This window comes from Paenibacillus sp. FSL K6-1318 (assembly GCF_037976905.1).
GTDB classification, from domain to species: Bacteria; Bacillota; Bacilli; order Paenibacillales; family Paenibacillaceae; genus Paenibacillus; species Paenibacillus amylolyticus_A.
Map to the genome: position 1 here is coordinate 3,833,401 of NZ_CP150270.1, position 115,343 is coordinate 3,948,743.

The 115,343-nt window shown below is 44.4% G+C and carries 108 protein-coding genes, 3 pseudogenes and 3 riboswitches (2 of these 114 only partly in view); of the genes and pseudogenes, 26 read left to right on the top strand and 85 right to left on the bottom strand.

Translation table 11 applies throughout. The annotated features are described in order from the left end of the window. The 6 genes and pseudogenes from NYE45_RS16760 to NYE45_RS16785 form a co-directional block, all read right to left on the bottom strand. On the bottom strand, positions 1-1,575 hold the 5' portion of the coding sequence (locus NYE45_RS16760) for a serine hydrolase domain-containing protein (protein WP_340013281.1). 219 nt of this gene lie to the left of the window's left edge; 1,575 of the gene's 1,794 nt are visible here — the first part of the coding sequence; its start codon is at positions 1,573-1,575; its stop codon lies off the left edge, out of view. A gap of 68 nt (positions 1,576-1,643) precedes the next feature. Further along, positions 1,644-2,678: a hypothetical protein gene (locus NYE45_RS16765; protein WP_340013283.1), complete on the bottom strand. Its 1,035-nt coding sequence runs from the start codon at positions 2,676-2,678 to the stop codon at positions 1,644-1,646. Positions 2,679-2,976: 298 nt separating this feature from the next. After that, complete coding sequence (locus NYE45_RS16770) at positions 2,977-3,135, bottom strand: hypothetical protein (protein ID WP_340013284.1); 159 nt, start codon at positions 3,133-3,135, stop codon at positions 2,977-2,979. Between the two features lie 377 nt (positions 3,136-3,512). After that, a pseudogene (locus NYE45_RS16775) lies at positions 3,513-3,674 on the bottom strand (spermidine synthase); the annotation flags it as partial. 127 nt (positions 3,675-3,801) lie between these two features. Continuing rightward, complete coding sequence (locus NYE45_RS16780; protein ID WP_340013286.1) at positions 3,802-4,116, bottom strand: multidrug efflux SMR transporter; 315 nt, start codon at positions 4,114-4,116, stop codon at positions 3,802-3,804. Continuing rightward, positions 4,116-4,460, bottom strand: coding sequence for a multidrug efflux SMR transporter (locus NYE45_RS16785; RefSeq protein ID WP_340013287.1), 345 nt, complete (start codon positions 4,458-4,460; stop codon positions 4,116-4,118). Before NYE45_RS16785 ends, NYE45_RS16780 begins: the two co-directional genes overlap by 1 nt. A 121-nt stretch (positions 4,461-4,581) precedes the next feature. Between NYE45_RS16785 and NYE45_RS16790 the strand changes: the two genes are divergently transcribed. Both NYE45_RS16790 and speB read left to right on the top strand, forming a co-directional pair. Further along, positions 4,582-5,409: a MerR family transcriptional regulator gene (locus NYE45_RS16790; protein WP_340013288.1), complete on the top strand. Its 828-nt coding sequence runs from the start codon at positions 4,582-4,584 to the stop codon at positions 5,407-5,409. Positions 5,410-5,482: 73 nt separating this feature from the next. Then, complete coding sequence (gene speB / locus NYE45_RS16795) at positions 5,483-6,385, top strand: agmatinase (protein WP_340013289.1); 903 nt, start codon at positions 5,483-5,485, stop codon at positions 6,383-6,385. Positions 6,386-6,732: 347 nt separating this feature from the next. On the opposite strand, the gene NYE45_RS16800 is transcribed toward speB, so the two are convergent. Then, positions 6,733-6,942 (bottom strand): hypothetical protein, encoded by a 210-nt coding sequence (locus tag NYE45_RS16800; protein WP_100527420.1) that lies wholly within the window; start codon positions 6,940-6,942, stop codon positions 6,733-6,735. A gap of 141 nt (positions 6,943-7,083) precedes the next feature. Continuing rightward, positions 7,084-8,361: a YCF48-related protein gene (locus NYE45_RS16805; protein ID WP_340013290.1), complete on the bottom strand. Its 1,278-nt coding sequence runs from the start codon at positions 8,359-8,361 to the stop codon at positions 7,084-7,086. Positions 8,362-8,696: 335 nt separating this feature from the next. Here NYE45_RS16805 and NYE45_RS16810 point away from each other — a divergent pair, with 335 nt between their 5' ends. Beyond that, positions 8,697-9,626 carry an L-lactate dehydrogenase gene (locus NYE45_RS16810; protein WP_036613729.1) on the top strand — a complete coding sequence of 310 codons (930 nt, stop codon included), beginning with the start codon at positions 8,697-8,699 and terminating at the stop codon, positions 9,624-9,626. Between the two features lie 280 nt (positions 9,627-9,906). Here the strand turns inward: NYE45_RS16810 and NYE45_RS16815 are convergent, their stop codons facing one another. The 5 genes from NYE45_RS16815 to NYE45_RS16835 form a co-directional block, all read right to left on the bottom strand. Then, entirely contained in the window at positions 9,907-10,827 is a 921-nt protein-coding gene (locus NYE45_RS16815) for a tyrosine-type recombinase/integrase (protein WP_340013291.1), read from the bottom strand. An 87-nt stretch (positions 10,828-10,914) separates the two neighbouring features. Then, positions 10,915-11,994 carry a hypothetical protein gene (locus tag NYE45_RS16820; RefSeq protein ID WP_340013293.1) on the bottom strand — a complete coding sequence of 360 codons (1,080 nt, stop codon included), beginning with the start codon at positions 11,992-11,994 and terminating at the stop codon, positions 10,915-10,917. 258 nt (positions 11,995-12,252) lie between these two features. Next, entirely contained in the window at positions 12,253-13,689 is a 1,437-nt protein-coding gene (locus NYE45_RS16825; protein ID WP_260986551.1) for an amino acid permease, read from the bottom strand. Between the two features lie 519 nt (positions 13,690-14,208). Then, a complete protein-coding gene (locus tag NYE45_RS16830; protein WP_340013294.1) occupies positions 14,209-15,585 on the bottom strand; it encodes an amidohydrolase family protein in 1,377 nt (458 codons plus the stop codon). A 111-nt stretch (positions 15,586-15,696) separates the two neighbouring features. Further along, positions 15,697-16,248 (bottom strand): CGNR zinc finger domain-containing protein, encoded by a 552-nt coding sequence (locus NYE45_RS16835; protein ID WP_340013295.1) that lies wholly within the window; start codon positions 16,246-16,248, stop codon positions 15,697-15,699. Between the two features lie 137 nt (positions 16,249-16,385). Between NYE45_RS16835 and NYE45_RS16840 the strand changes: the two genes are divergently transcribed. The 6 genes from NYE45_RS16840 (at position 16,386) to NYE45_RS16865 (ending at position 22,407) form a co-directional block, all read left to right on the top strand. Beyond that, on the top strand, positions 16,386-16,886 hold the full coding sequence (locus NYE45_RS16840) for a DinB family protein (protein ID WP_340013296.1): 501 nt from the start codon (positions 16,386-16,388) through the stop codon (positions 16,884-16,886). An 83-nt stretch (positions 16,887-16,969) separates the two neighbouring features. After that, positions 16,970-17,123: riboswitch (FMN riboswitch) on the top strand. A gap of 144 nt (positions 17,124-17,267) precedes the next feature. Then, complete coding sequence (locus tag NYE45_RS16845) at positions 17,268-18,248, top strand: DMT family transporter (protein WP_340013297.1); 981 nt, start codon at positions 17,268-17,270, stop codon at positions 18,246-18,248. Between the two features lie 316 nt (positions 18,249-18,564). Continuing rightward, positions 18,565-20,061, top strand: a complete 1,497-nt coding sequence (locus tag NYE45_RS16850) for an amidase (RefSeq protein ID WP_340013298.1) — start codon at positions 18,565-18,567, stop codon at positions 20,059-20,061. Between the two features lie 129 nt (positions 20,062-20,190). Continuing rightward, on the top strand, positions 20,191-20,808 hold the full coding sequence (locus tag NYE45_RS16855; RefSeq protein ID WP_340013299.1) for an urea carboxylase-associated family protein: 618 nt from the start codon (positions 20,191-20,193) through the stop codon (positions 20,806-20,808). 128 nt (positions 20,809-20,936) lie between these two features. After that, entirely contained in the window at positions 20,937-21,563 is a 627-nt protein-coding gene (locus tag NYE45_RS16860) for a LysE family translocator (protein WP_340013300.1), read from the top strand. Positions 21,564-21,645: 82 nt separating this feature from the next. Continuing rightward, positions 21,646-22,407: a YqcI/YcgG family protein gene (locus NYE45_RS16865; RefSeq protein ID WP_340013301.1), complete on the top strand. Its 762-nt coding sequence runs from the start codon at positions 21,646-21,648 to the stop codon at positions 22,405-22,407. A 55-nt stretch (positions 22,408-22,462) separates the two neighbouring features. Here the strand turns inward: NYE45_RS16865 and NYE45_RS16870 are convergent, their stop codons facing one another. From NYE45_RS16870 to NYE45_RS16885, 4 genes are all read right to left on the bottom strand, one after another. Then, positions 22,463-23,809: an amino acid permease gene (locus NYE45_RS16870; protein WP_340013302.1), complete on the bottom strand. Its 1,347-nt coding sequence runs from the start codon at positions 23,807-23,809 to the stop codon at positions 22,463-22,465. 625 nt (positions 23,810-24,434) lie between these two features. Next, positions 24,435-25,328: an aldo/keto reductase gene (locus NYE45_RS16875; protein WP_340013303.1), complete on the bottom strand. Its 894-nt coding sequence runs from the start codon at positions 25,326-25,328 to the stop codon at positions 24,435-24,437. A 130-nt stretch (positions 25,329-25,458) separates the two neighbouring features. Next, positions 25,459-26,232 (bottom strand): glucose 1-dehydrogenase, encoded by a 774-nt coding sequence (locus NYE45_RS16880; protein WP_340013304.1) that lies wholly within the window; start codon positions 26,230-26,232, stop codon positions 25,459-25,461. Positions 26,233-26,304: 72 nt separating this feature from the next. Continuing rightward, positions 26,305-26,793, bottom strand: a complete 489-nt coding sequence (locus NYE45_RS16885; RefSeq protein ID WP_145148348.1) for a GNAT family N-acetyltransferase — start codon at positions 26,791-26,793, stop codon at positions 26,305-26,307. Positions 26,794-26,971: 178 nt separating this feature from the next. Here NYE45_RS16885 and xerS point away from each other — a divergent pair, with 178 nt between their 5' ends. Further along, positions 26,972-28,078, top strand: a complete 1,107-nt coding sequence (gene xerS, locus NYE45_RS16890) for a tyrosine recombinase XerS (protein WP_062834852.1) — start codon at positions 26,972-26,974, stop codon at positions 28,076-28,078. A gap of 151 nt (positions 28,079-28,229) precedes the next feature. Here the strand turns inward: xerS and mobB are convergent, their stop codons facing one another. Together mobB and glp are read right to left on the bottom strand one after the other, a co-directional pair. Continuing rightward, positions 28,230-28,763 (bottom strand): molybdopterin-guanine dinucleotide biosynthesis protein B, encoded by a 534-nt coding sequence (gene mobB / locus NYE45_RS16895; RefSeq protein ID WP_339166029.1) that lies wholly within the window; start codon positions 28,761-28,763, stop codon positions 28,230-28,232. Between the two features lie 7 nt (positions 28,764-28,770). Further along, positions 28,771-30,039 carry a gephyrin-like molybdotransferase Glp gene (gene glp, locus NYE45_RS16900; RefSeq protein WP_340017390.1) on the bottom strand — a complete coding sequence of 423 codons (1,269 nt, stop codon included), beginning with the start codon at positions 30,037-30,039 and terminating at the stop codon, positions 28,771-28,773. A 169-nt stretch (positions 30,040-30,208) separates the two neighbouring features. On the opposite strand from glp, the gene NYE45_RS16905 reads away from it, so the two are divergent. Next, positions 30,209-30,499, top strand: a complete 291-nt coding sequence (locus tag NYE45_RS16905; RefSeq protein WP_076331581.1) for an HNH endonuclease — start codon at positions 30,209-30,211, stop codon at positions 30,497-30,499. A gap of 113 nt (positions 30,500-30,612) precedes the next feature. On the opposite strand, the gene NYE45_RS16910 is transcribed toward NYE45_RS16905, so the two are convergent. From NYE45_RS16910 to NYE45_RS16930, 5 genes are all read right to left on the bottom strand, one after another. Next, entirely contained in the window at positions 30,613-31,359 is a 747-nt protein-coding gene (locus tag NYE45_RS16910) for a DUF4247 domain-containing protein (protein ID WP_340013305.1), read from the bottom strand. 11 nt (positions 31,360-31,370) lie between these two features. Further along, on the bottom strand, positions 31,371-31,877 hold the full coding sequence (locus NYE45_RS16915) for a DUF4178 domain-containing protein (RefSeq protein ID WP_340013306.1): 507 nt from the start codon (positions 31,875-31,877) through the stop codon (positions 31,371-31,373). Between the two features lie 23 nt (positions 31,878-31,900). Continuing rightward, positions 31,901-32,302 carry a DUF350 domain-containing protein gene (locus tag NYE45_RS16920; protein WP_062834857.1) on the bottom strand — a complete coding sequence of 134 codons (402 nt, stop codon included), beginning with the start codon at positions 32,300-32,302 and terminating at the stop codon, positions 31,901-31,903. Between the two features lie 95 nt (positions 32,303-32,397). Then, the gene (locus NYE45_RS16925) at positions 32,398-33,069 is read right to left on the bottom strand and encodes a PspA/IM30 family protein (RefSeq protein WP_062834858.1); all 672 of its coding nucleotides are present in this window, start codon (positions 33,067-33,069) and stop codon (positions 32,398-32,400) included. A 112-nt stretch (positions 33,070-33,181) separates the two neighbouring features. After that, positions 33,182-33,523, bottom strand: a complete 342-nt coding sequence (locus NYE45_RS16930; protein WP_051447323.1) for a hypothetical protein — start codon at positions 33,521-33,523, stop codon at positions 33,182-33,184. A gap of 153 nt (positions 33,524-33,676) precedes the next feature. Between NYE45_RS16930 and NYE45_RS16935 the strand changes: the two genes are divergently transcribed. After that, positions 33,677-34,468 (top strand): polysaccharide deacetylase family protein, encoded by a 792-nt coding sequence (locus tag NYE45_RS16935; protein ID WP_340013308.1) that lies wholly within the window; start codon positions 33,677-33,679, stop codon positions 34,466-34,468. 104 nt (positions 34,469-34,572) lie between these two features. On the opposite strand, the gene NYE45_RS16940 is transcribed toward NYE45_RS16935, so the two are convergent. The 3 genes from NYE45_RS16940 to NYE45_RS16950 all read right to left on the bottom strand — a co-directional run bounded on the left by NYE45_RS16940 (position 34,573) and on the right by NYE45_RS16950 (position 37,836). Continuing rightward, on the bottom strand, positions 34,573-35,247 hold the full coding sequence (locus NYE45_RS16940) for a 3D domain-containing protein (RefSeq protein ID WP_062834860.1): 675 nt from the start codon (positions 35,245-35,247) through the stop codon (positions 34,573-34,575). A gap of 2 nt (positions 35,248-35,249) precedes the next feature. Next, positions 35,250-35,445: riboswitch (cyclic di-AMP (ydaO/yuaA leader) on the bottom strand. 218 nt (positions 35,446-35,663) lie between these two features. Next, positions 35,664-36,386, bottom strand: a complete 723-nt coding sequence (locus NYE45_RS16945) for an amino acid ABC transporter ATP-binding protein (RefSeq protein ID WP_017688094.1) — start codon at positions 36,384-36,386, stop codon at positions 35,664-35,666. After that, positions 36,373-37,836 carry an ABC transporter permease subunit gene (locus tag NYE45_RS16950; RefSeq protein WP_340013310.1) on the bottom strand — a complete coding sequence of 488 codons (1,464 nt, stop codon included), beginning with the start codon at positions 37,834-37,836 and terminating at the stop codon, positions 36,373-36,375. Before NYE45_RS16950 ends, NYE45_RS16945 begins: the two co-directional genes overlap by 14 nt. Before the next feature lie 183 nt (positions 37,837-38,019). Between NYE45_RS16950 and NYE45_RS16955 the strand changes: the two genes are divergently transcribed. Beyond that, positions 38,020-39,195, top strand: coding sequence for a M20 family metallopeptidase (locus tag NYE45_RS16955; RefSeq protein ID WP_340013312.1), 1,176 nt, complete (start codon positions 38,020-38,022; stop codon positions 39,193-39,195). 236 nt (positions 39,196-39,431) lie between these two features. After that, a complete protein-coding gene (locus NYE45_RS16960) occupies positions 39,432-41,213 on the top strand; it encodes an alpha-glycosidase (RefSeq protein WP_340013313.1) in 1,782 nt (593 codons plus the stop codon). A 122-nt stretch (positions 41,214-41,335) separates the two neighbouring features. Here NYE45_RS16960 and glgA read toward each other — a convergent pair whose 3' ends face one another. Continuing rightward, positions 41,336-42,778, bottom strand: a complete 1,443-nt coding sequence (glgA, locus tag NYE45_RS16965) for a glycogen synthase GlgA (RefSeq protein WP_340013314.1) — start codon at positions 42,776-42,778, stop codon at positions 41,336-41,338. Further along, complete coding sequence (glgB, locus tag NYE45_RS16970) at positions 42,775-44,781, bottom strand: 1,4-alpha-glucan branching protein GlgB (RefSeq protein ID WP_340013316.1); 2,007 nt, start codon at positions 44,779-44,781, stop codon at positions 42,775-42,777. Before glgB ends, glgA begins: the two co-directional genes overlap by 4 nt. A 193-nt stretch (positions 44,782-44,974) precedes the next feature. On the opposite strand from glgB, the gene NYE45_RS16975 reads away from it, so the two are divergent. After that, complete coding sequence (locus NYE45_RS16975) at positions 44,975-46,201, top strand: glucose-1-phosphate adenylyltransferase (protein WP_340013317.1); 1,227 nt, start codon at positions 44,975-44,977, stop codon at positions 46,199-46,201. A 100-nt stretch (positions 46,202-46,301) separates the two neighbouring features. Here the strand turns inward: NYE45_RS16975 and NYE45_RS16980 are convergent, their stop codons facing one another. The 5 genes from NYE45_RS16980 to NYE45_RS17000 all read right to left on the bottom strand — a co-directional run bounded on the left by NYE45_RS16980 (position 46,302) and on the right by NYE45_RS17000 (position 51,833). Continuing rightward, positions 46,302-47,804 (bottom strand): HAMP domain-containing sensor histidine kinase, encoded by a 1,503-nt coding sequence (locus tag NYE45_RS16980; RefSeq protein ID WP_340013319.1) that lies wholly within the window; start codon positions 47,802-47,804, stop codon positions 46,302-46,304. Continuing rightward, positions 47,801-48,499 carry a response regulator transcription factor gene (locus tag NYE45_RS16985; RefSeq protein ID WP_017688086.1) on the bottom strand — a complete coding sequence of 233 codons (699 nt, stop codon included), beginning with the start codon at positions 48,497-48,499 and terminating at the stop codon, positions 47,801-47,803. The genes NYE45_RS16980 and NYE45_RS16985 overlap by 4 nt, the downstream gene beginning before the upstream one ends. After that, positions 48,492-49,817 (bottom strand): hypothetical protein, encoded by a 1,326-nt coding sequence (locus NYE45_RS16990; RefSeq protein WP_153028202.1) that lies wholly within the window; start codon positions 49,815-49,817, stop codon positions 48,492-48,494. The genes NYE45_RS16985 and NYE45_RS16990 overlap by 8 nt, the downstream gene beginning before the upstream one ends. Positions 49,818-49,833: 16 nt before the next feature. Then, positions 49,834-50,559, bottom strand: coding sequence for an ATP-binding cassette domain-containing protein (locus NYE45_RS16995; protein ID WP_062834868.1), 726 nt, complete (start codon positions 50,557-50,559; stop codon positions 49,834-49,836). Positions 50,560-50,642: 83 nt separating this feature from the next. Beyond that, a complete protein-coding gene (locus NYE45_RS17000; protein ID WP_340013321.1) occupies positions 50,643-51,833 on the bottom strand; it encodes an MFS transporter in 1,191 nt (396 codons plus the stop codon). A 208-nt stretch (positions 51,834-52,041) separates the two neighbouring features. On the opposite strand from NYE45_RS17000, the gene NYE45_RS17005 reads away from it, so the two are divergent. Then, on the top strand, positions 52,042-52,962 hold the full coding sequence (locus NYE45_RS17005; protein ID WP_340013322.1) for a helix-turn-helix domain-containing protein: 921 nt from the start codon (positions 52,042-52,044) through the stop codon (positions 52,960-52,962). Between the two features lie 49 nt (positions 52,963-53,011). Then, positions 53,012-53,776, top strand: coding sequence for an HAD family hydrolase (locus NYE45_RS17010; protein ID WP_076331569.1), 765 nt, complete (start codon positions 53,012-53,014; stop codon positions 53,774-53,776). 28 nt (positions 53,777-53,804) lie between these two features. On the opposite strand, the gene NYE45_RS17015 is transcribed toward NYE45_RS17010, so the two are convergent. The 9 genes from NYE45_RS17015 to pdhA form a co-directional block, all read right to left on the bottom strand. Next, a complete protein-coding gene (locus tag NYE45_RS17015) occupies positions 53,805-56,144 on the bottom strand; it encodes a DNA topoisomerase 3 (RefSeq protein ID WP_340013324.1) in 2,340 nt (779 codons plus the stop codon). 125 nt (positions 56,145-56,269) lie between these two features. Beyond that, entirely contained in the window at positions 56,270-56,761 is a 492-nt protein-coding gene (locus NYE45_RS17020; RefSeq protein ID WP_036613667.1) for a Fur family transcriptional regulator, read from the bottom strand. A 281-nt stretch (positions 56,762-57,042) separates the two neighbouring features. Then, entirely contained in the window at positions 57,043-58,530 is a 1,488-nt protein-coding gene (locus NYE45_RS17025; protein WP_062834873.1) for a glutamate synthase subunit beta, read from the bottom strand. Between the two features lie 615 nt (positions 58,531-59,145). Then, positions 59,146-59,634: a dihydrofolate reductase gene (locus NYE45_RS17030; protein ID WP_062834874.1), complete on the bottom strand. Its 489-nt coding sequence runs from the start codon at positions 59,632-59,634 to the stop codon at positions 59,146-59,148. A 50-nt stretch (positions 59,635-59,684) separates the two neighbouring features. Next, the gene (gene thyA / locus NYE45_RS17035) at positions 59,685-60,479 is read right to left on the bottom strand and encodes a thymidylate synthase (protein ID WP_036613661.1); all 795 of its coding nucleotides are present in this window, start codon (positions 60,477-60,479) and stop codon (positions 59,685-59,687) included. 530 nt (positions 60,480-61,009) lie between these two features. Beyond that, positions 61,010-62,425, bottom strand: coding sequence for a dihydrolipoyl dehydrogenase (gene lpdA, locus NYE45_RS17040; protein ID WP_036613658.1), 1,416 nt, complete (start codon positions 62,423-62,425; stop codon positions 61,010-61,012). Between the two features lie 3 nt (positions 62,426-62,428). Further along, positions 62,429-63,751 (bottom strand): dihydrolipoamide acetyltransferase family protein, encoded by a 1,323-nt coding sequence (locus NYE45_RS17045; RefSeq protein WP_340013326.1) that lies wholly within the window; start codon positions 63,749-63,751, stop codon positions 62,429-62,431. A gap of 176 nt (positions 63,752-63,927) precedes the next feature. Then, positions 63,928-64,905 (bottom strand): alpha-ketoacid dehydrogenase subunit beta, encoded by a 978-nt coding sequence (locus tag NYE45_RS17050; RefSeq protein ID WP_017688073.1) that lies wholly within the window; start codon positions 64,903-64,905, stop codon positions 63,928-63,930. A 101-nt stretch (positions 64,906-65,006) separates the two neighbouring features. Beyond that, positions 65,007-66,074, bottom strand: a complete 1,068-nt coding sequence (gene pdhA / locus NYE45_RS17055) for a pyruvate dehydrogenase (acetyl-transferring) E1 component subunit alpha (RefSeq protein WP_340017391.1) — start codon at positions 66,072-66,074, stop codon at positions 65,007-65,009. A gap of 256 nt (positions 66,075-66,330) precedes the next feature. Between pdhA and NYE45_RS17060 the strand changes: the two genes are divergently transcribed. Next, entirely contained in the window at positions 66,331-67,065 is a 735-nt protein-coding gene (locus NYE45_RS17060; protein ID WP_340013327.1) for an alpha/beta hydrolase-fold protein, read from the top strand. A 164-nt stretch (positions 67,066-67,229) separates the two neighbouring features. Here NYE45_RS17060 and NYE45_RS17065 read toward each other — a convergent pair whose 3' ends face one another. Both NYE45_RS17065 and NYE45_RS17070 read right to left on the bottom strand, forming a co-directional pair. Next, positions 67,230-67,700 carry a low molecular weight protein-tyrosine-phosphatase gene (locus tag NYE45_RS17065; protein ID WP_340013328.1) on the bottom strand — a complete coding sequence of 157 codons (471 nt, stop codon included), beginning with the start codon at positions 67,698-67,700 and terminating at the stop codon, positions 67,230-67,232. A gap of 1 nt (position 67,701) precedes the next feature. Further along, the gene (locus NYE45_RS17070) at positions 67,702-68,403 is read right to left on the bottom strand and encodes a trimeric intracellular cation channel family protein (protein WP_340013330.1); all 702 of its coding nucleotides are present in this window, start codon (positions 68,401-68,403) and stop codon (positions 67,702-67,704) included. 131 nt (positions 68,404-68,534) lie between these two features. Here NYE45_RS17070 and NYE45_RS17075 point away from each other — a divergent pair, with 131 nt between their 5' ends. Together NYE45_RS17075 and NYE45_RS17080 are read left to right on the top strand one after the other, a co-directional pair. After that, positions 68,535-69,176: a thiamine diphosphokinase gene (locus NYE45_RS17075; RefSeq protein WP_340013332.1), complete on the top strand. Its 642-nt coding sequence runs from the start codon at positions 68,535-68,537 to the stop codon at positions 69,174-69,176. 295 nt (positions 69,177-69,471) lie between these two features. Beyond that, a complete protein-coding gene (locus NYE45_RS17080) occupies positions 69,472-69,972 on the top strand; it encodes a C40 family peptidase (RefSeq protein WP_062834880.1) in 501 nt (166 codons plus the stop codon). Between the two features lie 109 nt (positions 69,973-70,081). On the opposite strand, the gene NYE45_RS17085 is transcribed toward NYE45_RS17080, so the two are convergent. The 26 genes from NYE45_RS17085 to metH all read right to left on the bottom strand — a co-directional run bounded on the left by NYE45_RS17085 (position 70,082) and on the right by metH (position 97,420). Then, a complete protein-coding gene (locus tag NYE45_RS17085; protein WP_340013334.1) occupies positions 70,082-70,786 on the bottom strand; it encodes a response regulator transcription factor in 705 nt (234 codons plus the stop codon). 118 nt (positions 70,787-70,904) lie between these two features. Beyond that, a complete protein-coding gene (locus NYE45_RS17090) occupies positions 70,905-71,957 on the bottom strand; it encodes a ThiF family adenylyltransferase (protein WP_340013335.1) in 1,053 nt (350 codons plus the stop codon). Further along, complete coding sequence (locus NYE45_RS17095; protein WP_340017392.1) at positions 71,954-72,721, bottom strand: thiazole synthase; 768 nt, start codon at positions 72,719-72,721, stop codon at positions 71,954-71,956. Before NYE45_RS17095 ends, NYE45_RS17090 begins: the two co-directional genes overlap by 4 nt. A gap of 2 nt (positions 72,722-72,723) precedes the next feature. Further along, positions 72,724-72,927 (bottom strand): sulfur carrier protein ThiS, encoded by a 204-nt coding sequence (gene thiS / locus NYE45_RS17100; protein ID WP_062834883.1) that lies wholly within the window; start codon positions 72,925-72,927, stop codon positions 72,724-72,726. Beyond that, positions 72,924-74,090 (bottom strand): glycine oxidase ThiO, encoded by a 1,167-nt coding sequence (thiO, locus tag NYE45_RS17105; protein ID WP_340013336.1) that lies wholly within the window; start codon positions 74,088-74,090, stop codon positions 72,924-72,926. Before thiO ends, thiS begins: the two co-directional genes overlap by 4 nt. A 17-nt stretch (positions 74,091-74,107) precedes the next feature. Then, on the bottom strand, positions 74,108-74,770 hold the full coding sequence (locus NYE45_RS17110) for a thiamine phosphate synthase (RefSeq protein WP_340013338.1): 663 nt from the start codon (positions 74,768-74,770) through the stop codon (positions 74,108-74,110). Between the two features lie 224 nt (positions 74,771-74,994). Next, positions 74,995-75,104: riboswitch (TPP riboswitch) on the bottom strand. 75 nt (positions 75,105-75,179) lie between these two features. After that, positions 75,180-76,730 (bottom strand): ABC-F family ATP-binding cassette domain-containing protein, encoded by a 1,551-nt coding sequence (locus tag NYE45_RS17115; protein WP_062834886.1) that lies wholly within the window; start codon positions 76,728-76,730, stop codon positions 75,180-75,182. A 137-nt stretch (positions 76,731-76,867) separates the two neighbouring features. Beyond that, positions 76,868-77,851: a hypothetical protein gene (locus tag NYE45_RS17120; protein WP_340013341.1), complete on the bottom strand. Its 984-nt coding sequence runs from the start codon at positions 77,849-77,851 to the stop codon at positions 76,868-76,870. After that, the gene (locus NYE45_RS17125) at positions 77,838-78,389 is read right to left on the bottom strand and encodes a hypothetical protein (RefSeq protein WP_340013343.1); all 552 of its coding nucleotides are present in this window, start codon (positions 78,387-78,389) and stop codon (positions 77,838-77,840) included. Before NYE45_RS17125 ends, NYE45_RS17120 begins: the two co-directional genes overlap by 14 nt. Further along, entirely contained in the window at positions 78,386-78,784 is a 399-nt protein-coding gene (locus NYE45_RS17130) for a hypothetical protein (protein ID WP_340013344.1), read from the bottom strand. The genes NYE45_RS17125 and NYE45_RS17130 overlap by 4 nt, the downstream gene beginning before the upstream one ends. Positions 78,785-78,800: 16 nt before the next feature. Beyond that, complete coding sequence (locus NYE45_RS17135; RefSeq protein ID WP_062834890.1) at positions 78,801-79,286, bottom strand: hypothetical protein; 486 nt, start codon at positions 79,284-79,286, stop codon at positions 78,801-78,803. 62 nt (positions 79,287-79,348) lie between these two features. Continuing rightward, complete coding sequence (locus NYE45_RS17140) at positions 79,349-81,415, bottom strand: hypothetical protein (protein ID WP_340013346.1); 2,067 nt, start codon at positions 81,413-81,415, stop codon at positions 79,349-79,351. Further along, positions 81,405-83,231 carry an ATPase, T2SS/T4P/T4SS family gene (locus NYE45_RS17145; protein ID WP_340013348.1) on the bottom strand — a complete coding sequence of 609 codons (1,827 nt, stop codon included), beginning with the start codon at positions 83,229-83,231 and terminating at the stop codon, positions 81,405-81,407. The genes NYE45_RS17140 and NYE45_RS17145 overlap by 11 nt, the downstream gene beginning before the upstream one ends. 7 nt (positions 83,232-83,238) lie before the next feature. After that, positions 83,239-84,069, bottom strand: coding sequence for a hypothetical protein (locus NYE45_RS17150; protein ID WP_340013349.1), 831 nt, complete (start codon positions 84,067-84,069; stop codon positions 83,239-83,241). Further along, a complete protein-coding gene (locus NYE45_RS17155) occupies positions 84,066-84,779 on the bottom strand; it encodes a hypothetical protein (protein ID WP_340013350.1) in 714 nt (237 codons plus the stop codon). Before NYE45_RS17155 ends, NYE45_RS17150 begins: the two co-directional genes overlap by 4 nt. An 82-nt stretch (positions 84,780-84,861) precedes the next feature. Next, positions 84,862-85,881, bottom strand: a complete 1,020-nt coding sequence (locus NYE45_RS17160; RefSeq protein WP_340013351.1) for an SAF domain-containing protein — start codon at positions 85,879-85,881, stop codon at positions 84,862-84,864. Between the two features lie 26 nt (positions 85,882-85,907). Beyond that, positions 85,908-87,386: a serine/threonine protein kinase gene (locus NYE45_RS17165; protein ID WP_340013352.1), complete on the bottom strand. Its 1,479-nt coding sequence runs from the start codon at positions 87,384-87,386 to the stop codon at positions 85,908-85,910. A gap of 227 nt (positions 87,387-87,613) precedes the next feature. After that, a complete protein-coding gene (locus NYE45_RS17170; RefSeq protein WP_340013353.1) occupies positions 87,614-88,663 on the bottom strand; it encodes an SAM-dependent methyltransferase in 1,050 nt (349 codons plus the stop codon). A gap of 6 nt (positions 88,664-88,669) precedes the next feature. Continuing rightward, positions 88,670-89,443, bottom strand: coding sequence for an ATP-binding cassette domain-containing protein (locus NYE45_RS17175; RefSeq protein WP_340017393.1), 774 nt, complete (start codon positions 89,441-89,443; stop codon positions 88,670-88,672). Between the two features lie 2 nt (positions 89,444-89,445). Then, a complete protein-coding gene (locus NYE45_RS17180; protein WP_062834898.1) occupies positions 89,446-89,763 on the bottom strand; it encodes a thioredoxin family protein in 318 nt (105 codons plus the stop codon). Beyond that, on the bottom strand, positions 89,763-90,101 hold the full coding sequence (locus NYE45_RS17185; RefSeq protein ID WP_340013354.1) for a cyclic-phosphate processing receiver domain-containing protein: 339 nt from the start codon (positions 90,099-90,101) through the stop codon (positions 89,763-89,765). The genes NYE45_RS17180 and NYE45_RS17185 overlap by 1 nt, the downstream gene beginning before the upstream one ends. Before the next feature lie 19 nt (positions 90,102-90,120). Continuing rightward, the gene (locus NYE45_RS17190) at positions 90,121-90,969 is read right to left on the bottom strand and encodes a deoxyribonuclease IV (RefSeq protein WP_340013355.1); all 849 of its coding nucleotides are present in this window, start codon (positions 90,967-90,969) and stop codon (positions 90,121-90,123) included. Continuing rightward, the gene (locus NYE45_RS17195; protein ID WP_340013356.1) at positions 90,959-91,780 is read right to left on the bottom strand and encodes a DNA-formamidopyrimidine glycosylase family protein; all 822 of its coding nucleotides are present in this window, start codon (positions 91,778-91,780) and stop codon (positions 90,959-90,961) included. The genes NYE45_RS17190 and NYE45_RS17195 overlap by 11 nt, the downstream gene beginning before the upstream one ends. A gap of 24 nt (positions 91,781-91,804) precedes the next feature. Next, positions 91,805-92,596, bottom strand: coding sequence for a TIGR01457 family HAD-type hydrolase (locus NYE45_RS17200; protein WP_340013357.1), 792 nt, complete (start codon positions 92,594-92,596; stop codon positions 91,805-91,807). A 368-nt stretch (positions 92,597-92,964) separates the two neighbouring features. Beyond that, entirely contained in the window at positions 92,965-93,903 is a 939-nt protein-coding gene (rnz, locus tag NYE45_RS17205; RefSeq protein ID WP_340013358.1) for a ribonuclease Z, read from the bottom strand. Positions 93,904-93,979: 76 nt separating this feature from the next. Next, positions 93,980-97,420, bottom strand: coding sequence for a methionine synthase (gene metH / locus NYE45_RS17210; RefSeq protein ID WP_340013360.1), 3,441 nt, complete (start codon positions 97,418-97,420; stop codon positions 93,980-93,982). A gap of 179 nt (positions 97,421-97,599) precedes the next feature. Here metH and NYE45_RS17215 point away from each other — a divergent pair, with 179 nt between their 5' ends. Next, positions 97,600-98,145, top strand: coding sequence for an acireductone dioxygenase (locus NYE45_RS17215; protein ID WP_340013362.1), 546 nt, complete (start codon positions 97,600-97,602; stop codon positions 98,143-98,145). Positions 98,146-98,241: 96 nt separating this feature from the next. On the opposite strand, the gene NYE45_RS17220 is transcribed toward NYE45_RS17215, so the two are convergent. The 8 genes from NYE45_RS17220 to NYE45_RS17255 form a co-directional block, all read right to left on the bottom strand. Continuing rightward, entirely contained in the window at positions 98,242-98,916 is a 675-nt protein-coding gene (locus tag NYE45_RS17220; protein WP_076331542.1) for a GntR family transcriptional regulator, read from the bottom strand. Positions 98,917-99,018: 102 nt separating this feature from the next. After that, on the bottom strand, positions 99,019-100,653 hold the full coding sequence (locus NYE45_RS17225; protein WP_340013363.1) for an extracellular solute-binding protein: 1,635 nt from the start codon (positions 100,651-100,653) through the stop codon (positions 99,019-99,021). 99 nt (positions 100,654-100,752) lie between these two features. Continuing rightward, a complete protein-coding gene (locus NYE45_RS17230) occupies positions 100,753-101,625 on the bottom strand; it encodes a carbohydrate ABC transporter permease (RefSeq protein WP_036613592.1) in 873 nt (290 codons plus the stop codon). A gap of 12 nt (positions 101,626-101,637) precedes the next feature. Next, positions 101,638-102,600: an ABC transporter permease subunit gene (locus NYE45_RS17235; protein WP_264927058.1), complete on the bottom strand. Its 963-nt coding sequence runs from the start codon at positions 102,598-102,600 to the stop codon at positions 101,638-101,640. A 558-nt stretch (positions 102,601-103,158) separates the two neighbouring features. Further along, positions 103,159-103,950, bottom strand: a complete 792-nt coding sequence (locus NYE45_RS17240) for an HAD family hydrolase (RefSeq protein WP_340013365.1) — start codon at positions 103,948-103,950, stop codon at positions 103,159-103,161. A gap of 28 nt (positions 103,951-103,978) precedes the next feature. After that, on the bottom strand, positions 103,979-104,488 hold the full coding sequence (locus NYE45_RS17245) for a hypothetical protein (RefSeq protein ID WP_062834910.1): 510 nt from the start codon (positions 104,486-104,488) through the stop codon (positions 103,979-103,981). A 126-nt stretch (positions 104,489-104,614) separates the two neighbouring features. Beyond that, positions 104,615-104,824 carry a DUF896 domain-containing protein gene (locus NYE45_RS17250; RefSeq protein WP_017688036.1) on the bottom strand — a complete coding sequence of 70 codons (210 nt, stop codon included), beginning with the start codon at positions 104,822-104,824 and terminating at the stop codon, positions 104,615-104,617. Between the two features lie 95 nt (positions 104,825-104,919). Continuing rightward, positions 104,920-105,297 carry a LysM peptidoglycan-binding domain-containing protein gene (locus NYE45_RS17255; protein ID WP_340013366.1) on the bottom strand — a complete coding sequence of 126 codons (378 nt, stop codon included), beginning with the start codon at positions 105,295-105,297 and terminating at the stop codon, positions 104,920-104,922. A 296-nt stretch (positions 105,298-105,593) separates the two neighbouring features. Between NYE45_RS17255 and lexA the strand changes: the two genes are divergently transcribed. Next, positions 105,594-106,220, top strand: coding sequence for a transcriptional repressor LexA (lexA, locus tag NYE45_RS17260; RefSeq protein WP_017688034.1), 627 nt, complete (start codon positions 105,594-105,596; stop codon positions 106,218-106,220). Positions 106,221-106,329: 109 nt separating this feature from the next. Here the strand turns inward: lexA and NYE45_RS17265 are convergent, their stop codons facing one another. The 4 genes from NYE45_RS17265 to NYE45_RS17280 form a co-directional block, all read right to left on the bottom strand. After that, entirely contained in the window at positions 106,330-107,631 is a 1,302-nt protein-coding gene (locus tag NYE45_RS17265; RefSeq protein ID WP_340013367.1) for an aldehyde dehydrogenase, read from the bottom strand. A gap of 549 nt (positions 107,632-108,180) precedes the next feature. Further along, a complete protein-coding gene (locus tag NYE45_RS17270) occupies positions 108,181-108,372 on the bottom strand; it encodes a hypothetical protein (RefSeq protein WP_340013368.1) in 192 nt (63 codons plus the stop codon). A gap of 102 nt (positions 108,373-108,474) precedes the next feature. Then, on the bottom strand, positions 108,475-109,032 hold the full coding sequence (locus NYE45_RS17275; protein WP_340013369.1) for an SMI1/KNR4 family protein: 558 nt from the start codon (positions 109,030-109,032) through the stop codon (positions 108,475-108,477). A gap of 17 nt (positions 109,033-109,049) precedes the next feature. Continuing rightward, complete coding sequence (locus tag NYE45_RS17280; RefSeq protein ID WP_340013370.1) at positions 109,050-110,060, bottom strand: HNH endonuclease signature motif containing protein; 1,011 nt, start codon at positions 110,058-110,060, stop codon at positions 109,050-109,052. Between the two features lie 529 nt (positions 110,061-110,589). On the opposite strand from NYE45_RS17280, the pseudogene NYE45_RS17285 reads away from it, so the two are divergent. Then, positions 110,590-111,445 (top strand): annotated as a pseudogene (locus tag NYE45_RS17285) (ATP-dependent DNA ligase). A gap of 53 nt (positions 111,446-111,498) precedes the next feature. Here NYE45_RS17285 and NYE45_RS17290 read toward each other — a convergent pair. Next, positions 111,499-112,533: a fibronectin type III domain-containing protein gene (locus NYE45_RS17290; RefSeq protein WP_340013371.1), complete on the bottom strand. Its 1,035-nt coding sequence runs from the start codon at positions 112,531-112,533 to the stop codon at positions 111,499-111,501. Positions 112,534-112,739: 206 nt separating this feature from the next. On the opposite strand from NYE45_RS17290, the gene NYE45_RS17295 reads away from it, so the two are divergent. Then, complete coding sequence (locus tag NYE45_RS17295; protein WP_340013372.1) at positions 112,740-113,411, top strand: SOS response-associated peptidase; 672 nt, start codon at positions 112,740-112,742, stop codon at positions 113,409-113,411. Between the two features lie 60 nt (positions 113,412-113,471). On the opposite strand, the pseudogene NYE45_RS17300 reads toward NYE45_RS17295, so the two are convergent. Further along, positions 113,472-114,634: pseudogene (locus tag NYE45_RS17300) on the bottom strand (IS3 family transposase). A 172-nt stretch (positions 114,635-114,806) separates the two neighbouring features. Here NYE45_RS17300 and NYE45_RS17305 point away from each other — a divergent pair. Together NYE45_RS17305 and NYE45_RS17310 are read left to right on the top strand one after the other, a co-directional pair. Next, a complete protein-coding gene (locus NYE45_RS17305; RefSeq protein WP_340013374.1) occupies positions 114,807-115,118 on the top strand; it encodes a hypothetical protein in 312 nt (103 codons plus the stop codon). A 2-nt stretch (positions 115,119-115,120) separates the two neighbouring features. After that, a protein-coding gene (locus NYE45_RS17310; RefSeq protein ID WP_340013375.1) for a hypothetical protein crosses the window boundary here: on the top strand, positions 115,121-115,343 show its 5' portion. Its footprint extends 122 nt past the window's final position; only the first 223 of its 345 coding nucleotides appear in the window; the start codon lies at positions 115,121-115,123; its stop codon lies beyond the right edge, outside the window.

Here is a 115,343-nt window from a genome sequence, read left to right on the forward strand (position 1 = left end):
CAATAGGATCGTATTCAAAATTAATGCCAGACTGGCAATATTAATGGCAATATGATACTTATCAAATCCTGTACCTGGTCTTTCCCAGTTTTTTAATTTGTATTTGGATAACCGAATAAAACAACCAATTGTAGCTCTCAAACTGAGTAGGATGGCTACTGCAAGAGCAATAAAAGATGCTTTGATCCCGTTTATCGTTAAGTTGGATACGGGCAAAAAGTCATTATAAGACATAGAGACCTTCTCAACAGTGCCATTTCGCTCAACAACATTTGCAAAATTACTAAGGTCAAATGTGGTATACTTCTGCAGACTTAACATTGAATATGCTTTCGTAAAGCCGGAAACGACCCGTCGCGCAGGCAGATAATATCCTCCACTCTCAGATTCAATAGAATTCGTGCTGAAACTACTTCCAAACACCTTCTGGACAAGACCAACGCTATAAGCCATTTCATTTGACTGGTTTGTCATGACCACTAACCCAAAATTAGACTCCCGATCAAAAACAAATCTACTTGAAAATCCCGCCGTACTTCCAACGTGTTCCAGTGCAGGCACCCAATACTCTACTTCAAAGAAGCCATGCGCAATTCGAGGAGTAGAAGTTCCATCGTAATATAGACTAGTTGACAGCATCTCTTCTAACGTAGCATTGTTCTCGAACAATAAATTGCTACCATCCACAGGCATCAAGGCTGCGAGAAATTTAGCTGCATCCTCTGCTGTGCCAATGGCGCCCCCTGCAGGGTATAAGCTTATGTATGCTCTGTTCTTAGGGATGAGTTTCAGATTCGTAGTGTAGCCTTGAATCTCATTTCTCCTTTTCAAGACGTTTAGATTATCATACTGTGACGGGTGAATCGAAGTGTCTTTCATATTCAACGGTTTAAATATATGTTCATTGACATATTTGTAAAAGGGTTGTCCGCTTTGCACCTCAACGATATAAGCAGCCATAGCCGTACCATAATTTGAATAAGCAACGACACTCCCAGGTTTATCGATCTGCCTTCGTTCAAATTTTTGTAAAGCTTCTTCTAAATCCACGATGTCTTTCTCGGATGAATACCATAAATCGATCAATATATCCTCCCACCCTGCGTTATGATGCATAAGGTTCAATAGGGTAATGGGAGCATCGTATTCAAGCTTCTTTAGAAAACCTTCCGGCAAATATTCCTGAATATCGGTATGCAAATCAAGCTTTCCCTGCTCGACAAGTTGCATAACACTCGTCCAGACCAATAGTTTAGAGGTTGAACCCCATTCAAACACAGTAGAGGTGTCTGCCTTTCTCTGTTGCTCAAGATCTGCGTATCCATAGGCCTTATTCACAATCGTCTCACCGTTCTTGATAGCTACAACCGAAACGGCAGCGGTGTTCTTCTGATTCGTAGCCACATATGAATCTATCGTTTCCTCTAGCGAAGACAACGCAATTCTGGAGGGCGTAGTCTCCACATTCTCTACCTCAGCGTACACAGGTACTGCACATGTCACAATGATTAATGCGAGTACCAGAACACAAGCGGTTACTTTATTAACATAGTAATATTTTCGATTAATCTTCATTAGCCACTCTCCTTCAGATTTTTTATTCATTGTAGATTGTTAGTTCTATGGATTAAATAGCGCTTAATTCATTTGTTGAAATGAGGAAGTCTCAACCAGTTAATTACCAAGTAAGAAGTGGTGAAGTACCAAAGCTTGAATAACTTAGTAAACTGCTGATCGGTCGGAAATATGCCGTTTTTTCTCCAATCTGTAACAATATCTTTACAACTAACATTTTCTTGTGTGTTTATTCCGTTAATACTTTTGATTTGGTGACTGCTGTGACGTGAATAAGGGCCAAATAAATCAGAAGCATTGAACATACCAAAGAAGCACCCCTTATAATGAGAATTACTATGAATTTGTTTATCTAGCGAATATACCAAACGGTTTACTTCAGGTCTGGTAGACTTTTTATCATATAAGCTTTTGTTTCGAGTTATATCCATATTTATGGTCTCTAGAATATTGCTTAGCCTTTTAATAAAATCAGATTGTGTGTAACTATATAAGTTAGCCCATTCATACAGTACTACGCTAATTTCTTTTTTTACTATCGCACCCTTAAACAGATAAGAACTATTGAATATATCTTTATTATTGATCGTAACTTTTTCAAATGCGGACAAATTATATGTTCGAAGAAGCTCGGTCATCTGAATTGCCCATAAATACTCTTGAAATGAATTTGCTTCTACGTAATGTTCTTTTCCTTTGTTCATGATATGATTTGCATACTTCAAAGCTCTTGAATCAGCGATTTGAACATCTTTCGTTTCTAGCACATTCTCTATGTCGCTTATATTAATATGCTCCCCCTTTTGTACAATTTCTTTAGTAACCTGATGACTCCAAAGGTGTCCTAATTTAGAGTGCGCTTCATAGTAGCTTAGGAACACGCGATGTAATGAAAAAAAATTACTTTCACCTACACTTGAAATCATGTTATCCACATCTTTATGATGAACCCGAAATAAGCGCTTTTGCTTGGTAGCGTACCCATCTTCTACATTAATTGTTTCGCCATCCTCAAAATCAATATAAAAAGAATTTAACGCAGGTAATGTATCAAAATGAGCAGAAACAATAAGCCCGGAATTTTCTGAAGATAATCTATGCAAGTTAATTTCTCCTTTTAATTCGTGAATTCAATTCCAAGTAGATTCAATTCATTTATACTAACTTCATGTCCATATAGTTTGCGTGCTTTTATCACAGAGGTTACAGGGAGCATCTTTGCTTAATTGCCTTAGTCATCATTTTGCATTGCATCAAGTCATCATCAGAGTCCTCAATGAATTGCTCAATGGCAAATCCCGCTTTTGCTAACGCATTTACATAAGTTGATAGTTTACGATCCGATAATGCTAGCTTACTTTCGCCAAGAGTTACCGAGTACAAGATTCATCAAAGTTAACATTAAAGCGGAAGTGCTGTCGCTCCTAAAACATCATTTCCTGCGGTATTCCAAAACGAGCCATTGGTTTCATGAATACTTCCTTTATCCATTTCGACCGAGATGGCACCAACCTGTCTACCGCCGATCATGTTGGTTCTAACTGTAGAACTCTTCTCCATGTCATCGTCCTCCAAACTAAGAGTCAATTGAATTAATTCCACATTTTGAGTAAATTACCTTAATTATTTCTATAATAACCCATACTGCAATAATTGCGTAGTACATTTAAAAGCGCATACATTGCTCTCCAAATCAAAAAGAACCCTCCCGCAGGAGCGTTCTCCGTGAATGATTAGCCTAAGCGTACATCAAGTCCATCTTACTATACTTTTCGCTCACATACGTTTGTAGTTTTGTAAGCTCAATTAACCCCTCGCCTCTGAATTTTTGTTAAAGAAGGTACCATGTTTATCTTTTCCAAATCCAACCAAACTAAATAAGAAGTGTTCAAATGCTTTGGGTTTAATAGTGAAAATATCAGTAGATTCACTAAGCTTCGCGTGTAATACTTAGTATCCAGATCAAAGAATCGACTTGGATCTACCTCAACTGGATTATGCACCTTTGATCCCAGAGTGAAAGTCCACATGCCACTTGGATACGTTGGGATGTTACACGTATATAGACGCGTTAGCGGGAAGAACTCCTTAGCATCTTGGATAGTATTCAGGTACAATCATTTCGTGATAAACAAATTCATCTCGTTCAGAAGTCATAACCATATTATCCAGAAGAAGCACCAGAGTTCCATGATCTGTCCCCCATTTAAATAGTGAATTGTACTTCTACGAAATAATTTTTAATCCAACAGCTGCAACCAACACCATCGCCATAAACACAATACGTATGGTAGCTTTAGATTCCCCGTATAATAATATACCGACTACACCCGAACCCACTGTACCAATCCCGGTCCAAATCGCATAGGCGGTACCCATGGCAAGAGTCTGCATAGCTAAACTTAAAAATGTAAAGCTTAGACCTAAACCAAAAACAAATACGACAAAAGACCGAATATTTTTATTTCGTGTAATTAAATTCATTCCAATTACACCTATTACTTCGAATAATCCTGCAAGTATAAGGAAAATCCATGACATTAGGAAACACCTCGCTTATCATTGCCGTCTGTTGTGACCATTTTTAAGCCGATCACACCAGTTAGGAGCACAGCAATCAGCGTGATTTTTATAAAACTAAAGTTCTCTCCGAAAAAGATCATTTCAGTGAGAACCGTCCCTGTGGTGCCCAGTCCAGTAAATACAGCGTAAGCTGTCCCTACAGGCAATTTTAAAGCAATAGCACGGATTAAAAGTGCAAAGGACAATGCAATTGCCAATATGGTTCCTGACCATGTAACAAGGTCATTCGAATGCTTTAAACCAATAACCCATAAAACTTCAAAGCAAGCTCCAATAAATACATACAACCAACTGCGATTCATCTTTAAACCTCTTTCATTATTTATTACGAACAGTAGTTAGTTTAAAGCTTTGTGTAACACAAGAGTCAATATCTATGCTATATAATTTAATAATAAATTCGCTTTACTAGGGGGAGCTCAAGTGAAAGAAAAATTGACGATTAGTGAAATGGCTAGATTGCGGGGGCTAACTCCTGAGACGCTAAGACATTATGATCGAATTGGATTATTCAAACCACATCATGTAGACATAGATTCAGGATATCGTTATTATTCTATTTTCCAATATGAAGTTCTTGGAACTATTAAAGAGCTTAGAGAGATTGGGATGAGTACTGAGGAAATAAAGAATTACTTTAACGAACGTAATGTAAGCAATTCCTTGTCCATTCTGGAAAGAAAGCATATAGATCTTATTGATCGAATAAATGAATTGAATGAAATTGAAAAAAGTATTCAAGAAAAGATTAGTTGGATGAGGGAGATCTCAAAATCAAAAGAATTAATGGAAGTTTCTGTGAGGGAGCTGCCTATTAGGAGTTTAATTGTACATCATGACAAAGTACAAACTAATCTGGAACTATGTTATGGAGTCATTGAACTAGAAAATAAACTGAACGAAAAGGCCCCAATTGTTGGAACGAACAGATTAGGAGTTCTTATCGACAAAGCGGACTTAGATAACCATAAATATAACTCTTCTTGTCGACCGTTTATTTTGGAGCGAATAAAAAAGAAGGTTAAAGAACATAAACTAATAACAATCCCTCACGGAAAATATGTATGCATTCGTTACAGTGGAGAACTTTGGGATCGAGCAAGATGCCTTGAAAAAGCAATGCATTACATTAAAGAGAACCACTTCGAAATTATTGGGTACACCCTCCAAATAGCTCAAATAGATATCAGCGTTACGGATGTTATTGATGAACTGGTCTTTGAGCTTCAAATACCTATTAAACATTCATAAAATGGGAACCTTGACTTTTGTGTAACACAAGAGTTTAGAATGATTTTATCCCACACAAGGAGGAAACTAAATAATGGATAAAGGACAATTTTTGGCATATGGTGGAATTCCGACATTTTGGCGATTGGAGTCTTCAAGAGAACTTCAGGGAACAGATCTTGCTGTGATGGGAGTCCCTTTTGATGTAGGTACATCAAATCGCCCTGGAGCCAGATTCGGGCCTAGAGCGATTCGGGAGATGTCACTCCATACAGGGAACTTTTGTTACCCATGGGACTACAGCGTAAAAGATAAACTTAATATTATTGATTATGGTGATGTAGGTCTTGGTGTTCATAATGATCTTACAAGTTATATGATTCAAGATACGTATGAGCATGCCAAAACCATTTTTAATTCTGGTGCAAAGTTATTGACTCTGGGAGGCGATCACACGATCCCTTATGGACCAGTACGCGCAGCGAAGGAGAAATACGGAGAGATTGCATTGATCCACTTTGATAGTCATCAGGATAGCTTAAATAGTGAAGGAACATCCATTTTTCATGGATCCTTTGCGTATGATTTGGCTGCTGAAGGAGCTATTGATGCTTCAAAGTCAGTGCAAGTATTTATTCGTACGGAAATGCCCAATGAAATGGGCTACAATATCATTCATGCTAATGAAGCACTAAATCAAACACCTCAAGATCTGGCTTCAGAAATCAAAAATATTGTTGGAGACATGCCCGTTTACATTACCTTTGATATCGATTCATTAGATCCTGTGTACGCGCCAGGCACAGGCACACCAGTACCAGGTGGACCCACAACCTTTTTCATGAGACAAGTTCTATATCATTTGATTGGTATTAATGTAGTCGCTGCAGACCTAGTTGAAGTAGCTCCAATGTATGACCCTGCACAAATTACACCACTTTCAGCTGGGGTTATTGCCTGTGATTTGATTTACCTTATGGCTAACAACATTAAATAAGCATATTAAGTTATGTCAGATTCTCATTGGCCACAATATGGGCTTACTGCCTTTATTGTGGCTTATATTTATGTTTTTTTATCAGACTACAAAATTCTATTATTGGATTGTAGCCAAAATAAGGACGAAGCCGGTGAATGATACCTAAAATATGTGCTTTTAGATCCGCATCTCGATCTGCTCGTTTCTAACATGCTACACCTCATATTTTCAGACATACTGCTGAAGTGTTAAACATGAGTGTACTGCAGGAAATGTGATTTTTTTAGTAATTTTTCAAAATAAGAAAGCCCCCTGTTGGGGGCAAAACGTTGATATATCAGCTTTTTTTTGATCAGTTTTGATTACTAAGCGTACATCAGATCCATATACCCGCGAGTTACATCTCCACCTTCGGCTGGTTCGGGCTGGTCTGCCTGTGCGTGTTCTGCCATGCAAGCCTTCACCGCTTCCTCTGTCGTACAACGATTGGCATCGTCACATGTGTAGCATAATTGAAGCATATATCTGGTTAATTCGTCCGCCTGCGTGAATTGAGTTTGACCGTTGGTTCTCATCTTCATCACTCCTTCTCTTGTTGAGTTAAATATATCACCTTCCAGTGGTTTTATTTGTGATTTATTTCACAAACTAAACAAAAAAAGAAAAGGAACCCTCAGGCTCCTCTACTTTCACTATCAATTTACATCACATTGCACTTATAGTACTTTCCAATGTACACCGCCATCTACCGTTTGCAATAACAACGATCTTTTGGCATCCGTATTTTCAACCAATATCCAGCCAAGCTTGGAGGTAACCATCTGAATTTTCACAATCTCCGGATAGTCTTCGAGAATTTTCTCAAGCACACTGCTTGCAGGAAGAGCATTCCACGTTTTACCCGCATCCTTGGTGTGGTAGGTTATACCCTTTTGCATGGCCCAACCTTCCGATGCATTCAAAAATACAGGTGAAAGATTGCGATTCGCACCCGTTTGTTTGTTTAAAGTAAAATTAGACAGCTCCCAGCTCTTTCCGCCATCGGCGGTAAAGAATCCATTGAATGTCGTGCTCTCCCCTTGGGAACATGACATGGACATCCAGGCTGACTTCGCCTCACGTCCAAAAAATTGTGGTGAACTGATACTAAAATTACCACATCCATTGAACTTGTTTCGATCAAAAAAGGAAGGTCCTTTATCCCAGTTCACTCCACCGTCTGAGGTCACATACAGCTTCGGTGTACCGAACTCAATTGCGGTCAGGAAGCCATGCTTCGGATCCGAGAAGGTCATCCCGGTTGTATATCCGCGGTTGGATATCTCTTCTGCTTCCTTATTGCCATCTTCATCACTGGATGACATCCGATCCCAAGTGATCCCACCATCTTTGGTAAAGTAAAGCTTCTTGTCCTGTTTACCAATAGCGGTATCCACCGTGGTAAGAATCCAGCCTTTTTCCGGAGATACAAAGGAGATCGCGGTCACTTTATCCGTCTTGGACAGCGATGACAGACTCCAACTTACCCCTCCATTGTTCGTACGTAGTACCATAGTGTCTGTTCCACCCATGCCTTCACGAACAATCCAACCATGCGTACGATCTACAAAATAAATGCTTTGTCCATATTTAGGGTTAGCCGGAAATTGTACATTTTCCGAAGGTGAAATATTGGTCCAGGTCTTTCCCTGGTCCTGTGTGTAGTACAGTCGCAGCGCATTCCGCGTCACACCCCATGCCAATCCTCCGTTGTCATTGAGCAACTGAAAATCGGTCAAACGGGTCTGTATTTGATACTTGGCCATATCCGCAGATTCTGTACTGTTGACAGGGGGAACGACGGTTAATGTCTGCCCTGTATTCCCGGCATCCTCCTGCTGTTGCGGAGGTTCTGCTTCCGGAGGTTGATCTGAGTCGGTGCATGCAGCCAGTAAAGCTGCTATACCTATAGACAGCAATGCTGTCTGCGCGATTTTAATCCATTGCGAACGCAAGTGGGTTCCACCTCTCTCATCCAATATACAGGCGCGCATGCCTGTCCTATGGCGTTTTATTTACGATTCATCAGAATCCACTGCTCCTATTCTACCACAAACCTTGTGTAAAAGGCTCATTGCCCACTCTTGGCCGGCCCGCTCCCTTTTTCCAGCTGGTGCTTTGGACTATTTGTTGCATATTTATTATCATCAATTTCATCCTAAACTGTTTTTCGACGGAATAATTGGTAAAAAGACATGAAATGTGAACTATTTTATAGACAACACTCGCTTTATATTCTGTAATCCCTTAATATGGATGGGAGTATAACCCAAAAGGAGAGGATATGAAAATGACAAACAGTGCAGCTCTGAAACCAAGTCGTGTCGTTATTGTAGGCATGGGTGCGGTGGGAACAACAACGGGATACACGCTAATGTTGAGACAGCGTTCGTCCGAGTTGGTATTTGTGGATGTGAATCATGATAAGGCAACCGGCGAAATGCTGGATATGAACCACGGTCTTCCGTTTACGGGTGGCGTGAAAGTATGGGCTGGCGATTACTCTGACTGTAAAGATGCAGATATCATTATTATTACAGCGGGTGCTTCCCAGAAACCGGGCGAAACCCGGATTGATCTGCTGAAGAAAAATGCAAGCATTTTCAAAGATATTATTGAGCGTATTACAGAAGTGAATTCTCATGGTATTTTGCTGATTGCAACCAATCCTGTAGATATTTTGTCCTATACTTCATGGAAACAAAGTGGATGGCCTGCTTCTCGTGTCATCGGTTCAGGTACATTGCTCGATAGCGCACGTTTCCGTTACCTTATTGGTAAAAATAAAGGGATCGACCCGCGTAGTATTCACGCCCACATTATTGGTGAGCATGGCGATTCCGAAGTACCGGTATGGAGCCTTGCTAACGTTGCAGGAACTGATCTGGAATTGGATGAAGAAACACAACAGGATATTTTCGACCGTACCAAAAATGCGGCGTATGAGATTATTAATGCCAAAGGAGCGACTTCCTATGCAATCGCCCTTGCTCTGGACCGCATTGTAGCTGCAATTCTCGGCAACGAAGGCTCCGTTCTGAACGTGTCCACGTACCTTGAAGACTACAATGGTGTATCGGATGTTTATCTGGGCGTTCCTTGTGTCGTAGATCGCAACGGTGTGCGCGAAATTCTGCCTCTTCCGTTGAATGAAACCGAAAAAGTGGCGTTCCAGGCTTCTGCTAACAAATTAAAAGAACAGATCGCCGGATTGGAATAATCCAGCTACGCAATCATTCATGACGTGAAAGATTCAGTACGTTAAATGTTGTAAATTAATATATCTGTCCTAGCCAAAAGGACCATTTGTTTCTTCCAGTGAGAAAGGGCGAATGGTTCTTTGGTTTGATTTGAATTATAAGAATGACTTTTTAAAATATTAGAAACTAGATTTTAGTTTACATAATATTAATTATGTTTAAATATCCACTGTCCAAATGAAATACAAAAAGCCTGTCACTTGGACAGACTCCTCTTGGGATTAAATATCGGCTTTTTTTCTAATATGTCGGAAGTTTAACGTCCAGCAACGCCATAGCCTCTTCTTTCTCCCTACTGGTGACATGTGTATAGACGGTGGTCGTTTGAATCGATGCGTGACCGAGGAGCTCCTGCACCGTGCGCAGATCTGCTCCCCGCCGTAACATCATCGTCGCGAAGGAGTGACGCAGCTTATGACTGGAGTAGTTTTGACGTTGATTCGCCGGTGATTCCTGCTGGAAGCGTTCAAAGGTTTCCGTAGATATGAGCTGAATGCTGCGAATCGACAGTCTCTTCCCTTTTTGCGAGACAAATAGTGCTTCCTCTTTCGGTCGCCAAGGATCCAGACGCTCAGCCATAGCTTGAGATAACACATCCGCCACGGTCTCCGGTACAGGAAGCGAGCGCCATTTCCGTCCTTTACCGAATACATCCAAAGTACGCCGCTCCGCGTTATAGTCTTTGCAATCCAGAGCATGCACTTCTCCAACCCGTAATCCCATATATCCCATCAGCAGAAAAACAGCCAGATTACGTGTACGATACTTGCCTTCCACCGACTCCAGAAAACGTGTCAACCCACTTTCATCAAGGAAAACGGGTGCACGGTTTTTTTCGGTTTTGGATTTCTTGATCCCAAACGCCGGATTATTCGTTAACAATTCGAGTTCAATGAGGGACTTGTAAAAACAGTTCACCGCCGCATGTTTGCGATTTCTCGTGGCATCACTAACCCCACGCTCCCGAGCGCGGGACAGAAAAGACAGCACATGCAGCTTTTTGACCTGCTCCAGTGACTTTCCTTGAATGGAGACCAGGAATTCCACTACGTCACCTGTGTATGATTTTACCGTATGGCCTGTATATCCGGCGTCCTTCATCCATATGTGAAAAGCTTCTAGCTCGTCCGCATATTGCTCCTGGATCTCCTCAGTCATCATCTGTTTACGTCACCTCGATTCGGTTCTTTAAAATTGACTAAGATTATTTACGCTGATACTACGACCTTCCTAAGCTGAATAAAGACCCTATGCTTCATCCACGATGACAACGTCAATCAGTGGAATGATTGCTTCGGGTTTGCCCTGACTACGGGTAAGTACAAACGATGGCAATGGATTTTCGTGCAGCCCATTCACGGATTCACAGATCTGAGTATATAAATCCATATGCAACGTTTCGCCTTCACCCGCCACATCAATGACAGGCCAATCGTTCTGAACGCAGGCAGGCCAGTACGCCAGCTCATTCGCAGGTACGATACTTAATTGCTGAATGGACTGATCAAGACGGTAAATCCCTTTCCGTTCAGGTTCATCGCCCAGCTTGTCCACGGCAAGTATTCGAGCAGACTGCTCATCTGGTGCAGAATAAAGTGAATAACACCACGGAGTCACGCCCCAGGCGATCGCCATCAGTCCCTCTTCCAGCAACGTATCCGACAGTTCCCCTTCCGCAAATTGTTCGATCAGATTATGGTTACCTGGTCCCATCAGTTCCTCCACACGCTTAGCGAGACGAGGCAGGTCAGCGAGAATGAATCCCCCTCTGCCATAGGAGTCAAATACATGATGATTCCTAGTCCAAACAGGTTGAGATGGCAAAGTCAACGACGCTGATTCTGCCGGGAAAAGCGATATATATACGGTGATAACTTGCGCATACTTAACCATTGCAAGTTGTTCAGGTTCGAGTGTGCCTTCGGCAATACGAGGTGTTTTCATATGCAGGGAGATTCGAAGTTCGTATTCCCCCTCTGTAAATGCTGCCCAACCAAAATTAACAGACTGTTCAACGCCTTCAATAGATGCAATGGAGATCGTGCTATCCGGTTTCAGGTTAACAGCATATTGTACATAAGCGAGCTCCTGACCATAGATGATATTGGCATCCTGACGATTGACGGGTGAATCCAACTGTTGTGCAATGACCGATACTTTACGTCCATCCTTCAGAAGGCGCTGCGGATCAATATCCAACTGCAATTCGTCTTCAATTCCTGGTTGTGAAACAATTAATTGCGCCTCTGCAAGTACGGATGAGTCAGCCAGGGCAAACCCAAAAGCTGCATTTTGATGATCTGAATTCGTATGTAATGGTGTGTTCATGATACATCCCCTCTCTTATGTCTGATGGCATGTCACATCCCCAAATATATTTCATATTTGACTTAGCCGCAACCCCGGCTCCTTGATTAAATTTGTCACGCCCCTTATTACTTACCCATATATGAAGAAAATTCCAACCTTCACCTGCTGTTATCATCCTTTATCTTTCTATATAAAAAAATCCCCATCCCGCTTCGCCTAAGCGATCGAAATGAGGAAAAATGAAGATGTTCTCGGTTAAAGACATTCTCGACTAATCTATTTGTCCTTCGCTCTGAAAGCACTGGAGATCCGGCGTGCCGGATTCAGATGACTGTAATGACGTCCATACGCAAAGTAGATAATCAATCCGATGATCAACCAGGCAAAGAACGTAATCCATGTCAGCGCCGCAAGGCGTGTCATCAAGTATACACAACCCAATGCACTCAGAATCGGAATCAGTGGCACAAGTGGAACGCGGAAGCCACGTTTGAGATCCGGGTTATTTTTACGCAATACAATAATGCCCAGACTTACGACTGCAAAAGCAAACAACGTTCCGATGTTCGTAAGCTCCGCCAAATGTCCCAGCGAGATGAACCCGGAGAACAAAGCCACGATAATGCCCGCAACCCATGTCCCTACAGCTGGTGTCTGACTCTTGCCACTAACCTTGGAGAAGACCGGCGACAGCAGTCCGTCACGAGACATGGAATAGAGCAGACGTGTCTGACCATACATCATGACCAGCAATACGGTCGTAATACCGGTAATCGCTCCAAGAGAAACAATCCAGGACAATCCCTTCAATTGAACAAATTCAAATGCAAACGCAACGGGATCACTTACATTCAACATGTTATACGGCACGATCCCTGTCAGGATTAACGATACAACGATGTAGAGCACAGTACAGATCGCCAGTGATGCAATAATTCCGATTGGTAAATCTCGTTGTGGCCGCTTAACTTCTTCTGCCGCAGTGGAGACCGCATCAAATCCGATGTAGGCAAAAAATACGGTAGCTGCTCCCGCAGTCACACCTGAGATGCCAAAGGGTAAAAATGGCTGCCAGTTGGTTGGCTCTACATAGAAGACACCTACACCAATGAAGATCAGTACCACAATAATTTTAATCGCAACCATGATGCCGTTCGCACGAGCCGCTTCCTTCACCCCTCGGGTGAGCAGGAAAGTGATGATTAATGTAATGACCGCAGCCGTGATGTCAAAATAGGTTCCCTTTTCCGGACTGAACGCACTCGTTAGCGCATGGGGTAACTCCAAACCAAATCCGGACAATAACGTTTGAAAATAGCCCGACCATCCGCTGGCTACCGCCGCACTCGCGAATCCATATTCCAATATCAGATCCCATCCCAGAATCCAGGCAATCACTTCGCCAAAAGCCGTATAGCTATACGTGTACGCACTACCCGATGCCGGTATGCTTGATGCAAATTCCGAGTAACATAATGCGGCGAAGGCACATATGATACCTGCCAGCAAAAATGACAGTACAAGTCCCGGTCCTGCATACGTTGCGGCAGCTACACCGGTCAGTACGAAAATGCCTGTACCAATAATGGCACCTACCCCGAGTGTGGTTAAGTCCAACGGACCGAGCGCCCGTTTCAGTGCACTGTTGTTATCGCCCCCGGAGGCAATTGGTTTTTTACGAAATAATGAAGATCGTTGTTCGTTCTCACGCATAGTCATGTTCCTCTCGTCATGAATCTTGAATGTGCTATGGATGTAGCAGAGATTGGATGGCTTCCCATCTGTTCTATGAAAAAGTCATTTGTTCTATCTTATCGACCACCTATAAAAACCTAGCGAATTCTACACGTTATCGCGTTGCTTGGGTAAATTTATTTTTGGAGATCACTTATTTTGTTCTTTTTCCGCGAAAATTATCATGATCTGTTGCACGTGGTTGAATATGAAAATGGATTTAAAACAAAACTGCGTATAATTTATATTATGCGCAGTTTTTATGAGCCTAATTTTCCGCAAAAAACATCTTTGGTCCCTTGTTATCTGAAGTTAAGAAAAAGAGAGCTCTTTTCGTCTTTTTCCGCTGTATCTTCCTCCCTCATCCTGTCTAATTCGACGATATGAAGGCATGTAAAAGAGCCACATATCATTATGCGGCCCTTTATCTTTTACTATAGGTAGAGGTATATATAAAAATACGAACTGACTTCATTTCAGGTTTTTATGAAACCCGATTTAGGAAAAAGCAATTCTCTCTGCATCCGACATCCGGTATTGGGATAACAGATAATCTTTGCTCTGCATCGCCGTATGACGTATTGCGTCCAGATCAACATTAAGCAGCTTGCCCTCTCGCTTCACGAGTCTGCCTGCCACAAAGACCGTATCGACATTGGACGGATTGGCAAACTGAACGACAGCACCAATCGGATCATGGACAGGGAACAGATTCAGATCGGTGGTTCGAATCATGATCAGATCCGCTTCCTTTCCTGGGGTCAACGTACCCACCTTCTGTTCCAATCCCAATGCCTGGGCGCCAGCTGAAGTTGCAAATCTCAGTACCTGGCTGGACTGCAAGTTCAACTCACCAGGCATCTCACCCTGCTGCAGAAGTTGTTCATTCGCTCTGGATCGTTCAGCCTGAAGTGCAAACTTCATCTGGGAAAACATGTCCCCGCCTGTAGACGTTACCACATCTACACCAAGTGTAGGAGTTCCTCCATGTTCGAGAAAATGGCCGGTTGCCGGATATCCATGACCCATCATCATTTCAACCTCAGGTGTGACCGACAAGGAAGCGCCGCTATCTGCCAGCATTTTGTATTCATCCATGCCCATGGTGTTACCGTGAACGATATTCACTCGTGGACTTAACAGCCCCGCTTCATACAAGTGACTAATCGAGCGATCTACAGATCCCCAACTGCCAAATCCGGCATGCATGGAACAGATGGCATCCAGCTCTTCAGCTAGCTCGATCTCCTTCACGGTTGTATCCCAATGACTGAACTCCGGACCACGAATGGCAAGCCCATAAGTAAGCAATTGATCTCGTGATGAAAAATACCGCTCTTTGACTCTTCTCACATCATTCGAGTACGTGAGCAGACTATCCCGATTCCAGTAGTTCGTCTCACCAGCTACTCCGTGAGCAAATACTGCCCGAATCCCTGCATCCTGAAGTCCGCGAATCAGTTCATCCGTGTGCTCGGAAGAATACGGCATGCTCCAATCCAACACTGTCGTCACTCCTGCATTAAGCGCTTCCAAGGAACCGAGCAGGTTTGCAATATAACTATCTTGTGGACGAAGCTTGCTTCCCATCGCACCATAATAGAGATTTTGCAAATAGACTGGCAAGGACCAGTTGGTTCCCGCTGTTTTGACAAGTGATTCCCACACATGCCGATGTGTGTCCACGAGCCCAGGCATAATAATCATGGATGAAGCATCAATGACCTCCGCATCCGGAATATCCAGGTCGGGCTGAACCGCCGTGATCAAGGAATCCTGGATCAGAACGTCCGCCCTCTTATACTGTCCAACTCGAGCATCCATCGACAACACACAGCCATTTTTCAACAGATAACTTGTCCGCACAAGACACATCTCCCATCTGATTTGGTTTGAAAGACGATCACATCCTGCATACGAATCCGTACTGCTTCTGACTATTTTTTCGCTAGTATATATACATTATATAGTTATTGTTAATATTTTTCAATTTTGTATTTTACGTTTAGCCCGAAATCTTCTGACCTTCATCAGGTTTCCACACATCTTATCATCACAGTACTTCTGTGTTCTGCTTCGAGTATCATCATAGAACATCCAGCGACAATCCGAATTATCACAAATCCGAATCCTGCCCCCTTCTCCCTCCACCAAAGTCGTAGCAAAATCAGCAGCCACTTCAGCCATAACCTGATGCCAATGAACTTCTACGGCTACCAGTTGGAGCTTCAGTTCCTGATCAATTGTAGTCAATCTTCTTCTCACATGCCCTGCTTCCATAACGCCATTCAACCAATTACGTTCCTTATCTGTTATGGATGCTCCGGAAGATAAACGGGCTCCAAGGGACAGCAATTCATCCCGGAAGTTTCTCATCGACAACTCATCTTCTGGGGACGCAGGAACAGAAGCTTGCAGCTGCCATCGATCCAAAAAATCTTGCTGCCAGCTCGCCTTCCCGAGCCTGTCCTCTGATCGATCCCCACCACGCCAATCATGATAATCACTGTTTACAAAATCGGTCCATAACCTGTCCATATATATCCCCCGTTCATGTAACCATCTTATTAAATAAAGAAGGTTACAACTTATCCTTGATGTGTTATATTGAGTGTAACCTTATTAAGCTATTTTAGCTAGTTACACCACAATACCACTCAAGGAGGAATACATGAATGACGAAAACAACAGCATTAGATGTGTTACTTATTCAAAAGGATGATACCTGGGATCAATGCAATTGGATTGTACCTTTGTCGAAGTCCTTGGAAGGACTTACAGCGGAGCAAGCAGCTTGGGTTCCATTCTCAGGGGGATTAAGCATCTGGCAGTTGGTTAACCATATGTATTATTACAACCATCGCTTGTTATGTCGCATGCAAGGTAAGGAGCCTATTCTGCCCGCTGTAGACTCCAATGAATACACGTTTGGGAATTCTGGAGATCCAACGGACGCAGATGGATGGAATACACTGCTTCAGGGTACAACCCGATTAGCCCAACAGTTACGAGATCAATTGGCGGCGTTACAGGAGTCAGATCTTGAAGCCGCTTATATGGATTCCGAAGAAAAATGGGCACACGAACTTGCTCGCTGGGTACTCCATGATGCGTATCACGCAGGTCAGATCGTGCTTCTTCGCAGACAGCAAGGAAGCTGGAATATCATTTATTAAAAAAAAGCTTGAACTGCTAGCGCTTACAGGAATAAGATGAACTTATTAATGTTACAGCTTGTTCAACACACTATATAATTGAATAGGATCTTCGGGGTAGGGTGCAATTCCCGACCGGCGGTGATGTTCTTCGGAACCAGCCCGCGACTCGCTACATGTTCTTAACGAAGGACATCTAACGACTGACTTGGTGTGAATCCAAGGCCGACGGTACAGTCCGGATGAGAGAAGATCAACACATTGACATGCCGTTCACGGGAAGGCCTCTTTCCTGACGCATGTCCTTGGATGAGCCCCCGTTTATTTGGTATATACCAAAACGGGGGCTTTTGTCGATTTTGCCAACTGAAGATTCCGTGTTCTGACGAAGGAGTCCTGAATATGGAAAAGACATCAGCAGCATCAACGGTTTACCGCAAGGAACGAAGTAACACTGGATTCTGGCTGGTTGTGCTCGGCGCCGCCCTATGGGGTGTGGATCCACTGTTCCGTATTATTTTGCTTAAAACGATGACATCCACACAGATTGTACTGGTGGAACATATCATTGTCAGTCTCATTGCCATTCCCGTGCTGTGGAAATTCCGGGCTGATCTGAAAAACTTGCGCGCACGCCACTGGATTGCCGTGATCTTTATCTCATGGGGAGGATCAGCACTCGCAACAGTATTGTTCACCATGGCCCTTACACATAACGATCCGAACACGGTCTTGTTACTGCAAAAAATGCAGCCGCTCTTCGCCATCGTTCTGGCTAAGTTATTATTAAAAGAAACGCTGCCTCGTCGCTTTGGCGGACTTTTCTTCATTGCATTATTAGGTACGTATCTACTTACATTCGGCTTTACATTGCCGCTGGGTAACTGGGACAACTGGATTCATGCAGGCAGCCTGTTATCCCTTGGAGCCGCTGCTTTATGGGGAGGTTCAACGGTTATGGGCCGACTGATGTTAGGGCAGGCGCGTTATGAGACAGTCACCTCCCTACGCTTCGTTGTTGCTCTTCCGCTCCTGATCTTTATGACATGGAACGAAGGTGCTGCCTGGACACTCCCATCCGGGACAGGAGAACAGACTGCTGTCATCCTCAATATTCTCGGTCAGGCATTGTTACCAGGTTTGCTCAGTCTTCTGTTGTATTACAAAGGTCTGTCGTCAACCAAAGCATCTGTTGCAACACTCGCTGAACTTAGCTTCCCGATGGCGGGTGTGTTGGTGAACTGGATTGCTTTCCGCACATTGATTACATGGGAGCAGCTGCTTGGCTTTATCTTGATCTGGGTCGCCCTCTTCGCCATTTCCAAACAGCAGGAACGATCATCAACTGCATCCGATGCGGCACCGAAGCTTCGTACAGAATAAAGGGATATATCCGAGAATCACATATAAACCAATAATTAAATATAAAATAAAACCATTGCACATCGCATTAGATGAGCAGTGGTTTTTTTATTTCCATTACTCGATATTACTTGATCATTTTCTCAATTAGCATTATGAGCTATCCACCCTGTGATTTATTTCTATATCGCAAATCCTCCGCTCTTTTCCCTCCTCTCATACCGAATATCCACTTCATCGCACTACGTCCCTTCAATGTTTTGTCTTTTATCTAATCCGGTGGTACGATGACATATGGAATAATAGATGAACTATATTCAGAGAGGAACGATCAATAATGTCTTCATTCTCATATACCTCCTACGACGCCGTAGGTTTGGCTGAACTGATCCGATCCCGGGAAGTATCCCCGGTTGAAATGCTGGAAGCGGCGTTTACACGTCTTGAAGAAGTGAATCCGCAGCTTAATGCGGTCATTCGTACATATGAAACTCGTGCACGGGAGGAGGCTGGTTTGGTTCGCCCTGGAGAACAACCTTTTGCTGGTGTGCCCCTGCTTCTGAAAGATATTTCGCAATCCTTGGAAGGTGAATTTCTGACCTCAGGCTCACGTTTGTTCAGTGAGCATCGGGCATTACGTAATTCCAATTTTGTCACTCGACTGCGTGATGCAGGTTTTATCATCATAGGACATACCAATACGCCTGAATTTGGTTTGAAAAATATTACCGAGCCCCGTCTTCATGGTGCAACTCGCAATCCATGGAATATTAATCACTCCCCAGGCGGTTCAAGTGGCGGTGCCGCCGCCGCTGTAGCTTCCGGTATCGTTCCTCTTGCCGGAGCCAGTGACGGAGGCGGTTCGATCCGTATCCCGGCTTCTTTTAGCGGCTTGTTTGGTCTGAAACCAACTCGCGGACGCACACCTGTAGGACCAGGAGTTGGTCGCCAATGGCAAGGCGCATCGATTGATTTCGCCTTATCCCGCTCAGTTCGTGACAGTGCTGCGTTGCTTGATACTTTGCAAGTCATTCAGCCTGAAGCCGCGTTCCATGCTCCACTCTTTCCAGGCAGTTACTTGGCAGATATGAGCTATCCACATCAACGCAAACTGAAAATTGCGTATACAACAGATTCGCCTGTGGGCACACCTGTCAGCGCAGAAGCCAAAGAATCGGTATACAAGCTCGTTCGCTGGTTGGAAGAACAAGGTCATCATGTTGAAGAAAAGCTGAGTCCCGTCAACGGAGTCCGGTTAATGGAGAATTATTACATGATGAACAGCGGTGAGATGGCCGCAATGATCTCTTCCATGGAAAGATCTATGGGCCGGGTTCTGACCTCTGATGATATGGAGATTGAATCCTGGGTTCTGGCTGAAGCTGGAAAAAAGGTGTCCGCTGCCGAATTTGTACATAGTCTGGCTGAATGGGATGTAGCTGCAGCGCAGATGTCCACTTTGTTTGAACGCTATGACTTCTACGTCACTCCTGTTAATGCTTTTTCTGCACCTAAGATTGGAGAGTTAACACCTCATGACGAACAGATTCGTAATCTCATGCGGATTACTGAATTGGACAAGACCGAGCAGCAGCAACTCATCTATGAGATGTTTGAGCCAAGTCTTACGTATACTCCGTTCACCCAGCTCGCGAATCTGACAGGTCAGCCTGCGATAAGTGTACCTCTGCATATGACACCTGAAGGTTTGCCAATGGGTGTTCAAGTGATGGCAACCAAAGGACGCGAAGATTGGTTATTACATCTGGCTGCACAGCTTGAACAATCAGAACTCTGGGTCGGAATGAAAGGTAACCCCATGTTTCCAGCTTAGAACGTTCAGCGTGTATCTACCTTTATCATTGATCTTTACCCACCTGAGTAGGATGTGTTGCCAAAATAGTGCATGAAAGCTTCGTCTGCTCCGCATACTGAAAGCAAAAATAGCGGAGGAATGTGACGAATGAATATCAAACAGTCTCATAAACAGTCCTTTCGTATCCCTGCCAAAACGGGATATGCCCTGAAAGTAAACAAGGGTTCTTTATTACGTATAACAGATCTGGAGGGTCAGCAGGTCATTGATTTTGTGGCATATGATGCGCAAGATGCTAACCATCGCTTGGACCCGGGCGTGACAATGGACGTATTGCGCACTTACCGAATCAAACCTGGGCAGTTTGTGTATTCCAATCAATATCAACCCTTACTCAAGATTGTGCGTGACACCGTTGGGGTACATGATTTCTTCAACTCTGCTTGTCGGCCCGAGATGTATGAAGTGTTATATGACAAAAAGGATCACGCCAGTTGTTATCACAATCTGAACACGGCACTGGAACCCTTCGGGATTCTACCACCAGATCAACACTATCCATTTAACCTGTTTATGAAGTCCGTTGTAGACAGTGAAGGCAAGATTGATGTTGTAGCACCCGACTCTCGTGCAGGGGATTATATTGAGATGGAGGCTTTAATGGATCTCACGATTGGGCTCTCCGCTTGTCCTTGTGAGGAAAGTTCGTGCAACGGCTACCACTGTACTCCAATTCAATTGGATGTCGAATCTTCAATAGATTAACAAGGCCATAGGCCATATGATATAAATAGTTTGTTCTAATTCACTCCTTGCGGGAATACGATGACTTGTACCCATTTTCTGTGACGACTGGTACAATTCATCGAACCCGTTAAGGAGTGAACGTGTTTATGTCTGTAATGTTCAGTTATATTATTCTGGGAATCTCATTGTCTGCTCCAATCGGTCCGATTAACGCCGCTCAACTTGACCGCGGAGCCAGGCACGGATTCATGCACGCATGGATTTTAGGACTCGGCGCCATGTTTGCAGACTTGGTGTATATGCTGTTGATTTATTTTGGAGTTGCCCATTTTCTGGACACGCCATTTATGCGCTCTTTTCTCTGGTCATTTGGCAGTTTTATTCTCATTTACACGGGAGTGGAGACGCTCTCAAAGCTGAAACAGGGGATTCAAGGTACATCTACTGCGGAAGCGACTGTTCGGAAATCGTTTATATCCGGCTTTTTGATGGCCCTGTCCAATCCACTGAATATTTTGTTTTGGCTTGGGATCTATGGCTCCATTCTCGCGACGACTGTGAAACATACGGATACCGCTCATTTGCTGCTCTACAGTTCAGGCATTTTCATTGGCATCCTGCTATGGGATGTCATTATGGCTGGCATGGCCAGTCGATTCCACAAACATAGCAGTGAGAATGTATTGCGCTGGATATCTATTATTTCAGGAATCTGCCTGATCGGATTTGGTTTGTATTTTGGGTACGAAGCTGTGCGTTCCATTTTTTTCTGACAACAAAATCAGGCTGGACAGTCACCCAACATCCTCCACATTAATACTTTAACGGTATCATGTGGAATGGAGTTGGGAATCAATGGCGGAGCTGTATAGTGCCGACGAAATAAACACCTTGTTTGAGCGTCTTCCATCTTGGCAGCAGGACGCTTATTCGCAATTTGGTAAAATGATCGCCGACGAAGATAATACGTATCCATGTGTACCTGGACGAATGGGATTTCTGTCAGGACATTTGAGGTACGGCTTTACGTGTGACCCCCGATCTGAAAATGCTGCCGAAGATATGGCCGATCTGCTTAGACAATATGGTCCTGTCTCCAGAGACACTGGTCATTACGCTTCCATGGTTGTGATCTGTGAGACGCCAAATGATCTAAAAGATCATACAACGGTAGAGCAATATCAGACCTTATTCTGGCAAATGCTTAATCGGGTAAGTTCACACGATACCGAGCCGTGGCCGGAACATATTTCAACCGATCCCCATGATTCATCGTGGGAGTTTTGCTTTGGCGGAGAGCCTTACTTTTGTTTTTGCGCAACTCCCGCACATGAACTCCGAGCTAGCCGACATTTTCCTTATCTCATGTTTGCTTTTCAACCACGGTGGGTATTCGAATCCATTAATGATAACACCCCTCTTGGCCGCAAAATGAAAACCTTGATCCGCAAACGTCTCGCTGCCTATGATGCTGTTCCTGCTCACCCTTCGCTGATGTGGTATGGTCAGCAGGATAACCTGGAGTGGAAACAATATTTCCTGCCTGATGATGAGCAGACACCTTCCAAGTGTCCATTCATGCGGATGAAGCAAGCCTTAGGCAAGTTAACGAAATAATCTTAAACACTTATTACGTACTCTTAGTACGCTGGGTAACCTCCACGAAAGCTACTTATGGCTTGGCTGGTGCAGACTGCGGCGGTTTGGAGCCACGTACTTTGTGAACAATATACGTGATGATGCCAAGGAACACCACAAGTCCCACACTTGCCAGCAGACCCGTTCTGCTGGCTTTTTCCATTGCTGTCCCGGCCACAGCAGCCACAATTAATACCATGGCAATCCATACTTTGATGCGATTCCACTTCACGGGCTTCATTTTTTTAATGTACGTGATGCAGATGAGCAGCCATGTATACATCAATACCAGACTGCCTGCTGTTGTCACATATTCAAACAGGCTCTTGGGCATCCATAATGCCATCAACGTAGACAGGAGTAATCCGGCCGCTGTGCAACACAATGCCTGAAGTGGCATGTCCTTTTTCCCCCAGGTCTTCGTGAACAGCTTTGGTGCATCTCCATCTTCCGCGAGTTTCACCAACATGGACGTAATGGCATATAGCGAAGCCACCATCGTCGAGAATCCGGCTATAATCAGAATTCCGTTGAGAATGTGGACCACAACAGTGAATCCAATGGTTGACATGGCTTTGACAAGCGGACTTTCATCTGGAGTTAACTGAGCTGAAGGCACAAGTAACAGGATCAACGCAATTGCTATCACATAGAGTGTACTCACTGATAATAACATTACTCGACCTGATTTCACTGCATCTTTTGGTTCTTTCAGGTTAGCTGCCATCAAGCCCATAACCTCGATCCCGGCAAAAGCAAAGAATGCATAGATGAAACCGGTCCATACCCCTTTACCTCCATGGGGAAACCATTCATTCTTCAATTGCTCTGGTGTTACTTTTACAGGTAACCAACCCAGACAAGCCGCTCCTGCTATAGCTATAAATGCAACCGTTGCAGCAAGTTTGATTACCGCAAGAATATTCTCCGTTTTGGTTAATCCCTTCGCTCCCAATGCAGCAATGAACAGACCAATAGCCGCATAGATCGCAACAAATGCCCACAGCGGAAACTTGGGAAACCAGAATTGAGAGAAAAGCCCCAGTGCCGTCAATGAGCTGCCCATGATGAGCATTTCGGAAAACCAGTACATCCATCCACTCCCGAAACCAGCCCAAGGTCCGAATGCTTCACCAGCATAGGTTCGAAAAGCACCTTCTTTGGGATCATCTGCCGTCATCTGCGCCAGCGCACCAAATACAAAGTAAGTCCCCGCCGCAGCAAGCACCAACAATACGAGTACGGATATGCCGGCCCAATGAATCGCTAGACTGGTGCCCAGGAAAAATCCCGTGCCAAGCGTGCAACCCGCGCCAAACAAGGATAGGCTGATCCAACTTAGTTTATCGTCTTCCTTTTTACCGTGTAGCTGACTTTTCATGAAGCTCCTCCTTCTGCCTTATCCCCTTACGGTTTACAGGTCATGGAGGTTTTATGTCTGCATTGCCAAAAGAATTATTATTAGTTTACATAATATTTAATATGTTATAAACCTGCTGTTGAATTGAGTGATATGCTTTTTTCCTTTCAAAATGAACTACAAATCACTCTCATGTAAAATTCGTAAAAAAGTTATTGACTTTTATCACTTAAAATGGTTTTCCTTTTTAACATGAGGGAGCGGTATCGAAGCTTTATGTGATGTAGTAACTAAGGTGAAAAAATGATTTTTCTATTGTGAATTTTTCATATGTTGAAATAGTATAATTAAGGTTGTTATTTCTTTCATAACGAACGCAGGCCTCTCCATTTTTCGTCTCATTCTAAGAGCTTTTTTGTGAAAATTTTCATTTGGCAAAAATAGTAGGGCTTCATTCTGGAATTCCCCTCTTTTCTCCGTTCTCATCGGTTTTTCGGGCTAGACTGAAGTATGAATATTCTTCTCTAGAAATTTTTAATAGCCTCAGTTACGATATCTATTATGAATTTTTCATATATTGAAAATATATTACGATGGCCAAAAAAAAGCCGCCATCATGGCGACTTCGCTAATATTATTTAAAATTTTATGTCCGGCCCGTCCAGTCCGCCCCCGCGATTTCGTTCCATCGTGCTCTAATCTCATCATATAGTTTCTGCGGAAGTGCCCCTTTTGCGACAAGGTCGGCATTTTGCTGCCAGCGATTTGGCTTGGCTGTTCCTACAATAGCCGTGTCTACACCTTCGGTGCTTAGCGTAAAACGCAGTGCTGTTTCTACTGCTGCCTGAGCATCTTCACCCAGAAAACCATAGTTAAGTTCGCTTAAGCGTTTCCAGTATATAAATGGATAAGCCTCTTCCGAAAGTGTTTCATACGTCCAGGCCGCATTGGCAATAGGTCTTTTGGCGATGACACCCATGTTTCTTTTTCTCGCCTCAGGCAGAGTAAGTTCAATTGCTTCCTGATCTGCGATATTTAATGAGGTCTCTAGGCTGTCAAATACTCCGGTCTGAATCGCATATAGCGCATCCGTTGTATCTCCACTATATCCGATGAATCTGGTTTTCCCTGCTTCCTTGGCACGTTGAAGAACCTCGATAACTGCCCCTTGCCGAAGTACTTCTTCAGAACAGCTATGCAAATGGATGACATCCACATAGTCGGTTTTTAACCGCTTAAGACTACGGTCAATCGTCTGCTCCAGTACTTTGGCATCCCAGTCCGGACCTTCGATCCCGGCAGCATGTCCACATTTGGTGAACAAATAGTAATCATCACGCCGATGTGACAGCACCTCACCGATTAATTCTTCACTGTCACCATAACATTCAGCCGTATCAATCACGTTTAACCCTGCATCGAGCGCACTGTTGAGCAATGTGGCTACATCCGTTTTAGATACATTTTTGCCTATTTCCGCTCCGCCAAATCCAAGTGTGCTTACCTTCATGCCCGTGTTTCCGTAATTACGCAGTTCCATGGTTATCTTCCTCCAAGTTCATTGAATTGGGTACAGATAAATAGAAATACAGATTAACTTTTTCCCTATGTTATTACCCATGCGTTGGTTGTACCACCCACTTTTTCAGACTGCTATCAACTCAACTCATCTAGAATCCGTAGATGGACATCCCGCCGTCAACCAATAATGTCTGACCCGTTATGTATCCGGCTGCATCCGATGCCAGGAATACGACCGGCCCTACCACTTCCTCCAGTTCTCCCACTCGCTGAAGCGGTGTACGACTTACAATTTCCTGCAAATACTGGGGATCATCCAGCAGCTTTTCAGTTAGAGGTGTTCGGAAATACCATGGCCCTACTGAATTGACACGGATTCCATATTTGCCCCATTCCAGTGCGAGCACTTTGGTCATATGAATTAACGCAGCTTTGGTTGCACCATATACAACCCCTGTCCGCAAAGCCGTGTGCCCACCTACCGAAGAGATGTTGATGATCTTCCCAGTCCCACGTTCTTTCATATGCTGACCCGCCAACTGTGAAGCGACGAATGCCGACTTCAGATTCGTCTGCATGATGGTCTCCCACTGCTCGTCCGTTACTTCAAGTGCGGGTGTGCGAATGTTCATACCTGCGTTATTCACCAAAATGTCCAGACTACCCATCTCCGAGATTGCCTCTCGGAACGTCTCTTCCAATTGCTCTCTTGATGTCACATCTGCAGTTAGCGCCAGCGCTTTACGCCCTGTCTGTTCATAGATGTAGGCAGCTGTATCCTCAATTTCTCTCATTGTTCGGGATACAAGTACAACGTCACTACCTGACTGGGCAAGCCCAATCGCAATTGCTTTTCCGATCCCTCTCCCCGCGCCTGTCACCAATGCTGTCTGTCCATCCAGATGGAATGTGGGTACGTTCATGTCACTCACTCCTTCATCAGATTCTTTATTTCAGCATTCAAGCAGAATGCTTTATATGTAGGTAAATTAGAATCAGGTTACAAAATATTGGCTTGGATTGCCCAGTTCCGGATGGAACTTTTCTCGAAAGCGGCCTCCCGTATACTCCCCTATAATTTTACGCCAGAACGCCTGCGCAATGACATTGTTACGAACCTGAGTCACTTTCCATCTCCCTGGGAAACGTTTAAACAGCTCATAGGCTGCCCGAGTGCCCACGCCACTGCGCCGATATTTTTGCATCACAAAGAACTCAGTCAAGTAGTAGTCATTATCCTTACTTCCAGGCTCCAGTTTCTCAACCAGAGCAAACCCTGCTGGTGCTCCATCACTTGTAATCAAAAAAGGAAACTTGCGGTCCTCTTCTGTCCAGAATGCTTCCAGACCCGGATATTCCGGAAAAATACCATTACTGTCTACATCAATATTCAGATATTTGGTAAAATCATATAGATAAAATTGCATTAAATGCCGAATCACCTGACTGCGTTCCCGGGGAACCAGTTCTATTTGCATATTCATCCGGTTCACCTCCTCTGCTCTACGTATACTGATTACTTTAAAGGTTTACGCGCCGAAGGGCAAGGAAGCATCCCCTACTTACTGCCTACTTTGGTGAACAAGCTGTGAGCATGTAAATTATGGTACACTAGAGCATAGAATACTATTAAATTGAATATTAATCTTATATGTTTTTCACATGGAGGTGTCGAACTTGACCAACGTGCAAAAAGAGATTGATCGACGCAAGCTGGATGACAAACTACCTTCCATGCCTTGGTTCGTTCAGCAATTCATGGACTACAAGCTGCCTGATCTGTCCCCTTCTACCCTGCTCGAATATTTAAGAGATTACGAAGCTTTCTTCGGTTGGTTGCGAGCAGAAGGGCTATCCGAGGCAAGCTCTAATAAAGAAGTTACGTTGACTGAACTGGAAGTACTTCGCATGGATTCGGTTACTGCCTATCGGTTATTCCTCACAACCAAACGGGAAGGAACCAATTCCAGAATTACCGTCTCTCGCAAGCTCTCTTCCCTTCGCTCCCTTTTCCATTACCTGAGCCAGATTGCGGAAGATGAAGATTTCTATCCTTTGCTGAAGCGGAACATTATGGCCAAAATCGAGATCAAGCGTACACATAAACCCAAGGACACCGCTGCCAAACTCAAAGGTAAAATTCTGGAGGAAGAGGAACTGCTGGAATTTATCGGCTATATCCTTGAAGGTTACGCGGTCGATATGGAGAAGAACAAGCAGGCGCTGTATTCCCATGAACTCAACAAAGAACGGGACGCCTGCATTGCCAGCCTGATTCTCAATTCAGGTTTACGGGTGTCGGAGGTCGTGAACCTGAACGTCGATGACCTCGATCTGAACAACAAACTCCTGTATGTTTATCGCAAAGGTAACAATGATGAGACGTACAAAACACCCGTTTATTTCAGGGAACAGGCCAAAGACGAACTCGCGACTTATATGAACCTGCGGCAATCACGTTACCGTACACCCAAACGGGAAAAAGGTCTGTTCATTGCCATGCGAAACGGAGATTCCGAAGGCAGCCGAATGACCAAAAGAGCAATTCAGGCCATGATCATGAAATACGCTAAACGCTTTGGCAAACCCTACTTGACCGTGCACAAATTACGACATTCATTCGCAACCGACTATTATTTGCAAAATGATATCTACAAAACGAAGGAGCAGCTTGGACACGCTTCTACGGAAACGACCGAGATCTATGCTCACCTTACCGACAAAACGATGTCAGAGGCCATCGAACGTCGTACTGAAGATGGGATGTAACACCCCAAACATAATAAAAGCAGCAAGCCGCATCAAGGATTTCGATCCGAGAAAGGTCTGCTGCTTTTTTTGCTTTTACATCATGTAAGGATAAAGAACATAAGCAGAAACGATTTTGGTTTACATAATAAATATTACGTCATATATTCCTTCACTTGCTTTCAACCATCTGTAACAAAGCTTTGGCTATAAACTCGGTTTCATGAACCGAGTACCACGTTATATCCCTGTTTACAACCCTTGGCTCCATCACTTGATCTGGAGATAACCATGAGATCATACCCACTACACCTTCAAGGCGATCAATTAGGCTCAGATCCTTCTCTTCTCGAACCATCACGAATTTGGGGTAAGAAGCCTCTTTAAATCCCTCAATAACAATCCAATCATACTCCGACAGATGACTTAACATATCCTCCAACCTGGTAGCTTGTCGCTCCATAATGGCAGTGCGTTTCTCTGACATCACAACCACCGCCGAGGCCCCTGCCTCCCCAAATCGATACGAATCCGTTCCTTCTTGATCCATCTCAAAATGGTCGTGTCCATCATGCTTAATCGCTGCTACTTTAAGCCCCATTGAAGAAAAATGCCCGATTAGCGCGGCTGTCATGGTCGTCTTGCCCGTGTTCTTGTATCCAACAATCTGTATGATATGTGGTTTGTTTTCACTCATTTTAGTCATCTATTAACTACCTCACATGACCTGTGGGCAGTTTGAGGATGCGCACTTGCTCACCCGCAGGAATGCCTTTTTTCTCAGGAGGAATAACAATCAGACAATCACTGTCTTTAATCGTAATCATCACGCTGGATTCATCTACACGGGCAGCAGCGGGTATAGCGTAAACCATTCCGTTGCGGATTTCCGTGCGTCCTCGTACGAATCGTGTAAAATTGTTTACTTTGCTGTACTCTTCTTCCAAGATCGCGGTCCATTCTTCCAAGTAAGGATGAGCATCGGCTTGCATGGAACGAATGGTAGGACGAACAAATAGACCAAAACCCACAAAACAAGCACCCGGGTTACCCGAAAGTGCAAAAAGCAATTTGTCTTTGTACACAGCAGCTGTGGTTACACTGCCTGGTCGCATCGTCACTTTGTTAAACAACATCTCTACATGTTCTTCCAACACAAGTTCACCCATAATATCATAATCCCCGACGGATACACCGCCTGTGGTCACCACAATATCATTATCTTGAATGGCTTCTTCAAGTTTGGCCCTTGCTGTATTCACATCGTCTGCAATGGAACCATACATCACCGGCTCTCCTCCCGCTTCAACGACCAGAGAACGCAGCATATAACTGTTGCTGTTCCGTATCCGACCTGGTTGCAGCGGCTCATCTACATCAAGCAATTCCGTGCCTGTGGCGAATATCGCAACCTTAGGACGTTGAAATACGGGAACTTCTGCAATGCCAAAAGTCGCCAACACCGACTGCTCTCCTGCCCTGATGATCGTTCCTGCTTCAAGCAGTTGCTGACCCTCCTGAACTTCCAGTCCGATTGGTGTGATGTTAGCACCCGGCAATATGTGTCGTTTTAATGCAATCCACTGTTCTCCATTCTCTTCCTTGCTCTCAGTCATCTCCATCATGACTACCGCATCCGCACCTTCTGGAACCTGTGCACCGGTCATGATGCGAGCAGTTGTACCTGAAACAATGGTATGGTCCGAGGTATAACCGCAAGGAATTTCATCAATTACCCGAAACCAGATTTGATGATTACTCGTTGCATCTATGGTATCTGTACTTATAATGGCGAATCCATCCATACCCGATCTCCGGAAGAACGGATACGGATGAGGTGCCTGAATATTCTCTGCAAGTGTACGTCCATGGGCAGACTCAAGGTTAACTTTCTCTATAGAGCCTGAAGTAACTCGTGCTGCTACTTTGGCTTGGGCATCCGGTACCTGTACAGCTGTACGGTGGAACTTGGCAGTTGTCATGTCATATGAATGTGAGTTTAGTTTCAAAAGTATTCTTACCTCCTAAAGACATATCATCGTTTAAGAAAGTGTAGCCCGAATGCTTTAAGATGACAAGTACATCGCTCATATCCAACATGAAAGCAAGCGTATATGCCCATAATACAAATGACAAAGGGAGGCGATCATCATGAGTGAACGATGTGAATTATGCGGAAGAGAACCTGTGGACACAACCATTCATCATCTGACTCCCAAAGAAATGGGAGGAGCATTTCTGCCTACAGCCAACCTGTGCATCCCCTGTCATAAACAGATCCATTCTTTATATACCAATCGGGACATTGTGACTCTTGGTCTTACCGACCTGCCGTCTTTGAGACAGGATGAACGAATGATGCCATTTATCCGCTGGATTCGCAAACAGCCTGCTTCAACAATTCCCCGCGTACGCAAATCCAATCATGTTCGCAAGTCGTAAAGCAAAAAGAACAGCTCCAAGGTAAACGCGGATAGAGATAAATCCGTCATACCTTTTCGCTGTTCTTTTTGGATTGGACTATATGTTGGGCAGCCAAGCTTATGATTAAATCATTATCTACGCCTCATAATTCGACCGCCGCCAACTCTGGTTTTCGGTTTTTTGTAGGATTTCTTTGGTGAATCAAACAACCCGCCCAGACCACCATTGCTTTTGTTGCGATCAATGGTTCCCTTGCTCTGATCCTTATTGCGGTTGAATAATCCTCCGCCAGATCCCACGCTTGAATCTTTGTCGCTTCCGCGCCTCGTGATTGTACCTTTTCGATCCACAGTAATGGGTGGAGCAACTTTCTTGTCATTACTTGTTGGTGTACGGTAAGATCCTGCACTCGGTTTATACGTATCTTTATTGGTGTATCCCCGATAATTCCCATTGCCCCGTCCACCAAAAGAATCGAACAGATTACCAATTAATGTTGCGGTCAGGTAACCTTGTAAAAAAGATGAATCGTAGTTCTGCCGAACATACTCCTTTGAGTCCACCTCAACCAAGGTATCCTCCGGCTTGTTCGGATCTTGTTGCAGATGATAATACTCGTCCTGATACACCAGGAACATACGCTCCGTGTTCTCTGCCGAGATCTGATCCGGTTGCCGTTGGTCAGACAATTCCTGAGCCACTTCCGGAACCGTACGGTCCGAAGCCCGGTACACATAGGACGTTGAGTTACCACTGCCATTAACCGATTCAAGCGGATATGTGTCCTGAACAGAAGGTGCTCCGCACGCGGACAACAGAGACATCACAAGGCTGAGGACCAGCATTAATTTTAATCCATGTGCCAAGCGTTTTTTCATTGGAACCTCTCCTAGCTCGAACGAATCACTTTGATATCCGCAGGAATAATGGATTCACCCTCATACAGTGTAAACCTTCTGTCTTGCCACTCCACGCGAAGAAGCATATTATCATCCGACTGATACTGCCATACCAATTGTTCTCCAGCCTGGCCGTACGGCGTTCTGCCTGCCGTAGACACCATGCCACCATATTCTTCCTCCAGATGATATGCGCGTCCATCCAGATCCAGCAATGTAGGCACCTCATCAGGTGCATCTAGTCTGCCATCAATTGGTGTATATAAGGCATAACGGGTGATTTCCCGTTCTTCGATATGCAAATAGCGAAATGCGGTACCATCCTGCAGCGTAAGCACAACGGCATTTCGAGCGCGATTTTGTACCCGACCAACGACTTCATAAGTGACCAGAGAAACCTCACAGATATCACCAGGTGCAAGCTGAAGCATGGTTTTCTCAGCCTGCGGTGGTTCAGGTTTCGTTAGTATTCCTTTAATTCGTTTCCATACACTCATGAGAATTACTCCTGTTCCTTATCTTATAAACAAGCTGCAATAATCAGTGCGCCCACGATATGTAAAGCGCCAGAGAACAAGCCGTATCCTGTCTTTCCTTGCTGAATTCCGGTATCCAGATCCAGATTGGCCCATTTGCGAATCATAAAGTGTACGACACTCTCCAGAATCAATAAAATGATAAAGGATACCACGGAAACCAGCAATGCTTCTCCCAGATGACCAGCCGTCGAAATGGACGTAGCGAGTACATACCCTTGTGCAAATAATTTCATCACCATACGTGTGGTAACAGCCATATTGCCAGCCTTAACTTCAGCAAAATCCTTATATTTCGTGAACAGTGAATCTACATACATCAAGACAAACAGCAAAACCGAACCAGATACTGTCCAAACCAGCATCGCCAAAATGTTCAAATCCATTTACACAGCCCCCACATATCAACATGAACCGCATTTAAAAGCGAAGGAGAAACGCTCTTCTCCTCCGCTGGTTAACCCTGCTGACAACCAAGGTGTTAGTTCTTATTATCGTACTGTTTCATCAATGCTGCGAGTTCGTCTTCAACAGCCTGATCTTTGCCCAACTTCTCAAACTCTTCGTCCAAAGACTTACCTTTGGAAGACATTTCGTTGCTTGCTTCAGCTTGAGCTTCCATTTGCATCATTTTCTCTTCCATACGTTTCATGCCGGCACTTGCCGTATCGGAACCAAACCCATTCAACGCTTTGTTGATTTCCGTTTGCGCTTTTGCTGCGTTATAACGGGCTACCAATGTCTCACGTTTGTTCTTCATTTGAGTCAATTGCTTACGCATCTCGTCGAGCTTGCCACGCAGGTTATCTGCAGAAGCCTTGTTCTGATCATAGCTGGTTTTGTACTCAGCCATCTTCTCTTCAGCAGCCTTTTTCTCTTCCAAAGCCCGACGAGCCAGATCCAGATTCTGAGCACGTGCTGCCGTATGCGCCTGCTCTTCACGTTTCTTCACAAGCGCTTCCTGCTCTTCGAATAGCTGTTTGAATTTCTTCTCTATGGCGATCTGTGCGGCTACTGCTTTCTCTGCATCTTCCAGATCCTCTTGCATGTCACGGATATATTGGTCGGTCATCTTGATTGGATCTTCCGCCTTGTCAATAATGGCGTTGATGTTAGACATTGTTAAATCACGCAATCGTTTGAAAATGGACATTATGTTATTCCTCCTAGTCGATATTACATCGTATATAAACATACATACGTAACAATCTACAACTCGTTTCAATTTTAGCAAATAAAATCAAAACATGCGATTGTTCTTCATGTTAGGAAGATCGTTTATCCTTGTTCAGATGATCCTCCATCAGCCTCTCTGCAGTCTGCACGATTTCGTCGATCTGCATCCGTGTAATGGAATCAAAATGAATACCCATGATCACCGTAACGGTTACTTTCAGCTGCAGGGCAGCCTTTCGGGCAAGCCGCTCACACAACTCTTGTTCCTTATGACCCGGAATATGTACCGTCGTCCCGCTTACGCGCTCATGATCCACATAGAACGTGGCTACGGCACCAATATGCGCCTTTCCTCCGGTAACGAGAAAAACCTTATCTTCTCCTGCTTCAATTACCTGTAAACGTATGGATTTCAAATCATATGTACTCATACCCATCCACCTATCCTTTTCTATATGTTATATATGGAGGAATTATGGCTCTCATGAGCTAAAACGGCAATGAAACTTCTCACACTGCGCATAATTTATGGAACCCCCGGGCATACCAAAGAGAACGTCATTTTGGAAAAGGAGGCCGTTATTATGCGCGTACGCCTCATTATGCTGATGGTTATCGTTATTTTTCTCGGAGGATATCATGCTCCAGTTTCATCGCGGGATGCTTCAAGCCCGCCAAGTGAATCAGTATCAGGTTCAGATTCCGCGGAAGAAGAACAACTGACATTGGGACAGTTACGTCAAAAATATGCGGATACGTTCAAAACGAATGGTCCATCAACGAAGCAGGTTGCCCTGACTTTTGATGATGTGCCCGATCCACGTTTTACTCCACAGGTATTGGATGTATTGAAGAAATATAAGGTCAGAGCTACATTCTTTATCGTCGGTAGTCGTGCTGAGAAACACCCGGATCTGGTAAAACGCATCGTTAAGGAAGGGCATATTGTTGGTAATCACAGCTACAATCATCCGGAATTCAGTAAGCTGTCGATGAATGCCTTTCGCAAACAAATTTTACATACCGGAGATATCATTCACCATCTGGCAGGGTATACGCCGAAGATGATTCGGCCACCATACGGAGACATTAATGAAGAACAGCTGCAATGGGCTGCCAGACAACACTATAGCATTGTGAACTGGAATGTTGATTCACTGGACTGGAAAGGCCTTTCCAAGAAAGAGGTGAAGGATAACATCCTATCTGCCGTGAAACCTGGCTCCATCGTTCTGCAACATGCAGGAGGAGGTGTGGGATCGAACCTGAACGGCACAATTGAGGCTTTGCCTGAAATTATCGAGGAACTGCGTAATCGGGGGTATGAACTAGTCACCTTGGACGAGATGTTGGGGTTGCCAAAGGCCAACGATTAAGATGTCCATTATAAAAAATGTTGATGATGATAAAAGGGTGCCTGTTCAATCGCAAGTAGCGATTGGCAGACACCCTGTTTGAATTATTAAATGTAATTTACTTTCTACTTCAGAATATACAGCTCGATATCCTGGAAACCAAATGTGCTTACGGACTGTTTGCTACCAGGGATAAAGATATCAATCCGGTGACCCTTGATTGCACCGCCCACATCACGTGCTGTAGCTACAAAAGCCTGTTTTGGCAATCCCGGATGGCTGTGACCGGTTACCAGTACTTTGGTTCCGAGTGGAATCACACTTGGATCAACTGCGATCGTGCCCAGTTCAAGATCATTACCGAAGTAATCCACAGCACCCCATCCTCCATTTTCGGACGGATCTGCAGAGTATGCCGTTGCTTTCACATTCACTGCTTTACTGTAATCGAACGTTTTTCCCCAGGCTTGAACAACTTTGTTATCTGCATTAACGTCCAAGCTTGCTGTTGTAACCGTCTTCGCTTGAGTCTTGCTCTCCGTAGCCGCAGCAGCTGCTACATTGTTTGCCTTACCGGGAATCGTAATTTTTAAACCACCATAAATATTGTAAGGCGAAATGTCGTTGTTTGCTTTAACCAACGTGTTGAGTGCTACTCCATACTGTTTCGATAAGGTGTAGAAGGTATCCCCTTCTTTGGCCACATGAACTGAATCTGCGTGAGCCGGAACGGCTTGAATAAGCATTGCTGTTGTCAATAATGCTACTGCTGTTTTGGCTATACGTTTCTTGTTAATCATGGTCTTCCTCCCTCATTATGCCTGCGAAGTTAGTTGTCGGATTCGGATGAGGAGCCACCCTATAGGTTCTTCGTTACATGTGAAACGTTATGTACCCCTAATTCACCCCAAGCAGTGTGCCGTAGATCTTCCCCCTGCACGATCTGCATCGTTACATCCCCCGCACTCCCTGTCCGGAAGTTTCGGCAGAGTTCAATATATCACAATTTTGTAACCTGAACTTGTAGTAATTCTTACCATATGGTTTTTAGCATGTCATCAACTGTAAGAATACTGGATAATTCAGAAAAGCTGGGTGATCCGATCCCTTTATATTAGGTAACAAAAAAGTTACTTTTCAAATCAATAAATGATTATTGCGCACAAAAAAATAGCGTTACCGACTCGATGTCAGTAACGCTATTAAATCATTTCATTTAGAGTACTTTAGCAAGAAAATCACGTGTACGTGAATTTTTTGGTGCTCCAAACACCTCATCAGGTGTTCCTTCTTCTACGATGACCCCGCCATCCATGAACAGGATCCGATCTCCCACTTCACGTGCAAAACCCATCTCATGCGTCACGATGACCATCGTCATCCCGCCTTCTGCAAGACGTTTCATGACATCCAGCACTTCGCCGACCATCTCGGGGTCCAGTGCCGAAGTAGGCTCGTCAAACAGCATTACATGCGGTTGCATGGCCAATGCTCTTGCAATGGCGATCCGCTGCTTCTGTCCACCGGACAGCTGGTTCGGGAATGTATCTTTTTTATCGTACAAGCCCACAGTGTTTAACAAATCAGCAGCGATTTTCTCCGCTTCCTGCGTGGATTGCTTTTTCACTTTAATCGGGGCAATCGTAATGTTTTGCTGTACCGTTTTGTGTGGGAACAGGTTGAAATGCTGGAACACCATACCCATCTTCTCACGAGTCGCATTGATGTTGTGCTTCGGATCGGTGATTGACACGCCTTCAAAATCAATCTCACCCGAGGTAGGCTGTTCCAGCAGGTTCAGACAACGTAAGAACGTACTTTTACCCGAACCGGAAGGACCGATAACCACGACAACTTCACCTTTTCCAATCGTCACGTTAATGCCCTTAAGTACATCGTTATTTCCATAAGATTTGTGTAATTGTCTAACGTCTATCACTTGCACTCAACTTCCTTTCCAGTCGTCCCAGCAGCTTGGACAAAATGAACGTCATTACAAAGTAGATGGCTGCTGCAATCAAAAATGGACTCAAGCCTTGATACGTAATGTTTTTGACTACACTTGCCTGATACATAATATCCACCATACCGATAACGGAGATAATGGAGGATTCTTTGATAATAGTTATAAATTCATTACCGATCGCTGGTAATACAGCTTTGAAGGCTTGTGGCAATATAATGTAACGCATTGCTGCACCTCTGCCCATTCCGAGGGAACGCGCTGCCTCCAACTGACCACGATCCACACCTTGGATACCTGCACGGAAAATCTCCGCCAGATAGGCACCACTATTGATTGAAAGTGTAATGATACCTGCCTGAAGTGCAGTGAAGTTAATGCCAAAGCTCAGGGAAAAACCATAGTAAATAATCATCAATTGTACCAGCATCGGTGTGCCACGGATCACTTCAACGTAAGCAGTACCGATCCAGCGCAAGATTGCAGCGTCATGCAAACGGAATAAACAGATGATCAATCCAATAATTACCCCGAAGATAACGCCAAGTGCAGACAACAGAAGTGTGTATCCTACTCCTGTAGCATAGAAACTTTTGTACTCCCAGAATACTTGGAAAATATTTTGTGATTTGTTCACTTTATCCGCCATCAAGAGGCTGGCGTCCGTCACCATCTGATTGATTTTATCTTCACTTTTCAATCGTTCCAGTGTTCCATTTACTGCAGCTAGCAGCTCGGTATTCCCTTTACGAATCCCGATTGCCGCTTCTGCTTGCTCTTCGTCCGGAACAGCAGCAGCAAGTCCAATGATATCGTCCAGATAACCTGCAGCAACGGTATCTTCAACGATTGCCGCGTCAATGCGTTTTGTTTGCAGTTGAAGCACGATATCCGAGATTTTATCCAGCGCAGTAAGTTTCGCTCCTGGAATACTCTGTCCGATCGTTTCCTGAATGGAGCCTTTCTGAACGCCAATCTTCGCATTTTCAAGTTCTGCCATGGTTGGATATTTGTCTTTATCCGCATTGCGAACCATAATCACTTGTTTTGATTTATAATAGGTGTCGGAAAAATCGATACTTTTCTTCCGCTCATCCGTCGGCGTCATACCTGAAATTACCAGATCAACACGCCCGCTCTGCAATGAAGGCAGAAGACCGTCGAAGCCCATATCCTCAATCACAAGCTCAGCGCCAAGATCTTTGGCAATCTCTTTGGCGATCTCAATATCGAAACCGACGATTTCATCTTTGCCATTAATCACTTTATGGAATTCGTATGGTGCAAAATCGGCACTTGTACCGAGCACTAGCTTTTTACTGCTTGAATTATCTGTAGTTCCACTTGCAAGTGCCACAGGAGCGGCAGTCGTCAGCAGAATAACAAAGGTCAACAGCATCATGGTGTAACGACTAATCAATTTCAACCTTTTTCTCTCCCCTTACAATACATTGTATGCTTCTCATGTTGATGACTGAGTCATTATAAAGTACAATGCATGATTATGCAATGCATTTTGACAATACAAATCTTGACTTGTTTCTGAAAAAATAAAGCAAACATGATATAATCAATGAATTATTTTCATTTTTGCATAAGGAGTTTACTAATGACATCTAACAAATCACTGATCCTGACGGTTATTGATCAATATGCTTCCCGTTTTAAAGCCATTTCATCATATATTGGGGCCAACCCCGAACTGGGAAATGAAGAGTATCTCGCTTCTGCCCGTTTGAAAGAAGAACTGGTCTTCCACGGTTTCACGGTAGAAGCTCCCATTCTCGGACTGGACACAGCTTTTATCGGAACCTATTCGGCCACCAAACCCGGCCCTACTATCGCATTACTGTGTGAGTATGACGCTTTGCCGGAGATCGGTCACGCCTGTGGTCACCATCTAATCTGCATGATGAGTCTTGGAGCTGCTGTTGGGCTGAAATCCATTCTGGATGAAGTAGGTGGAACCCTTAAAGTGTTCGGTACCCCCGCTGAAGAGACACGTGGTGCTAAAGTTCCGATGGCGGAAGCAGGTTTGTTCGATGACTGCGATGTCGCTCTCATGGCGCACCCGTATTATGCCTACGAAAAGTCCGGCAGCTCACTGGCTATTGATGCTGTTCAATTTGAATTCCATGGCCGCTCTTCACATGCTGCTGCAAGTCCGCACGAAGGCATTAATGCACTTGATGCTGTCATTCAAACGTTCAACGGGATCAACGCATTCCGACAACAAGTGAAAAGCACCGTTCGAATTCATGGTGTTATTAACAACGGCGGTCAGGCGGCAAACATCATTCCTGACTACGCTTCAGCCCAATTTTATGTACGTGCAGCAACCCGAAAAGAACTGAATATCCTCACGGAGCGTGTAATTCAGATTGCTGAAGGATCTGCTCTACAGACAGGTTGCAAGCTGGTGACGTCCAACTATGAAACGTCCTATGACGAGATGGTCACCAATGAAGCATTCTCAGCTGCGTTTAGTCAAAATCTGATCGAACTCGGCATCCCGCAAGAAGAAATTGTGAGTGGTAACGATCATGGCTCCATGGACATCGGTAACGTTTCCCTAAAATGTCCTGCCATCCATCCCTACATCCGTGTTGTGGATGAGGTGCATACACTGCACTCCATAGCCTTCCGTGATCTTGCACTCCAAGAACGTGCGCTGGACGGCATGATTCTGGGAGCCAAGGCACTCGCTACAACAGCCTACGACGTTCTGAGCCAGCCGGAGCTGCTTCAATCCATCCGTACAGAGTTCGAGCAAGCTATTCGGTAAGACTCGCTTCAACATGCTATATAGGGTGCCTTGAACAAACTTGAAATCCAAGCTTGTTCAAGGCACCCTTTTCTTGATTTAGCAGTAAGTATATTCAGCAAGAAGCTGGAGATGCTGTGAAAGAAACCCTTGAAAATACTGAAAATAATACATTTTATTACAGGAATTATGGTTCATTTGCTGGCTAACTTGGTTATTTATAGCTATAACTTATCCTATACTCAGGAGGTGCTGTCATGCTGCTCGAAGCCATGTATCATGTTCCTCGTGACAAATGGGCCTATGCCTATGATTCGTCTACCATACATCTACGCGTTCGAACCAAACGAAATGATGTTCAATACGTGACTGCACTGACCGGAGATAAGTACAATTGGAATGGAACTTACAAGGAAATTCAACTGGAGAAGGCTGCTGCCGATAGCATGTTTGATTATTGGGAGGCTGCGGTCAAACCTCAATTCAAACGTCTCACCTATATATTTCGGATAACCGCCGGTTCGGAAGATGTTTTCCTCGCGGATAACGGCATTCATTATGAGGCCCCTTATCCAACCGGAGGATATTATGAGTTCTCTTATATACATGAGATTGATGTGTTTAAGGTGCCCGAGTGGGCCAAAGAAGCCGTCTTTTACCAGATCATGACCGAACGGTTTGCCAATGGAGATCCCAAGCTGAATCCGCAAGGAACCCATGACTGGGGTGGCAAACCTGAACTGGACAATTATTTTGGTGGAGATCTGCAAGGTGTGCTGGATCATCTGTATGACTTGACTGAACTTGGCGTGAACGCTATTTACTTTACCCCGTTATTCCAGGCCAATTCCTACCACAAATACGACACCATTGACTATAAAAAAGTCGACCCCCATTTCGGTGATAACGCCATGCTCAAACAAGTGACTGAAGAATGTCATCGCCTGGGTATCCGCGTCATGTTGGATGCGGTGTTTAACCACTGCAGCGAAGACTTCCCTCCTTTTCAAGACGTACTCAGACATGGAAAAAACTCAACGTATGCCGATTGGTTCCACATCAATGAATATCCGGTTCAGATCAAGGACGGTATACCTACCTACGATACGTTTGGTTTCTATGGCAACATGCCCAAGTTCAATACAGCCAACCCAGAGGTTAAGGCATATCTACTCGATGTGGCTGAGTATTGGATCAAGGAAATCAAGCTGGACGGCTGGCGGCTGGATGTAGCGAATGAAGTGGACAACCATTTCTGGCGTGATTTTCGCAAGGTTGTGAAGGCAGCGAATCCCGAAGCCTATATTGTTGGTGAAGTATGGAGCGATTCCTTGACCTGGCTTATGGGGGATCAATTTGATTCCGTCATGAATTATCCTTTTGCCGACAAAGTGCTTCAGTTCTTCTGTGGATCAATGGATGGTTATCATTTTGCCAACGAGATGGGTTCATTAATTATGCGATACCCACAACAAACGAATGAGGTCATCTTCAATATGCTGTGCAGCCATGATACCCCTCGCCTGCTCACCCGGTTAGGGGAAGACAAACGCCGATTAAAGTTATCGGTTGTATTTCTTTTCACCTATATCGGTACACCTTGTATCTTCTACGGCGACGAAGTTGGGATTAGCGGTGATGCTGACCCGGATTGTCGAAAATGCATGGAATGGGACCCGGCCAAACAAGACAGAGAACTTTATGATTTTTATCGTCTGATGATCGATTTACGCAAAAGCAATGAAGCCCTGCGCAAAGGACGCTTCCGATTCCTCAAGGCTGATCATAATGACCCCTGTATCGTGTACGAGCGTGTGGATGACAACCTTCACTTTACCGTATGGATGAACAATACACCTCAAGATCGTACGCTCTCACATCCCATGGAGACGAAAGACTGGAAAGATGCATTAACTGAAGAGCCTGTATCCCCAACCGATGGATTAATGAATATTAAGCTCGACCCCTATGGGTACCGCATTTTGTACAGACAGCTTGATCCAGCAACGATCCATTTTAACCATTCAGTCCAAGCATAATCATGTCAAAAGAAAAACACTTCTACCGTCTCAGATGAAAGACATTCATTCTGAACTTTGGAAGTGTTTTTTGGCGTGAGAAAAAGCCACAGCATCATATGCTGTGACTCATCAAGACTACATCACTTTACAGGTTCGAGTGTAATTCGACGATAAATATCCATATATTCCTCAGCTGACACGTTCCAGCTATATTCTCCGCCCATTGCATTCTTCACAATTTTCTTCCAGTGTTCCGGCTGTTTGTAAATCTCCTCAGCACGCCGAATGGTATTCATCATGTCATGTGCGTTAAAGCTCGTGAACGAGAAGCCATTCCCTTCTCCAGTAAACTCGTTATATGCCTGCACGGTATCATTCAGACCACCTGTTTCCCTTACGAGAGGCACACTGCCATAACGCAGAGCCAGTAGCTGACTAATACCACATGGCTCGAACCTTGATGGCATCAGGAAGATATCACTGCCTGCATAGAAACGGCGGGATAACCCATCGTTGAATTTAATCTGGGCAGACATTTTAAGCGGATAACGATTCGCAGCTTCACGGAACCAGTGTTCATACGCCTGCTCCCCTGTTCCCAGTACCGCAAATTGAATGTCATCATAGTACAACAATTCATCCAGGATGCGGCAGACCAGATCAAGCCCCTTGGAGTCCACGAGCCTTGTGACCATGACCATGAGAGGTACATCCGGTCGAACAGGAAGCCCAAGTTCTTTTTGAAGCTCGATTTTATTCTCCGTTTTCTTGGACAGACTTGTTCTGTATTTCATAGGAATTTTGGTGTCTGTCGCCGGGTTGTAGCTCTTGGTATCAATTCCATTCACAATCCCGCTGAAACGATCTCCAAGAGAACTAAGCAGTCCGTCCAGGCCATATCCGTAATAAGACGTTTGCACTTCCTGTGCGTATGTTGGGCTCACCGTTGTCACATGGTCAGCGTACACAATACCAGCTTTCAGGAAATTGACATTACCGTAATATTCGGCTCCATCCACGGTGAAATATCGATCGTCCAATTCAAGGATTTCACTGAATAACTCATGTGGGAATACCCCTTGGTACAACAAGTTATGTATGGTGAACACCGTACGAATATCACTGTAGAATGGATCGCGTCTGTAATGGGCTTCAAGCACCAAAGGAATCATTCCTGCATGCCAGTCATGACTGTGCAACACGTCAGGCTTGAACTCAATCTGTGGTAATACTTCAAGAACTGCACGGTTGAAGAAGGCGAAGCGCTCGCCATCATCCATATACCCGTACACTCCGTCACGCCCAAAATAATACTCATTATCCACAAAGTAAACTGGAATTCCATCATGAACCAGCATTTCTATTCCACAATAGGGTCTGCGCCAGCCAAGGGGCACATCCGTTGTGATGACTGGCTGCAATGCGTCTTTATATTCATCGGGGATTCCCTTGTATTTAGGCATAATCACCCGCACGTCTGCTCCGCTCTTCTTCAATGCGAACGGGAGAGCACCGATTACGTCAGCGAGGCCTCCTGTTTTAATAAATGGATGTACTTCAGCAGCAGCAAATAGAATATTCATGCCTTCGTCCTCCTCTTCGGTTTCAGCGTGTTGTTTTCACTTTTATTTTTCGTTTTTGAACTGACGGAAGTAATACTCGCAGGCGATTCATCCGTTTTCCGGCGCGTGTTCTTTTTTAGTATCACGATGCTCAGCGGAGGTAAAACCAATTCGAGACTATGCGGATGCCCATGAAAAGGAATCTTTTCGGTAGGCAGTTGCATATCATTAATTATGCCTGAACCGCCGTAAACGGAATGGTCACTGTTCAGAACTTCGGTATACATACCGGGACGCATGACACCAATCCGGTAACGCTCCCGCTTGACCGGCTGAAAGTTAATGAGCACAAGGAGTGTATCCGCAGGTTTTTTTCCTTTGCGTACATATGAAATGACACTCTGGTCCTGATCATCCGGAGTGATCCATTCATAACCGTCCAAGGAATGATCAAGCTCCCACAAAGCTTTTTCGCTCAAGTACAGGTTAGACAGCTCACGCTCAAACTTATGCAAATTGCGGTGACTGTCATAATCCAGCAAGAACCAATCCAGTTGATCCTCATCTTTCCATTCGATGAACTGGCCAAAGTCTCCCCCCATAAACAACAGCTTTTTCCCTGGGAAAGTCATAAAATAGCCCAGAAAAGCACGCATGCCGGCAAATTTCTGCTCATAGGTTCCTGGCATCTTGTCGAGGAGCGACTTTTTGCCATGAACAACTTCGTCATGTGACAGAGGTAGCACATAATTTTCAGCAAAGGAGTATACGACCGGGAAAGTCAGCAAATGATGTTTGGAAGGACGCTCATGAAAATCAGATTCCATGTAATCAAGCGTATCGTTCATCCAGCCCATGTTCCATTTGTAGTTGAAACCCAGACCACCCTCATCTACAGGTAGCGTCACCATTGGCCATGCACTGGATTCTTCAGCCATCATCAATGCATAAGGGAAATACTTGAATACCGTCTCATTCAGCTGCTGCAAAAAGGCTACAGCTTCCTTGTTCTCAAGACCCCCTTCATCATTGGTACGGTATTGTCCTGGTTGCTTTTCAAAATCAAGCCGAAGCATACTCGTAACCGCATCAACACGGAGTCCGTCAAAATGATACATCTCCATCCAATACAATGCATTGGAGATCAGAAAGGAACGAATTTCAGGTTTCGAGTAATCAAAGCTGAGTGTACCCCAGCCTGGCTTCTCCGCTAACATCGGGTCTGCATATTCATATAAAGGTGTTCCATCGAACATACGCAACCCATGAGCATCTTTGGCAAAATGTGCAGGCACCCAATCCAGGAGTACGCCTATTCCAGCCTGATGCAGTGTATCCACAAGATACATCAGATCTTTTGGGTGCCCGTAACGGCTCGTTGGCGCGTAAAACCCTGTGTTCTGGTATCCCCACGAAAGGTCATAGGGATGCTCACTGAGAGGCATCATCTCAACATGTGTATATTTCATTTCTAATAAGTAAGGAACGAGCAAGTCCGCCATCTCGCGATAACTATAGAGGCTACCATCTTCTTTGCGCTTCCAGGTTCCCATATGCATTTCGTAAATATGTAGAGGTTTGTTATACATGGCACGTTGTTTTCGTCTCCAGGCTCCATCATTCCATTTGTAACCTTCGATTGAACTGGTGACAGAGGCTGTCTGAGGTCGAACCTCCGCTTGAAACGCATAAGGGTCCGCTTTGAGCAATTCTGTTCCATCTTCCGTTAATATACGGAACTTGTATAAAGTTCCTTCACTGATTTCCGGAAAAAAACGACTCCAAAATCCTGATTCGGGTATCTTATATAAAGGTTCCTGTTCGCCTTTCCAATCATTACGGTCCAGAGCCAGTCCCACTTCTGCGGCATTTGGTGCCCATACGGTAAAGCGATACCCCTGACGGCCATCGCAAGTCTCAGGCTGTGCGCCTAACATTCGATAACTGTGATGAAGGTTACCTTCATGAAATAAATAAATATGCTCCGGCAATATGTCCGGGTGTGCTAACGGTTGAATGGCCAAGAGATCACCTTCTTCTCAAGAAAATAGATATAACAGTAACCATTACCCCATTCTAGCCAAGTTGAAAAGAAAAATGCGGTGCATTAGAAAATGTTGTATTTTTTCTGAATTTTTACAGTAACAACAGTTTCATTTGCTCTACTTTGCGTTAATGATGTACTACACTGCACAATATTTTGGGAGGGAAACGATTATGTTTAATAAAGATTGCATCGCTATGCTGTTGGCGGGAGGAGAAGGGAAACGATTAGCCCCTTTAACCTCAAGTATCGCAAAACCCGCTGTACCGTTTGGCGGGCACTACCGAATCATCGATTTTCCTCTCAGTAACTGCGTTAACTCAGGGATCGACACTGTAGGTGTACTAACGCAGTATCAAGCGGAATCATTACATGATCATATCGGTGGAGGAGAACCATGGGGACATGGTAACTCAAGTGAGGCAGGAATCTCCTTGCTTCCATCTTATCATACAGGAAATGACGAATACTTGGGAACGGCGGATGCTATTTATAAAAATATCGACTATATTGACCAACAAAACCCCGAAAATGTTCTAATTTTGTCGGGTGACCATATTTATCATATGAATTATCGCGAAATGTTGGAGGCTCATCAAGCCAATAATGCCGCAGCAACGATTTCAGTGATGGAAGTTCCATGGGATGAAGCACATCGCTTTGGGATCATGGCTGCCGATGCTAATCTGCGTGTAACCGAATTTGCCGAGAAACCGGCTGAACCAAAAAGTAATCTGGCTTCAATGGGTATTTACATGTTCAAATGGGAGTATCTGAAACGCCATCTCTTGGAAGATGCTGCTAACCCTGAATCCAGCCATGACTTCGGTAAAGATGTGATTCCTCAGATGTTGAACGAAAATAATCCCCTCTTTGTCTATAACTTTAATGGTTATTGGAAAGATGTAGGCACGGTTAAGAGCCTTTGGGATGCACATATGGATCTGTTACACAACGATGAAGACTGGAGTCTTCAAAAAGAAAACTGGCCAATGTTCACTCGCGACTGGCGTTCTAAGCCAAGTGCATACAAGGCAAGACATACGAAGATTGAACATGTGACTTCCATGATTCATGACTCTTGTGCTATTGAAGGTCATGCCGAACGTTCTGTAATCTTCTGCGGTGCTGAAGTGGGTAAAGGCTCTGAGGTTAAAGACAGTGTCGTTATGCCTAACGCACGCGTAGGCCGTGGCGTTCACATCGAACGCGCCATCATTGGTGAAGGTGCGATTATCAAAGACGGTGCAATTGTGAAGGGTACGGCGGATGAAATTGTTGTCGTTGGGCCTAACGAGATTGTCTCTGCCAAGCCGGCTGTCCGCACACAACCTGTTCGTATCTTGAAAGAAGTATATGAAAAAAGTGGGCGCCTGCGTGCTGGTGAACTTTCTTCATAAATTAACATAATACACAAAAAAGGTGAGCCTTTGATGGCTCACCTTTTTTGTGTGGATTTTGACCGAATCCATTTCATAAATCACTAAAATGGATTCAATCTTAAGAATTTTTTAGATTATCTAATTTCACATCGCTTGCTGTTCGCTCTTGTGTGACTTCAGCATCACCAGACTGGGTGACAGACTCCTCTGTCCCCATCTCCTCAGCCACAGCGGGTAATGTAATCGTAACGGTTGTCCCCGATCCGAGTTCACTCTGCATCGTGATGGTTCCCTCATGCAGTTCCACCAGTTCCTGCGTAATCGCAAGTCCCAGTCCCGTTCCCCCATTTTGATGATTGACCTGGAAGAAGCGGTCCCGCACTTTGATGAGGTGTTCCTCACTGATTCCGATGCCTGTGTCCTGAACAGCTGCAATAATCTGTCCATTCTCCTCTTTGACGGACAAAAAGATCCAGGAATTTTCATGTGAGAATTTGATTGCATTATCCACAACGTTCAGGAAGACTTGTTTCAGTCTGTTGCCGTCTCCATGGACATTATAAGCACGAGTCTCATCCGTTTCCAACTTGAGATGAACCTGTTTTTGTTCCGCTTTGGCCCAGACATTCAACATCGTTTCCTGTACAATTTCACGAATGTTGACGGTTCCTTTGACCAGCTTCATCTGGTTCTGCTGCAATTTGGAGAAATCCAGCATCTCTTCAACAAGTCCAATCAGTCGTTCGGTTTCCTTGGAAATGATCCCCATCCCAATTCGGGTTTCTTCCGGATCATAACCGCCTGAGTCCAGTGTCTCACTCCAACCCTTGATACTGGTTAGAGGTGTTCTTAATTCATGTGAGATCGAAGAGATAAAATCATCCTTGATCTGATTACTGCGCACGATTTCATGTGCCATGAAGTTAAGCGTTGATGCCAGTTCGCCCAGTTCGTGCTTATAGTTTCCTTTAACCCTGACATCGAGCCTTCCCCTGGCCATTTGAGCAGATACTGCAGTGATGTTATTGATTGGACGCACAATGGAATTCGCCATACCAATACTGATAATTAAGACAATCGCAAGCACGGCAACACCGACCGCAGCGGCTAGCAATCCCATATTTAGCAGCTTGGAGTTTACATCCTCGAGTGATGTCAGATATCGAATTACATAAGTATTTTCGCCGCCCAGATCAAACTTGTGTGAAACGGCCATGACGGATTCTCCAGTACCTGGTTGTCTTCCAATCCAGCGTCCCATGTCCCCGTTCAAAGCCTGCATAATATCACTGGTTTGCAACACAGCACGGTCAGATTCAAAAGCAGTCGAACTCGCCAATACGCGCCCGTTCAGATCCAATATTTCCAATTCAGTATTGGACAATGCCAAATTCACAATCAGTCTGGACAGATTATTTCCGTCCTCCGTAGTATTCTCACGAGCGATCGGCTCGAAAAAGTCCTTTGAATTAGAAATGTGGGTACTAATCGTATTGTAGATACTTTCATAATAATACCTTTGTACTGCCAACATAAATACGAATTCGACCAACAGCAGAGCAAGAAAAACTACAAAGAAATAGTGTAGTACGATCTGCCGTGTAATGCCTTTTTTAATCATTGCTCCCGGCCCTTCCATTTGTACCCGTGACCCCATACAGTCTGCAGGTATTCGGGCTCGGAAGGATTGTTCTCAATTTTTTGACGGAGACGACGAATGTTTACATCCACAATTTTGGGATCACCCATGTACTCTTTGCCCCATACATGATCTAACAACACATCACGGCTGAGTGGTGTATTTTCTTTTTCCAGGAAAAACTGAATCAAGGAAAACTCCGTTGGAGTTAACTCAATGGCTTCATTCTGTTTTTTGAACTGTTTCGAGATCAGATCCAGTGAAAATGGTCCGGACTGGAACGTAACCTTAGCCGCAGTTTCCCGGTGCACGTTCACACGACGTAACAAAGACTGAATACGCGCAATCAGCTCTGTTGGGCTGAAAGGCTTGCTTACGTGATCATCTGCACCAACGGAGAGTGCGTATACTTTATCCTGTTCCTGCACTTTGGCAGTCAAGAAGATGATACCAAGACGCTCATTGGTTTCACGTATGCGTCGACAGACCTCAAATCCATCAATACCAGGTACCATGACATCCAGCAGAGCCAGATCAATATCAGGTACCGTTTGCAGTATGCGAAGCGCTTCATGGCCGTCACCCGCTTCAAGCACTTCGAATCCGTTTCTCTTTAGATTAATCACTATAAAACTGCGGATGGATTCTTCATCCTCAAGAATAAGTACTTTACTCATTAAGTTCTCCCTTTCTATTCAGCTGAGAAGTATTACTCAGTGCATCTTTACCCGCCTCTGATTGTGCTACTCGTGAAGCAATAACCCGATCTTTGGTGCGCGTAATTTCCTTCCAGCTTTTACCCTTCTCTTGTTCCCACTTGGAAAGGGTGAAATATTTGATCTCTGCCACGGTTTCGTCCGTATCAATCATTTTAAATCGAATATATTTTTCCTTTTCCGATTTGGTATCAATAGTGATTTTACCGTACCACTCTGGCTTGAGGTTTAGATGAAATAAATCGGCATCATCCCGGAATTGGAATGAGACAAATTTCTTGCCGTCTTTACCATCCCATTGATAATAAGTATAGAACCACAACCGAGAGTCAAAAACGTAATGCTCCCAACCCTTTGGAGTCTCTTTGAGTCCAAACTCAATAATACCATCATTATCAACATCACCGCTTAAAATTTTGTCATCTCTATATGTTTGATCCGGTGATTTGAAAGCATTGACTAACTTGTTATCCTTAACATACATAATTTGTGAGAAGGAACTCCGATCATCAAGCTCTGCATCCAGTACAATGCCCATTTGTCCTTCTGCGATTTCTCCGCCTAGAGCATTATAAACTTCTTTAACGGTATAATCGGTCTGCACCCGATCAACTTCCTTGAAGCTTCCATCTTCGTACTGGTATAAAGCAATCGTTGCAAAGCCACTGTTGTTCAGCGAAATGATAACAAAATCACTCTTGCCATCTCCACTCAGATCCAGCGTATTTCCCTGCGCATCATCAATGATATATTGATTATACGGAACTCCACCTAGAACCTGTTCGAGTGCCCCGCCCTTGTACGAATAGGCAGTCAAAGCTTTTTGCTCCTGTAAACTAACCCCAAGTATAATATCGGGATTACCATCATTCGTAATATCCAATACTTTAAAGGATTGCAGCTCATTTCCCGGCACGTCAAATGTAAGCTTTTTAACCCATGTGCCCCCCTGCTCTTCCAAAATCATGCCATGGATTCGCACATTCTCATTCGGCGTCTCATAAAAAACAATCGCTTCCCGAGTCCCATCCCCATTCAGGTCTTCCACTCGAATCATACTGGTATTATTCATGTCCTTAGGACGAATCAACGTGCTCTCTGGCGGCAGTTTAACTTGAACCACGTTGTACAGTTTTTCCTTATCTGTGGACATCATTGGTTTTCTCATCAAACCCTTGGGGTCACTTATGACTGTACATCCGCTTAGAACAGAACCAAGCATAATCGCCATCGTTCCTGCTGCAATGAAGCGTCCCCACCGTGAATTAAACAATCTCATCACTCTTTTCAATAGTTTAAATCTGGTTTTTTTCTTGCTGTGTCAGTCTGCGTCCACGAATATCAAAAGCAATCTTGCCGTCTGCCAATCCCCAGATCCGTGTGGCATGTTTCTCAGCAAGTTCAATAGGCAGTACTGCAATAACTGTTGCACGTTCTTCTTCACATAATTTGCGCAGCGTTTCCAGCACGGAATCTGCTGTGTGAGGGTCAAGACCAATCACAGGTTCATCGGCCAGAACCACTTTGGCACCATGAGCAAGCGCTCTTGCAATGGCAACACGTTGCTTCTCACCACCACTCAGCTTCTCTGCAATCTGATGTGCTTTATCGAGTAATCCCAAGTTTTCGAGATAATCCATCGCACCCATATAATCATCGGAACGTACCATACCGGTTACCATTCTCCATACGGGAGTCTGACCCGATCGTCCGATTAATACATTTTTAAGAGCCGTACGTCTAGGAAATAATTCTGGATTTTGTTCCAAGTATGCCCATTCCCGTTTGATTTTCCGTTTTCCGGACCAGCCTTCTTTCAAAATCTCGGCACCGTCCACCGTAAACCGGCCGGAATCCCATTTCTCCATCATGGCCAAACATTTGAGCAACATGCTTTTCCCACTACCGCTTGAGCCAACTACAGCAATCATCTCACCTTGTTGCATATCAAATCGAATATCCCGTAGAACGGGAACGCGGTCCACGCCAACGGATTTACTCAAGTTCTCTACTCTGATCATCGCGATGTCTCCTCTTGTCCATGTTTTTCCCTACCACTAGTGTACTCGGAAATGGACATCAATTTCCATGCGAACACCAGCTTCTATTTTAACACAGATTCGAACTCAGGTTTACGACGAAATAATATGCCTGCCGCGCCGAAAAGAAGGTACATGATTCCCAGCAACGTGAACATGCTTCCCGGTGAAATCCAGTTGATCATCTGACCGCCCAGATTCGGTCCAATAATGCTTCCAATCGTGAAATGAAAGGACGCCACGACGTTGGCTGCAGGCAGCAACACTTTAGGCAGGATATCTGCAGCATAGGCAAGGCCCAGTGAGAAAAATGAACCGACCAGGCCACCTGCGATCGTCAACAATACAAGCGTCCACCAAAAATGCGTACCTGCGACTGGAACCAGCATGAAGATCATTCCCCCGCTGATGCCCGCAAACATTAATACTTTCTTTCGCCCATATCGGTCACTCAACATACCCAGAGGCAATTGAAGGAACAAACCTCCAATTCCGATAAAAGGAAGCAACGAAGAAATCTGATTGGTGTCGAATCCAATACGCAAGCCGTATACGGGGAAGTTACTATTCATACCGGCCTCCATATATCCGTATAAAAGTGCCGGTAACAGTGCATACCAAGCCCATGCCAGACTACGACGGAAGCGGCGTTCGGGCAGTTGGCCATGTTCTGCTTTTTCCGGCTTCGTATCCGGAAGCTTCATTAATACCAGTAAAAGAACTGCGGCAATACATACGAATAACACCCAGAAAGGCACAGCATCACCGAATCCAAGCAATTTGATGCCCAGTGGACCAATGCTGAATCCCAGACCATAGGACATGCCATATAGCGATATGTAGCGTCCACGCTTTTCAGGTGCAGTGACAAGCAGCACCCAGAGCTGAGCCGCATAATGAAGTGCGCTGTCTCCTATTCCAACGACCAGACGCAAAATGAACCATATTTTAATATCTGGTAAGTACGGAAACAATATTAAAGGGACCATGACCAATATCAGGCCACCTACAATCAGCTTTTTGAACCCTAGTGCTCCCAATAGTCGCTCCGCAACTAGAGTCATGGCAAAAGAGCCAATGTACAGCGCGGCGGCGTTTAATCCGTTTAAACCTGGCGAAACCCCTTTTTGCTCCAAAAAAATCGAAAGCACAGGTAGCAGAAGCCCCTGACTAATTCCCGCTACCACAATAACCGTAATCAAAATAAGATAATTGGCTGTCGAGTGTGATAGTTTGGGACGAGTAATCGATGACACGAATTCATTCCTCCTGCGAGCACACAAAGAAAAATCGCCATCGCTGACGACTTTCGTATGGTATACATATGGTTTTAAACTGCTATTCATGGATCGGGGCTTTGCCCCGGACTTGAACATTATAGTGGACAACGCCCTGCAAAACAAGCCATAATAGTACTTAAGTCGCTGCGTACATTTAGATGTGACGGGAGGATTCTGCAACATTATGGCTTATCATGTTAAAATTGATGTTTCACCGATATATGAAATGCTCAACAGCTTTCTAGTTTATGTCACGAAAAAATGGATTCAGCATCTGGATATTGGTCCTGAATGGATTCTGGAAGTGGAAGGCAAACTAAGTTCCAATGTTCGAGCTGCGCTCGCACCTGCTGCCACTTGGCCTTTTGATGATTTTGATGTCTTGTTTGCATGGGCAGCATATCAAAATGATACATCGGAGAATCGTGATTTTCTGGACATGCTTGCCGGAATGACAGCGGAAGACCTGTATGCACGGGTCTCTCCCCTCTTGCCCGCTCTTACAATAGAAGAATCTACGCGCATTCGGAACAGTTATGTCCCATTATTGCGACTATGGGATCAACACTACTGTCAGAATATGAGTGAAGATCAGCGCGTATGGCTGGAAGAAGATGCCGAAGAAAAACGCATTTTGCTTGATAAAATGGGACCTGAACTTCTTATTGAATATGCTACAGCCGGCGTTCTTGTTGAACCGATGCCTGGACTGAACGAAGTCATCCTTTTCCCAACGGTGCACAATCGTCCTATTAATATGTACTGCTTCTATGAGGGTATGATGATCATGCAGTATCCCGTAGATGCACCTGAAGAGAATGAAGACCAGCCGCCAACATGTCTTTTACGTTTCACCCATGCACTGGCTGATCCTGAAAGACTTCGACTGCTTCGTTACGTATCGGATGAACCCAAATCTCTTGCTGAGATGTGTGAAGCATTGGGTAAAGACGAAGACACGGTCAAAGACCAGGTGATGGCGCTTCGTATCGCAGGCCTGCTACGCACTCATCTGCTCGGAAGTAACCGTAAAGAGAAATACAGTATTCGGCCAGATGGCGTATCTGAATTGAATATGTTCCTGGAATCCTATATTCGCATATAATTTAGTTGAACCATTGTGGAGTTGCTGGCTACAAGGAGTGAGTTAGATCATGAAAATAATGAAACAACATATTTTGTTTGACCTTGATGATACACTCGTATATTGCAACAAGTATTTCAACCTGATTTTGGGGGAATTCTTCGAAAATATGCAGGAGTGGTTTGATGGACATTCTCTGACAACGCAAGAGATTCGCGAAAAACAGCTGGAGATCGATGTCACAGGAGTGAACAAACTTGGCTTTGCAAGTCATCATTTTCCGCAATCCCTGATTGATACCTATCGGTATTTCTCAGGCAAGTTCTCCAGATTAACTTCTCCCAGAGAAGAGTCCTATCTGAGCAAGTTGGGCATGAGTGTGTACGATCAGGAGGTTGAACCCTACCCTCATATGGTTGAAACGCTTGAGAACCTCAAAGGTGCTGGACATTCCCTCTACTTATATACGGGCGGCGAAACCGTGATCCAACAGCGCAAGATTGATCAGATGAAACTCTCGGCTTATTTTGATGATCGGATCTATATCCGGCAACACAAAAACATCGAGGCACTGGAAGGCATTCTGTCTAACGGTCCATTTGATCGCCGTGCAACATGGATGATTGGCAACTCTCTTCGGACAGATATTATGCCTGCCGTAAAAGCCGGAATTCACAGCATATATATCAAACAGCCAAATGAATGGCAGTACAACATCGTAGAACTTCAACCTAATCCGGAAACGTCGATGTATACCATCACTGCACTGGAAGAGGTCCCGAAAGTTATACACGAAAATATACAACAGCAGCAACAGAAAAGGACCCTTGGTTAAGGGTCCTTTTGCTGTATGTTAACTAATTTCAAGCATCCTGCTTCTCACCAGATAACTTGCCTGTTACTACGTCCTGTAGAATAATACGCGCCTTCACCGTACTTCCGTCTTTTCGTTTGAAAGACAGTACTTGCGTACTCCCCTTCTCAATCAGCGATTTTAACATCGTACTGGTGATTTTTTTGCCCGCATACTCTTTCCAGACCACAAATGAGCAGCCTTCCTTGAAACGTGAGCATCCATAGCCTTTCTTGCCCTCTATAATCTGGCCTGTACAGCCTGGAGAAGGACAAGGTGCAAGTAACTCTCTCACTCCTGATGCGCTCGAAGTTGAAGATGGCGCCTTGGTGGTCGTGCTTTTCCCACTGCCAGCTCTGGACGAAGATGCCGAAGCTTGACGCGACGTTTTAACAGCTGAACCGCCACTAACTGTCTTGGCAGATGTCCTCGTATTGCCGGTTTGGGTTCTGGCTCCCTTGCCTTTCCCCCTGCCTGCACGCGAATCTTCTCCAAAAGCATCTGCTGGAGCTGGAGCTTGTACACGCACTTTCTCAATGATGGACAAGGTGAATTTCTTGACGTTCTCCATGAACTTGTCCTGACCCGCCTCACCTTTGGAAATCTGATATAACCTTCTTTCCCATTGCCCGGTCATCTCAGGTGAAGTTAACAGATCTACGCCCGCCCGGCGGATCAATTCAATCGCCGTTCTGCCTTTGAGCGTCAACTGCATTTTCTTCCCTTGCAGCGTAATGTAACCTACGTTTTTAAGCCGTTCAATCGTAGCCGCTCGTGTGGCTGGAGTACCCAGACCACTATCTTTCATCGCATCTCGCAGCTCTTCATTCTCGATCTGCTTGCCTGCACTTTCCATCGCTTTCAGCAATGTTCCCTCGGTATAACTTTTGGGAGGTTGCGTCGCCTTCTCCTTAAACTCACTCTTTGTACATTGAACAGGCAAGTCAGGCTGTACAGCAAAAGCCTTGTCCGTCCACTCCTCGGCTTCCTCTTCTTCATTGCCGTTTTTCTTGGTCTTCTTCTTGCCTGCACCACCCTGTTCCTGATCTCCAGAACCGAGGACCACTTTCCATCCGAGAGACAGCAGCTCTTTGACAGATGTCTTAAACTGATGTTTCTCCACTTCGGTGAGCACTGTATGTTGCTTATACTCCGCCGGAGGATAAAAGTGAGACAAGAAACGCCTTACAATCAAATCGTAGATGTTCTGTTCATCCTTGGATAAGGTACCTGGTCGCTTTAATGTAGGTAAGATCGCATGGTGATCTTCCACCCTGCTCGGATTACATACCCCTTTATTATTCTTATGAACAAGCTCTGGCTTGGCCCCTTGCGCAAGCTCACTATAGGTACCATTTTTAAGCAGGTTTAGCGTTTTGTGCATACCTTCAATATTCTGTTCTGTAACATAGTTGGAGTTCGTCCGCGGATACGAAATTACCTTGTGTTTTTCATACAAGGCCTGCGCGATATCCAGTGTTTTTTTGGCTCCATATCCGAACTTGGCATTGGCTTCACGCTGTAAAAGGGTCAGGTCATACAAACGATACGGATACTCCTTCGTCTGCTTTGCTTCGTATTTGGTAATCTGCCCTGTCTTGCCCTTCACACTGGCTGCAATGGCCTCTGCTGCCTCGGCATCGGTCAGCTTATCGCCTTGACGCAGTCCCCGGTACTCGACACCTTCCTGCCGAAACCAGGCGGCCACTTCATAAAAGGTCTGTGACTGAAACGCTTCAATCTCGATTTCCCGATCATAGATTAGCGCGAGTACCGGCGTCTGCACACGGCCTACAGACAACAATGCATTATGACGGGTTGTAAACGCCCGTGAGGCATTCATCCCGATCAGCCAATCGGCTTCACTTCTGGCGCGAGCTGCATGGGTCAAATTTTCAAATTCAGAGGCATCCTTTAGACCATCAAAACCACGTCTAATGCTCTCTGCCGTCAAATCCGATATCCATAGACGCTTTACAGGCTGGCGGAGCTTCAGTTGCTGTTGTATGAGGGCGAAGATGTACTGTCCTTCTCTCCCTGCATCGCAAGCATTAACGATGGCTGAAGCCCGTTTTGCCAGTTCTCCAATCATTTTGAGCTGATCTTTCGTTCTCGGATTGGGTACAATCTTGAACTGGTCAGGTATAATCGGCAGGTCCGCTATATTCCAACGCTTGTACTTCGTATCATAGGCATCCGGTTCAGCCAGTCCAAGCAAATGCCCAATCGCCCAAGTGATGATGTAATGCTCACCCTCCAGATACGTGCGATTGTTCTTGGCCTTTGGTTCTATGACGGCGGCAATGGTTCGACCCATGTCGGGTTTTTCCGCTATAACCAGTGTCTTCATCCGTCCATCTCTCCTCCTTCACCGTCCGCATGACGGCAAAAAGGGGCCTTCCGCCGACGGAAGCCCCTTGCTTCTGATACTCATTATATCAGATTTTGAATTCGGGAGCACCCTCCCGAGATGAATTATCCTGCTGCCTGTTCTTTCAGTACATGCTTTTGTCTGCATTCTTTGCACACACCTTGGAAATCCAAACGATGATCCGTAACAGCAAAGCCATACTGACGCTCAATTTGTTGTTCCAAACGAAGGAGACCATCTTCCATAATCTCTTCTACTTTTCCACATTCTGTACAGATCAAGTGATGGTGATGATGGGAACCATCCGTACTCCGTAGATCGAAACGCGCAGCACCGTCGCCAAAGTTAATCTTTTCAACGACCTGAAGGTCACTCAGCAGTTCGAGAGTTCGGTATACGGTAGCCAATCCAATCTCAGGGAACTGCTCTTTAACCAGCAGGAATACTTCCTCTGCGCTAAAATGATCCTTCTCATGTTCAAGCAATACACGTACAGTAACTTCCCGTTGTTGTGTTAACTTATATCCTTTTTCAACCAATTGATTTTTAATGTGAAAGATCTGTTCTGAAATGGACTTGTCCCGGTTACTTGCCATAGCAGGTCGCACCTCCAGTTTATATTCATTAGATTTTACTTTTATCGTACTGATTGTTGGTTTCAGCGAATCCTTATTTATAATCATTATAATATAATAATAAATCTTTATCACTTAAAAAGCAATGCTATTGCTCACACTTGCGTGAAATATGTAGTCTTTTCTATTTAAAAGTTAAAAGACAACAAACAACCCCCACTGAACGCGGGGGTTATCATTGAGATCTAATCTATACTTTTACTGGTTTAGTATTCATGTAAATCCGTTTTTGTTGTAGAACGTTAAACCAGAACCGTAGCACCCATCAAGTATTTGTCCACTTCACGAGCAGCCTCACGGCCTTCATTGATCGCCCATACAACCAAGCTTTGACCACGACGCATGTCACCTGCTGCAAATACTTTATCCACATTGGTATTGTATTTGCCATAACGTGCCTTAACGTTCGTACGACGATCTGTTGCAAGTCCCAGTTGCTCTACCAATGTTTGTTCCGGTCCATCAAATCCAATCGCAATCATGGCCATTTGAGCCGGGAATACACGCTCTGTACCTGGAATTGGCTGATAAATCTTGCGACCTGTCTCATCTACAATACGCTCGATTTGCACCGTATGCAATTCTTTGAGGTTACCCTCATCGTCTCCGACAAACTTGGTTGTCATGATTGAGAATTCACGTGGATCTTGACCAAATAATGCTTTGGCTTCCTCTTGTGCATAATCAAGTGTATACACGTTCGGGAATTGCGGCCAAGGGTTGTTAATACGATCACGCTCCATCGGCGCTTGTGTATGCGTACCGAATTGTGTAACAGTACGACAACCGTGACGCAGCGATGTAGCCACACAGTCAGATCCTGTATCTCCGCCACCAATGACGATAATGTCTTTTTCCTTAGCGGACAGATATTGGCCGTCTTCCAGATTGGAGTCCAGATAGCTCTTAATGCTGCCATTCAGGAAATCCATGGCGTAATGAACGCCTTTCAAGTCGCTGCCTTCAATGTTGAATTCACGTGGTTTAGTTGCACCACCGCACAATACAACAGCGTCGTAATCATCTACCAGTTGTTGTGCTGCAATATCTTTACCGATCTCCGTGTTCGTAATAAATTGGATACCTTCTGCTTCAAGCAGATCAACACGACGTTGAACCACATTTTTATCCAATTTCATCGTCGGGATACCATACATCAGCAATCCGCCGACACGGTCCGAACGCTCATACACTGTTACCAAGTGCCCTGCTTTATTCAACTGAGCCGCAGTAGCCAATCCCGCTGGACCAGAGCCTACGACAGCTACACGTTTACCCGTACGTTTTTCAGGAGGTTGGGGAACCACCCATCCTTCTTCGAAACCTTTTTCAATAATAGCTTCTTCAATGGTTTTGATGGTTACAGGCTGACCAATTAAGCCAACTGTACATGATCCTTCACAAGGAGCAGGACAGACGCGACCTGTAAATTCCGGGAAATTATTCGTTTTATGAAGGCGCTCAAGAGCTTCTCTCCACAGTCCGCGATATACAAGATTATTCCATTCTGGAATCAGGTTATGCACGGGGCAACCTGATGTGCCGCCAATCATATCTATACCTGTATGGCAATACGGGGTACCACAATCCATGCATCGTGCACCTTGTGTTCTGAGTTCTTCTTCTGCCATATGTTTATGAAACTCTTCCCAATCCTTAATCCGCTCCGCTGGCTCTCGATCCGCTGGCAGTTGACGTTTGTATTCCATAAATCCAGTAGGTGTAGACATCTTACGTTTTCCCCCATCCGTTCTTGTCTTAATCCCTTCATGTGCATGGTTCTATATGAAATGGATTACTCATTACTTGAGTTTTTGTCTATTGTATCACAAAATCTTCTCGAAGATATTTCAATTATAGTAGCATTTACAGAGCTGAATATTAAATGGATTATCCGCATAATTATTTGTATTTTATACATCATATCTTTCAAGTCTACCTATGGTCAATACCCTTATTTTGGTGTTAAATATGGTTTTGAACTGCGAAATCAGGTGTTTGTTAAAGAAGTAAAAGCTCGAAACGTTATGTAAATGTCAGATAATTTGTCATCAAATCCAACATATTTTGCTAAAAATCGTTCTCATTTCCGAATCTTAGACCAATTTTAGGGCTTCACAACGTTAAAACCTCAAAACTTTTACACTTTTTTACTGTTATATGCTAGGTCTTATGCATAATATACATAATCATCTAGTCTTAATGTTATATTAATGTAATATGCGTTCCACTCTAAACAAGTGACTCATTTTTTTATAAAGAAAAGACGCTGTTCACGAATAATTCGTAATCAGCGCCTCTCATCATACAATTCCGAACGAAGTCAGGATATTTTTATACAACATTTACCGTTTACGTTCATAAAATTCGAATGTATACGCGTGAACATTTTTTTCATCCTGCTCTCCTTCAATCTGTTCAATCAGTTCCCATTCGGACCAATCGACTTCCGGGAAAAAGGTATCTCCCTCAAAATTCTCATGAATTTTGGTCACCACAAGACGATCTGCAAGTGGCAAGAACTCGCGATACACTTGGGAACCCCCAATTACGCAAAGTTCCTCACCTTTGGTTACGCTCAGACCCTCTTCAATCGTATGCACGATCTCAGCTTGTTGCACTTTGTAGTTCAGATCTCTTGTCACTACGATATTACGGCGCTGAGGAAGCGGCTTTCCGCCAAAAGATTCCCACGTGTTACGCCCCATGATAATCGTTTTGTTCAGCGTACGTTGTTTGAAAAAGGCCATATCTTTGGGTAGACGCCATGGAATCGAATTGTTTAATCCGATCACACCGTTCTCCCCCATTGCCCATACAAGTTCAATACTCAAGGGTAATACACTCCTTCAATCCAAGTATCTTATAGAGGTTGATCACGTAATTAGACTGCAATTGGAGCTTTAATGCCCGGATGATGCTGGTAGTTCTCAAACTCGAAGTCTTCAAACTTATAATCGAAAATAGAATCCGGTTTCCGCTTAATTACCAGCTTAGGTAAAGCATAGGGTTCACGCTCCAGCTGCGTTTTAACTTGGTCCACATGGTTAGAGTAGATGTGAACATCCCCTCCAGACCAGATGAAATCACCCACCTCAAGATCACACTGCTGCGCAATCATATGCGTCAAGAGCGCATAACTCGCGATGTTGAACGGCAACCCGAGGAACGTGTCCACGGAACGCATCGTAAGCATACATGATAATTTACCCTCTGCAACGTAAAACTGAAACGCAAAATGACAAGGTGGAAGCTTCATATTGTTGATCTCAGCCACATTCCATGCGCTGACAAGGTGACGGCGAGAATCTGGATTATTTTTAATCGAATCAATTACTGCGGCGATCTGATCAATTTTCTCTCCGTTCGGTGCTTCCCATGTGCGCCACTGCGAGCCGTATACTGGTCCGAGATCCCCATTTTCATCCGCCCAGTCATCCCAGATCTTCACACCGTTTTCTTTCAAATAAGATATATTGGTATCGCCACTCAAAAACCATAACAGTTCATGAATAACCGATTTGAGATGAATTCGTTTGGTTGTCACGAGCGGAAATCCTTCGGAGAGATCATAACGGAGCTGTCTGCCGAATACAGATTGTGTTCCTGTTCCGGTACGGTCTCCTTTATGCACGCCATTGTTTAGAATATCCTGTAATAAATCAAGATAGTTTTTCATGTTGATATCCCCTCACTGTTATACTACTCCAGAATAGAATTGGCTCGTATATCAATTGAACTAAAACCATTTACACTTGCCCACTCCGATGACCGAACAACCTTCCGATCGCTGTTATCCCCTGATTTTTTCGATCCCCTTTTCCAAAGGGAAAAATCCGGTGATAAAGGCGAAGCGTATGCTTCCGATGCAGATTTCCTTCAGAAAGCTTTTAGCTCCGCTTCTTCAGGTTCTTTCTGTCCTCTACGTTCTCGTGTAAAAGATTAGTTTAACTTCAATACTAATTACATAGTCCATGATTAGCTTGGAGCCACATCATGACTGATCATTACAACAGTGTACCACAATTGGGTTGTTGGAAGAAATCAATTCACTGAAACTTATGAGCGTTTAACTTTTTATCATATCACATACACGAGTATCTTAATTTCTCGGCTCTTACTCAGAAAAAAGAGACGAATAACGCGTTAGCGTCATTCGTCTCTTCTGATTTACGTATAATGCCGGACGGATCCGAAACTTAGATGATCTTAACGGGAGATGATGTGGATCGGGTGACCCATAACCAATTCCGCAGCTTCCATCACGATTTCGCCCAAAGTTGGGTGAGCGTGAATTGTGAGAGCCAGATCTTCCAATGTAGCACCCATCTCAATTGCCAAACCAAGCTCAGCAATCAGGTTGGAAGCTTCCAGACCTACGATTTGGCAACCCAATACGAGGCCGCTTTCTTCGTCAGCTACGATTTTCACGAAGCCTTCAGCGTGGTTCAAAGATACAGCACGGCCGTTACCCGCATAAGGGAATTTGCCTGCTTTTACTTTGTAACCTTTTTCTTTAGCTTCTTTTTCAGTGTAACCTACGCTGGAACACTCTGGATCTGTGAATACAACAGCTGGCATACATTTGTAGTCAACTACAGATGGTTGTCCTGCGATTGCTTCAGCAGCCACTTTACCTTCATAAGAAGCTTTGTGTGCCAGAGCCAAGCCAGATACGATGTCACCGATAGCGAAGATGTGAGGAATGCTAGTACGACCTTGGTGGTCAACTTTGACAAATCCACGCTCGTCAACGTCAACACCAATCATGTCGAGACCCAGTTCTCCATCTGTGTTTGGACGACGTCCAACAGTTACCAGCAGGTAATCTGCAGTTACTTCTTTGGACTCACCATTTACAGAGTACTTAACAGTTACATCTTTATCCGTTTGCTCAGCACTCTCAGCTTTTGCACCCGTTACGATTTCGATGCCTGTTTTCTTCATGTTTTTAGCAACGAGGCTAGTCATGTCTTTATCGAAACCTGGCAGTACTGTATCCAAACCTTCGATGATTGTTACTTTTGCACCGAATTTGGAGTACATTTGGCCAAGCTCAGCACCAATATATCCGCCACCGATAACGATCATGCTTTTTGGTACTTCAGGCAAGTTCAAAGCTTCTGTCGAAGACAGAATGCGTCCGCCAAACGGGAAAGGTTTCAGTTCGATTGGACGGGAACCTGTTGCGATAATAGCATTTTTAAATTTGTAACGTGGAGACTCATGGTCATTGAATACACGAGCTTCGTTTTCGTTGATGAACATGCACTCACCGTTGAAAACTTCAACTTTGTTGCCTTTGAGCAAACCAGCTACGCCGCCAGTCATTTTCTTAACAACGCCGTTTTTGAACTCTTGAGTTTTGCTGAAGTCCACTTTTACATTCTCAGCAGAGATACCAAAAGCTTCACCGTGAAGTGCAGACTCATATTGGTGTGCAGCAGAGATCAGGGCTTTGGATGGAATACATCCACGGTTCAAACAAACACCGCCCAGTTCGGATTTGTCTACGATCAATACGCTTTGGCCCAGTTGAGCAGCGCGGATGGCAGCTACATAGCCGCCAGGACCCGCACCAATTACTAATGTGTCGATATTGAGAGAAGCGTCGCCTACTACCATATCTTACACCTCCATAACAAGCAGCTCAGGGTTAGCGAGCAGCTGTTTAATGTAATTCATAAAGTTTTGTGCTGTTGCGCCATCGATGATACGGTGGTCAAAGCTCAGGGAAAGAGCCATTACAGGCGCTGCAACTACTTCGCCGTTTTTGATCACTGCTTTTTCGCTGATGCGTCCTGTTCCGAGAATAGCAACTTCTGGGAAGTTGATGATTGGAGTGAAGAACATACCGCCAGCAGAACCGATGTTACTGATGGAGATTGTGCTTCCTCTCATTTCGTTCGCGCTCAATTTACCGTCGCGACCACGAGCTGCCAGATCACGGATAGAATCAGCGATCATCCAGATGGATTTACGATCAGCATCTTTGATAACAGGAACGATCAAGCCGTTATCTGTATCTGTAGCAATACCGATGTTGTAGTATTTTTTGTAAACAATTTCGTTAGCTTCTTCATCAATCATAGCGTTCAGAGCCGGGAATTGGCGGGAAGCTGCAACCAGTGCTTTAACGATGAATGGCAGATAAGTAACTTTTGTTCCTTTTTTCTCTGCAATTGGTTTCATACGAGTACGGAAAGCAACCAACTCAGTTACGTCCACTTCGTCCATGATTGTAACGTGAGGTGCTGTGTATGCCGATTTAACCATTGCATTAGAGATCGCTTTACGGATACCTTTGAATGGTACGCGCTCTTCTTCAACGTGTTGATCAGCTGCAACCGCTGCTGGTGCTGCGGATTTTTTCTCTTCTTGTGCCGGAGCTTCGGAAGATGCTGCTGCGGAAGAACCGCCACCATTTTTGAAGGATTCAACATCTTCTTTGGTTACTTTACCGTTGTTGCCAGTGCCGTTAACCTGAGCGATGTCTACACCTTGTTCGCGAGCAAATTTGCGTACGCTTGGTGTTGCCAGAACGTCTTTGGCAGGTACTGCCGGAACGCTGTTGTTGCCGCCTTCTTTAGCTGCATCCGAGCTGGAAGCTGCTGCAGAAGAACCGCTTGTGTCAGCTCCGCCTTGAGCTGCATCTTTCTCTTGCTCGCCTTGATCGCCAGCAGGAGCGTCGTCTTGCTCAGGAAGTTCGCCTTCTGCATCGATGATGGCTACAACTTCGCCAACATGGCAGATTTGACCGTCTTTAGCGAATACTTCTGTAACTGTTCCGTTAACCGGACAAGGTACTTCTACAACCGCTTTGTCGTTCTGTACTTCCATGATGATATCGTCGTCAGTTACTTTGTCACCGACTTTGATGTGCATCTTGATGATTTCGCCTTCGTGTAGGCCTTCGCCCAATTCAGGGAATTTGTATTCAAATTTAGCCAACTGAAAAACCTCCTTGATTATGTGCTCAATCCTGAAAACAACCCTTAACTCCAAGAAACAACTGTTACTGCTAATGCAAATAACTGTTACTCAAGGGGCTAATGGCTGTTTACAGTGCAGCTTGCGCTGCGGTGTGAATCACCATACTGCGCCTTGCGGCATGTCAGATGATTAAATTAGAAATTTACGACTTTGTTAACCGCAGCAACGATACGCGCTGGGTTAGGCAGCCAAGAATCTTCGATTTGTGCAAAAGGATATACAGTATCCGGACCAGCTACACGCAGAACCGGTGCTTCCAAGTGCAGGATTGCTTTTTCATTGATTTGGGCAATGACTTCAGCTGCAACACCTGCGCTCTTTTGAGCTTCCTGTACAACAATTGCACGATTTGTTTTCTTAATAGAAGCAACGATGGTATCGATGTCGATCGGGCTAACCGTACGAAGGTCGATAACTTCAACTTTGATTCCTTGTTTTTCGAGTTCATCTGCTGCTTTCACAGAAGTGTGAACCATCATACCGTAAGTAATGATCGTTACATCGGAACCTTCACGAACAACGTTCGCTTTGCCCAACTCAACAACGTAATCTTCTTCAGGCACTTCTGCACGGAAAGCATGGTACAAGTTCAAGTGCTCCATGAAGAATACAGGGTCGTTATCGCGAATAGAAGCGATCATCAGACCTTTTGCATCGTAAGGGTTAGAAGGAACAACTACTTTGATACCTGGTGTTTGCGTAAGCAGACCTTCCAGGGAATCTGTATGCAATTCTGCCGCTTTTACACCGCCACCGAATGGTGTACGGAATACGATTGGAGAATTGTATTTTCCACCGGAGCGGAAACGCATACGAGCAGCTTGCACTACCATTTGGTCAAGGGCTTCGAAGATAAAACCAACGAATTGGATCTCAGCAACCGGACGGAAGCCTTGTACACCCAGACCTACAGCCAGACCACCAATAGCGGACTCAGCCAGTGGTGTATCAAATACACGCTCTTCGCCAAACTCTTTTTGCAGACCTTCCGTTACACGGAAAACGCCGCCTACATTACCTACGTCTTCACCGAAAAGCAGAACGTTAGGATCACGTTTCAACTCCACGCGAAGCGCATCACGGATTGCTTCTTTCATGTTCATTTGTGCCATTTGCTTCATTTCCTCCTTAAACATTGACAGTTCACATTTGAATTCGTACATGTATACCGGGACATTAAAGTCGCGGATGTTTATGCTTTATCGGAAAAAACTTATTGGAAATCAGCTTTTTGCTCTTCCAAGTGCTTAGGCGTTTGTTCGAACATGCTGTCGATCAAGCCTGAAATCGTCATTTTCTCGGTTTTTTCCGCTTTTTTGATCTCTTCATTTACTTTAGCTTTTGCTTCTTCTTTCACACGTGCTGTATCTTCTTCAGTCCAAAGACCTTTTTTCTCCAGATATTTAGCGAAACGTGCGATAGGATCTTTAACAGACCATTCTGCCTCTTCTTCTTTTGTACGATACTTGGAAGCATCATCCGAAAGGGAGTGAGGACGGAAACGGTATGTTACTGCTTCGATCAATGTTGCGCCTTCTCCGTTACGTCCACGCTCAGCAGCTTCCTGAACAGCTTTGATAACAGCGAAAATGTCCATACCGTCAACTTTAACACCTTTGATACCTGCTGCTACCGCTTTGTGAGCGATGGACAGAGCTGCTGTTTGTTTAGCAAAAGGAGTTGTGATGGCATAACCATTGTTTTGTACAAAGAAGATAACAGGCAGTTTGTATACACCAGCGTAGTTCAGACCTTCATAGAAGTCACCTTCAGAAGAACCGCCATCACCTGTATACGTGATAACAACTTGTTTTTGTTTCTTCAATTTGTAACCCATAGCGATACCCATTGCGTGCAGAATTTGTGCACCAATGATGATTTGTGGCATCAATACATTAACGCCATCTGGAATTTGTCCACCATGTTGGTGTCCACGGGAGTACAGGAATGCTTGATAAAGAGGAAGTCCATGCCATACGAGTTGCGGAATGTCACGATAGCCAGGACATACAAAGTCTTCTTTTTCAATTGCAAATTCACTACCAACCATTGTAGCTTCTTGACCAGATACTGGAGCATAGAAACCAAGACGACCTTGACGGCCCAGGTTTACTGCACGGTCATCCCAAGTACGGGTAAATACCATGCGGTACATAATTTCTTTTAATTGATCATCGGAAAGTGTAGGCATCATGTCTTTGTTAACAATTTCGCCGTCAGGAGACAGCACGGACAGAGCTTCTACATCCTCTGTATACACTTCATAAGGAACCTTGCTCATTTTTTTCTTCACCTCAACAAAAAATTTGAATATCAAGTTCCGCTGTTATAATATTATTATACACCTGTTTCACTCCATACGTCAAAGAAATCCGTAATTTTTTTATGTTTCCTACCGGATTGTATGTATAACAGGGGTTTAATATTGGTATAACAGCATAATACATGATTGCGTGTTTGACCTAACCCCGCACAAGGGTAATCTTACCGTATTGCGCGGTCGAATGCAAAAAATTAACCGAGAAAGGTGACGTTTTATGACGGATTCCCGCTATTTGAAACGCACGATTGTGAAGGAAGAGATTGAAAGTCGCTATCTCGGAGAGAAACGAACACTCCGTATTTACCTTCCTCCGGGCTATAACGAATTGCTCAGCTACCCTGTCGTTTATTGTCAGGATGGCGAAGAATTTTTCAACTTTGGGCGAATTGCTACAACAGCTAACCGAATTATTCTGGACGAAGGAGCCGAACCTTTCATTATTGTAGGGGTTCAGGTGGATGTGTCTGTGAGAAAACAGGAATATGCTCCATTCGGAGATCGATTCAAGGCATATACCGCTTGCTTCGCTGAAGAGATTATTCCCTATATAGAAGAGAAATATCCTGTACGTCGTTCCCCGCAGGAACGCATTCTTGCCGGAGACTCGCTTGGTGGTAGTGTTTCGCTTCACCTTGCTCTGTTATATCCGGACCTGTTTACACGTGTCATCAGCATGTCTGGTGCATTCTACTCCGCTTCTCAGGAGATCTACGCCGCAGCTGAAGATCTATCCTGGCTCTCGATCTGGATGATCGTTGGTTTGCAGGAGACTGCCTTTGCAGCAGACACAGGTACGTATGATTTTGTGCAACTGAACCGCGATACCCGTGATTTGCTGGAAAAACGAGGCGCTCTCGTCTCCTACCAGGAGAAAGACGGGAACCACCAATGGGGTTTTTGGCAAAATGAATTGCCGGAAGCATTGCTTTATTTTCTACAAGAAAGATAAATTGGAATACATCAACAGGCGGCTGAAATGCCGCTTTTGTTTTCCACTCTAATGATACCGCTTACAATTGTAACCTGAAAAAGAAGCAGGATATCCTGCTTGCTTGAGTTCTCACTCCTGCTTCTTTGTCCGGCTACAAGTTAAGTATGAGTTTGGGTTTATTACTAAGCTAATGAATGTTCCGCTTCAATTTTTCTCAACAAAACATCGCAGCCTGCATTAACCAACTCGTACACCTCTTCAAAATTGCCTGTATGATACGGGTCTGGTACTTCTCTAAGCTTCTCATCCGGAAGCATGTCCATGAACTTAATGATGTCCGCCTCAGCTCCCCCTGGAACGTTGCGCACATTATCTGCATTGGAATTGTCCATACACACAATATAATCAAACTGAGTAAAGTCTTCGCTGGCGAATTGTCTCGCTGCCATGTTGGCATAAGAAATCTGGTATGAATCCAGCAATTTCCGAGTCCCTTCATGCGGAGGTTTACCAACGTGCCAGTTTCCTGTACCTGCTGAGTCCACACGAATCTGATGTTCAAGCCCCTTCTCCAGGACTTTATTACGCAAGACTGCTTCAGCCATTGGTGATCTACATATATTACCTAGACATACAAACAAAACATGAATCATATTAATCCCCCTTACTTAGCGTACCTTGAAGTACCGACGATGTTGGCTGTGTCACGATGCTCTCCGGCTGAGGATTGACGTTCCCAGTCTCCGGTGGCACCAACGAACGACGCGGCAGCTTCCATTTATAATGTACAGAACACATCCGGAAGAACACCACAGCCGCGAAACAAAGTAATAGCCCAACATTTGTTGTTAACCAACCCATACCTATGACAAAGCCAGCTGTCATTGCCCATACAGCATAAATTTCATCACGCAATACAAGCGGTTTACGTCCAGCGAGCACATCACGAATAACGCCTCCACCAATACCGGTCATGACTGCTGCAACGATAACTGCGCTGATGGGATGTCCCATATTTGCCGCGTATAATGCCCCTTGAATTGCAAATGCTGCGAGTCCGATTGCATCAAATAGCGCCTCTGTTCGCTTCCAGTGACCAATCCACTTGAGTGGCAACACAAACGCAATTGCTACAGATACCAAGGCCAACATGATAAGCGATCCCTGACTCCATAGTGTCGTTACAGGTATACCTATAAGTACATTCCGGATAATTCCGCCTCCGAATGCAGTCACAAGTCCAAGTACCAGTACGCCCAAAATGTCATATTCCTCTTCCATTGCTACGAAGGCACCGGACATTGCAAATGCGATGGTACCTATAATGCTGAATACTTCAAAAATGTGTAAGTCCAACCTGTTCAAACCTCACTTTTCAAGTCATCTCCGTGTCGCTCTCCCCATTGTATCCGCGAGCACCGAAATTGTGCAACCACATTTTGTGGATTATACTGGTTTGGTGAAAGAATTAGGAAGGATGAAATAAAATGACGGTGAAACGGATTGTTATTTTTACAGGCGGAAATCTATCTGCGGAGTTACTTCAGGAAATACGAGAGGATGACATGATCATCGCAGCCGATCGCGGTGCATTATTTTTGATCGAACATGGCATTCAGCCTCATATTGCAGTCGGAGATTTTGATTCTATTACTGAAGAGGAACTTACGATTGTTAGCAACAATAGCATTCAGTTTATTTCATGCGACCCTGTTCATAAGGATCTTACAGATACGGAAATGGCTTTTGAGACAGCGCTGGATCACGAACCTTCTCACATCCTGATGTTGGGTGCTACAGGTACACGGATGGATCACACACTCGCTAATGTACATATTATGGTTCGCGCGATGCAGCATCATATTTCCTGTGTAATTCAGGACAAGCATAACTATATGACATTGACAACATCCAAAGCTGTGGTTGAGCACCGGGACTATAAATATGTTTCTCTACTCCCTTTGACTCATGAAGTTACAGGAATAACTCTCGATGGTTTCATGTATCCGTTGGATCAAGCCACTATTCGCATGGGACAATCTTTGGGTGTGAGCAACCAGCTCTTGGGCACTTCCGGTACAGTCACCATTGATAGTGGTCTACTACTGATTATTCAGAGTAAAGATTGAATCATCCGCATGTTTTAATCTTATTTATTACGTTTTTGTAACCAGTGATTTCGCTAAGAAAATAGGTTCATGCATAACAAAGACCCTTGCTGATCAAGGGTCTTTTCTATTTCATCTTTGTTTATCATTCGTCAATGATTAATTTTTTGACATTTTTAATTATATTTTAATAAACATACCCAAACCACTGTGGCGCAAGGGATCACACGTACCTATCCAATTTCTAGGCTGTTACAAAGCTGTTATACTCGCTCTAGCAACTTAACGAAAACGAATTTTGGAGGTACTAACTAATATGAAAACAAACATCTTTGTCCAAAAGGCCGTAACCGTCGGGTTGTGCGCTACACTAGGTTTTGGAGCTGTACTAATGACTAACGCACCTGTTGCACAGGCAGCAACTGCATCTGTGTCCACAGGCCAACAGATTGTTAACTATGGTAAACAATTTACTGGAACTCCATATAAATTTGGTGCTTCAACATCAACTACCAAAGTTTTTGACTGCTCTTCTTTTATGAAATATATTTTCAAAAAGTATGGTGTAGACTTGCCGCGCACTTCCGTGAAACAATCCAAAGAAGGCAAAGCTGTGTCCAAAGCTAATCTGCGTGTAGGTGATCTGGTATTCTTCTCCAGCGGTAGCCGTTCTACTGGCTCCAACATCACTCATGTAGGCGTGTACGCAGGGAACGGAAAGATTCTGCATACGTATGGATCTCCAGGCGTAACCCTTTCGGATCTGAATTCCGGTACTTGGGAAAGAACGTATATTAAAGCTCGTCGTGTACTTTAGAGTTATATATTATTGAATAAGTAAAGGCCGGACGATATGTTCCGGTCTTTTTATTTACCCTCTTTTCGCCACAGTCTAAACTGGAGTTTCATGGAATTTGGTGATACATCTAATTTTTATCATGAAGCATGTAACCGATCCCACGCACCGTATGAATCAGTTTCACACTTCTTCCCTTGTCCACCTTAACCCTCAGATGTTTGATATACACGTCCACGACGTTGGTATCCATGGCATGCTCATATCCCCATACTTCCCGCAAAATATCACTCCGCGTACATGCTTCATTCACATGCAGGGCCAGGAATTCCAGTAACTCGTACTCTTTAGGCGTTAATGTCAGGTATTCACCCGCACGATTTACCCGCCTTGAACGCAAGTTCACTTTAAGATCATGGACTACAATAACTTCTTCACCCTCCGGTGTTGCATTCGCGAAAACACGCAATAAATTTCGTATTCTAGCCAGCATCACGTTCAAGTGAATAGGTTCCTCCATTACGTCATTAGCTCCGTAATCCAGCCATTCCACGATGATTTGAGGAGATGCGTTCGACGTGATAACCAGTAGGGGTACAATCTGACCTTTATCTATCCATTGTTTCAACGCTGCCTTCTCCTCTTGATTTCGAAGCGCCTCCCCCTCATCCTGGTCTAGCAGGATGATCAGGTTGAAGTGTGATAACGAATTATCGACGGATTGCTTTAGTTTTGACCCTTCCTTTCGTTGCACCTCATACCCTTCGGCACACAATACGTCCTGAATAAGGCTGACCTGCTCTCCTGCTCCAATCAGCAAAATGACTGTTTTCACTGTTTTTCACCCGGCCTGTCTCTGTCCCGCTGCTCGCAGCAATGGTTGGTACAGTTAGCATGCCGTAAAATGAAAAAGTCCATTCCCTTCAGGGAACAGACTTTGCTTCTTCCTTGCTTCAGCCAAAGTAGCGGTGAACGAGCGTACGTGCTTCAGCTGTGTCTTTTGTTCCGTGTACAAGGACACGTCCATCCTGGAAAATGACCATTCTATGGGCCCCTGTTGTAAATGAAACCAGAAAAGGATTGGATTCCACTTTACCTTCTTGAAGTCTATCCAGGCGATCCGCCGTATGTTGAAGATCCAGATTCATTCGTCGTGCAGGTCGGATCTGAACCGTATCCCTGCCACACAACACATCGGTTTTCTCCAGGTTGGACGCAGAAAGATATGGATACGTTGCCGAATCGCTGCAGGAAGGACAGTCTTGCTTTTTCGCACCATCCACATTAATGGATATGTATTCGTTCCTCCACACGTCAAATGACAACAACTTGCGTCTCAATGCCTTCGCATTGCCGCTAAGCAACTTCATCGCCTCAGCTGTCTGATTCGCCGTTACCATCTGTACCGCTTGAGGTATGATGCCAGATGTATCACAGGTATCTCCCCCCAGAGGGACTTCACCCAGCAAACAATTTAAACAGGGCGTATCTCCAGGCATAAACGTATAGGTAATGCCATAACTGCCCACACATCCACCATAAATCCAGGGAATATGGTACTTCTGTGCCATATCATTAATGAGTAGCCGGGTATCAAAATTATCCGTTGCATCCATAATCAAGTCTGCATGCTGAACGAGTTCTTCCAATTCATCTACTCTGACATCCAATACTTTCCCTTCCACATGAACCGTGGAATTAATGGCAGATAAACGTTTCTCCGCCGCCATCGCCTTCGGCATCCGTTCGATTGCGTCCTGTTCTACATATAATTGCTGTCGCTGCAGGTTACTCCACTCCACATAATCACGATCAACGATCGTTATGTGCCCGACTCCTGAGCGAACTAACGTTTCTGCAATTCCTGTTCCCAGTGCGCCAGCACCAACGATTAAAACTCTGCTGCCCTTTAATCTGGCCTGGCCTTCCTTGCCCAGCGGCGCGTAGCGTTCCTGTCTGGAATACCGATCGGACTGCTCGGAAGATGTTGATTGTTGATCTATCATGTATGAATCATTCCTTCCACCGGACTGCTGGCTGCTGCATAACGCTTCACAGGAATCATGCCTGCCTCATATGCCAATCTACCTGCCTCTACCCCCATTCGCATCGCTTTAGCCATGCTCACCGGATCTCTTGATCCAGATACGGCTGTATTTAACAATACGCCATCTGCACCAAGTTCCATCGCATAAGCAGCATCTTTGGGGGAGCGCAACCCTGCGTCCACAATTACAGGTACAACGGCCTGCTCAATGATGATCTCAAGGTTATAGGGATTAATGATGCCTCTGCCAGCTCCGATGGGAGAAGCGCCAGGCATTACAGCATGTACGCCAAGCAGTTGCAGCCTTTTGGCCAGAATGACATCATCCGAAATATAAGGCAACACAGTGAAGCCCTTTTCAAGCAAAATTTCGCAAGCCTTGTACGTTTCAATCGGATCTGGGAGCAATGTAATTCCATCTCCGATGACTTCGACTTTTATCATATCACAAAGTCCCGAAGCCCGCGCAAGCTCGGCAATCCGCACCGCCTCTTCCGCAGTGGAAGCCCCAGCCGTATTCGGAAGAAGGGTGTATTGATCCAGATCCAACGTATCCAGGAAATGCTTCTGGTTACGTTCCTCCAAATTCAGACGACGAACAGCAAAAGTTAATACTTCCGTTTTAGATGTTTCTACAGCCTCACTTTGCACTTCCAGATCCGAAAACTTGCCTGTTCCGAGCAACAATCTGGACTCAAACGTATATTTCCCAATGTTCAACATCATCAACCGCCTCCTACAAAATGTACAATCTCGATTCGATCGCCTTCTCTTAATGCCGTCGTCTCATGATACTCACGCGTTAAGATATGCCTGTTCAGCTCGACAACTACAGTCTTGACTTGCAGGTCAAAAGATTGAAGCAGTTTGTCCACACGATTCAATCTGTCTTCTATCTCCATCCGTTGACCATTAACAATAATATTCACTGCACCACTCCCTTTCTGTTCAATCGCTCAGGGCTCAGCGCCTCAATTCCGAGCTCTTCTGAGCTTTTGCCCGCGAGCAATTCAGCGATTAGTCTGCCTGTTATCGCACTGAGCAAGATACCGTTACGGTAATGTCCAAAGGCGGTGAATAGCCCCGATATACTTTTGCAAGCGCCTATATAAGGCAGCCCATCCGGAGTTGTCGGCCTTACGCCTGCCCACGCTCGCAAAAATTGTGCCTCTTTCATCCCAGGCACCCAATGGGTAGCCGCTGTTAACAGCTTCTGAACACCCTGTACAGAAACATTCAGATCCGTTCTGCCTGGCAGACTGGTTGCCCCGAGCCAAACCTCTCCATTGGCTTTGGGAACAATATAGATGTCCTCTGCGTACACCGTCCTGTCAGGCCTGTACCCTGCATGTTCAGCTGAGAACTGAACGGCGGCTATTTCTCCTTTTACCGACCACACAGGCAAGCTCAGATTCATATGTCTCAACAATTCTTCGCTCTGTAATCCAGCAGCTATAACGACATGTCTGCATGTCATCTCACCGATCGATGTGGTGATTCCCTGCACCCCGTATTCATTTGCTTGCACACGTATATCCTGTATGCCCTCCATCACCCTCGCTCCCATTGCTTGAGCGGATTCAGCATATGCCTTTGTGAGATGGACTGGAAGAACCTCACTCTCGTAAGGCCTGTAGTAGGCTCCATACGTATCTCTGTTAAGCCACGATGCCTCCTGTTGCACAGCGTAATGATCCCACCACACCTCATCAGCAGACAACGTGGACTTCCGATTGTCCTTGTAACTACTTAATTCACTGTATGAACGAAAAGGAGTTAGGAATCCCTTGCGTTGCAATCCAACCTCTACCTTGCTGAGTGTAGCCATCAGCATCTGTTGCTCATGAAGTAACTGTCTGCTCTGCCTGGCAAGCTTAGCCATCAAAGGATGGGCAAAATCCTCACTGTCTGCCGCTAGCATTCCAGCCGCTGCGCAAGAAGTCCCTCCTGCAATCGCCGAACGCTCTACCAACAGTACATCCTGTCCACGGGAAGCAAGCTCATATGCGATGGAGCACCCAACGACGCCTCCACCTACAATAATCGTTTCTGCATGAATCTTATCCGGTCTATCAGTGACGATCTCATTCATCATCTCATCTCCTTGTTTCAGCGGCTCAGACTTTCTGTACCAACGATAGCCTGCCTTAAAGATGCAGCGGCCCGATCCGGTGAATCGCTCGCCCATACATTCGAGATCACGGCGGCTCCCCGTGCCCCTGCGGAGCGAATCGCGTGAATGTTCCCCGGTTCAATGCCCCCGATCGCAATGACAGGAATGGAGACACCCCTGCACACTTCAGCAAGAGCATTTAATCCTCTTGGTTCAAGATCCGGCTTACTGTTGGTTGCGTAGACATGCCCGAAGAAAAGGTAATCGACTCCCCGTTCTTCAGCGATTTTTGCCTCATCGATTGAATGAACAGATACACCCAGACGAAGTCGCTGCACATTGCTTATGCCATCATTGTTGTAGTTACGTATAGCCTCTTGCCCCCAATGGACACCGCCGTAGTTTTCATTCTGCGAGTTCAGCTCTGAACCATTGATGACGATCCGGCAAGAGGGAACTCCAACACCACACAGACTTTCAGCCCAACCGACCCTTTCTTGCCACGAGAGTTGTTTCTCCCGAATGTGGATGTAATCCACCCATGGCCAGATATCCTTCGCTGCTTTCACAAAAGATGCTTGATCTCCATCCCCCGTAGATACAACATGCAGCTCAAATGATCCGTGTACATGCTCATGAGAAATTGCCGTACTGTTCATCTCCTTCCATGCATGGAGTGTATTAAAACACAAAAAAGCCACTCCCGTAGGGGAGTGGCTGCGTATTAATTATTGGACCAGATGACTGACTGATGCATACAGTTCATTTCGTGCAAAACAGTTATGGAACTTGTAGCCATAACTTATACACGGAACTGCATGTTTCAATTCGCTAAGCAGACGATTGACATTCATTCGAATTCTCGTTTGCTCACGTCATTCACTGAATGCGCGCGCCACTTCCCTACGCTGGTATGATCCAGATCAGGTGCAAAGGGTCCGGAATCGCATTCTTCCATCTCAGCCGCATCGTGCGGCCCCCCTAGTGTTCATATGAAGTTGTAGCCTATGTTACCATAGACGGATTTTTTTGTCACCGTTCATTTCTGTTAAACGTTGCTTGAATTGTCTAGTTTTTCTCGGACCATTCTTCGACATTCCATGTTTTCGTGACCCAACCCTCGTAGAAATCAGGTTCATGAGATACAAGTAACACCGTTCCCTTGAATTCTTGCAAAGCACGTTGCAACTCAGCTTTGGCTGTGACATCCAGATGGTTTGTCGGCTCATCGAATAAAATCCAGTTGCTTTCACGCATCAAGAGCTTGCATAAACGAACCTTAGCTTGCTCTCCACCACTCAGCATGTTAAGCGGACGGGTAATATGCTCATTTTTCAGCCCACAGCGAGCAAGATGACCCCGGACTTCGTTCTGGGTCAAATGTGAAAATTCATTCCAGACATCCTCAATCGGCGTGATATTCCCAGCACGAACTTCCTGCTCAAAATAAGCCGTTTCGAGATAATCTCCCAAGAAAGTCTTTCCACTGAGTGGAGATATTTTTCCAAGGATGGTCTTCAGCAGTGTCGATTTACCCACACCATTACAACCTACGATGGCAATTTTCTCACCACGTTCAATTGTCATTGTCATCTTAGGCAGCAAAGGATACGTATATCCGATTTCGAAATCAATGCCTTCAAAGACCGTTTTGCTACTCGCGCGAGCATCCTTGAATTTGAATGTTGGTTTGGCCGCTTCATCCGGACGATCAATACGTTCAATCTTGTCCAATTGCTTCTCCCGGCTCTTCGCTCGACCTGAAGTTGAAGCACGCGCCTTGTTACGCTGAATGAAGTCTTCCTGCTTCTTGATGTACTCTTGCTGCTTCTCGTATGCATCAATATGCTGGGCTTTATTCATATCAGCCATCTCGAGGAACTTGTTATAGTTCGCTGCATATCGCGTTAATTTGGCAAATTCCAAATGATAAATGACATTTACGACTTCATTCATGAATTCCGTATCATGGGAGATTAGAAGAAACGCATGCGGATAGTCCTTCAGGTAACGTGACAGCCATTCAATGTGCTCTACATCCAGATAGTTGGTAGGCTCATCCAGCAAAAGGGCTGTAGGCTTCTCAAGTAGAAGCTTGGCAAGAAGCACCTTGGTACGTTGTCCACCACTTAGAGCTGCGACATCCCGATCAAGACCAATCGCAGACAAACCAAGACCATTAGCCATCTCTTCCACTTTTACGTCAATCAGATAAAAATCGCCCTGTTCCAGTTGTTCCTGAATATCGCCCATCTCTTCCAGCAACTGCTCCAGCTTATCTGGATCTGCATCTGCCATCTGGTCCGTAATATTCATCATTTCTTTTTCCAATTCAAGCAACGGAAGGAATGCATCCTTAAGCACGTCACGTATGGTTTTGCCTGGCGTAAGCTTCGTGTGCTGATCCAGATATCCATAACGGACCTTAGGTGTCCATTCCACTTTTCCACTGTCTTTAAGCAATTTACCGGTAAGGATGTTCATTAGTGTCGATTTACCTACACCATTGGCACCCACAAGTCCTACGCGCTCTCCGGCAAGTAAGCGAAACGATACATTTTTAAATAACGTGCGATCTCCAAAATTGTGACTCACGTTCTCTACTGACAATAAACTCATAAGATGAGGTTGCTCCTATCTATTAGACATTACTTTTATTATTGTTCCGAAACCCTATTCTAGCACAGGTCCCGTCTTTTCTGAAAGTAATGTAAACAGTTCAGGAACCTCTTCCATGATTTTGTATACAAGCTCCCCTAACGATTAGAGCAGTTATATTCGAAATAGCCTTGTGCAGCTGCTTCTCTTGCGTCTGTGAACACTTCTTCGGCACGGTAACCATTACCACATGTGGAGGGATAGTAGTACTTGATACCCGTTAAGGGATCTCCCCCACCTACGATGGCCGTTTTCTTCACAAGTCTGCCTCCACCAATTGCGTAGTTGTTGATCTTCTGGTCACCCACACCTATACCCTGGATAAAAGCCATAATCCCTGTATCATTAATGGAGTTGTACCAATCTTCATGTGCAATTAGGGGCATCGTAAATGTATAGGATATACCATTCTTTCTGGCAAACTCATTATGACGGTTAATCACATCAGCCAGATCATCCTGCACAGAGCTTACAATTCGGCTTCGTCTAACTTGCTCAAATACGTCGGTATTCTGAAGCAAAGGAATCTGAGAGCTAGATGCGAGTTCTTTTTGAAATCCCTCAATCCATTTCCCTGCGTTTGCATCGTAGGCATATACGTAGTCGTCCAATGTAAAGTTAATACTGCTACCATTTGAATCTGAATATGTATAAGGTTTCTTGGGGCTCCACACTTGCCTGAAAGAATCTTCACGGTTACCTGTCAACTCTGTTTCTGTGGACAACATATAATAGCCGTCATAATCCAGAATAACTACGGCAGGAATGTAATTAAACATGTTTCGAATAGCTACGGGGTCATCCTGAATCCCCATATTCAAAGCAAGCGTCTGAGTAAATGTAATCAAGGCAAGCTCCTTGTCCGCTTTGACAAACTTGGTTGAATCATAACCCGCTTCATCATTTTGTTTCTCATTCTGATGCATCACTGCACCTGCATCCATGACTGCGGTTTGAAGTACAGATCTGTATCGATGTCCAAGATAGTTAGCCTCTTCGGCATCTTGGGTATGGAGTGAGATGATCCAGAAGAGCGGAAAGAAGATCAGCACGAATACAATGGAAAGCTCAGTAATCTTCATTGAGAACCATACCTCCGTATGTGACAAATACCGCTGAAGCCTGAGCCGTACCACTCAACCATTCACGAATAAGCATGGAAGGTGTCCGATTTGTATTTTGGAGCGTCACGGTGAAAAAATCCCCTGTTGTCAACGTATATCTTCGACCAGGATCATCAGCCGGCATCACACCTGAGGATGGGAATAGTCTTTCTCGAATCTGAGCTGAATAATATCCATCCTGTACTACCTCGTAAGTCCCGGTAAAACTGTTATTGTCCATCGGGTCTGTATAGTTAGGTACATATTTCTTATGTAAATGTTCCATCGACAGCTCATACACATTGCCCGTCTGAGCCAGTTGCTCCTCAAACTCAGCCAACATTGGAGGTGAAATATATCCTTTCGTTCGGACTGCATCTACAAAACGTGTTACATTATGAGCAGCCGTCATACGTGCTATATCATCCTGCCGATCAGCTGTTTCAGCAGCTGGGTACACATAGAGCAGAAGGACTGCGAGCAATACGGCAAGCAGCTTGGATGCGGCATTAATCAATTCACACTGGCCTCCTTCCAAAAAACAATCTTGAGCAGTTCTCCAGTTTCATTTCGGATAAACTCAGGTCTGTAGGTAGCATCGAGCCGGACAGGAATCGTCGCTGTTTTGCTCACAAGTGGATCGATCACATACGAAGTTCCATCTACCTCCACAGGAATTCCTGTGCCTGTCATCAGCCTAACGGTATGAAATACTTCCGCACCACTATACTGATCCGGATTAGTGGTATGCAGTGTTGTTGTCAGCCGACCTTCCATACCTGCTGTTGTCTGTACTCGGTCGTTCAGAGCTACTGATAAAATCTTAACATTCTGTTGCCCGTACAGGCAGGCTGTCACAAACAGGACAACCGCCGTACAAAACAACATAAGATGCTGGGTATTCTGAGACATGTGAAACCAACTCCTGTCAGGATTGCTGGAAGATCAGCCCTCTTACCACGTTGGAACGGTCTTTTACAATAATGGCTTTGAATTTACCACTTGGATTGACATATTGATTGTCTTTTTCACTCATGGTCTGGTTAATAATCCCCACTTTATCGTCAGGTGCAATAACCGATCCGTAGTCCGCATTATTGAGATCCTGTGAAATGTTTAATTGGTTGCCGTACCATTGACCCGCTTTATTTTTACCTGTAATAACTTGAATACCGAACTGATCCTTGTCCGCATATTTACGCAGCGCATTCGTTACCTGTGATCCACTGATGGTTGTTCCGTCATATACCGTAAATGCAGCCTGGGACAACTCGGTCTGGATATCAGCAAAATTGTTCTGGGCCGTCTTGGTTGCCTCCTGAGCCGAAATAAATAACAGAACTACAATTGTGATCAGAGCGATCGTCAAGAATATCCCCGCTGCCACCTTTAAAGCGCTTGATGCATTGTTCATGATAAATCCTCCCAAGTTATAATTGATTAATATATTTCAGACTGTTACACAGATGAACTGTGCTACAGTTTCTGAATTTGCTCATAATAAATGTTCATCTGCAAGAAGCTCATGCCGACTAATGGAATGACCAGATACAAAAAGATAAGGGCATACATGGGTGTAAATCCGATGGTTCTTCCCCATGATGCTTTTACATCTATCATTTTGCTGTACTCCTGCTTGCGTTGTTCAAAATAAAATGCCATCATGCTCTCAAGATCATCGAAGGCTTCACGTATTGAGATTTTGCCAAGGGCAAGCTGCAATTTATCCACCAGTCGCTGGAACTCGGGCAAACCCGCCTCTTCCTTTAATTGTTCAAGTGCAAGCTCTGGCCCATGTTCAAAATGCAACAAACATTTTTGCAGCGGACGCTTGAAAATGACGGCAAATCGATTAAGCCACTCCAATATCTCCTCCACTGACATCCGGTCCATCTCACGCAAAATGGAAATCACCGTCTGAAATTGATAGATTTCATGTCGCATATCCAACCTTCGCATTTTCCGCTGAAATATCATGAGCCATACGGGCATGTAGTACCCTGCTACACCCATGACAATCGCTATAATCATTTCCCACCAGCGTACATATTGCTTGTTATACACCTCTAGTTTTTGCATAATGCGCGCGATCGTCTCAGCCTGGGTATCATGGTCAAGCTGAACGGGAGAGAGCTGCTGTAACGCTTTGGAGATGTCTTCGTATGTAGCTCCTCGGTTCATTTCTACACTTTCCAGCACGGATTGATCCAACGCTGTTTTTTCCTCGGCCTTCCTGAGGTCCGCTTCAGCCATTGCGCCAAACATGCGGTCATCCCGGATCGGATCATGCAAGATGTGGTTACGTTCAACCTGGTGCAACAATAAGATACAGCCCATCGTAAGGACCAAACAACCTGCGAATAACATCACTCGACGAATGGCGAGCCATTCATATTTCAGCTCCGAGCTGCTCTCCCTCATCAGTCGTATCGTTTGACTGTACTGTGTACTCCCAGGTTTCGCCGCAAACAACATCGCCATTTTCCGTATGAAGGTTTGCTTGTACAGAAACTGATCCAACCGTGAATGCTTCTGGCCTGACCGATAACGGGTCTCATCGTATTGTTGGAGCCTTTGCAAAAGCAAATAGGCAAGGATGATGATGACATAGATCGATATTTTAGTAACAAAACCGATTTTGCTGCGATAAAATTCATCCATCGTTGGAAAACTGACTCTGGCCCAGCGTTCGATCGGAGCGGTGAACAATACCGGAGCGAGTGCGATGATATTAAGCCCTTTGAGCAGGTAATCCAATTTATCACGCCGCAATATCTCCAAATGAATCTCCTGAGTTAGGTTACCAAGTCCTTTAAGATAAATAGAACCTTGTTCTCTGTCCTTATCCCCGAACTCCATGACCATATAGGAAACGCCTGCGAATCCTTTGAGAAAACGGTTGGGAGCCACTTCATAATAACGCTCAAGTGCTTCATTCGGATCTGGAGAAGTTAGAGCTTCGTAGATCAGTCTTACTTGTTCCGCGGCTTCTCCTGTTCCTGCTTCAGCGGCTTCATAGAGCGCTTCCTCAACCATGCCATGCTGATGATACCGATGCCTTACATCTGCAAAGAGATCCAGCATCTGCACCAGTAACCTTTTCTCCATACGACTGAGACACATATCCAACACCAGACTGTTTAGCACCACAGCACAGAGCACGGACAGTATTACAAAAGCGATACCCGGCTGGAGAAGAAACAGAATGACACTTATGCCTCCATAACCTCCAAGAATAATCAGAACCACTGTCATCGTCAGTCTGCGAAGTGAAGGTTCATCCCCAACGTGGCGGAATGAAATCCGCTTCTGCACTTGTAGAATATAGGCTGATAGCAGTGGGACTTTCATTCCAAAGCGGTAGGACTGTAACAAGAGTGCTCCCAGTCCCTTGAATCCCTTGCCGCCGGGAGTTAGAATAGCGCCGGATTGACTTGTTGGACCACCTCCTCTGCGACGTAACACACCTAAAACCAGAAGCGTGATCAGCAACCCTCCTGCACAAATACTTAATACAAGGAGCAGAATCCATTTAATTGTCATGCTGATCACCCCAGTGTTGCTTCATAAACTGTTCAAATCTCTCAGCATCCTGTAATGTCATCTGTTCTCGCATATCCATCATGCATCCCGCAGAGATTGGAGCTGTTGCAACGTACTCTCCATCTCTGTACTCCACAACATTACGAAATGTAAAACCTGCTCTCTCTTCCACGCTGTCACCTTGATTTGCACGAGGAAGACACTCCGTAATACGTTCGATATATCTTCGTCCCTCAGCATCTTTCTTCATATGAACATCGAAATTAATGACACTTACAACCTGTTCCTCAGCAATATGTTCATGTTGGAACATGCCTGTCTTGAGCAAGGAATTACGCAGGGAGAAGACCAGATCACGAAAGGTTTTGGCATGGTGGGTAAACAAGGTGAACAGACTGGCAACCTGGGACATTTGAATCATCCATGCAGCCACTTCATCACTCGCAACCTCACCGAGAATATTGACGGTACCATCCGTCTTTTTCTGCAGATCAAGTCCCTGTTGACCTGAAATATGTTCGGTCTCTCGAAAACTCAAAATATTACGTCGGCTATAAATCCGTCTTAATTGTAGTTCGAACGCCATCTCCTGCACCCGAAGGGTATACGATGCATAAATGTGTTTGACCATGGCCATAAGCAACGTTGTTTTACCAGAACCCTGTGCCCCGGTTACAGCTGTAATCCGACTTCCTTTCATCAGATATTGAAGCAATGTAATTGGTAGATTTGCATTGTTACCCGTAACCAATTGTTCAAGTGAAGCATTCGGAATATCGAACTTCCGGACGAAGAACGCCCATGATTCTGCAAAAGGAGGACGAACCACAACGACACGGGAGCCGTCTTTCATCTCGTTCACCTTGTATCCACTTGCTTCCGACAACTGTCCCGGATAATTGTATTTGTATATATTCTGGCATACCCGTTTCAGTTCACGGATGCTGCCGAATGACAGAAAGGACAGATGAATGGACTTACCTTTATAGAAAACCCATACACTTTCCATCCCGCTAAGCGGCTCTTCATGTGCATCATCCTCAAGTCCCTGCTCCAGCAAATCATTCCATGATGCGGGTTTTCGAAATCCCATATTATGAACAGCATCAAGCATACCGCTGACACCACCACTAACGCCGTCAATACGTTGATCTCTTATCTCATCAACAACCGAGAACCCTTTGTAATGTTGGTAGATACGCTGCACAATGATATCTGTCTTTTCTCTGAATCCAAGCTCTCGATATTCGCATTCGAACACATACTGAATATCCTCTTCAGAGATATAATAACTTCCTCCATCGTCCGTACCTTCCTCCATTCTCAGTCTGCCAAGATCGTAGGTATCAATCATGCGGGAGAGTGCATCCATACCGAATTGCTGTCGGTACAGATAAAACACGATTTCGAATCGGTCCTGAATCGTCAACAAATCTGGTTCTGTAAACAAAATAACTTCATCTACATTTGATTTGTTCAGCCCTATGCTTCGGGTCAGCAGATCCCCTATCAGATTTTTGACATACGTTTTGTCGCTGATACTGCCTGAGACACAGCCTTTCAGGGCTTTTCTCATCTCGGCACGTTGATTGATTCTTCGACGATATTCTTCTTCGTGCAGACCCGCATCCGCGAGCTGACTATGACTAAGCTCATGAAGTGAGTTCTTCACCTTCTCAATCAACATGTCAATCGTGAAGGATTCTTGTTCAGGAACACGAGCATTTTTTTCACGAAGAAACGTTCTATACTTGAACCAGAGATAGGTCAGACACAGAATCAAAATTAAACTTATCCATATGGTATTCCAGAGCATTGGAGGTTCAGGCTCCCCTTTCCAGCCTCTTCAGAACCGTGCGCATTCCTGCGCCGTCCATAATCAGGCGAGCGAGTTCGCTCATGCTTGCAGCAAAACTTCCTTTACGAATATCCTTATTCTCGCTCAAACTTTCCAACTGCAAGTACTTAGCGACATCTCGCCGATTCATTGCATCCAGGTATCCGGTTGTGTACGGTATAGCAGATATCGAACCTTTGTATCTGAACCGGCGCCGAATATTGGAGAGTGTTGCACGGGATTGCGGATCGTATTTGTTAATGACAACATGCATATTCTTATTGTTCATTCGTTCTGGCAAGACCTCTTCAAAGAACAACTCCAGATTTCGCATATTTTGATCAAGATTAATTACAATAAAGTCCGCCTGTTGCAGCTTGAGAGCCGAATCCACACCAGCATGATCCGCATCCAGAAGAACCAGATCATAATACTCGTTAGCTACATTCAGCAGCTTTTTCACAGTCTCACCATGTTCGTGCGGAGAGCGATCCCTCTCATTCATGCTTCCAGTCAAGAAATCAAGTCTTTCCTTCAGAAGTGGCTTGGTATAATCCTTGAGATTGTGCTTGTTCAGGCTCCCGCTCGAATGTAGCCGTTCAACCGCATCCCATCCACCCTCTTCGAAAGAGAACACGGAATCTGTGGAATCCGTCTCATTGGACGGCAGAGCAGCTTCTGTACCAGTTCCGACAAGGCCTGTATTAACAAGTAACACTCTTGTCCTATAGTGAAGTGCCATGGCATAAGCACTAATTAATGTGCTTGAGGTACAACCTGTCCCTGCAAAAGGGCTCCAAAAGGTAATGGTGCTCATGCTCTCATCCTCTCTGCTTCTTTCATCGCACGACGACTGCGAACACTTTCCCAACCTGTTAACTGCTCGACCACGCGACACAACGATTTTTTGTAATTTCGTGACAAAGGTCCAAGATGAACTCTGCGATGATGCTCATTCTCAAGCTTAACCGCCGCTGTTAACTCATCCCATGGAAGCACTAAGGATTCTCCTGTCCATACAAACGGGCTGCCCTCCAGATACGCCCACAGATAACGAGCTTCAAGCTTGCAGTCAACCCCGTTAATGAAGAGCCGCTGAAATGACAGCTCACCAGGCAATGACTGTTCTTCAAGCAACCGCTTCAACCAGCCCTTGCCACGTTCCAGATTGAACCGCTCATAATCACTCACCCAGACTCTTACATCAGCGTTCAGCCAAAGATTACGCGAAGCAAAGTGTGAGGTCTCCATGTCATATAACACATAGTCATAGCTGTCCAACCGCTCTCCATTTACTTCAAGATGATTCTCTACAGCTGCTGAAGTTACAAAATGACAAGCAATATCAAAACCTTCAAATTCCGTAATTCGCAAAGACTGCTGACTGTCCCCTACGCCGTATCCATACTTCTGTTGTAAGGTTCCATCTACGAGCAAAACCCTGTTGCCTGTCGAAGCCAGTATCTTGCAGAGATACAGCATCAGATCATTCTTCTCACATAAACCTGCAAAAATCCATGTATGCATAGATATCATAACCCCCTTATATTTCTTAAATCCTTTGTTATCTGAATTATATTAGTGTGAAAACAAAACCTCAGATTAATCTCTACTCTCCACCCGTTAGCAGGCTCTGCTGTTCTGTTTGTGCAGCTTCAGCAGCATCATTCATGCTGCCTGAATTAGCTCCTCCTCCGTTTCCTGAACCATCATTCCACATCACGCCATCCGAAGTTGCCGAATTATTCGCTGATGGGCGACTGTTATAGGTAACTGAGGATTGTGCCACATCCTGTTCAACCCCTTTTGACGGTGCTGTCATGGAAGCGGCCAGTGAACTTTCAAGCGAACTTCGCACCTGTCTGGATAACTCCTGTTCGGCTCGTCGAACAATATTCGGATCACTCTCCAGCAGTTTTAACACTTCTGAATTGGCAGGATACGTTGCGATTGCAGGTGTCTGAAACTGTGGTTCTACATAGGTTAAGGCATAGATTGAAGCTTTATGTAAATAGGCATCTACAATTGCACTTGAGAGTGACAGAATCTCTTCCTCCGTCATCGTAATCCATAAGGTAGCTGCATTGAGTCGTTCCACTTTCTTCTTCGATAAGAGAACATAATCCTGTCCTGTGGGGAACTGGATACGAACATCAATAATGTCTCCCTTTACGAGTGAGGACGGCAGTAGTACAACTTGCAGCTCTCGATTTCTTAAATCAGGCGGAGCCGGTGTATCCTCATACACCATTTCAGTGGTAATCGCTGTTCCTTTTTTCAACTCTATTTTGGCCACTTGACCGTCCATCTGCTTGGTACTGGACCAAAGATTTCGGGGCGCCTGTGCATCCGGGACTGCAATGAGCTTCAGATCCTCAGGCAAGATCGCTTCACCTGCTTCAATATCCCGAATGGTAACCCAGCCTTGTGCCCCCGAATTCCATTGTTGCTTTAATTCAGCTTCCTTTTCCTCATATGCCGATAAATAACGGGCTTCTACAGCTGACCTGACATCACCCATCGTTTTGACATTGTAAATAACATATCCTCCGAACACCAATCCTACAGCTCCTGCTCCGATAAGCCCGGCATAGATCAGTTGACGGCTTTGTTTTCTTAATTTAGACAAAAGAGGCTCTCCTTTCGTAATCTCCTCTAATCATGTACTTTCCTTCGTGAAAAAAACGAACGTTTCTTGGGTTGCTGTGCCATCATATGCGTTAAAATATGAGAAAAAACTTTATCCATCTGTGCGTCCTTGTCAAACGGGTCAATATGTAACGGCAGTCCATATACACTCGATGTATCCAGAGCTTTACGAATGCGCTGAACTGCTTCACCTGCTGCCAGGGGCAGACAATAGATCCATTTCTCTCGTGGATACCGATGATGTGACCGAACAAAAGCGCCAATCTCCGCCTGTCTCCATTCTGCACCTGAGCCTATAACAATCGGCAGATCTGCACGCAGGAATTCTTCCAGCCGGTTCTGGTCCTGACCACTACCGAGATCCATCACGATGAACTGATAACTCCCCCCAAGCAAAGACAAAATATCCGCTCGCCCGGATTGTTTCCAATAATGCACACCATCCACTGCAAACTGTCTGCCTGCTGGCACCGGTTTACCCGCTTGAGCGATTTGTTGGATTCTTGCAAAGGATTGGGAGCGAGGCGACATTTCAATCACAGCTACTTTGAAGTTTTGCCTTTCAAGATAGTGACTGATAGCTATAGCCGTGTGGGTAACCCCTACACCAGATGAAGCACCAGTCAAGGCAATCACTCTTGTTCCGCCATTCAGGGTCATGGTCGTATCTCCACCAGACGTTATTCCACCGGGTAAGCGGAGTAGTTCCTTTCGCACCTCATCGGCAGATTGGAATCGCTCTTCGGCGTTATATCTCAACAGTCTTCTCGCCACAGGGATGTATGTCCGCGGAACATCACTTCGGATTGAGCTTTCCACACCCTGAATCCATTCCGTATACGCCCCACTTGTCATAAGATAGAGCAGCAATGCTCCGAGTCCATATAGATCCGAACGGGCATCGGTCTGACCTGAGCCATATTGTTCAGGTGCAGCGAAGCCAGCTGTTCCCAACTTGACCGTATCTTCGGCACTTTGCGGTTTGTAGCTCCTGGCGATGCCAAAATCAATTAATCTTACTTCATGTTCCGGGGTAATCATGATGTTTGATGGTTTCAGATCCCTATAGATGACAGCTGGATTCAGATTATGCAGATAACTCAACACATCCAGTAATTGAAGCACCAGCTCCGTTAACTGCTCCATCGGAATCTTCCCGCGGCACTGCTTGAAATACTCACTCAGCGTTAACCCTTCGATAAATTCCATCACCAAGTACGTGTACCCATCTTCATCTGGGACAAAAAAATCAACAATCTGCGGTAATCTTGGATGGCGAAGGGATGTCAGCAGAGCGGCCTCTGTCTCCATGCTGCCTTCATATGGCATAGCCGTTACGCTTTCTTTAATTGCCCATATCTTGCCCGGCAACTTCAGATCCTCCGCCTCGTATACATGGCTCATTCCGCCTGTTCCCAGAATGGATACGATACGATATCTACCTCCCAGCAGGCTTCCGCGTTCCAGCCTGGCCGGATGTCTCATATCAATTCCTCCTTCATTACACAACAAAAAAGGGAAAGCTTCACCGAAGAAGAACAGACCGGATATCCGGTTTCGTTCGCTTCGGGATGCTTTCCCTCAGGTTTGTTATGGTTAATATTGGTATCATTATAGTACAGGCAGGAATAGATTGTAAAGTACAATATTTCATGGGCTTAATCGAATCAATTTCATAATACCTTTAGCTGCTTTAATCAAGGCTAGATCCCTTAATATTTGACCATATAGAGTGTAATCTCTTCCCGGTTATGGAACAACTGCTTGGAACGTTGAATCTGCATCCGTGAACGCTCAAACGTATCAATCACATCTTTGATGAGCGCGAGCGGTTTTTTATGCAATAACTTCACGGTAACGATCGCTGTTCCTCCGGGCTGAAGGCTATATAGAAGATCCGATACAAGTCGGCTCATCAGCTTCGGACTCCAACTCATGTCACATACGAGCAGATCGAATTCTCCTTCGCGGAAACGAACATCCCCTGCATTCTTTTTCAAGAAAGTCAGTTTTGGTGATGCCAGCAGTGTCGCATCCATCTTCGCCGGATCTACCGCCGTTACTTCAAGCCCGCGTTCAAGTAGGAAGGAGGTCCATCCACCTGGTGCTGCACCGATATCTAGCGCTTTATGGAATGAAGTAAAGTCAATGCCAAACGTTTGCTCAGCTTCAAGCAATTTGAACTTTGCCCGCGAGATTTGTCCGTCTTCTTTTTGAAAACGTACGGCTCCCCCGCTCCAGTCTGACAGATTCTGTTCAGGTCTGGACACGCCAGCATACAACATATCATTCGCAGCAAATACGGAAATGACATATTCAGCATCACGGACAACCCATTCACAGCCTAGCTCATCCAGCTTTTCTGTCAGCAATTGCTTCAATGAGGCCGCATTTTCTTGCCAAAAAGCCCCTTCTGTCTTCCGTACCTGCAACACGACAGGGGTGCCGGTCAATTCCTTATGATTCAACACGAATGCAATCAATTTCTCGATAGACTGCTCCGAATCTTCTGTATTCTCCTGAAACTGAACAGGTTGAATATGACGTAAAAACGTTGGATACTCTTCCCACAGCTTACCTGCAACTTCTTCCTCCGCTACGGGCAGACCCGCAAGCAAAATTTCTCCTGGTACGAGTACCGTGCTCTTTACCGCACCAAACGTACGGCGCAACTCTTCCTGAGCATAAGGGGCAAAACCATGATTGGCTGTGCAGATAAAACGGGAGAAGTTGCCTTCTTCCCAAGACGATTGTGTACTCAAATTGTGTTACCCTCCAGAACGTACGCGTATCCACGGACGACCGTCATCCCACTGGATATCGACCGGTACATCGTACGTATGCTTAATTGTATCTTGTGTCAAAACTTCATGCTTGGGGCCTGCCGCAGCAATACGTCCATCGCGGATCAAGGCCACATGCGTAAATAAAGGTACGATCTCTTCAACATGATGCGTTACGTACACAACTGTGATGTTACGCTGGCGCAGGCGGTCAATCTCAGCCAGCATTTTCTCACGTTCATATAAGTCTAACCCAGCACAAGGCTCGTCCATAATCAGCAATTTTGGCTCAGCCATTAATGAACGAGCGAGCATGACTTTTTTACGCTCCCCCTGGGATAACGTTCCCAGCGGGTTGTTGGCCAAGTTGGCAAAGCCCATGTCATCTAGCAAACTCATCGCCTTTGCTTTCACTTCATCAGGAATCGTCTGATAAAACCGCAAAAAAGCATACGCTCCTGTAGCGACGACTTCCCATACCGGATCTCTGGGTGTTAGTTTCTCAATCAACGTTTGGCTGATATAACCGATTTCCTTACGTACTTCCCTGACGTCACATTGTCCATACAGATTACCCAGTACTTCGATGCGCCCCTGACTTGGAAACATATATCCGTTCATCATTTCCAGTAACGTTGTTTTGCCAGAACCATTCCGCCCCAGAATAACCCAATGTTCCCCTTGTTCGATGCGCAAATGTACGTCATCCAAAATCTGATTCTCTTCTCGTCGAAGTGAGACACGTTCCATCGAGATTATACTCATTTCAGCACCGCCTTCCGAATCTCAGAGAGCAAATGCTCTACAGAGCTCATCCGATAAACCATTTTTGGAACATCTTGCTGGCCGTCAAACAGCATCACTGCTGGCACACTTGAAATTTGAAATTGTTGTACAAGTTCAGGAATGTCATGAATGTTCATTTCGGATAAAATACCTTCTGGCAGCATGTGCTCAACGACCTCCAGCATACGCCGGGCTGCCGCACACGTCCCACATAAAGGGGTATATATAAATACAGCCTGTGGCATGCCTTCCCATACGCCGCGCATTAACATTTTGGATGTAATTGGCTTCATTAACTTTCTTCTCCCGCAGCAACACGCAGCATGACCTCACCCGTCATTGGGCCATTATGAATGGTTACCGAATCCGGTTTATTGCTATATAACATCTCGTACATCTGGCGTTTCCCATACATGCTGGACGTATGCAAATAGATCTCACGCGGAAACAGTCCTTCTCTTACAATGGATGCCGCGACCTCACCGCCATTGGGCGAATCGGGACCAAGCTCATAATCCAAAGACAAAATGTCCACATCACCTTCTCTTAGCAGCATCAGGCACTCTTCTGCATTCGTTGCCAGAACAAATCCTTTCGGACACGCCCGATAGTCATCCAAAAAAACATGCATACAATCGCTCCTCTCCCCATTATAACCAGGAACGCATGAGCGCTATATCATCATGGTGCGTTCCATCTTCGCCCGTTCCTGTCTCGAGCACAATAACCGCTTTTTGGAACTCAGGCGCATTTAACAATGCTTTCATTGATTCAATTCCTATATAACCCTGTCCGATCCTCGCATGTCTATCCTTACACGAACCGGACGCATATTTGGAATCATTAAAATGTACAGCAGCAACCTCATCCCAGTATCCCAGCACCCTGCCCTTATCGAGCATCGCCTCTTCGTTGCCTGACGACCACATACCTGAAGCAAAAGCATGGCATGTGTCAAAACAAAAAGCAATATGCTCCGGATATCGGCTTAATTTGCGAATCTGTATCATTTCTTCCATTGTCGTACCCATGGGGCCATGATCACCTGCCTGATTTTCAAGCAAAACTTTCGAATGACCATCCCAATCCTCCAAGGCGGTATCCAGACAATGAATGAGGTTCTGATAACCCTCCAGCGGATTGCTCGTTTTGATATGTCCAAAATGAACCACCGTCCCGACAGAACCGCAAGCATTCGAAATTTCAAGATCATTGCGAATAGAAGCTATTGTAGCATGAAAACCCGCCTCTCCACGGGTCATGCCCAACGCCGGATTCGTGGGATAGGGTGAATGTGCAATCGAAGCAAGTCCCTGCTGTTCACACCAATCCCTGCACTGCTCAGCATCCTTGAGATCCAGAATTTTCAAACCAAGGCTACGCGGGTTCTTCGGAAAATACTGAAATGCCGTTGCCCCCATCTCGTATGCTCTCTTGGCTGCCTGAAGAAATCCACCTCTGGTGCTGACATGTGCCCCGATTCCGGTTTTAAGCCTCACGCTGGCATTTCGGACAGAAGAACGCCTTCTTGCCCGTAATTTCCACTCGTTCAATCGTTCCCCCGCAGCGCGGACAAGTCTCGCCTTCCCGATCGTACACCCGACATTGCTCGTCAAAGCTTCCTGTCTTGGTGTCCCCTTGCATTAGTGGCATTTCCATATAACCACCCTCAGAAGCTGCTTCGCGCAACACGGACTGCATCGAATGGAACAAGCGCTCCGTCAGCTCTGGTGAAGTCGCGATGTTCTGCGTCTTGGAGCTTGGTCTCAGACCGGCTGCAAAGGCAATCTCATCCGAATAACAGTTGCCGATCCCCGCAATAATATGTTGGTTTACCAACGTCGTCTTGAGCGTACCGCGACGCCCTTTTAACAGAGAAGCAAAACGTTCTAGGTTCATCCGTCGATCCAAAGGTTCAGGTCCAAGATCAGACATCGCCTCTTCCGTTTCTTTCGAAGTAAGCAGGTGTAAATAACCCAAGCGCAGTCCGATAAAGAATAAAATGTGATCGCCAAACTGGATTTCCACCTGTGTGGAGCGATTAGGGCGCTCCTCTTCCGTGCCCCAGAAAATCATACCGCCCAGCATGAGGTGCAGCACCAGACGTTTACCATTAGCCAAGTGGAAAATCAGATGCTTCGCTCGGCGCTCAACAAATATGATGCGATTGCCTGTAAGTTCACTGATGAACAGATCAGGCTCCGTATTTATCGTTTTATCGCGATTAATCACAACACCTGTAATCGGTAGATCAAGTATTTTCTCGGACAGCAAGGTCCGGTAGTTTTCCATTTCCGGCAGTTCCGGCATCATACATTACCCCTTTTTGGAAGCTTAGTCTGTCTGTTGCGACAGCCACTCCATCAATTTATGCAAATCTTCAAAAACATGATCAGGTCGAGCCTTGGCTGCTTGAATGTGTCCATCCATATTATCTCGTGTTGTCACACCAGTAAGAACCAGCAGTGTCTCACACCCTGCTGCCACTCCAGCTGCAATATCGGTACGCATATTGTCTCCGATCACGGCCACTTCATTAGATGCCAGGTTCAGCCGGCTAATGGCTGACTTCATTATAACACTCGATGGCTTGCCAATAACGGTAGGGTGAACTCCGGTTGCGGCTTCAATCGCTGCTCCAATCGTTCCTGCTCCAGGCGTCAATCCGTCATCCGAAGGGAGCTGCAGATCAGGGTTGGTCATAATGAATTTTGATCCCCCATTTATCCACCTTAGCGCCTTGGTCAGTTTATGATAGGAAAATTCACGATCAATCCCCTGTATCACGTAATCCGGTGCATCGTCTGTCAGTTGTAATCCAGCTTCTTCTATGGCTTGCAACAGTCCTGCTTCTCCAATACATGCCACTTTTGCACCCGGGGACTCTTCCGCAACGTATTCAGCAGCAGCCACAGCAGAAGTACATACCTGAGACGCATCAGCAGGTATACCCATCCCGTTCAGATGGTCTGCCACGCCTTGTGGTGTACGGGAAGAATTATTCGTTACGAATAAATACGGCTTTCCTAGCTCTTGCAGTGTTCGAATAAGCTGATCGGCTCCTTCGATACGATGTCTGCCATGATAGAGCGTACCATCCAAGTCAATCAGATAGGCCTTAATCACACACAGCACTTCCTTTCTTCATTCCATTAACGTTTCATATCCTTAATTATTTACCTCGAACTTTAACGCGAACCTATGTATTCAGGATGTATTCAGGCAAAAAATAATGGGCTTGCTGACATATGCACGCAACAAGTCGAACCGGATCGAACACCGACGGTTTAGCTCGCGCGTCTTCTGTACAAGCTTGTCATTTCCTGCGCTTTCCCGGAAAATAATTTGAATCATTTCCCTCTTCATATTGCCCATCCTACACGCTTTCTGACCAGATTGCAAAAGGGACCGCGGGAGTTCTTCTCCCTCAGTCCCGTGCAATTACCCGGTTCTTCATGTGACGTGTTTAGCCGTGCATTGGTTCGCATTCATGATTAAGATTCTTGCTTGCGATGCACGACAGGAATAAGCTGGTGTTCGTTTGCAAGTCTGGTATTCGGGAATACGGACTGCGCCTCTTCCAAAAGGGGCTGCAGTTGATCCTCATCCTTATAACGTGAGCTGAAGTGAGTCATAATTAATTGCCCGACATTCGCCGCTCTAGCCGCTTCTGCCGCTTGTTTTGAAGTACTATGATAGTACTCATGCGCTGTATCGGCCAGATTATGCATGAATGTAGCTTCATGTACAAGTACATCTGCATTGATGGAAAGAGGCTGTACATTGTCACATGGACGAGTATCACCCAATATGGTGATCACCATGCCGCGTTTTGGCGCTCCCAATACATCTTCTGGACGAAGCGACTGACCGTTATCCAGCGTAATGGTTTCTCCACGTTTCAGTCGGCCGAACAATGGGCCTGGTTTCAAACCATATTCCGCCAGTTTGGCTGGGTCCAGGCTGCCTGGACGATCTTTTTCCGTGATCCGGTATCCATAGCTGTCAATCCGATGCTCAAGCAAAGCTGCTTCCACGATAAAACTGTCATCCTCGAAAAGGACGCCACCCGTATGTTCCACGATATTCAAATCATAGTTCACTCGGGATTGGCTAAGCTCCATCGTTGTACTAATCATTCGATCCGTACCTGGCGGACCATATACCGTTAATGGTGTGGTACCACCTTGATAGGCTCTGCTTGAAAGCAGTCCTGGAAGTCCAAATACATGATCACCATGCAGGTGAGTAATGAATATTTTCTCCAATTTGCTTAGTTTAAGCGGAGAACTTAAAATCTGGTGCTGCGTTCCTTCCCCGCAGTCAAACAACCACAAAGCTCTGCGCTCATCCAACATGCGTAGCCCAATGGAAGTTACATTCCGTTGAAGCGTAGGTACACCAGCATTAGTTCCCAGGAAATATAGTTCCATTCTGGATCGCACCTCTTTCTGTTGCCAGCAAAAAACCTCCGACAATGCGGAGGGCTTTGCCTGACACTCTACTAATTTATGCCTTTTCTACGTTAAAATACTTGGCTTGCGGATGGCTGAATACCATCGCTGATACGGATGCTTCAGGTTCCATCATGAAACCTTCCGTCAATTCCACACCGATATCCTCAGGCTGTAACAACTTGAACAACGGCCCTTGGTCTTCCAGATCCGGACAAGCCGGATATCCAAAGGATACCCTGATCCCCTGATAACGTGCACCATGACGTTGCTTCATTGTCATCTGAGCAGAATCAGGGAATCCCCAGATATCTCTCATCATATGATGGACACGCTCTGCTAATCCCTCTGCTACTTCAAGCGCTACGGATTGAAGAGCATGCGAGCGAAGGTAATCCCCTTGATCTTTCCACGCAGTGGATAGTTCACGCACGCCGTGTCCCGCAGTAACAACCATGAAACCAACGTAATCCATTTGACCGGATTCAACAGGCTTCAGGAAGTCGGACAGGCACAGGAATGGCTCGACTTTTTGACGTGGGAACGTAAAGGTATGCAAGATATTGCTGGTATCCTTTGGATCATAGATAATGATGCTGTTACCGCTGGACTGTGCCGGGAAGAAACGATACATGGCATGAGCTTGAATAATTCCGTCTCGAACAGCTTCTTGCATAATATCATCCACGACTGCTTTCAGGTCGGTAGCTTTCTTGTCACCTGAAGCAAGTAGTTGTTCTACTGAACCGCGCAACCCCAGATGGTGTCCAAGCAACATCTGCATGTTCACGTATGGCAGGATATGTGATAACGGATAGTTGCGCATCGTATGCCGCTCCAGATCAGGCGGTACAAGAACCGGATTATCTACAGCAATATCCGAACGCTCCACTCGCGTAAGCTCTGGAAGAGCCTGAACAGCTACAGCACCTGAAGCATCAGCTTCTTTTTCAGCTTCCATCTCCAGTTGCATCGCTTCACGTGTAACGGGATTCATCAATTTATTCGCCAGATCCAGACCATCCATCGCATCTTTGGCATATACAACCATTCCGTTATATTCAGGACGGATACGATTTTTGGTGAATTTACGTGTCAACGCCGCTCCGCCAACCATAATAGGTACATCAATACCTGCTGTTCGCAAATCCTGAGCGGTAAGAATCATCTGTTGCGCTGATTTTACCAATAGACCCGAGAGACCGATCGCATCGACTTTTTCTTCTCGGTATGCCTCAATGATACGTTCTGGTGGTACTTTTATACCCAAATTAATGATACGGTAACCGTTATTGGACAGGATGATCTCTACCAGGTTCTTACCAATGTCATGCACATCGCCCTTGACCGTGGCCAGAATGATCTTGCCTTTAACAGAAGTTTCGTTCTTCTCCATGAACTGCTCCAGATATGCTACAGAAGCCTTCATCACTTCCGCACTCTGCAACACCTCAGCTACAATCAACTCATTGTTGTTAAAGAGACGACCTACTTCCTCCATACCCCGCATCAGTGGACCGTTAATCACTTGAAGTGCTGTGTATTTGGCAAGTGCCTGTTCAAGATCCGGCAGCAATCCTTCTTTGCTTCCTTCCACAACATATGAAGCGAGACGCTCTTCTAATGAAAGGTTCGAGATTTTTTCCTTCTTCTCAACCTTCTTGTTACGGAACGCCGCTACGAACGCCGCCAGTGTTTCATCATTCGTGTTATATAAAAGCTCTTCCGAGAGTCTGCGTTCTTCTTCCGGAATGGACGCATAACGCTCCAGCTTCTCTGTGTTTACGATGGCATAGTCGAGACCTGCTTTGGTACATTCATACAAAAATACAGAGTTCAGCACTTCACGGCCTGCTTCAGGGAGTCCGAATGAAATGTTACTGATTCCGAGTATCGTATGACATTCTGGCATCGCTTCCTTAATCACTCTTATACCTTCAATGGTTTCTTTGGCTGAACCGATGTACTGTTCATCTCCCGTACCTACCGGGAACACCAATGTATCGAAAATGAGGTCTTCTGGTTTCAGTCCATACTTGTTCACCAGCAGATCGTAAGAGCGTTTGGCTACGTCCAGCTTGTCCTCCCGACTAATCGCCTGACCCCGTTCATCAATCGTTCCGACAACAACCGCACCACCGTATTTATGGAGCAACGGCGTGATCAGCTCAAATTTCTCTTCGCCATCCTCAAGGTTAATGGAGTTAATTATCGCTTTACCTTGCGAGTACTGGAGGGCCAGATCGATTACGGAAGCATCTGTTGTATCGATCATGAGTGGTACTTTTACTTTTTTCACAACAAGTTCAAGGAACTTCACCATGTCTTCAGACTCTTCGCGGTCCGGGTCTTGTACACACACGTCGACAATGTGCGCTCCATTTTTCACTTGAGCACGAGCAATTTCTGAAGCTTCTTCATATTTGCCTTCTACAATGAGTCGTTTGAATTTCCGTGAGCCCAACACATTCGTACGCTCACCAACCATGTATGGACGATTGTCCTGTTCGATATAGATAGGTTCTATACCGGACAACGCAGGTGGATGTGTTCCGTTCATTTCTCTTGGGGGGTACTGGGCAAGTGTATCGCGCATAGCCCGAATATGTGCAGGGGTTGTCCCGCAACATCCACCAGCGATATTCAACCAGCCCTGTTCGGCAAAAGCACCAATCTTCTGAGCAAGCGAGTCTGGTGACTCATGGTAATTACCGTTTTCATCAGGAAGTCCCGCGTTCGGGTAACAACTAACGGCAACCGATGCCATTCCGGAAAGCGAACGAATGTGATCACGCATGAACTCCGGACCTGTAGCACAGTTTAGTCCTACCGAAATTGGGTTAAGGTGTTCTAAGGATATATAAAAGGATTCGATGTTCTGACCCGCAAGGGTCGTTCCCATCGGTTCTATCGTTCCTGATATCATCAGGGGCAGTGTAACACCACTCTGTTCGAAGGCCTGCTGAATTCCAATGCTGCCTGCTTTTACATTGAGGGTATCCTGTGAGGTTTCAAGCAGTAGCGCATCAACGCCTCCCTCTATTAAAGCAAGCGCTTGCTCCAAATAACTGTCGATAAGTTCCTGGAACGTTACGCCTCCAGTTACAGACAGTGTTTTGGTTGTTGGTCCCATCGCACCTACCACATAACGTGGAGATTCCGGTGTAGAGAAACGATCAACCGCAGCTTTCGCAATTCTGGCTGCTTCGAGGTTGATCTCGCGTGCCCGATCCTGAATATCGTATTCAGCAAGCACGACAGATGTCGCACCAAATGTATTGGTTTCAATTAAATCGGCGCCGGCCTCCAGATACTCTTCATGAATGCGCTGGATCAGCTCTGGACGAGTAAGCACCAACATTTCATTACATCCATCCAAATCTTCGCCGCCAAAATCTTCGCCAGTCAGATCAACTTGTTGAATCATGGTCCCCATTGCACCGTCGAGGATTAATATTCGTTGTTTTAATGCATCGTGTAGACTAATCTTATCCAATATCTTCACCCCCGCAAAACGTTAAATCTTAGTTTAACAGAAACTAACTTAATGTGAAAGATCGGGTTTGCTCCCGAAAGATGGCGGGTTTGCGCGAATATGAACGGAATTTGAGAATCGACAAAAACAGAGCAATCCGATATAATTCAATTAAACCAAGTGGAAAAGAGGGAAAGAACATGGCTGAAATTGTAATCCGAAATACGAACGAACGCATCACTGGTGACGAAAACGTTCGAAATTTCTTGAACAAATACGAAGTATTATATGAGAAGTGGGACGCATCCAAACTGAACACGGATCTGCAAAATAACTTTGGATTGACTGATGATCAGAAAACCGAAGTTTTGGAAACTTACGATTATGAAATCAGAGATTTGGCTGCACGTCGCGGATACCAAATCTGGGATGTCATCACGCTGTCGGAACAAACACCAGATATCGAAGAAAAGCTGGCCAAGTTCGAAGAGATCCACACCCACGCTGAAGATGAAATCCGGGCGATTGTCGCTGGTAAAGGAATCTTTGTTATCAAAGCTACAGATGATGTGGGCTACTTTAATGTAGAACTGTCTCCTGGAGACGTCATCTCTGTACCTGAGAATACACCGCACTTCTTCACTTTAATGGAGAACAAACAAATTATTGCTGTGCGTCTGTTCATCGAAAAAGATGGCTGGATTGCAGATCCATACCCTGATCCTACATTTATCAAACAAGCCTAACACTCTCGTGTGACGACTTGCTTAACCAAAACCCCTGTTCAATTGAACAGGGGTTTTCGCATATGCATATGAAGAGTATTATACAGCATCGGTGCACTATATAAAATAATGCGGGTATTTCGCTTTTATCGATTCCTGTTCAATAACAACCAGTCTGAGATGAGCTTCCATCACCTGAACCGCTTGCTCCGTCTTGCGCTCTGTGATAAGGCGATAAATCTCTTTGTGTTGCGAGATAATGACCTCCAGGTTGGAGTCTTCCGCCAGACGTAATAAACGCAACCGATTAAACGGGATGTTCAGCTGTTGCAACATTTTCCACGTTCTCAGCTTACCTGTGCCCTGAAACAAAATCTGATGAAACTCTTCATCCAGTTCGAACAGTCGATAGAAATTGTTTTTCCCTATACATACTTCCTGCATTGCAATGTTGGTTTCGAGTCTAAATCTAAACTCTTCAGGAAAAGAAGCGCAAGCCAACGTCACGATTTCCTTCTCCATCTTTTCCCGCATAAATCTGCCTTCTTCCACATGCTCCAAATTAATATGAGAGACTATCGTTCCACTCTGTGGAATAATGTCCAACAGTTCTTCTTCAGCAAGCTTCATGAATGCTTCTCGCACGGGTGTTCTGCTCACCTGCAGTTCATCTGCAATCTCTTTCTCTGAAATCTTGGTACCAGGCTTAAGTTCCAGATGAAGAATTCGTTCTTTTAACAGGTTATATGAATATGCCCGGGTCGAGCCTCTAATTTTTTGATTAAGTGACATGCCTAGACCTCTTTCTCTCAGCCGTATTCATTTATCTTAGCACAAATTACCGTTCCACTTAAATATCGGCGTGAAACGGTAATCCGGCCAGCATTAACTATGTTATTGCTTGTTTTCTTTGTAGGCTTTGTACGTGTCATTGGCCAGCTTCAGATAATTGGTGAGCCCCTGACTGTCCAGCTCTTTAGCAAATGTATCAAATTCAGACAAGTTCCGTTCACCCAATATAAATTTAAGTGTATTCTGGTCAGAGTAGTCTTTCAGTGGTGTACTCAGAAGTGTCACCCGTTCACGGTCCTCGGAAGAGTATGGAATTGGTGGTTCTGCCGGGATAACTTCCTTGGTATCCTTCATGTCTTGCTGGAACTTCAACTCTTCTTCACTAAACATGGATTGCAGCAGATCTGTGGTACCTCCATAGGCAAATACACCACCTGAGAAGCCAAAGTCAATACGCAAGTCTTTCGTGCCTTTTGGATTCAAACCATTGTAATTCACGTCTTCTGCCAATTTACGTGTTCCGCCCTCTTTGGTGAATGTTTCGCCTTCTACACCCCACTTGGCAAACTCTTGACCTTCATCACTGTAATATAGCCAATCAACAAATTGCATAATGGCTTTGAAGTTTTCGCTCTTTTGAATTTTCCCGGATATCATGACACCGTTTTCAAGTCTGGAACCGGACATCAGCTGCCCTTTTGGCCCACCAGGTACTGTAATCTTCGCAACCGAGAATTTACCCTCTCCCAGCGTTTTGTTCATATCATTTCGATGCAATACAACCGTTTGGGAATTACCATTAATCATGAAAGATTTGCCGGATACAAATTTCTGTACAGCCTGATCATCATCCTGTGTAAAACTTTCCTTATCGAGCAGCCCTTCGGATACCAGTTTGTTAAAATACGTTAACATTTCCTTATACTCCGGTGTAGTAGCTGTGTACACAAATTGATCCTGATCTTCCTTGTACGTCAATCCATTACCAAAACCCCATCCACCCTTGGTACCAAAGCCAGTAGCAGCGATGTTCAACGTACTATTGAATTGGAATCGGTCCGAAAATGGAACGGAATCTGGATAGATCTCTTTCAGTTTTTTGGCTGCATCATACAATTCGTCCCATGTGGTCGGGATGGCGATGTTATTTTCCTCAAAGACATCCGTTCTTACAAGCAGTGTATAATCCGGCCATACTTCTTCATGCAGACCTGGAAGTACATAGTACTTTCCATCTTCCTGTCGAAGTCCTTCGAGTTCATCTTCCAAACCCCATTTCTCCACTTTATCCTTGAAGTTTGGCATCAAATCAATGTAATCGCTAATCGGCAAGATCGCACCGGAAGATACAAATGCAGACTCTTCACCTGGATACGTTTTAGGAATAACCAGTGGTGCATCACCAGAGCTAATCAACAGAGATCTCTTCTGAGAATAATCGCTCATCGGTACAATCGTTGGCTCAAGCGTAACACCCGTCAGTTCGGTAATTTTATCAAAAAGCAACCAGTCTTTTTTATATGGATAACTAGGTTGATCACTATAAAGTATGGAGAGATTAAACGGCTCAGTCGCCTTGAATGTATCTCCTACATTGTACGTCTCCATTGCAGCGTTGGTCTGAACCTCTGTGACGTCACCTCCAGCACCAGTACCGCTACTACATGCAGCCAGAACGACGGTCATCATTGTTGCCAAAACCATTTTACCGACAAACTTACGTGGCTTTTGATTCATTTAGGTTATCCCCCTGAATTTGGTTTAGGTTGACCTTGCCTTAAAACTGTTAAACAATCTCTAAATGTTAATCATGTGAATCATTCTGGTTACTGTGCATTACTGTTTGACAGACCCCAACATGATACCGGTTACAAAGTATCTTTGCACAAATGGATAGATGGTGAGTATCGGCAAGATGGTTAATACCATCGTTACTGACTTAATATTGGCAGCAATCTGTGTCAGGTTATCAGCTGAGGTTGCACCGGCAGATGCCCCGCTTGTCGCTCCAGCAATCATATTGCGCAAATAAATGGTGACCGGGAACAGTTCTTTTTTGTCCAAATACAGAAAGGCTGGGAACCAGGAATTCCAATGACCCACTGCGTAGAACAGCACCATGGTTGCCATAACGGCTTTACTCAGCGGCAAGATAATGCGTAACAAGATTCCGTAGGTGTTCAACCCATCAATGGAGGCAGCTTCCTCCAGTTCTTCAGGCATATTTTCAAAAAATGACTTCATGATCAACATGTTGTATATGCTAATTGCGCCAGGAACAACAAGCGCCCACATGGTGTTATTGAATCCAAGGGAATTAATCAAGACATAGTTTGGAATCAATCCACCACTGAAGAACATCGTGAACACGGCGAACATTGTCAAAAACTTGCGGCCCATCAACCTCTTTTTGGATAAGGCATAGGCGAAGATAGTTGTCATGAACATCGAAATCAACGTACCTACCACGGTGTAAATAATCGTATTTTTATAATTGGTCCAAAACATACTGTCACGTGAGATGGTCTTGTATGTCTCCACATTGAATCCTCTTGGGAACAAACTTACTTTGCCTGAGTTAATGTAGGACTCACTACTGAAGGATTGTGCTACGACATTCAAAAATGGATAGAGCGTTATAAATACCACGAACAGCAGAAAGATGACATTAAATACTTTAAATACCTTGTAAGATCTGGATTCCTGCATGGTGCTCCTCCTTTACCATAAGCTTCTTTGTGTCAGTCTGCGTGAAATGGCATTTACGGAGAACACCAGAATCAGACCGATCAGCGATTCGAACAAGCCAATTGCGGTAGCATAACTGAAGTTACTGGATTCCAGTCCGACCCGATACAGGTAAGTGGAGATCACATCAGATGTCTCGTAGATAAGCGGATTGTACAAGAGTAAGATTTTTTCAAATCCAACAGCCAGGAAATTACCCATGTTCAAAATCAACAACGTAACAATCGTTGGCAAGATTCCTGGAATCGTTACGTGAATCGTTTGCTTCCAGCGATTGGCACCATCAATACGTGCGGCTTCATACAAAGAATCATCAATGGTTGTCAGTGCGGCGAGATACAGTATCGCTCCCCAACCCATACCCTGCCATACCTCTGACGTGATATAGATTGTTCTGAACCACTCAGCCCGCTGCATAAAAGGAATATTGTCTCCAGTGAAGAAAGCCACCAGTCCATTAATGGAACCATTCACTGCTGTCAGCTGCAGGATCATACCCGCAACGATAACGATGGACAGGAAGTGAGGCAGATAAGACGCGGTCTGTACAAACTTTTTGAATCGTTTACTCTTCACTTCGTTAAGCATCAAGGCAAAAATGATGGGAACCGGGAATGTAAAGAGCAACGCGAGTCCGCCCAACATCAGTGTATTACCGAATACTCTCCAGAAGGTAGGGTCTTCAATAAACATTTTGAAGTATCTTAATCCAACCCATGTTTCTCCAAATATACTGCCCCCCGGAACAAAACGTCTGAAGGCAATCACATTACCAATCATCGGTCCATATTTAAAAATAATGAGGTAGATGATGGGAAGGATTAATAGTGAATACAGCTGCCAGTCTTTGCGGAACAAGGTTGCTGCGGTTCGTAGTCTGCTCTCTTTACGTAAAGATGTCATGGTTAGTGTTGTTTTAGCGGTTTCCGACTCCATGTGTTTTCACTCCGATCCAGGACTTGATAGGTAAAAACGAATTCATGTACAACTCCCATCGCTTCTTCTTTTTGTAGAAGACAACCAATCCCTCAACTTCACCCCCACTGCGAAATAGATAGTAGCTAAATGTAAGCGATGTCATTTTAATATGTTATGTAGAATCACACAATCCAAAGTGCTTCACATCATTCATTAGCACTTAATAGGTGGTATGATCTCCAAATCAAAATAAGGTGTTTAAAAGCATTTGAAGCGCTTACAATACGTCGAAAATAATAAGCAACAACTCCTGCTTCCATTCAAATGAATTAAGTCAAAAGAAATTGCTTTAGGAACAATCTAAATGCTAGTCATACTAGTATGTTAGTTATATTCTAATCCAGCTTCCCCCTAATTTCAATAACTTTTAGCAAATAAAATTGATATCTCATTTAACAAGGTAAATTAGCCAACCTACCCAAATAAAAAACATTGGTAACTTCACGAACGACATCATCGTTCATTGAAGCTTCCAATGTTTCAGGGTGCTGAGGAAAGATGTTATAGCTGATCTGCTCAGAAATTAGCTATAAGCTGATCCAGTTCAGATAAATGCGTTATTTCATGGTCAGGCGCATACGTTTCATTGTTGGTCTTATGCTCACGGTTAATCCATACGGATTGGATGCCAGATGATAAAGCACCACGAATATCAGTCGTCAACTTGTCTCCAACCATCATGCTCTCTTCAGGTTTAACACCCAGTTTACTCAAAGCATGTTCAAATATGGAGGGATCCGGCTTTCCTTTTCCAAAGTTACCCGAGATAATAATCTCATCAAAGAAAGGAGTCAATTCAGGCACACCGTCCAACTTCTCTTGTTGCAAAGCAGGACAACCGTTCGTTAACAACAAAAGTTTGTACTTTCCTTGCAACTTACGCAAGGTATCCATCGTTTCTTCGTACACATGGGGTCTGGATCTCCGTTCTACTCCAAACTGCGAGGCAAGCTGTTCAGCAAGATCTTCCCGATCTACACCCAACTTCAACAAGCCACGACGCCAGGATTCTTTACGGTAAACAGGAGCAAGCTGTTCCAACTGACGGAACTCAGGTTGATCCCCACCAGTAAAGTTAGCCCATAGGCCTTCAAACGGATTGATTCCAATCATTTTGGTAAAAGGAAAGGTCTCATATGATTCATACAGTCCACGTGCCTCGTTACGAACGGCTTCTTCAAGTTCTTCCGGTTTAACCCCAGTCTCTTGCGCTGCGATTAGACAAGTCTCATGAAAAGCTTCTCGAACACTACGCTCATCCCATAATAAAGTATCATCTAGGTCGAACAAAATCGCTTTTAACGCCATTCCGATCATCTACCCCTTTATGCAATAATTACTTTTCGACGGTTTCCACGGTGATCTGGTGTGCTTTTGCAAACTTCAACAAACGTTCTGCAATCGCATCTGTATCGTAGCGGTTCAATAACTTGGTAAACACCCATCTTTTACCCCGACTGTTATGTTCGATAACAATTGTACCTGGTTCAATTCTGAATTTGACGATATCGTCAACTCCGATTGAACGTTCACGGTTACCCTTCGTCGTAATAATCCGATTACTGCTAATCTTGATGTACGGACGACGAAGCATGAAGATGACTGCCAAAAATACGTAAAGCAGCATGGTCACCCAGTCCCAAGTTGTCATTGGAGCTTGTACAAGAAATGTGCTCATAAACAGATACAAAAAGGCGAGACCGATCAAAAATATAGGGAACAACAGGCTGCGTCCTTTAAAAACTTCTTCACCTGGTGTACCTGTAATTGGTTGACCACTTTTTTTGCGTTGCTGATTTAACTGCTTGGAATTTTTCTTAACCGTTCTCTCGAACGAACGCGACATGAGAATCCCCCTTATGTGTCTTTGTATCGGCTTACATAACTGTAAACCAACATTTCCCCCTATAAATTGCACACTCAAAATAACAGGAAGAAACCTAAATATCATAAATGATATCATTAGGTTTCGTTAGTGTTTGAGTTTGCCTTGGTGGCCTTTGTCATTCTCATCATCAACAATCTCAATGGTATCCAGTTGCTGTCTGAAATTGCTGCGAATATTACTCAAATAAATCTCTCTTAGCTCGGCACGTTCAGCAAGTTCTTCCTCCGACAAACCAGTGGACTTTTGCTTACGAGCCAATTCGTTAATGCGTGCTACCAGACTATCTATATCCAAGCTTGTCCCCTCCAAAAATACAAAGTCATATTAACTTTGCCATGATAAAGGCAGCTTGTCAAGCTGACACGCACTAACACGCATTGATGTGCATTTTATTCTGAAAATTGCGGTAGAGCTAATACTTGTCCCACTTGGATCGAAGTCGTCTGAAGTTGATTCACTTTCTTAATTGCTTCTATATAAATACGTGTATCCATATTCGTCGGTTTATGTTCCAAAGAAATACTCCATAATGTTTCCCCTTGTGAAACGGCTATCTTTCCTCCGGGAAGCACATCATTTTCATTGCCAGCAAATACAGTTAAAACGGTGCTGCATCCAATAAATATAATTAAAGAGGTAATCACAATCTTTAACATCCATGAAGAAATTTTGAAACGCGCTAAAACCTTCTTGTAGTTCCCTATGTTAGACTTCACCAGTTCCGAATTCATCGGTTCATAAATGCTTTGATAAGTAGAATATCTCATTAAATACCCGCCTCCAAACGTTTGTTCCTATCTGTTGGAATCAATATAACACGAACGTTTGTTTTGTTCAATAGGTTTTTAGAACAATTGTTCGCTTCTTTTTCGAAGGCGAAATATCTGAATTGAAGTCCAATTACAAAGCATTTGCAGTATTATGCTCCGACTTTTGGACAAATTCTGTTCTGAAAGTTAAAAAACACTGATTTAATGGCATTTTATTTAGAACTTATGTTTGTACGAACGGAGGTTCTATGTTATAATTTTCCCAAACGTTACTAAAATGGGGTTGATACGGTATGTCGAAGATATCCAGCAGGCAGCAGGCTATTCTGGAGTTTATACGAAATGAAGTCCGGTTGAAGGGGTATCCTCCTTCCGTACGGGAAATTGGTGAAGCGGTTGGACTGGCTTCCAGCTCAACAGTGCATGGACATTTGGATCGTTTGGAGAAAAAAGGTTTGATCCGACGCGACCCTACCAAGCCAAGAGCCATTGAGCTTTTGAGCCAGGAAGAATCGGAGCATTCTCATCAATTTGCTCATAGCGTTGCACGTATTCCTGTCGTTGGTAAGGTTACAGCGGGTGTTCCAATCACTGCAACCGAGAACATTGAAGACTACTTCCCTCTTCCTACGCATTATGTAGGCGAACAGAAAGTGTTCATGCTTTCGGTAGTCGGAGATAGTATGGTGGAAGCCGGAATCGTTAACGGAGATTACGTTATTGTCCGTCAACAGCAAACTGCTGATAACGGTGATATCGTCGTTGCAATGACTGAAGACGATGAAGCTACAGTGAAAACGTTCTATAAAGAGAAAGATCATATTCGCCTTCAACCGGAGAATGCGACCTTCGAACCTTTACGTTTGAAACACGTTAGTATTCTGGGTAAAGTCATTGGCCTTTTCCGAGATATTCATTAATATTTAACATGAGTAACAAAACTAGATGTAATGCAATAAATACGAAAAGAGGTTGTCCTGATGAATAGGACAACCTCTTTTTTCATGTTTATGTTGTTTTATCGGCTAATTATTCACTACGTTTCAGAACACTCTTATGATGCGAGAACACATCAAAGCTCTGTTGACCGTGATATGAGCCCATACCGCTCTCTCCTACACCACCAAACGGGAGATAGTGTGAAGTCATATGAGAAAGAGTGTCATTAATACATCCACCACCGAAGGACACTTGATTCAGAACCTGTTCCTGAAGTTGCTCATCCTGTGTGAAGAGATATAGTGCCAATGGTTTTGGCCGGCGAACAATCTCATCCAGCATCGGGTTGAGGTCACTGTACGTAAATACAGGAAGAATCGGACCGAAGATCTCTTCTTGCATGACAGGTGATTCCCAGTTCACATTTCCAAGTACAGTCGGCTCAATAAGCAACTGCTCACGTACAGAACGTCCACCTATCAGAGTTTTACCATCTGTGAGGAATTTCGATAACCGATCGAAGTTACGTGCGTTGACAATATGCGGGAAATCAGCGTTCTGGAGCACATCATCTCCAAATTTATCTTTGATCTCTGCGCTAATCAAATTGATCAATTCATCATGAACTTGTTCATGCACAAGCAAGTAATCCGGAGCAACGCATGTTTGCCCTGCATTCAGGAACTTACCACGAACAATACGCTGGGCCACCAGCTTCAGATCTGCATCGCTATGGACAATAGCAGGGCTCTTGCCGCCCAACTCAAGAGTTACAGGAGTCAAGTGCTCCGCAGCTGCCTTCATAACAATGCGACCAACACCTGTGCTGCCTGTGAAGAAAATATAATCAAACTTCTCTTTCAACAATGCTGTGCTGGCCTCAACCTCCCCTTCCATAACTGCAATATACTCCTGAGGGAAGATCTCCTGAATCAGATCATACGTCAGACGAGATACGGCTGGGGTTAATTCAGATGGCTTGATAACTGCACAGTTACCGGCTGCAATTGCTCCAATCAGTGGACCGAAGGCGAGTTGGAAGGGATAGTTCCAAGGCGCTATAATAAGCGCCACTCCGTATGGTTCCGGGTAAATGGTGCTCACCCCATCCGGCATAGCCGAATTGGTTGGGACTTGTCTTGGGGCAGCCCATTCCTGCAAGTGCTCTAATGCGAAATCCAATTCACCCAACACAATGCGAATCTCGGAACCGTAAGCTTCTGCCTCAGATTTATTCAGATCAGCCCGAAGTGCATCTTGAATCCGTTGCTGATACTTTTCGATTCCTTTTCTAAGCTGTTGAAGCGCATTAATCCGATGCTCGATATTTTTAGTTTGACCTGTATAAAAAAATGCACGTTGTTCTGTCACCAGTTGTTTTGCCTGATCCATATTAACATCTCCAATTAATTATTTAAAATTAAATTGTTCAAAATTTAATTAAAGTATACCTCTTCTATATGAAACTTTCAACATACAAATGAAACATCCATTTGTATGTATTTGGACGATGTTTGCAATTTTAAATGTGTGAATGCTAGTATTCCTTTCTCGTGGCTATCAGAATTTCTAAGGAAGTTTGATTTAAATTTTTTGGCCTCAGACAGTTTAACATTAATGAAAAGTGAGTTTTGCGATTATCTAAATCGACGAACGAATGTGTTTGTTATAAAGGTAAGCCTTGGTCACAGATAAACACAAAAATGTTACGTGGGCAAATGAAGAAAAATCAGGGGATATGTTTTGACAATTTGCTTTCAAATGATTTATCCATTCCCGGCCACAACTTCACAACGAGCAGATTTTAATCCAACAACTACTCCTGAGAGCGGTCTTAGAAGAAAGAGTTACATAATATCAAATCAACTTGTACTACTTCTATATAAAAGAGTCATCTAGTATTTCACTGATCCGCTGCATTTCATGATGGTCCAAATCTGTTTAGAGTGCTGTGTCAGACTTATCATCCCAATGTATGTATTCAGCAGCCACAAGAGCGTCCAGAGCAACCATGACGTCTGGCTTATACTTACCCGTTTTGACAGTCAGTTCGTGGATTGTGGGAAACCGCCGCCGCCCACCTTTGTAGTTGTACAAGATCCGCAATACCTTACGTTGATAATCCGATAGCATTTAATCACCTCGTGTACATTATATAAGAACATATGTTCTTTTCGCAACAAGAAAAAAGCCCCATCAGTTTAAATCCAAATAATGAGGCTTCATTTTAAATTGTTAAATATCAAGCCATTCCTTAAAACTCACTTTTTCTTCATCAATATTTTTACAAGCGAGCAAAGGCATCCATTCCCAAAAGTAATTACCGTTACTACGAATAAAATATTCTAGTAATTCTTCAAAATTAAGACCCATATAATCAAATTCTGAACCAGATGAATTTAAAAATAAGTTCCTATCATCTTTCTTGGGGTCAAGAAAAATAGTCCCCCCTGCATACTTTATCAATGGGAATAATCCAGGGACCACATCTGGAGTATAGAAATCGGCTTCTTCATCCATTTCGCTTAGGCTATAAACAATGAGCGATTCGCCATCCCCAGTATCAAACAATGTGGCACCGTTACTAATCTTCAGAAATTCAACGATGTCGCGGGAAAGCTTAATAGCATGTTTATTTTCAAGCTTTTGAATATCTTCTTGAAGAGAAGGTTTGTTAAAAACAAAGTTCGCTTCATAAAGTTCCCCATCTCCTCGTAGTACAGAAAATGTCTTTCCTTCTTCTACTTTTAAGATCAGACTTGTAAGAAACCGAAATACTCCAGATTTGTCCATTTCAACTTCCCCTTTACTTATTTATATCCAGCAAAAAAAGCTGAATACAGTTTATGGATGTTTTTCTTAATAGGGATTAAATTACTGTTGGCGTTAGTTCCGCCAAACTCTCTAGGTTTAATGTGGTGGATCTCAACATTGCTCCAATCATAATTGGGTACATTGTAGGTTGTTTGATACCATGATCTAAATGCTTTTCGTTCTGTATCTGTCCATTTTACAGGAGAAGTAGCTTTTGTCCAAGTTAAACTAACTGGGTCTGTCATTCTTTTTCCGGACACGCTATCAACATAGTCCCCAGGCCAAGGTCGAGCTGTTTTACTAAGTAGTAGCGTTGAAGATGAAGATACCAAAGGAACAATTTCTTTCGGGTAATGTACGCTTACTTCAAAAGTAACCGAATAATAACCTACACCTGATAAAGCAATGTTTTTCTGAGTCGACGATCCAAGTCCTGGGAAAGTAATGTTATCAGAGGTTCTAGATATGACTTGTGGCGTACCTCCTCTAGTCATAGCTTTTTTTAGAACGTAGTTTACACCTACTAAGACAGGTTTGGAACCGACTACCTTTGTAACGCCCAATCCAGCAGTAATCTTGCTTGTGCCTCCCTGTGGGTTCAAAACAGGTTGGATACCAATTGAATTTACTCCCACTGCAGCAGGAGAAACTTCTGATGCTGCAGATACTCCTGCTAAATTGGCTTCTGTTGAAATTAACGGCTGTTGCATATCAGGTGAGGAATAAATATAAATACTCTCACCTGGTTGGATTGTTTCTCCATTTACTTCAAATGTATAAGTAGTTTCTGGAGTTGTACCGTAAATGTCAGGAACATCACTATTTTCCTTGAAATCATCAACGAGATCACGATCAACAACAGGATCAAGGTTTATTTCAGATGAAATAGCATTCTCGTTGTTATTTGGATTGCTATCTTCTTCTGCACTAATTGAATTAGGGAAAAGTCCCAGCACGAGTGCTAAAGCTAATAACAAGGCAAAGTTCTTTCTTAATAGTTGTTTCATGAATTATCTTACCTCCAAAGGATTATAATATTTCTGCCCTTCTACCCTCCATTCAAGCTTCTGATGATACAAATATTATTATCTTTTAAATTACCATAATAAACCATGGGCATTATTAACTAATATATAACTGATTCCTAATACCCTTATGTATTTCATATAAAAGAAATAAGCCCCACTAACAATATGCCAACAGTACCTTTCATCCCCAACTCAGACACATGGAGATATATCTGGAAGTATAGCTGTAATATGGCGACGTTTATACCTGAGTCTGATCGGTGAGGATGAGTGCAACAGGAAATTTAATATTTGATTTTTCAATCAGACTTATGACAAAGTTCTTGCTCTAGAAAAGTTAGGTCTGCTCCAGGAAAAGATCTCTGCATCTTGGTAGATCAATTATTTATATAGATTTAACTCTGGATGAAATCACCGCAAAAACGACATAGAATTGAAATTACATATCTCATAACTTACCGCCTCAGTCCTTTATGGCAAACCGCTATAATTGGATTGAGGTGTTTTTATGTTTATCAGTCCAATTTTACTTGCAACAGCATCGGGTCCATTTAGTCATTCGAATTTTATATATGAACCTAAAGTTGACGGGCACCGGTTGATATTCGCAACAGTCCGGCAATGTCCGGTTATACACACGTCACAATAACGATTGTACTCGTCAGTACCCTGAATTGCTTCTGCCGTTTGACTCTGATATTATCCTGGACGGCGAGGTTGCTTGCACTGATCCCGAAACCGGACTGAATGACTTCGAGGCTGTGATGAGCCGATTTAGCACACGTCAGCACTCTAAGATTCAGCAGCTCATCAAGAAGCTGCCTGCCACGTTTGCCATATTTGATATTCTTTTTTACCAAGGCCGGGATCTACGTAAGCTGCCTCTTATGGAACGCAAGATGATCCTACACAGTCTATCTCACCCTTCCTCTAACTTTGGAGTTGTGCCTCATATAGAAGGCGCTGGAAAGGAGTTATACACTCAGATAGAGACTATGGGTATGGAAGGCGTAGTTGGCAAGCGCAAAGACAGCCAGTACATTAGCAGGCGGTCCAAGGATTGGTTGAAGGTTATTAACTGGTCATATGCTGACCTGTACATTACCGGATACAAAAAATTCGAATTCGGGTGGCTTGCTGCTGTTCCAGATCCAACTGGAAGGATGCGCCCAGTAGGGATCATTGAGCATGGTCCAAGTCCCAAACATAAGCAGGCTTTCCGCTTAGTGTGCCAGCAGCTTATGACTGGAGAGGACAAGAATCACGTTTACCTGGAACCACGTATACAAGCCAGGGTCAAAATGCGGAGCTGGACCAAATCGGGCTTACCGCGTATACCTGTATTTGATCAATTTATTGTCTGAGATAATGCAAAAAAGGCTTCGCAACTTAATGCGGAGCCTTTTTTATTGATTTCTTAGTATTCGCTCACTTCAAACGTTAGGACTCGATCAAACAGGATGTAGTCTTTACGGCTCTTGAACGGACCTCTGTTATTGTCATGCTTATCAATCGCGTATGATGCTTTTCCGCTTCCTGCTTGTTTTGTTTCATACCAATCAATGAAACTATTTACTTCTTTCATGCTCAAGTCAAACTCTTTCTCAAGACCGGTAGTCATAGTCACGACAAGGATTGCACGATCACCTTTAGGCTGTTCCGGTGTTAGTGTCTCGGTATTATCATTATTTATAGTCAATGCTACTTCATTCGAAATAACTGTTTCTACTCCATTGAAAATAGCTACGATTTGGAAGTAGTAAGTTTTACCGAATTCCAAATTTGGTACTTTATAAGTTGAGCTATCTTTCCCTTCTACTGTAATCGAGTCTGTGTATTTTCCTGACTCAGTACCATATTGAATTTTATATCCTGTAGCATCGTTAATTGTATTCCAATTTAAGGTAGCAGTAGTTCCTGTGATAGAACCATTTAGTTTGATATATTCAAAACTGCCTAATGTAATTTCATCGATGGCCAACCAAGAAGAACCACCATCCCCCTCAATCTTTATGCCCTCATATACTCCTTGCGTAACTTTAACCGGGGGAGGTGTATTAAATCTTTCTGAAAGTGCTTGGGTTTCTTTAGGGCTAATAGCAGTCCAGGTGCCATCTTTTAATCCATAGATTTGATATGTAACGGACCTTATCGGTTGTGCTGCAGTGCTAATATGAACAAAGTTAAATTCAACTGCTTCGGGAAATTTTAGTTCAACGGTACCTATATATGTACCTGCATTCCATTCGTTTTTCAGCTTACCATCAATCACATTTTTCGCAATGTATGTAGAATACTCGCTACTTGCCTTTACTTCAGTTCCAGTGGGTGGAGAAAATCCAAGCATTCCATCTACCTTATTACTTAATGGAGAGGCCGCTCCTGTTGTTGATTGAGAAAACAACAGAATTATAAGCAGAACAGTCAAAAATGCCAAACAATTTTTTTTCATCGTTAATCTCCTTATTCTTTATTATAGAACTAACTATAACGACCTACAGGATTAACGTCTAAACATAAACTTGCTGATCTATAAATATCATCTAATTTATTGCATTTTTATTTTATATTGGATGCGCATCTTTACAAATTACCCGTTTCTATTCTTAAATATTTGAGTATTATTACATAGTATAGAGTCTCAAAGGAGGCATTATCATGTGCGGAAGATTTACAATTACTGATCCCATAGACGCTATAATGGACAGGTATTATGCATCTATAGCTGATGGCTTTGAGTACAAACCTAATTACAATGCAGCACCTATGCAGTTCATTCCAACCATAATCGGTAGTAAAGACGGTAATCGATTAGGTGCGCTACGATGGGGACTCGTTCCTTCCTGGGCAAAGGATGATAAGATCGGGAATAAGATGATTAATGCCCGGGCTGAGACATTAGCTGAAAAGCCAGCTTTTAAACGTCTGATTAGCTCCAAGCGCTGTATTATTCCGACAAACGGATTCTATGAGTGGAAGAAAGAAGGAACTGCCAAGCAACCTATGCGGATTTTGATGAAAGACGACAGTATCTTTTCATTGGCAGGGTTGTACGATACCTGGTCAGATCCGGACGGGAACAAGCTGAGTACATGCACAATTATTACAACGGAACCTAATAGTCTTATGGAGGATATCCATAATTGTATGCCGGTCATCTTGCGACCTGAGGATGAAGCAGAGTGGCTTGGAAGAGATAATGATGATGCTCAGTCACTACTTGGTCTGCTTAAGCCATATCAAGCTTCAGAGATGCGAGCATATGAGGTGGCGAAGGAAGTCGGTAATGTGCGGAACAATTACGAAGGATTGTTGAGTGAAATAGGATGACTTAAAGTCGACTCAATGGTCATAACCCTGTCAAGTAGACAATACAAAAAAAGACAAGATTTAAGCTGCGGCCGTTTTCCGGTATTCTACCGGGGAACGGTCGTTTAGTTTTTTCTGAAATCGGTTTTGGTTGTAAAACAATATGTATTCGCTTATTTGCTTTTCAACCTCTGCTTTGTTTGCCGCTTTATTCAAATAAATTTTCTCAGTCTTCAAATGAGAAAAGAACGACTCGATACAGGCATTATCTAAACAATTCCCACGCCTGGAGTGACTGCCTAGGATGCCGAGTTGTTTCAGTTTACGGTTAAATGGCTTCGAGGTATATTGAAATCCTTGGTCCGAGTGCAGAATTACGCCACTCAGATCCACATGCTGACAGAGTCTATCCAACGTGTCATGAACCAAAGCGAGGTCATTTCGTTCAGAAAGATGCCACGCTACAATTTCGTTATTGTATAAATCCTGAACGACAGAGAGGTACACAAAATGTTCTCCAGCACGAATATAGGTAATGTAGGTAACCAGCTTCGTTCGTGGTGTATCCGCCTGAAACTGGCGCTCTAGCCGATTCGGGTTCACCACAGAAACTTGTTTTCCAAAGAATCGACGTTTCTTTCGAATGACAGAGCAGATGCCTAATTGTTTCATTAATCGGTACACCTTTTTGTGGTTGACCCGAAGACCTTCTCTCCGTAAAGCTACCGTCATTCGAAGGTAACCAAAGTAGGGATGAACGCGATGGATGGCAAGCAGATGCGATTCCAATGCATGATCCTTTTGTCTACGTTCGCTTGTCGCCTGTCTGCTTTTTCTCCACTTGTAATAGCCCGAACGGGAAACCGCAGCTAACTTCAAGAGCCAAACCAGGCGATGGCGTGCTCGTAGGTCCTCTATGATTTGAAATCTGGCATCTTTACTCGTCACTCCTTGTGTAGATTTGGATACTGCTTTTTTAAGTATTCAATCTCCGCCCGCAAGTATGCCATCTCTTCTTCCATACTAGAAAACTTGGTTCTAAGGCGTCCCCGTTTGGATGCAGCAGGTTCTAGACTCATTCCCTGTTTCGCTTTTGCTGCCCACACTTGTACCTGAGATTTATTTTGAATATTTAAACGTGTCGCTACTTCACGTATGCTCATATGTTCCTCGTTGACCAGCCGGGCCGCCTCCAATTTCAATTCCAAGGAGTACCGCCGGAAAGTTTGTCCTTTTTTAGCCATGAAAAAAATCCCCTTCGTTTGACAAGATTAAGTCCATCTTAACAGATGTCTTTTTTCTCTTGTCTACTAAAAGGGGATAATACCACAAAGTCGGCTTTTATTTTATATTTTTCCCGTTGTTCCTATAGGAACCTTGGGTTATAATTATCTGTAGCTATGAAGGAGGTGTACTATGCCAAAGGTTTATTATCCTCAAAAAGCAAGACTTGTAGATGCAACTGGACACGCTCCAGGAACACAATTTAAAGTGTCATACGGACTTGAGTATTGGGACGAAACACCTCACTATGTTTACAAAGTACAAATGGTGTATAACGGAGTGGTTTCAGGAAGACGTAGCCCTTCTTACTTGAAAGGAACTGACGATTTCCAAAGAGTAAATGAAACTATGCAAGAGATAATGTATGAAGTAGACAACAACATAATCAAACCGGATGACAAAATGATTATCGTCGTAAATCAAGCTAAGCAAAAGGAGGAGTAATTATGAACACAGCATATGCCAAAAAAATGCAACGAGTTTTCGAAGCTAATGGTGTATCGAGTGATTGGGTTGATTTACAAAATGAATTAGACCACAAAATTGATTTGTTAAGAATTCCTAATGGAGATCGTAGTCCTGATGAGTTTGATGAAGGAGAATTTATCATTAATATGAGCTGTGGTAACACAACTGTTTTAGTACATGGTGGATTTGAGGTTGAAGAGG

What these genes read in the sequence shown, in the direction of transcription:
- NYE45_RS17245 (WP_062834910.1), bottom strand. Translation starts at nt 104,488, where the DNA reads ATGTCGCGTTCGTTCGAGAGAACGGTTAAGAAAAATTCCAAGCAGTTA.
- NYE45_RS17155 (WP_340013350.1), bottom strand. Translation starts at nt 84,779, where the DNA reads ATGCATACATGGATTTTTGCAGGTTTATGTGAGAAGAATGATCTGATG.
- NYE45_RS16875 (WP_340013303.1), bottom strand. Translation starts at nt 25,328, where the DNA reads ATGGAACTGCGTAATTACGGAAACACGGGCATGAAGGTAAGCACACTT.
- NYE45_RS17060 (WP_340013327.1), top strand. Translation starts at nt 66,331, where the DNA reads ATGACGGATTCCCGCTATTTGAAACGCACGATTGTGAAGGAAGAGATT.
- NYE45_RS16840 (WP_340013296.1), top strand. Translation starts at nt 16,386, where the DNA reads ATGACGAAAACAACAGCATTAGATGTGTTACTTATTCAAAAGGATGAT.
- glgA (WP_340013314.1), bottom strand. Translation starts at nt 42,778, where the DNA reads ATGAATATTCTATTTGCTGCTGCTGAAGTACATCCATTTATTAAAACA.
- NYE45_RS16930 (WP_051447323.1), bottom strand. Translation starts at nt 33,523, where the DNA reads ATGAGTACATATGATTTGAAATCCATACGTTTACAGGTAATTGAAGCA.
- NYE45_RS17145 (WP_340013348.1), bottom strand. Translation starts at nt 83,231, where the DNA reads ATGCTCTGGAATACCATATGGATAAGTTTAATTTTGATTCTGTGTCTG.
- NYE45_RS17240 (WP_340013365.1), bottom strand. Translation starts at nt 103,950, where the DNA reads ATGGCGTTAAAAGCGATTTTGTTCGACCTAGATGATACTTTATTATGG.
- NYE45_RS17020 (WP_036613667.1), bottom strand. Translation starts at nt 56,761, where the DNA reads ATGGCAAGTAACCGGGACAAGTCCATTTCAGAACAGATCTTTCACATT.
- NYE45_RS16905 (WP_076331581.1), top strand. Translation starts at nt 30,209, where the DNA reads ATGAGTGAACGATGTGAATTATGCGGAAGAGAACCTGTGGACACAACC.
- NYE45_RS16815 (WP_340013291.1), bottom strand. Translation starts at nt 10,827, where the DNA reads ATGATGACTGAGGAGATCCAGGAGCAATATGCGGACGAGCTAGAAGCT.
- NYE45_RS16780 (WP_340013286.1), bottom strand. Translation starts at nt 4,116, where the DNA reads ATGTCATGGATTTTCCTTATACTTGCAGGATTATTCGAAGTAATAGGT.
- NYE45_RS16955 (WP_340013312.1), top strand. Translation starts at nt 38,020, where the DNA reads ATGACATCTAACAAATCACTGATCCTGACGGTTATTGATCAATATGCT.
- lpdA (WP_036613658.1), bottom strand. Translation starts at nt 62,425, where the DNA reads ATGGTAGTAGGCGACGCTTCTCTCAATATCGACACATTAGTAATTGGT.
- NYE45_RS16885 (WP_145148348.1), bottom strand. Translation starts at nt 26,793, where the DNA reads ATGAATATGCAAATAGAACTGGTTCCCCGGGAACGCAGTCAGGTGATT.
- NYE45_RS17275 (WP_340013369.1), bottom strand. Translation starts at nt 109,032, where the DNA reads ATGGACAAATCTGGAGTATTTCGGTTTCTTACAAGTCTGATCTTAAAA.
- NYE45_RS17130 (WP_340013344.1), bottom strand. Translation starts at nt 78,784, where the DNA reads ATGTCTCAGAATACCCAGCATCTTATGTTGTTTTGTACGGCGGTTGTC.
- NYE45_RS16850 (WP_340013298.1), top strand. Translation starts at nt 18,565, where the DNA reads ATGTCTTCATTCTCATATACCTCCTACGACGCCGTAGGTTTGGCTGAA.
- NYE45_RS16855 (WP_340013299.1), top strand. Translation starts at nt 20,191, where the DNA reads ATGAATATCAAACAGTCTCATAAACAGTCCTTTCGTATCCCTGCCAAA.
- NYE45_RS17110 (WP_340013338.1), bottom strand. Translation starts at nt 74,770, where the DNA reads ATGAACAGTACGGCAATTTCTCATGAGCATGTACACGGATCATTTGAG.
- NYE45_RS17135 (WP_062834890.1), bottom strand. Translation starts at nt 79,286, where the DNA reads ATGAACAATGCATCAAGCGCTTTAAAGGTGGCAGCGGGGATATTCTTG.
- NYE45_RS17005 (WP_340013322.1), top strand. Translation starts at nt 52,042, where the DNA reads ATGGCTTATCATGTTAAAATTGATGTTTCACCGATATATGAAATGCTC.
- glp (WP_340017390.1), bottom strand. Translation starts at nt 30,039, where the DNA reads ATGACAACTGCCAAGTTCCACCGTACAGCTGTACAGGTACCGGATGCC.
- NYE45_RS17270 (WP_340013368.1), bottom strand. Translation starts at nt 108,372, where the DNA reads ATGCTATCGGATTATCAACGTAAGGTATTGCGGATCTTGTACAACTAC.
- NYE45_RS17120 (WP_340013341.1), bottom strand. Translation starts at nt 77,851, where the DNA reads ATGAAGATTACTGAGCTTTCCATTGTATTCGTGCTGATCTTCTTTCCG.
- NYE45_RS16975 (WP_340013317.1), top strand. Translation starts at nt 44,975, where the DNA reads ATGTTTAATAAAGATTGCATCGCTATGCTGTTGGCGGGAGGAGAAGGG.
- NYE45_RS17150 (WP_340013349.1), bottom strand. Translation starts at nt 84,069, where the DNA reads ATGAGCACCATTACCTTTTGGAGCCCTTTTGCAGGGACAGGTTGTACC.
- NYE45_RS16800 (WP_100527420.1), bottom strand. Translation starts at nt 6,942, where the DNA reads ATGAGAACCAACGGTCAAACTCAATTCACGCAGGCGGACGAATTAACC.
- thyA (WP_036613661.1), bottom strand. Translation starts at nt 60,479, where the DNA reads ATGAAAAACTATCTTGATTTATTACAGGATATTCTAAACAATGGCGTG.
- NYE45_RS16810 (WP_036613729.1), top strand. Translation starts at nt 8,697, where the DNA reads ATGACAAACAGTGCAGCTCTGAAACCAAGTCGTGTCGTTATTGTAGGC.
- NYE45_RS16925 (WP_062834858.1), bottom strand. Translation starts at nt 33,069, where the DNA reads ATGTCCATTTTCAAACGATTGCGTGATTTAACAATGTCTAACATCAAC.
- NYE45_RS16880 (WP_340013304.1), bottom strand. Translation starts at nt 26,232, where the DNA reads ATGAACGTACCCACATTCCATCTGGATGGACAGACAGCATTGGTGACA.
- NYE45_RS17075 (WP_340013332.1), top strand. Translation starts at nt 68,535, where the DNA reads ATGACGGTGAAACGGATTGTTATTTTTACAGGCGGAAATCTATCTGCG.
- NYE45_RS16830 (WP_340013294.1), bottom strand. Translation starts at nt 15,585, where the DNA reads ATGTGTCTTGTGCGGACAAGTTATCTGTTGAAAAATGGCTGTGTGTTG.
- NYE45_RS17195 (WP_340013356.1), bottom strand. Translation starts at nt 91,780, where the DNA reads ATGCCGGAACTGCCGGAAATGGAAAACTACCGGACCTTGCTGTCCGAG.
- NYE45_RS17235 (WP_264927058.1), bottom strand. Translation starts at nt 102,600, where the DNA reads ATGGAGTCGGAAACCGCTAAAACAACACTAACCATGACATCTTTACGT.
- NYE45_RS17305 (WP_340013374.1), top strand. Translation starts at nt 114,807, where the DNA reads ATGCCAAAGGTTTATTATCCTCAAAAAGCAAGACTTGTAGATGCAACT.
- NYE45_RS17220 (WP_076331542.1), bottom strand. Translation starts at nt 98,916, where the DNA reads ATGTCACTTAATCAAAAAATTAGAGGCTCGACCCGGGCATATTCATAT.
- NYE45_RS17265 (WP_340013367.1), bottom strand. Translation starts at nt 107,631, where the DNA reads ATGGATCAGGCAAAACAACTGGTGACAGAACAACGTGCATTTTTTTAT.
- NYE45_RS17025 (WP_062834873.1), bottom strand. Translation starts at nt 58,530, where the DNA reads ATGTCTACACCTACTGGATTTATGGAATACAAACGTCAACTGCCAGCG.
- NYE45_RS16835 (WP_340013295.1), bottom strand. Translation starts at nt 16,248, where the DNA reads ATGGACAGGTTATGGACCGATTTTGTAAACAGTGATTATCATGATTGG.
- pdhA (WP_340017391.1), bottom strand. Translation starts at nt 66,074, where the DNA reads ATGAGCAAGGTTCCTTATGAAGTGTATACAGAGGATGTAGAAGCTCTG.
- NYE45_RS17050 (WP_017688073.1), bottom strand. Translation starts at nt 64,905, where the DNA reads ATGGCACAAATGAACATGAAAGAAGCAATCCGTGATGCGCTTCGCGTG.
- NYE45_RS17165 (WP_340013352.1), bottom strand. Translation starts at nt 87,386, where the DNA reads ATGAGACATCCGGCCAGGCTGGAACGCGGAAGCCTGCTGGGAGGTAGA.
- NYE45_RS16935 (WP_340013308.1), top strand. Translation starts at nt 33,677, where the DNA reads ATGCGCGTACGCCTCATTATGCTGATGGTTATCGTTATTTTTCTCGGA.
- NYE45_RS16960 (WP_340013313.1), top strand. Translation starts at nt 39,432, where the DNA reads ATGCTGCTCGAAGCCATGTATCATGTTCCTCGTGACAAATGGGCCTAT.
- NYE45_RS16845 (WP_340013297.1), top strand. Translation starts at nt 17,268, where the DNA reads ATGGAAAAGACATCAGCAGCATCAACGGTTTACCGCAAGGAACGAAGT.
- NYE45_RS16860 (WP_340013300.1), top strand. Translation starts at nt 20,937, where the DNA reads ATGTCTGTAATGTTCAGTTATATTATTCTGGGAATCTCATTGTCTGCT.
- NYE45_RS17010 (WP_076331569.1), top strand. Translation starts at nt 53,012, where the DNA reads ATGAAAATAATGAAACAACATATTTTGTTTGACCTTGATGATACACTC.
- mobB (WP_339166029.1), bottom strand. Translation starts at nt 28,763, where the DNA reads ATGACTAAAATGAGTGAAAACAAACCACATATCATACAGATTGTTGGA.
- NYE45_RS17090 (WP_340013335.1), bottom strand. Translation starts at nt 71,957, where the DNA reads ATGATAGATCAACAATCAACATCTTCCGAGCAGTCCGATCGGTATTCC.
- NYE45_RS16980 (WP_340013319.1), bottom strand. Translation starts at nt 47,804, where the DNA reads ATGATTAAAAAAGGCATTACACGGCAGATCGTACTACACTATTTCTTT.
- NYE45_RS16865 (WP_340013301.1), top strand. Translation starts at nt 21,646, where the DNA reads ATGGCGGAGCTGTATAGTGCCGACGAAATAAACACCTTGTTTGAGCGT.
- NYE45_RS16920 (WP_062834857.1), bottom strand. Translation starts at nt 32,302, where the DNA reads ATGGATTTGAACATTTTGGCGATGCTGGTTTGGACAGTATCTGGTTCG.
- NYE45_RS17140 (WP_340013346.1), bottom strand. Translation starts at nt 81,415, where the DNA reads ATGACAATTAAATGGATTCTGCTCCTTGTATTAAGTATTTGTGCAGGA.
- NYE45_RS17015 (WP_340013324.1), bottom strand. Translation starts at nt 56,144, where the DNA reads ATGAAGACACTGGTTATAGCGGAAAAACCCGACATGGGTCGAACCATT.
- NYE45_RS17080 (WP_062834880.1), top strand. Translation starts at nt 69,472, where the DNA reads ATGAAAACAAACATCTTTGTCCAAAAGGCCGTAACCGTCGGGTTGTGC.
- NYE45_RS16820 (WP_340013293.1), bottom strand. Translation starts at nt 11,994, where the DNA reads ATGAACACACCATTACATACGAATTCAGATCATCAAAATGCAGCTTTT.
- NYE45_RS17230 (WP_036613592.1), bottom strand. Translation starts at nt 101,625, where the DNA reads ATGCAGGAATCCAGATCTTACAAGGTATTTAAAGTATTTAATGTCATC.
- NYE45_RS16870 (WP_340013302.1), bottom strand. Translation starts at nt 23,809, where the DNA reads ATGAAAAGTCAGCTACACGGTAAAAAGGAAGACGATAAACTAAGTTGG.
- NYE45_RS17115 (WP_062834886.1), bottom strand. Translation starts at nt 76,730, where the DNA reads ATGAGTTTATTGTCAGTAGAGAACGTGAGTCACAATTTTGGAGATCGC.
- NYE45_RS16990 (WP_153028202.1), bottom strand. Translation starts at nt 49,817, where the DNA reads ATGAGATTGTTTAATTCACGGTGGGGACGCTTCATTGCAGCAGGAACG.
- NYE45_RS17255 (WP_340013366.1), bottom strand. Translation starts at nt 105,297, where the DNA reads ATGAGATATTCTACTTATCAAAGCATTTATGAACCGATGAATTCGGAA.
- NYE45_RS17215 (WP_340013362.1), top strand. Translation starts at nt 97,600, where the DNA reads ATGGCTGAAATTGTAATCCGAAATACGAACGAACGCATCACTGGTGAC.
- NYE45_RS16995 (WP_062834868.1), bottom strand. Translation starts at nt 50,559, where the DNA reads ATGATCAGAGTAGAGAACTTGAGTAAATCCGTTGGCGTGGACCGCGTT.
- xerS (WP_062834852.1), top strand. Translation starts at nt 26,972, where the DNA reads ATGGAGGTGTCGAACTTGACCAACGTGCAAAAAGAGATTGATCGACGC.
- rnz (WP_340013358.1), bottom strand. Translation starts at nt 93,903, where the DNA reads ATGGAACTATATTTCCTGGGAACTAATGCTGGTGTACCTACGCTTCAA.
- NYE45_RS16985 (WP_017688086.1), bottom strand. Translation starts at nt 48,499, where the DNA reads ATGAGTAAAGTACTTATTCTTGAGGATGAAGAATCCATCCGCAGTTTT.
- NYE45_RS17280 (WP_340013370.1), bottom strand. Translation starts at nt 110,060, where the DNA reads ATGAAACAACTATTAAGAAAGAACTTTGCCTTGTTATTAGCTTTAGCA.
- NYE45_RS17290 (WP_340013371.1), bottom strand. Translation starts at nt 112,533, where the DNA reads ATGAAAAAAAATTGTTTGGCATTTTTGACTGTTCTGCTTATAATTCTG.
- thiO (WP_340013336.1), bottom strand. Translation starts at nt 74,090, where the DNA reads ATGAATGAGATCGTCACTGATAGACCGGATAAGATTCATGCAGAAACG.
- NYE45_RS17225 (WP_340013363.1), bottom strand. Translation starts at nt 100,653, where the DNA reads ATGAATCAAAAGCCACGTAAGTTTGTCGGTAAAATGGTTTTGGCAACA.
- speB (WP_340013289.1), top strand. Translation starts at nt 5,483, where the DNA reads ATGGATAAAGGACAATTTTTGGCATATGGTGGAATTCCGACATTTTGG.
- NYE45_RS17095 (WP_340017392.1), bottom strand. Translation starts at nt 72,721, where the DNA reads ATGTTGAACATTGGGAAATATACGTTTGAGTCCAGATTGTTGCTCGGA.
- lexA (WP_017688034.1), top strand. Translation starts at nt 105,594, where the DNA reads ATGTCGAAGATATCCAGCAGGCAGCAGGCTATTCTGGAGTTTATACGA.
- NYE45_RS16770 (WP_340013284.1), bottom strand. Translation starts at nt 3,135, where the DNA reads ATGGAGAAGAGTTCTACAGTTAGAACCAACATGATCGGCGGTAGACAG.
- NYE45_RS17180 (WP_062834898.1), bottom strand. Translation starts at nt 89,763, where the DNA reads ATGAAGCCAATTACATCCAAAATGTTAATGCGCGGCGTATGGGAAGGC.
- NYE45_RS17185 (WP_340013354.1), bottom strand. Translation starts at nt 90,101, where the DNA reads ATGCATGTTTTTTTGGATGACTATCGGGCGTGTCCGAAAGGATTTGTT.
- NYE45_RS16785 (WP_340013287.1), bottom strand. Translation starts at nt 4,460, where the DNA reads ATGAATCGCAGTTGGTTGTATGTATTTATTGGAGCTTGCTTTGAAGTT.
- NYE45_RS16940 (WP_062834860.1), bottom strand. Translation starts at nt 35,247, where the DNA reads ATGATTAACAAGAAACGTATAGCCAAAACAGCAGTAGCATTATTGACA.
- NYE45_RS17295 (WP_340013372.1), top strand. Translation starts at nt 112,740, where the DNA reads ATGTGCGGAAGATTTACAATTACTGATCCCATAGACGCTATAATGGAC.
- NYE45_RS16825 (WP_260986551.1), bottom strand. Translation starts at nt 13,689, where the DNA reads ATGCGTGAGAACGAACAACGATCTTCATTATTTCGTAAAAAACCAATT.
- NYE45_RS16910 (WP_340013305.1), bottom strand. Translation starts at nt 31,359, where the DNA reads ATGAAAAAACGCTTGGCACATGGATTAAAATTAATGCTGGTCCTCAGC.
- NYE45_RS17065 (WP_340013328.1), bottom strand. Translation starts at nt 67,700, where the DNA reads ATGATTCATGTTTTGTTTGTATGTCTAGGTAATATATGTAGATCACCA.
- NYE45_RS16915 (WP_340013306.1), bottom strand. Translation starts at nt 31,877, where the DNA reads ATGAGTGTATGGAAACGAATTAAAGGAATACTAACGAAACCTGAACCA.